The organism is Idiomarina fontislapidosi (genome assembly GCF_003226255.1).
GTDB classification, from domain to species: Bacteria; Pseudomonadota; Gammaproteobacteria; order Enterobacterales; family Alteromonadaceae; genus Idiomarina; species Idiomarina fontislapidosi.
In genome coordinates this window covers 57672-173014 of record NZ_QJST01000002.1, presented here as the reverse complement: position 1 = coordinate 173014, position 115343 = coordinate 57672, and the positions used below count along the sequence as shown (strand labels likewise).

At 47.5% G+C, this 115343-nt stretch carries 103 protein-coding genes and 1 tRNA gene (2 of these 104 cut by a window edge); 50 read left to right on the top strand and 54 right to left on the bottom strand.

Going from position 1 to position 115343, the window contains the following annotated elements; genetic code table 11:
- From nrdB to ubiG, 4 genes are all read right to left on the bottom strand, one after another.
- Positions 1-347, bottom strand: partial view of a class Ia ribonucleoside-diphosphate reductase subunit beta gene (nrdB, locus tag DFP83_RS03405; protein WP_110573179.1) — the start only. Its footprint begins 787 nt before the window's first position; the window shows 347 of its 1134 coding nt (coding positions 1-347); it begins with the start codon at positions 345-347; its stop codon lies off the left edge, out of view.
- A gap of 15 nt (positions 348-362) precedes the next feature.
- Positions 363-2696, bottom strand: coding sequence for a class 1a ribonucleoside-diphosphate reductase subunit alpha (gene nrdA, locus DFP83_RS03400; RefSeq protein ID WP_110573178.1), 2334 nt, complete (start codon positions 2694-2696; stop codon positions 363-365).
- A gap of 317 nt (positions 2697-3013) precedes the next feature.
- Positions 3014-3685: an HAD family hydrolase gene (locus DFP83_RS03395; protein WP_110573177.1), complete on the bottom strand. Its 672-nt coding sequence runs from the start codon at positions 3683-3685 to the stop codon at positions 3014-3016.
- A 17-nt stretch (positions 3686-3702) separates the two neighbouring features.
- Positions 3703-4437 carry a bifunctional 2-polyprenyl-6-hydroxyphenol methylase/3-demethylubiquinol 3-O-methyltransferase UbiG gene (gene ubiG, locus DFP83_RS03390; protein WP_110573176.1) on the bottom strand — a complete coding sequence of 245 codons (735 nt, stop codon included), beginning with the start codon at positions 4435-4437 and terminating at the stop codon, positions 3703-3705.
- Positions 4438-4587: 150 nt separating this feature from the next.
- Between ubiG and gyrA the strand changes: the two genes are divergently transcribed.
- The 11 genes from gyrA to DFP83_RS03335 all read left to right on the top strand — a co-directional run bounded on the left by gyrA (position 4588) and on the right by DFP83_RS03335 (position 16310).
- On the top strand, positions 4588-7236 hold the full coding sequence (gene gyrA, locus DFP83_RS03385) for a DNA gyrase subunit A (RefSeq protein ID WP_110573175.1): 2649 nt from the start codon (positions 4588-4590) through the stop codon (positions 7234-7236).
- Positions 7220-8305 (top strand): 3-phosphoserine/phosphohydroxythreonine transaminase, encoded by a 1086-nt coding sequence (gene serC, locus DFP83_RS03380; protein ID WP_110573174.1) that lies wholly within the window; start codon positions 7220-7222, stop codon positions 8303-8305. The genes gyrA and serC overlap by 17 nt, the downstream gene beginning before the upstream one ends.
- A gap of 39 nt (positions 8306-8344) precedes the next feature.
- Positions 8345-9445, top strand: a complete 1101-nt coding sequence (gene hisC, locus DFP83_RS03375; RefSeq protein WP_110573173.1) for a histidinol-phosphate transaminase — start codon at positions 8345-8347, stop codon at positions 9443-9445.
- A gap of 16 nt (positions 9446-9461) precedes the next feature.
- Positions 9462-10763 carry a 3-phosphoshikimate 1-carboxyvinyltransferase gene (gene aroA / locus DFP83_RS03370; RefSeq protein WP_275540951.1) on the top strand — a complete coding sequence of 434 codons (1302 nt, stop codon included), beginning with the start codon at positions 9462-9464 and terminating at the stop codon, positions 10761-10763.
- A 118-nt stretch (positions 10764-10881) separates the two neighbouring features.
- Positions 10882-11574 (top strand): (d)CMP kinase, encoded by a 693-nt coding sequence (cmk, locus tag DFP83_RS03365; protein ID WP_110573170.1) that lies wholly within the window; start codon positions 10882-10884, stop codon positions 11572-11574.
- 116 nt (positions 11575-11690) lie between these two features.
- Positions 11691-13367: a 30S ribosomal protein S1 gene (rpsA, locus tag DFP83_RS03360; protein WP_110573168.1), complete on the top strand. Its 1677-nt coding sequence runs from the start codon at positions 11691-11693 to the stop codon at positions 13365-13367.
- Between the two features lie 28 nt (positions 13368-13395).
- Positions 13396-13680, top strand: a complete 285-nt coding sequence (ihfB, locus tag DFP83_RS03355) for an integration host factor subunit beta (protein WP_110573166.1) — start codon at positions 13396-13398, stop codon at positions 13678-13680.
- A 69-nt stretch (positions 13681-13749) separates the two neighbouring features.
- Complete coding sequence (locus DFP83_RS03350) at positions 13750-14034, top strand: lipopolysaccharide assembly protein LapA domain-containing protein (protein WP_110573164.1); 285 nt, start codon at positions 13750-13752, stop codon at positions 14032-14034.
- Positions 14035-14040: 6 nt separating this feature from the next.
- Positions 14041-15195 (top strand): lipopolysaccharide assembly protein LapB, encoded by a 1155-nt coding sequence (lapB, locus tag DFP83_RS03345; RefSeq protein WP_110573162.1) that lies wholly within the window; start codon positions 14041-14043, stop codon positions 15193-15195.
- On the top strand, positions 15188-15892 hold the full coding sequence (pyrF, locus tag DFP83_RS03340; protein WP_110573160.1) for an orotidine-5'-phosphate decarboxylase: 705 nt from the start codon (positions 15188-15190) through the stop codon (positions 15890-15892). Before lapB ends, pyrF begins: the two co-directional genes overlap by 8 nt.
- A 91-nt stretch (positions 15893-15983) precedes the next feature.
- The gene (locus tag DFP83_RS03335) at positions 15984-16310 is read left to right on the top strand and encodes a ComEA family DNA-binding protein (RefSeq protein WP_110573158.1); all 327 of its coding nucleotides are present in this window, start codon (positions 15984-15986) and stop codon (positions 16308-16310) included.
- A gap of 66 nt (positions 16311-16376) precedes the next feature.
- On the opposite strand, the gene rne is transcribed toward DFP83_RS03335, so the two are convergent.
- On the bottom strand, positions 16377-19391 hold the full coding sequence (gene rne / locus DFP83_RS03330; RefSeq protein WP_241971577.1) for a ribonuclease E: 3015 nt from the start codon (positions 19389-19391) through the stop codon (positions 16377-16379).
- 516 nt (positions 19392-19907) lie between these two features.
- Between rne and rluC the strand changes: the two genes are divergently transcribed.
- The 17 genes from rluC (at position 19908) to DFP83_RS03245 (ending at position 33243) form a co-directional block, all read left to right on the top strand.
- Positions 19908-20855: a 23S rRNA pseudouridine(955/2504/2580) synthase RluC gene (rluC, locus tag DFP83_RS03325; RefSeq protein WP_110573154.1), complete on the top strand. Its 948-nt coding sequence runs from the start codon at positions 19908-19910 to the stop codon at positions 20853-20855.
- An 18-nt stretch (positions 20856-20873) separates the two neighbouring features.
- Positions 20874-21533, top strand: coding sequence for an HAD-IA family hydrolase (locus tag DFP83_RS03320; protein WP_110573152.1), 660 nt, complete (start codon positions 20874-20876; stop codon positions 21531-21533).
- 12 nt (positions 21534-21545) lie between these two features.
- Positions 21546-22151 (top strand): Maf family protein, encoded by a 606-nt coding sequence (locus DFP83_RS03315; RefSeq protein WP_110573150.1) that lies wholly within the window; start codon positions 21546-21548, stop codon positions 22149-22151.
- Between the two features lie 40 nt (positions 22152-22191).
- Positions 22192-22719: a 23S rRNA accumulation protein YceD gene (yceD, locus tag DFP83_RS03310; RefSeq protein ID WP_110573148.1), complete on the top strand. Its 528-nt coding sequence runs from the start codon at positions 22192-22194 to the stop codon at positions 22717-22719.
- A gap of 16 nt (positions 22720-22735) precedes the next feature.
- Positions 22736-22906, top strand: coding sequence for a 50S ribosomal protein L32 (gene rpmF, locus DFP83_RS03305; RefSeq protein WP_110573146.1), 171 nt, complete (start codon positions 22736-22738; stop codon positions 22904-22906).
- Between the two features lie 16 nt (positions 22907-22922).
- Positions 22923-23948 (top strand): phosphate acyltransferase PlsX, encoded by a 1026-nt coding sequence (plsX, locus tag DFP83_RS03300; RefSeq protein WP_110573144.1) that lies wholly within the window; start codon positions 22923-22925, stop codon positions 23946-23948.
- An 11-nt stretch (positions 23949-23959) separates the two neighbouring features.
- Positions 23960-24922, top strand: coding sequence for a beta-ketoacyl-ACP synthase III (locus tag DFP83_RS03295; protein WP_110573143.1), 963 nt, complete (start codon positions 23960-23962; stop codon positions 24920-24922).
- Between the two features lie 8 nt (positions 24923-24930).
- A complete protein-coding gene (fabD, locus tag DFP83_RS03290) occupies positions 24931-25851 on the top strand; it encodes an ACP S-malonyltransferase (RefSeq protein WP_110573141.1) in 921 nt (306 codons plus the stop codon).
- A gap of 15 nt (positions 25852-25866) precedes the next feature.
- Positions 25867-26604 carry a 3-oxoacyl-ACP reductase FabG gene (gene fabG, locus DFP83_RS03285; RefSeq protein ID WP_110573139.1) on the top strand — a complete coding sequence of 246 codons (738 nt, stop codon included), beginning with the start codon at positions 25867-25869 and terminating at the stop codon, positions 26602-26604.
- Between the two features lie 119 nt (positions 26605-26723).
- Positions 26724-26963 carry an acyl carrier protein gene (acpP, locus tag DFP83_RS03280; protein ID WP_071462711.1) on the top strand — a complete coding sequence of 80 codons (240 nt, stop codon included), beginning with the start codon at positions 26724-26726 and terminating at the stop codon, positions 26961-26963.
- Between the two features lie 99 nt (positions 26964-27062).
- The gene (gene pabC, locus DFP83_RS03275; RefSeq protein ID WP_110573137.1) at positions 27063-27851 is read left to right on the top strand and encodes an aminodeoxychorismate lyase; all 789 of its coding nucleotides are present in this window, start codon (positions 27063-27065) and stop codon (positions 27849-27851) included.
- Complete coding sequence (gene mltG / locus DFP83_RS03270; protein WP_110573135.1) at positions 27835-28842, top strand: endolytic transglycosylase MltG; 1008 nt, start codon at positions 27835-27837, stop codon at positions 28840-28842. The genes pabC and mltG overlap by 17 nt, the downstream gene beginning before the upstream one ends.
- A 19-nt stretch (positions 28843-28861) precedes the next feature.
- A complete protein-coding gene (gene tmk, locus DFP83_RS03265) occupies positions 28862-29479 on the top strand; it encodes a dTMP kinase (protein WP_110573133.1) in 618 nt (205 codons plus the stop codon).
- Positions 29479-30351: a hypothetical protein gene (locus DFP83_RS03260; protein WP_110573131.1), complete on the top strand. Its 873-nt coding sequence runs from the start codon at positions 29479-29481 to the stop codon at positions 30349-30351. Before tmk ends, DFP83_RS03260 begins: the two co-directional genes overlap by 1 nt.
- Positions 30329-30655, top strand: a complete 327-nt coding sequence (locus DFP83_RS03255) for a hypothetical protein (RefSeq protein WP_110573129.1) — start codon at positions 30329-30331, stop codon at positions 30653-30655. The genes DFP83_RS03260 and DFP83_RS03255 overlap by 23 nt, the downstream gene beginning before the upstream one ends.
- Before the next feature lie 15 nt (positions 30656-30670).
- Complete coding sequence (locus tag DFP83_RS03250) at positions 30671-31462, top strand: TatD family hydrolase (protein WP_110573127.1); 792 nt, start codon at positions 30671-30673, stop codon at positions 31460-31462.
- Positions 31463-31755: 293 nt separating this feature from the next.
- A complete protein-coding gene (locus tag DFP83_RS03245) occupies positions 31756-33243 on the top strand; it encodes a bifunctional 2-methylcitrate dehydratase/aconitate hydratase (RefSeq protein WP_110573126.1) in 1488 nt (495 codons plus the stop codon).
- Positions 33244-33270: 27 nt separating this feature from the next.
- Here the strand turns inward: DFP83_RS03245 and DFP83_RS03240 are convergent, their stop codons facing one another.
- Genes DFP83_RS03240 through sppA form a run of 3 tightly spaced genes read right to left on the bottom strand, consistent with a single transcriptional unit; the run spans position 33271 to position 37539 of the window.
- A complete protein-coding gene (locus DFP83_RS03240) occupies positions 33271-34614 on the bottom strand; it encodes a sodium-dependent transporter (protein WP_110573124.1) in 1344 nt (447 codons plus the stop codon).
- 25 nt (positions 34615-34639) lie between these two features.
- Positions 34640-35650 carry an asparaginase gene (gene ansA, locus DFP83_RS03235; protein WP_110573122.1) on the bottom strand — a complete coding sequence of 337 codons (1011 nt, stop codon included), beginning with the start codon at positions 35648-35650 and terminating at the stop codon, positions 34640-34642.
- Positions 35651-35688: 38 nt separating this feature from the next.
- Entirely contained in the window at positions 35689-37539 is a 1851-nt protein-coding gene (gene sppA, locus DFP83_RS03230; protein WP_181416360.1) for a signal peptide peptidase SppA, read from the bottom strand.
- 109 nt (positions 37540-37648) lie between these two features.
- Here sppA and DFP83_RS03225 point away from each other — a divergent pair, with 109 nt between their 5' ends.
- The gene (locus DFP83_RS03225; protein ID WP_110573120.1) at positions 37649-38212 is read left to right on the top strand and encodes a nitroreductase family protein; all 564 of its coding nucleotides are present in this window, start codon (positions 37649-37651) and stop codon (positions 38210-38212) included.
- 70 nt (positions 38213-38282) lie between these two features.
- On the opposite strand, the gene asnS is transcribed toward DFP83_RS03225, so the two are convergent.
- A complete protein-coding gene (gene asnS, locus DFP83_RS03220) occupies positions 38283-39683 on the bottom strand; it encodes an asparagine--tRNA ligase (RefSeq protein WP_110573118.1) in 1401 nt (466 codons plus the stop codon).
- 99 nt (positions 39684-39782) lie between these two features.
- Here asnS and DFP83_RS03215 point away from each other — a divergent pair, with 99 nt between their 5' ends.
- A complete protein-coding gene (locus tag DFP83_RS03215; protein ID WP_110573116.1) occupies positions 39783-40145 on the top strand; it encodes a hypothetical protein in 363 nt (120 codons plus the stop codon).
- On the opposite strand, the gene bioA is transcribed toward DFP83_RS03215, so the two are convergent.
- The gene (gene bioA / locus DFP83_RS03210) at positions 40138-41433 is read right to left on the bottom strand and encodes an adenosylmethionine--8-amino-7-oxononanoate transaminase (protein WP_110573115.1); all 1296 of its coding nucleotides are present in this window, start codon (positions 41431-41433) and stop codon (positions 40138-40140) included. The two genes, DFP83_RS03215 and bioA, sit on opposite strands and share 8 nt — an antisense overlap.
- 107 nt (positions 41434-41540) lie before the next feature.
- Here bioA and bioB point away from each other — a divergent pair, with 107 nt between their 5' ends.
- The 4 genes from bioB to bioD are packed head-to-tail and all read left to right on the top strand — an operon-like array spanning position 41541 to position 45156.
- Positions 41541-42593 carry a biotin synthase BioB gene (gene bioB, locus DFP83_RS03205; protein WP_110573113.1) on the top strand — a complete coding sequence of 351 codons (1053 nt, stop codon included), beginning with the start codon at positions 41541-41543 and terminating at the stop codon, positions 42591-42593.
- Positions 42541-43683, top strand: a complete 1143-nt coding sequence (locus DFP83_RS03200; protein ID WP_110573111.1) for an 8-amino-7-oxononanoate synthase — start codon at positions 42541-42543, stop codon at positions 43681-43683. Before bioB ends, DFP83_RS03200 begins: the two co-directional genes overlap by 53 nt.
- Positions 43684-43686: 3 nt before the next feature.
- Entirely contained in the window at positions 43687-44469 is a 783-nt protein-coding gene (locus tag DFP83_RS03195; protein ID WP_110573109.1) for a methyltransferase domain-containing protein, read from the top strand.
- Positions 44470-44481: 12 nt separating this feature from the next.
- Positions 44482-45156: a dethiobiotin synthase gene (gene bioD, locus DFP83_RS03190; RefSeq protein ID WP_110573107.1), complete on the top strand. Its 675-nt coding sequence runs from the start codon at positions 44482-44484 to the stop codon at positions 45154-45156.
- On the opposite strand, the gene pepE is transcribed toward bioD, so the two are convergent.
- Positions 45145-45852: a dipeptidase PepE gene (gene pepE, locus DFP83_RS03185; protein ID WP_110573105.1), complete on the bottom strand. Its 708-nt coding sequence runs from the start codon at positions 45850-45852 to the stop codon at positions 45145-45147. The genes bioD and pepE overlap by 12 nt on opposite strands.
- Before the next feature lie 130 nt (positions 45853-45982).
- Between pepE and htpX the strand changes: the two genes are divergently transcribed.
- From htpX to DFP83_RS03170, 3 genes are all read left to right on the top strand, one after another.
- The gene (htpX, locus tag DFP83_RS03180) at positions 45983-46858 is read left to right on the top strand and encodes a protease HtpX (RefSeq protein ID WP_110573103.1); all 876 of its coding nucleotides are present in this window, start codon (positions 45983-45985) and stop codon (positions 46856-46858) included.
- A gap of 95 nt (positions 46859-46953) precedes the next feature.
- Positions 46954-48312 carry a class II 3-deoxy-7-phosphoheptulonate synthase gene (locus DFP83_RS03175; RefSeq protein ID WP_110573101.1) on the top strand — a complete coding sequence of 453 codons (1359 nt, stop codon included), beginning with the start codon at positions 46954-46956 and terminating at the stop codon, positions 48310-48312.
- A gap of 49 nt (positions 48313-48361) precedes the next feature.
- The gene (locus DFP83_RS03170; protein WP_110573099.1) at positions 48362-49159 is read left to right on the top strand and encodes a DUF1338 domain-containing protein; all 798 of its coding nucleotides are present in this window, start codon (positions 48362-48364) and stop codon (positions 49157-49159) included.
- 66 nt (positions 49160-49225) lie between these two features.
- Here the strand turns inward: DFP83_RS03170 and ppsR are convergent, their stop codons facing one another.
- The gene (ppsR, locus tag DFP83_RS03165) at positions 49226-50035 is read right to left on the bottom strand and encodes a posphoenolpyruvate synthetase regulatory kinase/phosphorylase PpsR (protein ID WP_110573097.1); all 810 of its coding nucleotides are present in this window, start codon (positions 50033-50035) and stop codon (positions 49226-49228) included.
- 129 nt (positions 50036-50164) lie between these two features.
- Here ppsR and ppsA point away from each other — a divergent pair, with 129 nt between their 5' ends.
- Both ppsA and ydiJ read left to right on the top strand, forming a co-directional pair.
- A complete protein-coding gene (gene ppsA / locus DFP83_RS03160) occupies positions 50165-52531 on the top strand; it encodes a phosphoenolpyruvate synthase (RefSeq protein WP_110573095.1) in 2367 nt (788 codons plus the stop codon).
- A 17-nt stretch (positions 52532-52548) separates the two neighbouring features.
- Entirely contained in the window at positions 52549-55584 is a 3036-nt protein-coding gene (gene ydiJ / locus DFP83_RS03155; RefSeq protein ID WP_110573093.1) for a D-2-hydroxyglutarate dehydrogenase YdiJ, read from the top strand.
- Positions 55585-55600: 16 nt separating this feature from the next.
- On the opposite strand, the gene DFP83_RS03150 is transcribed toward ydiJ, so the two are convergent.
- From DFP83_RS03150 to DFP83_RS03125, 6 genes are all read right to left on the bottom strand, one after another.
- Positions 55601-56638, bottom strand: coding sequence for a Glu/Leu/Phe/Val dehydrogenase dimerization domain-containing protein (locus tag DFP83_RS03150; RefSeq protein WP_110573091.1), 1038 nt, complete (start codon positions 56636-56638; stop codon positions 55601-55603).
- A 153-nt stretch (positions 56639-56791) separates the two neighbouring features.
- A complete protein-coding gene (locus DFP83_RS03145; RefSeq protein ID WP_110573089.1) occupies positions 56792-57922 on the bottom strand; it encodes a cupin domain-containing protein in 1131 nt (376 codons plus the stop codon).
- A complete protein-coding gene (purB, locus tag DFP83_RS03140; protein WP_110573087.1) occupies positions 57922-59295 on the bottom strand; it encodes an adenylosuccinate lyase in 1374 nt (457 codons plus the stop codon). The genes DFP83_RS03145 and purB overlap by 1 nt, the downstream gene beginning before the upstream one ends.
- Before the next feature lie 32 nt (positions 59296-59327).
- Positions 59328-59951: a high frequency lysogenization protein HflD gene (hflD, locus tag DFP83_RS03135; protein ID WP_110573085.1), complete on the bottom strand. Its 624-nt coding sequence runs from the start codon at positions 59949-59951 to the stop codon at positions 59328-59330.
- Positions 59948-61078: a tRNA 2-thiouridine(34) synthase MnmA gene (gene mnmA / locus DFP83_RS03130; protein ID WP_110573083.1), complete on the bottom strand. Its 1131-nt coding sequence runs from the start codon at positions 61076-61078 to the stop codon at positions 59948-59950. Before mnmA ends, hflD begins: the two co-directional genes overlap by 4 nt.
- Before the next feature lie 43 nt (positions 61079-61121).
- Complete coding sequence (locus DFP83_RS03125; protein WP_110573081.1) at positions 61122-61721, bottom strand: pseudouridine synthase; 600 nt, start codon at positions 61719-61721, stop codon at positions 61122-61124.
- Positions 61722-61805: 84 nt separating this feature from the next.
- Here DFP83_RS03125 and DFP83_RS03120 point away from each other — a divergent pair, with 84 nt between their 5' ends.
- Positions 61806-62597: a hypothetical protein gene (locus DFP83_RS03120; protein WP_126753141.1), complete on the top strand. Its 792-nt coding sequence runs from the start codon at positions 61806-61808 to the stop codon at positions 62595-62597.
- Positions 62598-62607: 10 nt separating this feature from the next.
- Complete coding sequence (locus DFP83_RS03115) at positions 62608-63462, top strand: glucosaminidase domain-containing protein (RefSeq protein ID WP_110573078.1); 855 nt, start codon at positions 62608-62610, stop codon at positions 63460-63462.
- Here the strand turns inward: DFP83_RS03115 and ttcA are convergent.
- The 11 genes from ttcA to DFP83_RS03060 all read right to left on the bottom strand — a co-directional run bounded on the left by ttcA (position 63459) and on the right by DFP83_RS03060 (position 74231).
- Complete coding sequence (gene ttcA / locus DFP83_RS03110; protein WP_110573663.1) at positions 63459-64379, bottom strand: tRNA 2-thiocytidine(32) synthetase TtcA; 921 nt, start codon at positions 64377-64379, stop codon at positions 63459-63461. The genes DFP83_RS03115 and ttcA overlap by 4 nt on opposite strands.
- Before the next feature lie 63 nt (positions 64380-64442).
- On the bottom strand, positions 64443-65369 hold the full coding sequence (uspE, locus tag DFP83_RS03105; RefSeq protein ID WP_110573075.1) for a universal stress protein UspE: 927 nt from the start codon (positions 65367-65369) through the stop codon (positions 64443-64445).
- Between the two features lie 77 nt (positions 65370-65446).
- Entirely contained in the window at positions 65447-66109 is a 663-nt protein-coding gene (locus DFP83_RS03100) for a sulfite exporter TauE/SafE family protein (RefSeq protein WP_110573074.1), read from the bottom strand.
- The gene (gene ccoS / locus DFP83_RS03095) at positions 66093-66275 is read right to left on the bottom strand and encodes a cbb3-type cytochrome oxidase assembly protein CcoS (RefSeq protein WP_110573072.1); all 183 of its coding nucleotides are present in this window, start codon (positions 66273-66275) and stop codon (positions 66093-66095) included. Before ccoS ends, DFP83_RS03100 begins: the two co-directional genes overlap by 17 nt.
- Positions 66272-68671, bottom strand: coding sequence for a heavy metal translocating P-type ATPase (locus DFP83_RS03090; RefSeq protein WP_110573070.1), 2400 nt, complete (start codon positions 68669-68671; stop codon positions 66272-66274). The genes ccoS and DFP83_RS03090 overlap by 4 nt, the downstream gene beginning before the upstream one ends.
- Complete coding sequence (locus DFP83_RS03085; protein WP_110573068.1) at positions 68661-69158, bottom strand: FixH family protein; 498 nt, start codon at positions 69156-69158, stop codon at positions 68661-68663. Before DFP83_RS03085 ends, DFP83_RS03090 begins: the two co-directional genes overlap by 11 nt.
- Positions 69159-69216: 58 nt before the next feature.
- Positions 69217-70170 (bottom strand): cytochrome-c oxidase, cbb3-type subunit III, encoded by a 954-nt coding sequence (ccoP, locus tag DFP83_RS03080; RefSeq protein WP_110573066.1) that lies wholly within the window; start codon positions 70168-70170, stop codon positions 69217-69219.
- Positions 70163-70369: a cbb3-type cytochrome oxidase subunit 3 gene (locus DFP83_RS03075; RefSeq protein ID WP_110573064.1), complete on the bottom strand. Its 207-nt coding sequence runs from the start codon at positions 70367-70369 to the stop codon at positions 70163-70165. Before DFP83_RS03075 ends, ccoP begins: the two co-directional genes overlap by 8 nt.
- Complete coding sequence (gene ccoO / locus DFP83_RS03070) at positions 70366-70989, bottom strand: cytochrome-c oxidase, cbb3-type subunit II (protein ID WP_110573062.1); 624 nt, start codon at positions 70987-70989, stop codon at positions 70366-70368. Before ccoO ends, DFP83_RS03075 begins: the two co-directional genes overlap by 4 nt.
- Positions 70990-71000: 11 nt before the next feature.
- Complete coding sequence (gene ccoN, locus DFP83_RS03065) at positions 71001-72437, bottom strand: cytochrome-c oxidase, cbb3-type subunit I (protein ID WP_110573060.1); 1437 nt, start codon at positions 72435-72437, stop codon at positions 71001-71003.
- A gap of 153 nt (positions 72438-72590) precedes the next feature.
- Positions 72591-74231, bottom strand: coding sequence for a methyl-accepting chemotaxis protein (locus DFP83_RS03060; protein ID WP_110573058.1), 1641 nt, complete (start codon positions 74229-74231; stop codon positions 72591-72593).
- Between the two features lie 139 nt (positions 74232-74370).
- On the opposite strand from DFP83_RS03060, the gene DFP83_RS03055 reads away from it, so the two are divergent.
- Positions 74371-74880, top strand: a complete 510-nt coding sequence (locus DFP83_RS03055) for a fasciclin domain-containing protein (protein ID WP_110573056.1) — start codon at positions 74371-74373, stop codon at positions 74878-74880.
- A 96-nt stretch (positions 74881-74976) separates the two neighbouring features.
- On the top strand, positions 74977-75492 hold the full coding sequence (locus DFP83_RS03050; protein ID WP_110573054.1) for an SRPBCC family protein: 516 nt from the start codon (positions 74977-74979) through the stop codon (positions 75490-75492).
- On the opposite strand, the gene DFP83_RS03045 is transcribed toward DFP83_RS03050, so the two are convergent.
- A complete protein-coding gene (locus DFP83_RS03045; RefSeq protein WP_110573052.1) occupies positions 75463-78555 on the bottom strand; it encodes an efflux RND transporter permease subunit in 3093 nt (1030 codons plus the stop codon). The genes DFP83_RS03050 and DFP83_RS03045 overlap by 30 nt on opposite strands.
- Complete coding sequence (locus DFP83_RS03040) at positions 78548-79621, bottom strand: efflux RND transporter periplasmic adaptor subunit (protein ID WP_110573049.1); 1074 nt, start codon at positions 79619-79621, stop codon at positions 78548-78550. The genes DFP83_RS03045 and DFP83_RS03040 overlap by 8 nt, the downstream gene beginning before the upstream one ends.
- Before the next feature lie 89 nt (positions 79622-79710).
- On the opposite strand from DFP83_RS03040, the gene DFP83_RS03035 reads away from it, so the two are divergent.
- A complete protein-coding gene (locus DFP83_RS03035; RefSeq protein ID WP_006955752.1) occupies positions 79711-79902 on the top strand; it encodes a zinc ribbon domain-containing protein in 192 nt (63 codons plus the stop codon).
- A gap of 2 nt (positions 79903-79904) precedes the next feature.
- Here DFP83_RS03035 and DFP83_RS03030 read toward each other — a convergent pair whose 3' ends face one another.
- Positions 79905-80468 (bottom strand): FMN-dependent NADH-azoreductase, encoded by a 564-nt coding sequence (locus tag DFP83_RS03030; RefSeq protein WP_110573047.1) that lies wholly within the window; start codon positions 80466-80468, stop codon positions 79905-79907.
- Between the two features lie 100 nt (positions 80469-80568).
- Between DFP83_RS03030 and DFP83_RS03025 the strand changes: the two genes are divergently transcribed.
- The 3 genes from DFP83_RS03025 to fabA all read left to right on the top strand — a co-directional run bounded on the left by DFP83_RS03025 (position 80569) and on the right by fabA (position 84534).
- Positions 80569-81483 carry a LysR family transcriptional regulator gene (locus DFP83_RS03025; RefSeq protein ID WP_110573045.1) on the top strand — a complete coding sequence of 305 codons (915 nt, stop codon included), beginning with the start codon at positions 80569-80571 and terminating at the stop codon, positions 81481-81483.
- Positions 81484-82010: 527 nt separating this feature from the next.
- Complete coding sequence (locus DFP83_RS03020) at positions 82011-83924, top strand: AAA family ATPase (RefSeq protein WP_110573043.1); 1914 nt, start codon at positions 82011-82013, stop codon at positions 83922-83924.
- Between the two features lie 97 nt (positions 83925-84021).
- A complete protein-coding gene (fabA, locus tag DFP83_RS03015; protein WP_110573041.1) occupies positions 84022-84534 on the top strand; it encodes a 3-hydroxyacyl-[acyl-carrier-protein] dehydratase FabA in 513 nt (170 codons plus the stop codon).
- Between the two features lie 70 nt (positions 84535-84604).
- Here the strand turns inward: fabA and rmf are convergent, their stop codons facing one another.
- From rmf to rlmKL, 5 genes are all read right to left on the bottom strand, one after another.
- Complete coding sequence (gene rmf, locus DFP83_RS03010; protein WP_006955790.1) at positions 84605-84781, bottom strand: ribosome modulation factor; 177 nt, start codon at positions 84779-84781, stop codon at positions 84605-84607.
- A gap of 176 nt (positions 84782-84957) precedes the next feature.
- Entirely contained in the window at positions 84958-86682 is a 1725-nt protein-coding gene (locus DFP83_RS03005) for a DUF3466 family protein (RefSeq protein ID WP_241971584.1), read from the bottom strand.
- Positions 86683-86687: 5 nt separating this feature from the next.
- Positions 86688-88610 carry an ATP-binding cassette ATPase Uup gene (uup, locus tag DFP83_RS03000; protein WP_110573037.1) on the bottom strand — a complete coding sequence of 641 codons (1923 nt, stop codon included), beginning with the start codon at positions 88608-88610 and terminating at the stop codon, positions 86688-86690.
- The gene (locus DFP83_RS02995; RefSeq protein ID WP_110573035.1) at positions 88607-88837 is read right to left on the bottom strand and encodes a glutaredoxin family protein; all 231 of its coding nucleotides are present in this window, start codon (positions 88835-88837) and stop codon (positions 88607-88609) included. Before DFP83_RS02995 ends, uup begins: the two co-directional genes overlap by 4 nt.
- Positions 88838-88845: 8 nt before the next feature.
- On the bottom strand, positions 88846-90975 hold the full coding sequence (gene rlmKL, locus DFP83_RS02990) for a bifunctional 23S rRNA (guanine(2069)-N(7))-methyltransferase RlmK/23S rRNA (guanine(2445)-N(2))-methyltransferase RlmL (RefSeq protein ID WP_110573033.1): 2130 nt from the start codon (positions 90973-90975) through the stop codon (positions 88846-88848).
- A 181-nt stretch (positions 90976-91156) separates the two neighbouring features.
- Here rlmKL and DFP83_RS02985 point away from each other — a divergent pair.
- Positions 91157-91233 (top strand) — tRNA-Met (locus DFP83_RS02985).
- 141 nt (positions 91234-91374) lie between these two features.
- Here the strand turns inward: DFP83_RS02985 and DFP83_RS02980 are convergent.
- The 16 genes from DFP83_RS02980 to DFP83_RS02905 all read right to left on the bottom strand — a co-directional run bounded on the left by DFP83_RS02980 (position 91375) and on the right by DFP83_RS02905 (position 112547).
- Positions 91375-91932, bottom strand: coding sequence for a cell division protein ZapC domain-containing protein (locus tag DFP83_RS02980; RefSeq protein WP_425319876.1), 558 nt, complete (start codon positions 91930-91932; stop codon positions 91375-91377).
- Between the two features lie 60 nt (positions 91933-91992).
- Positions 91993-93000 (bottom strand): quinone-dependent dihydroorotate dehydrogenase, encoded by a 1008-nt coding sequence (gene pyrD, locus DFP83_RS02975; RefSeq protein ID WP_181416359.1) that lies wholly within the window; start codon positions 92998-93000, stop codon positions 91993-91995.
- Positions 93000-97844 (bottom strand): NAD-glutamate dehydrogenase, encoded by a 4845-nt coding sequence (locus tag DFP83_RS02970; protein WP_110573029.1) that lies wholly within the window; start codon positions 97842-97844, stop codon positions 93000-93002. Before DFP83_RS02970 ends, pyrD begins: the two co-directional genes overlap by 1 nt.
- 208 nt (positions 97845-98052) lie before the next feature.
- Positions 98053-98274: a DUF2835 family protein gene (locus DFP83_RS02965; RefSeq protein WP_110573028.1), complete on the bottom strand. Its 222-nt coding sequence runs from the start codon at positions 98272-98274 to the stop codon at positions 98053-98055.
- Between the two features lie 35 nt (positions 98275-98309).
- Complete coding sequence (gene pepN, locus DFP83_RS02960; protein ID WP_110573026.1) at positions 98310-100922, bottom strand: aminopeptidase N; 2613 nt, start codon at positions 100920-100922, stop codon at positions 98310-98312.
- Between the two features lie 9 nt (positions 100923-100931).
- Positions 100932-102392 carry a Na+/H+ antiporter NhaC gene (gene nhaC, locus DFP83_RS02955; RefSeq protein ID WP_110573024.1) on the bottom strand — a complete coding sequence of 487 codons (1461 nt, stop codon included), beginning with the start codon at positions 102390-102392 and terminating at the stop codon, positions 100932-100934.
- A gap of 12 nt (positions 102393-102404) precedes the next feature.
- Positions 102405-103787 (bottom strand): sodium-dependent transporter, encoded by a 1383-nt coding sequence (locus DFP83_RS02950; RefSeq protein WP_110573022.1) that lies wholly within the window; start codon positions 103785-103787, stop codon positions 102405-102407.
- A 124-nt stretch (positions 103788-103911) separates the two neighbouring features.
- Positions 103912-105972, bottom strand: a complete 2061-nt coding sequence (gene prc / locus DFP83_RS02945; RefSeq protein WP_110573020.1) for a carboxy terminal-processing peptidase — start codon at positions 105970-105972, stop codon at positions 103912-103914.
- A gap of 22 nt (positions 105973-105994) precedes the next feature.
- The gene (proQ, locus tag DFP83_RS02940) at positions 105995-106630 is read right to left on the bottom strand and encodes an RNA chaperone ProQ (protein ID WP_110573018.1); all 636 of its coding nucleotides are present in this window, start codon (positions 106628-106630) and stop codon (positions 105995-105997) included.
- The gene (locus DFP83_RS02935; RefSeq protein WP_110573016.1) at positions 106623-106913 is read right to left on the bottom strand and encodes a hypothetical protein; all 291 of its coding nucleotides are present in this window, start codon (positions 106911-106913) and stop codon (positions 106623-106625) included. Before DFP83_RS02935 ends, proQ begins: the two co-directional genes overlap by 8 nt.
- A gap of 4 nt (positions 106914-106917) precedes the next feature.
- The gene (locus DFP83_RS02930) at positions 106918-107388 is read right to left on the bottom strand and encodes a GAF domain-containing protein (protein ID WP_110573014.1); all 471 of its coding nucleotides are present in this window, start codon (positions 107386-107388) and stop codon (positions 106918-106920) included.
- A gap of 8 nt (positions 107389-107396) precedes the next feature.
- Positions 107397-107693: a YeaC family protein gene (locus DFP83_RS02925; RefSeq protein WP_110573012.1), complete on the bottom strand. Its 297-nt coding sequence runs from the start codon at positions 107691-107693 to the stop codon at positions 107397-107399.
- Positions 107694-107701: 8 nt separating this feature from the next.
- The gene (locus DFP83_RS02920; RefSeq protein WP_110573010.1) at positions 107702-108028 is read right to left on the bottom strand and encodes a hypothetical protein; all 327 of its coding nucleotides are present in this window, start codon (positions 108026-108028) and stop codon (positions 107702-107704) included.
- A 134-nt stretch (positions 108029-108162) separates the two neighbouring features.
- Positions 108163-109839, bottom strand: a complete 1677-nt coding sequence (locus tag DFP83_RS02915; RefSeq protein WP_110573008.1) for an alanine/glycine:cation symporter family protein — start codon at positions 109837-109839, stop codon at positions 108163-108165.
- A gap of 39 nt (positions 109840-109878) precedes the next feature.
- A complete protein-coding gene (locus DFP83_RS02910) occupies positions 109879-111012 on the bottom strand; it encodes a M14 family metallopeptidase (protein WP_181416368.1) in 1134 nt (377 codons plus the stop codon).
- Positions 111013-111101: 89 nt separating this feature from the next.
- Positions 111102-112547, bottom strand: coding sequence for a glyceraldehyde-3-phosphate dehydrogenase (locus tag DFP83_RS02905; RefSeq protein WP_110573004.1), 1446 nt, complete (start codon positions 112545-112547; stop codon positions 111102-111104).
- A gap of 124 nt (positions 112548-112671) precedes the next feature.
- Here DFP83_RS02905 and DFP83_RS02900 point away from each other — a divergent pair, with 124 nt between their 5' ends.
- Positions 112672-113505 (top strand): DUF2989 domain-containing protein, encoded by an 834-nt coding sequence (locus DFP83_RS02900; protein WP_110573002.1) that lies wholly within the window; start codon positions 112672-112674, stop codon positions 113503-113505.
- Here the strand turns inward: DFP83_RS02900 and msrB are convergent.
- Positions 113474-113881: a peptide-methionine (R)-S-oxide reductase MsrB gene (msrB, locus tag DFP83_RS02895; protein ID WP_110573000.1), complete on the bottom strand. Its 408-nt coding sequence runs from the start codon at positions 113879-113881 to the stop codon at positions 113474-113476. The two genes, DFP83_RS02900 and msrB, sit on opposite strands and share 32 nt — an antisense overlap.
- 91 nt (positions 113882-113972) lie before the next feature.
- Between msrB and pyk the strand changes: the two genes are divergently transcribed.
- Positions 113973-115343 carry the 5' portion of a pyruvate kinase gene (gene pyk, locus DFP83_RS02890; protein WP_110572998.1) on the top strand. It continues 60 nt past the right edge of the window, so only the first 1371 of its 1431 coding nucleotides appear in the window; its start codon is at positions 113973-113975; the stop codon falls past the right edge of the window.

The following is a 115343-nucleotide window of genomic DNA, read 5'->3' as shown; positions in this document are numbered from 1 at the left end:
TCAAAGAACGACCAAGTTTCAATCCATGTTTCGAGCTCAGGGAGTGAAACAATCGGAAGCAGGGCAATATTGGGGCTGCGACCTTGGATTGAATCAAGCAGTGTTTGATATTTCAAGTTAGAAATAAAGACATGCTTTTCGCTGGCGGTTAGTTTGTTGAAGTCGACACGATCTCGACTCACGTCGACTTCTTCTGGACGCCAGAAGAAGCTTATCTGTTTTTCGATAAGCTTTTCAAAAATACTGTGTTTTTGTTGGTCGTAACGTGCAACGTTGACCGAGTTCCCAAAAAACATGGGTTCGGCCAACGGGTTAGTTTGTTCTTGGTTAAACGTAGAATAAGACACGCAAATCGCTCCTTATTAAATCTTGCACGCACCGCCTGCGCAATCATCGTCTTCTTCAATCACTACCTCAGCAGGGCGATCGGTTTGCTTACGTTGACGCTTTTGTTCAGCGGAAATATCGGATTGGTTATCAGCCGCACCGTCACGCGTATTGTGATAGTAAAGGGTTTTAACACCCATCTTATACGCTGTTAAAAGATCCTGAAGCAGCTGCTTCATCGGCACCTTGGCACCATTAAACTTGCTTGGATCGTAGTTGGTATTGGCTGAGATTGTTTGATCGACGAATTTCTGCATGATGCCGACCAGTTGCAAGTAACCCTTGTTGTCAGGGATCTGCCACAATAGCTCGTAGTTGTTTTTCAAGTTTTCGTAATCAGGTACTACTTGCTTAGTCACACCGTCTTTTGACGCTTTAACACTCACAAATCCGCGCGGTGGCTCAATGCCATTTGTCGCGTTAGAAATTTGTGACGAGGTTTCAGAAGGCATCAATGCCGATAGCGTTGAGTTACGCATACCGTGCTCTTGGATGTCTTTACGTAACTGATCCCAATCAAGGTGCAGTGGTTCAGAGCAGAATGCGTCTAAATCTTTTTTATACGTATCGGTCGGTAAGATACCTTTAGAGTAGGTTGTCTCATTAAACTTAGGACATTTGCCTTTCTCTTTAGCCAACTCCATTGATGCTTTCATCAAATAGAATTGAATCGCTTCAAAGGTACGGTGTACGAGACCGTTCGCCGAACCATCGGAGTATTTAACACCATGCTTCGCCAGATAGTAGGCAAAGTTGATAACACCAATACCGAGGGTACGACGGTTCATGGTGGCGTTGTAAGCTGCTGGAACCGGATATTCTTGATAATCCAGTAGGCTATCAAGAGCGCGCACCGCTAAGTCAGCTAGCTCCTCGAAGTCGCTGAGTGATTCGATTTTACCTAAGTTGAACGCTGACAAAGTACATAGTGCGATTTCACCTTCTTCGTCATTGACGTGACGGAGTGGTTTAGTCGGTAGCGCGATCTCTAAGCACAGATTGCTCTGACGCACAGGCGCGACTTTTGAATCGAACGGACTGTGAGTATTACAGTGATCGACGTTTTGCACGTAGATTCGACCTGTGCTCGCACGTTCTTGCATAAAGAGACTAAACAATTCGATCGCTTTAATGCGCTTTTTACGAATGCTTTCATCATTTTCGTATTGAACGTATAACCGTTCGAACTCTTCTTGGTCCTCAAAGAATGCGTCATATAGACCAGGTACATCCGATGGGCTGAAAAGTGTGATGAAATCATCCTTAACCAGACGCTGATACATTAACCGGTTGAATTGCACGCCGTAGTCCAAGTGACGAACACGGTTCTCTTCAACGCCGCGGTTGTTTTTAAGCACCAACAGGTTTTCGATCTCAAGATGCCACAGCGGGTAGAACAGGGTGGCAGCACCACCACGCACGCCGCCTTGTGAACAGCTCTTCACTGCTGTTTGGAAATACTTATAAAACGGGATACAGCCAGTGTGGAAAGCTTCACCATTACGGATAGGACTACCGAGCGCACGAATACGACCGGCGTTGATACCAATACCAGCGCGCTGAGAGACATACTTAACAATGGCACTTGCGGTGGCATTAATCGAATCAAGGCTATCGCCTGTCTCGATCAGTACACAGGAGCTGAATTGACGTGTTGGTGTGCGCACACCCGACATGATGGGGGTCGGCAGCGAAATCTTAAACGTTGACGTCGCGTCATAGAAACGCTTGATATAATCCATACGTGTCGATTTAGGATAATTGGCAAAAAGACACGCAGCAACGAGTATATAAAGGAATTGTGCACTCTCATAGATATCACCAGTCACGCGGTTCTGCACGAGATACTTGTTCTCTAATTGCTTCACCGCAGCATAAGAGAAGTTCATGTCACGCCAGTGGTCGATAATTTCGTCCATCTGGTCAAATTCTTGCTCGCTAAAGTCTTCTAGTAGGTGAGCGTCATAGCGCTTTTCTGCAACCATTTTTTTGACATGGTCGTATAGGCGAGGTGGCTCAAACTTGCCATAGGCGCGTTTACGCAAATGGAATATCGCTAAACGTGCAGCCATGTATTGATAGTCAGGCGCTTCTTCTGAAATTAAGTCGGCTGCTGCCTTAATGATGGTCTCATGAATATCTTCGGTTTTTATCCCATCATAGAACTGAATATGCGACTTAATTTCGACTTGAGAAGCAGAAACATTATTTAGGTCTTCTGCTGCCCACATGATGACACGATGAATCTTATCTAAATTCAGTGGTTCGCGTTGACCACTGCGTTTGGTGACGAAAAGTTGCTCGTTCATTTTAGCGCCGACTCTTAGCTGTTTGTTATAGACTTGTGGCCACAAGATATTGTGTAATTTTCGGTCTGTACACCAAATGAACACAATATCTAGTAGTCGATGTGATACAGGCATACTAGATACAACCCGCACATCGATCAAGTATATTTAGTACTAAATATTAGCTTAGATCGGCTTGAAATTTTGCAAGCGCTTATCGCGCATAGGCTTGCGTGAAAGTGTAAAAATTATAATTTTTTAGTTGAAAAAAACATGACTTTAGAAACAACCGTTCTATGAAAAAAAGGTGTAATAAAAACTATCAAAAAATGAACGACTTAGTCTGTATATTCCGATAGCGCCAACAACTCTAACAGCGCGTCTGGACGTTCGATGGTGTAATCAGCCAACCATTGTTGAGGTTGGTCATTGCTGGATATATAACCGTATTCAGCCAACACCGTCACCATACCAGCATCACGGCCTGCAATGATGTCGCGCTCAGCATCACCCACGTAAATACAGTCTTTGGGATCAACGTCGAGTTGTTCAGCAGCATAATAAAGTGGTTTAGGAGAGGGCTTGGCAACCTCTAAGGTGTCTCCGCAGACGACCACCGAAATACTTTGTAAGGCTTCAAATTGTGCTATTAACGGATGCGTTAAAAACTCAGGCTTATTGGTAACAATACCAATTTTGATTTGATGGCGGCGTAAATTGCTTAGCAATAACTCAATACCATCAAATAAGCGGCTGTAGCGCGCTAGGTTCTCACGGTAAATCTCTAGAAAACGCGGTTTAAGCGTGAGTAGGGTGTCGTCATCGAGTTGGGTTAAACTCAATAACCCGCGTGACCCATGCGAGGCGACTGGAGTAAATACTTCCGCTGGGATTTCTGGCAGGTTATTCTCTCGGCAGACTTCATTGAGTGCGAATCCCAAATCCGGTGCCGAGTCTAATAAAGTGCCATCAAGATCAAATAATACTGCGGCTACCGGATGTGTATTCACTCTGCGTCCTTATACGGTTAACGGTTAGGCTTGTACAACGCAACGATATAGTTAACATCGACATCGTGCGGGTCGATCATAAAGCCTTGAAGCGGTTTATATACGATGCCACTCATTTTCATCGCTTGCAATCCATGTCTATCAGTCATCCGCAGCAGTTCTGACGGCTTGATAAAACGTTGATGCTGGTGAGTGCCTTTGGGGACCCAACGCAAAACATGCTCAGCGGCTACGATGCCTAGCAGCCAAGATTTCACATTACGATTTAAGGTCGAGAAAACCGCATAACCGCCCGGTTTCACTATATTACATACAGCACTGACAATCGAAGCGGGGTCTGGTACATGCTCAAGCATTTCTAAACAGGTGACAACATCAAATTGCTCTGCATGGGTTGCTGCGAAATTCTCGGCACTGACTTGCTGGTAGTCGATACGCAGTTGCGACTCGAGTGCGTGCAATCGTGCGACTTCTAGTGAGTCGTGTGCAAGGTCAATACCGGTGACTTGCGCGCCTCTGCTCGCCATACCTTCGGTCAATAAACCACCACCGCAGCCAACATCAACAACGCGCTTATTGAATAAGCCACCCACTTGCTGTTCAATAAAGGTCAATCGCAGTGGATTAATTTGATGTAATGGTTTGAATTCGCCTTCGGTGTCCCACCACCGTGAAGCAAGGGCAGAAAACTTTTCGATTTCGTTTTCGTCGACATTATTGCTAAGGGCACTTAAAGAAGGTCGTTCTGACATGTGCTAGAGGTTCCAAATTGGATGAACTTCTGTAGAGTTTACATCAGTGGGCGTTTTTGAAAAAGAGGGTGCGTGATCACCCCGTGACGGGTACAATACCTGATTAATTATAACAACGATTAAGTATAGCTTGAGTTTAGGGATACATATATGAGCGATCTGGCTAGAGAAGTCTCACCCATCAATATCGAGGATGAATTAAAAAGTTCTTATCTTGATTACGCGATGAGCGTGATTGTGGGTCGAGCGCTTCCAGATGTTCGGGATGGTTTGAAACCCGTGCATCGTCGCGTACTGTTCGCGATGAATGAATTGCGGAATGACTTCAACAAACCCTATAAAAAGTCTGCCCGTGTGGTGGGTGATGTTATCGGTAAGTATCACCCTCATGGCGACAGTGCGGTTTATGACACCATCGTACGGATGGCACAACCGTTCTCGCTACGTTACACCTTGGTTGATGGTCAAGGTAACTTTGGTTCGGTGGATGGCGACTCGGCAGCTGCCATGCGTTACACCGAAATTCGGATGGAAAAAATTGCCCATCAGTTGTTAGCCGATCTCGATAAAGAAACGGTCGATTTTGTTGATAACTATGATGGTACAGAACGTATTCCAGATGTTCTGCCTACCAAAGTACCAAACTTGATGGTAAATGGCTCATCAGGTATTGCGGTTGGTATGGCAACCAACATTCCTCCACATAACCTAACTGAAGTAATCAACGGCACCTTGGCGTTGATCGATAATCCTGAAATCAGCATTGAAGAGCTGATGGAATATATCCCAGGACCAGATTTCCCAACTGCAGCAAGTATCTCAGGCCGCTCGGGCATTATAGAAGCCTACAAGACCGGTCGCGGTCGCATCCACTTGCGTGCAAAAGCGGATGTTGAGGTCGATGAGAAATCAGGCCGTGAAAGCATTATTGTCAGCGAGATCCCGTATCAAGTGAACAAAGCCCGCTTGATCGAGAAAATTGCCGAGTTGGTGAAAGAAAAACGCCTTGAAGGCATTAGCGGATTACGCGATGAATCAGATAAGGACGGTATGCGTATCGTTATCGAGATTCGCCGTGGAGATGTCGCTGAAGTCGTTCTGAATCATTTATATGCGAACACCCAAATGCAAGTGGTGTTTGGTATCAATATGGTTGCCCTTGATAAAGGTCAACCTAAGTTGTTTAACCTCTATCAAGTATTAGACGCCTTTGTCCGTCACCGTCGTGAAGTAGTGACTCGCCGCTCAGTTTATGAACTGCGTAAAGCACGCGAACGTGCCCATATTTTGGAAGGTTTGGCGATCTCATTAGCGAACATCGACGAAGTTATTGAACTGATTCGTCGCTCGCCTACGCCAGCAGAAGCTAAGCAAGGCTTGGTTGCGCGTGGATGGGAGTTGGGTAATGTTGCGGCCATGCTGGAATCAGCAGGCGTTGATGCAGCACGTCCTGAACATTTACCAGAAGAGTTTGGTATACGTGACGGTAGTTATTACCTGACCGAAGAACAAGCTCAGGCGATCCTTGACCTTCGTTTGCATAAGCTAACAGGCTTAGAGCACGAGAAGATTTTGGACGAATACAAAGGTCTATTGAAGCAAATCGAAGAGTTGCTCCATATCTTGCGCTCAACTGCGCGCTTGATGGAAGTGATTCGCGAAGAGCTGGTGGATATCCGTGACAACTTTGGTGATGCACGTAAAACCGAAATCACCGCGGCTGCGCACGATATCAGCATGGAAGACCTAATCAATGAAGAAGACGTTGTGGTAACACTGTCTCATGAAGGCTATGTTAAGTATCAGCCATTGACTGAGTATGAAGCGCAACGCCGTGGCGGCAAAGGTAAAGCAGCCACTAAGATGAAAGACGACGACTTCGTTGAGCGTCTGTGGGTTGCCAACACGCACGATACCATCTTATGTTTCTCGACCCGCGGTCGCATTTATTGGATGAAGGTCTATCAGTTGCCGTTAGCGAGTCGCGCTTCACGCGGTAAGCCTATCGTTAACTTGTTACCACTTGAATCTGATGAACGCATCACTGCGATTCTTCCGACCCGTGATTACCCAGAAGATAAGTTCGTCATCATGGCAACTAAGCACGGTACGGTTAAGAAGACACCACTGCCTGAGTATTCTCGTCCACGTAACGGCGGTATTATTGCGCTTAATCTGAATGATGGCGATGAGCTTATTGGCGTTGATATTACCGACGGCGAGCAAGAAATTATGTTGTTCTCTGATGGCGGTAAAGTGGTTCGCTTTAAGGAAGACCAGGTACGCTCGATGGGTCGTACGGCCACAGGTGTACGTGGTATTCGTTTAGAAGAGGGACAAAAAGTCGTTAGCCTTATCGTTCCCGGCTCATACGAAGAAGAGCAGCAAGCGGCGATTTTGACCGTGACGGAAAACGGCTTTGGTAAACGTACATTGGTCGAGGAGTACCCGACTAAGAGCCGCGCAACCAAGGGTGTTGTATCGATTAAAGTCAGTGAGCGTAATGGTGCTGTTGTCGGAGCGATGGAAGTCGTAGATGGCAACGAAATTATGCTGATTAGTAACAAGGGTACCTTAGTACGCACGCGTGTTAATGAAGTATCCATGGTCGGTCGTAACACACAAGGTGTGCGTTTAATCCGCACCGGTGATGACGAACAAGTGGTTGGTCTACAACGCATCGATGAGGTTGATGACGAAGACCTTGAGGCTGCCGTTGTGGAAGGTGAGGTAGCAGAAGTGGCTGATGACAATCAGGCTTCTGATAATGCCGAGGCGAACGATGAGTCAGATCTTTAACTTTTCTGCCGGGCCGGCGATGTTGCCGGCCGAGGTGATGCTGCAAGCACAGGAAGAGTTCTTACAATGGAATGGTACGGGTGTGTCGGTGATGGAATTTTCACACCGAGACCCTGCATACGTGAAAATGGCACAAGAGGCTGAGCAAGACTTGCGCACGTTGCTCAATGTGCCAGATGATTATCATGTCTTGTTTTTGCAAGGTGGTGGTCGTGGTCAGTTTTCTGCGGTGCCACAGAACATTGCAGCAAAAACCGATACAGTTGATTATCTCGATTGCGGGACGTGGTCGGGGTATGCCATTCGCGAAGCGCAGAAGTATGTCAGCCAGGTTAATGTGGTAGGCGCTGCTCAGCAAACAGAGCAGGGCAAACGTATTCAGCCCGCGAGCGAATGGCAGTTAAGCGATAACGCACGCTACTTCCACTATTGCCCAAATGAGACAGTGGATGGTATCGCAGTGCACGACATTCCCGATGTCAACGCGCCGATCGTTGCCGACATGTCATCGAATATTTTATCCGAGCCTTTGGATGTCAGCCGTTTTGGCGTGATCTACGCCGGCGCGCAGAAAAATATTGGTCCTTCAGGATTCGCGATTGCGATCGTCAAGCAGTCACTGTTAGGTCAACCGCAGCCTGAAGTAAGCTCAATTATGGATTATCAATTACAAGCAAACGATAATTCTATGTATAACACGCCGAATACCTTCGCTTGGTATCTATCGGGCTTAGTCTTCAAATGGCTTAAGCGTCAAGGCGGTTTAGCGGGAATTGGACAACTCAATCACCGCAAGGCATCAGCGTTGTACGATTATGTTGACGCATCTGACTTCTATCGAAATGAAGTCCATCCTGACTATCGCTCGATTATGAATGTACCCTTTCAATTGGCGGATAGTGAGCTCGATAAGATTTTTCTGGAGCAAGCTAAAAACGCCGGCCTGGTCGGTCTCAAAGGTCATCGATTTGTCGGCGGTATGCGAGCCAGTTTATATAATGCAATGCCGTACGAAGGGGTCGAAGCATTGATTGATTTTATGCGGGAGTTTGAACGAACCCACGGCTAAATCGGCTGATTAAATAAAGAATAAAAAGAAGGAAAGAGCATGGCAAAGTTTGATGCAACGCAAATGGCAAACCCGGGTGTTCGCGAGTTACAACCGTATCAAGCGGGTAAACCGATGGACGAGCTGCAGCGTGAACTGGGCTTAGACAACGTGGTTAAGTTAGCGTCTAATGAAAACCCTTTGGGTATTAGCGCACGTGTTAAAGATGCACTTCAGGCCGAAGTCGACGATTTAATTCGTTATCCGGATGCCAACGGCTTTTATCTAAAAAGTAAGATTGCCGATAAGTTCTCTGTTGCAGCAAACCAAGTCACTTTGGGAAACGGCTCGAACGACGTACTTGAACTGCTTGCTCGTACATTTGTGAATGAGCAGCATGAAGTTATCTTCTCGCAGCATGCTTTTGTGGTTTACCCACTTGTGACCAAAGCGATCGGTGCAACGCCCGTGGCCGTGCCGGCAAAGGATTATGGTCATGACTTAGATGCGATGTTAGCGGCTATCACACCGAAAACACGCATGATTTTTGTGGCTAACCCAAACAACCCAACCGGCACCTTTCTCAGCACCGAGGCGCTGTATAACTTTATCAAGCAAGTGCCTGATAACGTGTTGGTTGTGCTCGACGAAGCCTATTATGAATACATTCCATCGGATGAACGCGCACCCTCAATAGAGTGGTTAGCGGAGTTTGATAATTTAGTGGTTACGCGAACGTTCTCAAAGGCCTACGGTTTAGCAGGTTTACGGGCAGGCTTCTCAGTGAGTTCTGCAGCGATTGCCGATCTAATGAACCGTATTCGTCAGCCTTTCAACGTCAATGCGCTGTCGTTAAAAGCGGCGGAAGTTGCATTGGATGATGACGAGTATTTGGCACAAGCCGTGCGCGTTAACGCAGAAGGCATGCAGCAGCTCGTTGGCTTCTGTGAGCAACACGGATACAACTACATTCCTTCTTATGGCAACTTCTTGACCATCGAAGTTGGTGCAAATGCTGCTGAGATTTATCAGAAATTGTTACATGAAGGCGTTATTGTACGTCCAGTCGCGGGCTACGAATTGCCTAATCATCTTCGCGTAAGTATTGGGCTCCCCAAAGAAAATCAAGCGTTTATCGAAGCGATGGAGCGCATTGCATAATAAAGGTACTAAGTTGTTGAATTTACCTGATCCGTTACACCTTGCCACTCGAACAGGGTGTAGCGGTACTATCACGTTACCTGGGTCAAAAAGTATCTCTAATCGCGCGTTGCTCATGGCGGCGCTGTGTAACCAACCCGTGACCCTTAAGAATGTCCTCGAAAGCGATGATACAGCACGCATGCTCGAGGCCTTACAAATACTCGGCGTCACCATTACTCGCAACGAATCAGATCCTTCTGAATACCAGCTGCACGGGTGGGGTGGTCGTTGGCAGCCTCGTCATGATGAACTGTTCTTGGGTAATGCGGGTACCGCAGTGCGACCTTTGGTTGCGGTTTTAGCGGCATCCTTGCGCGAAGACCAAGCAATGCGTCTGGATGGCAATGCGCGTATGCGAGAGCGGCCTATCGCGGCACTGATCGATAGCTTAACAGCAGCGGGTGCTGATATTGCTTGTCATGCCGAGCCGGGTTTTCTTCCGCTTACCATCAGGGGAGGCCTTAGCGGCGGTGAGGTGCGTATTGATGGCAGTGTCTCGAGTCAATATATCTCGGCGCTTTTAATGGCGTTGCCTTTGCTGCCGCAAGACAGTGAACTGATGCTGGTCAACGACGTCATTTCCGTCCCTTACATTGATTTGACCTTGGCGATGTTACGTGACTTCGGTAATCGCATTCGCAAACTCAGCGATCGTCATTACGCCATTGCCGGTGGTCAGCAGTACCGCTCACCTGAAACCTATTTTGTTGAAGGCGATGCCAGCGGGGCAAGCTATTGGTTGGGCGCGGCAGCAATCAGTGGTGGACCGATAACAATATATGGTGTCGGTAAACACTCTATCCAGGGTGATGTGCGGTTTGCCGAGCTTGTCCAGAAAATGGGCGCTACCGTGGAAATGCTTGAACATGGTATTCGGGTATACCGCGAAGGCGCGTTGAAGGCGATCGATGTCGATTGTAACGATATTCCAGATGCTGCTATGACACTTGCTCCGATGGCGTTATTTGCGCAGGGGACAACAGTCATTCGCAATGTGGCGAGTTGGCGGGTAAAAGAAACGGACCGCCTTGCAGCAATGGCGACTGAATTACGCAAGGTCGGAGCGCGTGTTGAAGAGGGCGCAGATTATCTGAGTGTAACACCTCCCGAGCAGTGGCAACACGCCACCTTAGACACGTACGATGATCACCGCATGGCGATGTGCGGCGCATTAATTGCGTTTTCGCCAGTTGGTGTAAGCATTAATGATCCGCAGTGTTGCTCTAAAACGTATCCTCGGTTTTTTGAAGAGTTTTCACGTCTTTGTCACGATTGAAATATAGCCTTACGTCAAACTTTGATGTAAACAGCGCGTGACAAAAGATGCAAAATTTTCACAAATCAGTATAATTGCGCGCTTAAATCTGCAAAGAGCAGGGCAAATAGAGGAATTTATGGCGACTCGCGTACCCGTAATTACAATCGATGGGCCTAGTGGCTCAGGCAAAGGCACTGTGAGCCGTTTGTTGGCCGAGAAGTTAGGCTGGCACCTTCTTGATAGTGGCGCAATTTATCGTGTTTTGGCGTTAGCCGCGATTCACCACGATTTTGAGCCTGAAGAAGAAGAGAAGCTTGTCACGTTAGCTTCACACCTGGATGTGAAGTTTGAAGCTGAAGAAGATAAAGGCTTGACGCATATCATCCTCGAAGGTGAGGACGTTACCCTGACTATCCGTACCGAAAGCGTCGGCAACATGGCATCGAAGATCGCAGCGTTACCGCGGGTTAGAGAGGCGTTATTGCGCCGCCAACGCGGTTTTAAAGAGTTGCCAGGACTCATTGCTGATGGTCGCGATATGGGCACCGTGGTGTTCACTGACGCCGATGCCAAAGTATTCTTAACCGCCTCAGCTGAGGAGCGCGCACAACGTCGCTTCCTACAATTGAAGGAAAAGGGTTTTGATGCTAATATTGACCAATTAATAACCGAAATAAAAGAGCGCGACGATCGCGACACACATCGTGCTGTCGCACCGCTAAAACCGGCTGATGATGCGCTGTATATCGATTCAAGCGACAAAAGCATCGATGAAGTGGTCGACACGGTTATGGAGTTTGCTCACAGCAAACTGTCACAAACTAGCTAGCTGGTCTTAAGACGAGCTATTTAGGGACCTGCTGTAAGGATACGTGCAGGTGATTTTAATAACCCCGCTGAACAGGATGTCCAGTGGATGTCATCTAAAAAGTGAAGTTAATACATATGTCAGAAAATTTTGCACAGCTGTTTGAAGAGAGCCTGAAAGAAGTCGAAACTCGTCCGGGTTCTATCGTTAAAGGTACTGTCGTTGCGATCGAAAAAGATCTTGTTTTAGTTGACGCAGGCCTGAAATCTGAAAGTGCTATCCCTGCCGAACAATTCCGCAATGCAGACGGCGAGCTTGAAATCACTGTAGGTGATGAGATCGACGTAGCATTGGACGCGGTTGAAGACGGTTTCGGTGAAACAATTCTTTCACGCGAAAAAGCTAAGCGCTATGAAGCTTGGCTGCAGCTGGAAAAAGCATACGAAGATAACGCAACTGTTACTGGTATCATTTCTGGTAAAGTTAAAGGTGGTTTCACTGTGGATCTTGGCGGCGTTCGTGCGTTCTTGCCAGGTTCATTGGTTGACGTACGTCCAGTACGTGAAACTGCACACCTTGAAAACAAAGACCTTGAATTCAAAGTTATCAAGCTTGATCAGAAACGCAACAACGTTGTTGTTTCTCGCCGCGCAGTTATCGAGAAAGAGAACAGTGCAGAGCGTGAAGAGTTGCTTGAGAACCTGCAGGAAGGTCAAGAAGTTCAAGGTATCGTTAAGAATCTTACCGATTACGGTGCGTTCGTTGACCTTGGCGGCGTAGATGGCTTATTGCACATCACCGACATGGCTTGGAAACGTGTTAAGCACCCAAGCGAAATCGTTAATGTTGGCGACGAAATCACTGTTAAAGTACTTAAGTTTGATCGCGAGCGTACTCGTGTATCACTTGGTCTTAAGCAGCTTGGCGAAGATCCATGGGCGGATATCGCAAACCGTTACCCAGAAGGCACTCGCCTTACTGGTCGCGTGACCAACTTGACTGACTACGGCTGCTTCGTTGAAATCGAAGAAGGCGTTGAAGGTCTTGTACACGTGTCAGAAATGGATTGGACTAACAAAAACGTTCATCCTTCTAAAGTGGTTAACTTGGATGACACTGTTGAAGTTATGGTTCTTGAAATCGACGAAGAACGTCGTCGTATTTCTCTTGGCCTTAAACAGTGCAAACCAAACCCATGGGAAGAGTTTGCTAAGAACCACAACAAAGGCGATAAAGTCTCTGGCAAGATCAAGTCAATCACTGACTTCGGTATCTTCATTGGCCTAGACGGCGGTATCGACGGTTTGGTTCACCTTTCAGACATCAGCTGGAACGCGACTGGCGAAGAAGCGGTTCGTGATTATAAGAAAGGCGAAGAAGTCACTGCAGTGGTTATGCAAGTCGACGCAGAGCGCGAGCGTATTTCTTTAGGCATCAAACAGCTTGAAGAAGACCCGTTCAACAACTTCTTAGCAGCGAACAAGAAAGGTTCTATCGTTAACGGTACAATCACTGAAGTAGACGCTAAAGGCGCTAAAGTTGAATTAGCGGACAGCGTTGAAGGTTATATCCGTGCAGCAGACATCTCACGTGAGCGCGTTGAAGACGCAAGCACTGAGTTGAACGTTGGCGATAGCGTTGAAGCTCGCTTCATGGGCGTGGATCGTAAGAACCGCACCTTAAGCTTGTCTATCCGCGCGAAAGACGAAGTTGAAGAGAAAGAAGCAGTTGAACAAGTGAACAAGCAGCAAGAAAGCTCTGGTATTAACAGTGCTATGGCTGACGCGTTCAAAGCTGCTAAAACCGACGATTAATTAAATCTTGAGCGAGGAGGTTGGAAAGATGACAAAATCGGAGTTGATTGAGAAATTAACACTGAAGTTCTCGGACCTTCCTCCGCGAACGGTCGAGTCTTCTGTAAAGGATATTCTCGAGCAGATGATTCAAAGTTTAGCAAAAGGTCGTCGCATCGAGATTCGGGGCTTTGGAAGTTTCTCACTTCATTATCGCGCTCCGCGTGTCGGACGTAACCCCAAAACCGGAGAACGGGTTGAGTTGGACGGTAAGTACGTTCCTCACTTTAAACCGGGTAAAGAGTTACGGGAACGCGTCGACAATTTTAATTAGTTTGCGTTCGTTCGTTGAAAACGGCATGCTATACTGGCATGCCGTTTTTATTTATATGAGGCTCGGAACGTGCTTAGACGGATATTAATATTTGTTCCCATCATCCTCTTGTTTTTGCTGGCTCTCGCGTTTGGTGCTCAAAACCCCACTGCGGTCAGTGTTAACTTCCTAATCGCAAAAGCTGATTTTTCGGTTGCGGGTTTAGCCGCCATATTTTTAGCTATGGGTTTTGCCATAGGTTTGGTCTTACTCACGCTATATGGCATCAAATGGCGCATAAGAAATGCCAAGCTAGAAAGACGTTTAAAGCGAGCTGAGCAAAAGGCCACTGAAATACGTGAAAAGCAGTCGTAACCGCTTATGTTAGAGCTGTTGTTTTTACTCCTTCCAGTTGCTGCCGCCTATGGTTGGTTCATGGGGCGTAACAGCGTGCGCTCAGAGGAACGTAAAGAGCAACAACAGTTTTCAAAAAAATATGCGACCGGATTAAATTTATTACTATCCGATGAACCCGATAAAGCCGTAGACCTCTTTGTCGAATTATTAGATGTCGATAGTGACACTCTCGAGACACACTGGACGCTAGGCACGCTGTTTCGGCGCCGCGGTGAAGTCGAACGTGCTATTAAAATCCATCAAAATCTTATCAATAGAAGCAATATCACTGAATATGACCGACTCAACGCAATGTTTGAGTTGGGTAAAGACTATTTGTCTGCGGGAATATACGATCGTGCAGAGCAAATGTTTACGCGTTTGCAAAACCATAAGTTATTTAGAAATGCCAGTCGCCACTATCTGCTTGAACTGTTTCAAGCAACCCACGACTGGGATAAGGCAATAAAAGTTGCTCTAAGACTCAATCGAGACGATCACATAGAGACGGTGGTTGGGCAGCTGTACTGTGAGCTGTCATTAACAGAACAATCGATAGCTAAACAAATAAAATTTTGCAAAAAAGCTCTTAAGTACGATAAACAATGTGTCCGAGCGAGCATTTTGCTTGGGCAGATCTATGCAGGTCGCGATCAAATGCGCGAGGCTATCCATTGTTACGAATTTGTCCTCGAGCAGGACAAGCAATTTATCCGCGATGTACTGCAACCGCTAAAAGCATGCTATATGAGTTTGCATGATGAAGCCGGTTATATCGAATTTCTCAACCGCTGCGTTGCTGCAAATGCCGGCACCAGTGCCGTTATAGAACTATCCGAATATTTATTCGAAAACCAGGGTGGGGATGCCGCCGAGCGCTTTATTCGCTCAGCGATGGAGCAGCATGCAACCATGCGGGGCTTTCATCAGTTAATGGATTTCCACATACGCGCTGCCGATGTCGGTAATGCTCGCGAGAGTTTACGTATGTTGCAGAAAATGGTTTCTGAACATATAAAACAACGCCCGAGTTACGCATGTCGCCAGTGTGGTTTTTCTGGGCAAACACTCTATTGGCAATGTCCCTCGTGTAAAACATGGGGCTCAACTAAACCCATCAAAGGATTAGACGGTGAATAATAAAAGCTTACCCTTGATATACGTCGCACTCGATTTTGAAACCGCAGAAGAAGCGCAACAATTGATTACACAGCTGGACGCAACACAAGTCGGCTTAAAAGTGGGCAAGGAATTGTTCACTGCTGCGGGTTCAGAATGGGTGCGTCGTTGGGTAGAGCAGGGGTTTTCAATATTTCTTGACCTTAAGTTTCACGATATCCCCAACACAGTGGCTAAGGCAGTGGTGCAAGCAGCACGTCTCGGTGTTGATGTTGTTAATGTGCATGCGTCGGGCGGGCGTAACATGATGGAAACGGCAAAAGCCGCGTTAGTAAAAGAACCCCATCAACCGTTATTAATCGCGGTAACAGTCTTAACCAGCATGAGCGATGACGATCTCCTCGAGATAGGTGTCCAACGCTCAGCACAGGAACAAGTTAAGGCGCTTGCTGAGTTGACCCAATCAGCGGGATTAGACGGTGTTGTGTGCTCAGCACAAGAAGCGACATTGTTAAAGTCAGCGTTGGGCGCGTCCTTTAAATTAATGACCCCCGGTATTCGTCCAGCGGGCAGCCAACAAGATGATCAAAAACGTGTAATGACACCTGAACAGGCGCAGCGCGCGGGCGTCGATTATATGGTGATTGGTCGACCTATTACTAAGGCGGCTGATCCTGCTCAAGCTGTGTCAGACATCCTTGCTTCGTTAGCGTCGTAATAACGTAATTAGGCAATCTCTCCTCCCAAATTTTCTCCAGTTCACTATGCTTGTTGCGCTGAATTGCTCAGCGTAGCAAGAGGAGAAAGCAATGTTACGTAAAACTCTATTATCGGCTGCAATTATTGCGGCCTCAGGACTTGCCGTTGGTAAAGCTGCGGTAGCGGCGCCAACAATTACCGCACCGACACCCTATGTGCAGTCTGCCGAAAGTAAGACTGATAAACTGAATATCAACACCGCAACGGCGGACCAAATTGCAAATGCAATGGTGGGGGTCGGTCAGTCGAAAGCTGAAAATATCGTTAAGTTTCGCGAGCAGCTAGGAGGCTTTAAGAGCCTTGAACAGTTACTTGAAGTGAAAGGTATCGGTCAGCGAACATTGGATAAAAACCGCGCCAAGTTGACACTTGAATAGCTTGAGCAATCACAAAAAAGGCTGCCCTTGGGCAGCCTTTTTATCATGGTGCTTAGCCAATATCTGCTAGCTTGAGCACTTAGTCATTTCAGCCTGTGCTGATTTGGTTGCCGATGCAATCGAAGCAACACGTGCCGATTTGGTAAACGGCTTACGTGATTCAGCTTGAGCGATTGGCAAGGCGCTGAACTCAGAGGCACGTGCTTGGGCAGAGGCTTTTGTCATGCCCGAGAACGCTTTTCCGCCCTTAATCTGTGAGGGCAGTACCGGTTGAACCAGAGCTTTGTCTTGTTGACTACTCTCTCTCTCTTGCTTGCGACGTTGTCCTGCAGCACGCATGTGGCGTGGCGAACGACGCGAACGATTACGCTCTTTCGGCGCGCTGTCGGATGTTGGCGCGGCCGCTGGTGCCGATGCCTGTTCGGTTGCTTGAGTCGGCAGGTGCTCTTCTGCCTGCGACGCAGGTGTTTCAGCAACCTCAGGCGAGACTGGCTCAGCAGCGGGGGCTTGCTCTTCGCTCTCGGCAGTAGGCTCATCACTCTGCTCAGGCTCTGGCTTCGCCTCATTTGCTTCAGCCGGCTTGACGTCAGCTACAGCGTCATTGCGTTGAGCGTCGTCAGCAGGTTGTTGCTCGGCCTTGGGCTCTGGCGTCGGCTCCGACTCTGAAACGACTTGAGTTTCGTTGTTCGACGCCTGGGTTGCTGCATTTTGCGTTGAAGTATCGTCCGCTTCTTGCTTAACCAGCTCCGCAGCGGCTTGCATGCGCGGATCCATGACCTTCTTCTTGATAACATCGACCGATACATCATCGGCAGGTGCTTTCTCAGCCTGCGGCTTACCATCAACCGTTGCCTCTGCTTGCTGAGTCGGTTCAGGTTTCGGAGCTTTTTGCTGCCCCGTTTCTTCTTGGGCTGTAGCTGCATTGCCTTTAACGCGCACAGAACGCTCTAACTTACGAGGCTCACGACGCTTCTTCGGCTGTGTGTCACGCTTTTCTTGTGGCTCATTCTTCGCTGTATCGACCGCTTGTTCGTCAACAGGGTTGTTGGCTGTATCCGGTTGCTTATTAGCTGCCTGATTTTGATTCTGGTTGCGGTTTCTGTTGCGACCACGACGATTACGGCGGTTCGAATTCGGACGACCCTCAGCGTTGTTGCGCTCCGTTTCTGATTTAGCCTTGTCATTTGGCTTGCTTTCAGCTTCGGTGTTTGGTTTTTCAGCGTCACGCTTGTTTGGCGAACGATTATTGTTGCGACGACCGTTATTACGGTTGTTACGACGTTGATTGTTGCGACCACGACGCTGCTGGTTGTTGTTATCGCGTTGCTGGGTTTCCTGTGGCTTTTCTTCAGCCTCATCTGTGCCCAACAATTTACTTAACCAAACACTAATACGCTTTAATAGCGAAGGTGTCTCCGCTTTCACTGAAGGTCGCGCTTGTTGCTGTGGAGCAGGTGCCGGTGCTGGTGCAGGGGGGGCACTCGGTGCCTGTAAACCTTTCAAGGCAGGTTCTTCAAGTTGCTGACGCTCTTTAGTGAGCGTAATAGCAACGCTTTCTTCGGGTTGTTCAGGCTTTTGAACTTGATTGAAGCTTGCCGTTTCTGGCACCTCATCATCACGAATACGGATAACATCAAAGTGAGGCGTATCCATATGGTGATTGGGGATAATAACGGCTTTAACGTTGTGGCGCTCTTCGATCTTAATAACCGATGCGCGTTTTTCGTTTAACAAGAATGTTGCGACGGATACAGGTACCTGTGCTTGAACTTGGACCGTGTTGTCCTTGATGGCTTCTTCTTCGATTAAGCGCAGAATTGACAACGCAAGTGATTCGCTTGAGCGAATAGTGCCTTGACCACTACAACGAGGGCATACCGCATTGGCCGACTCGCCTAATGACGGACGCAAACGCTGACGCGACATTTCAAGCAAGCCAAAGCGTGAGATACGAGCGACCTGAATACGCGCACGGTCATGCGCTAGACTGTCACGCAAGCGGTTTTCGACCTCGCGTTGATGTCGTGTCGGAGTCATGTCAATAAAGTCGATAACGACCAAACCACCCACGTCCCGCAGGCGCAACTGGCGTGCAATTTCTTCAGCAGCCTCTAAGTTGGTTTGAAAAGCCGTTTCCTCGATGTCGCCGCCTTTTGTGGCGCGTGCCGAGTTAATATCAATCGACGTTAATGCCTCGGTCGGGTCGATGACAATCGAGCCACCCGAAGGCAAACGGACTTCGCGTTGAAATGCCGATTCGATTTGGCTCTCAATTTGGTAATGACTGAACAAAGGCACATCGCCTTCATACAACTTAACGCGGCTGACAAAGTCAGGGCGAATCAGTTGAATGTGATCGCGGACTTGTTCGAACACTTTCTTGCTATCAATTAATACCTCACCGATGTCACGGCGCAAGTAGTCACGCAGCGCTCTAAAAATTACGTTGCTTTCTTGGTGAATCAGAAAAGGAGCAGAGCGTTTGCCAGCGGCTTCCGTGATAGCACTCCAGTGATGAATCAGGACATTTAAATCCCATTCCAACTCTTCTTTTGATTTGCCAACACCTGCGGTACGAACAATCAGTCCCATTTCTTTTGGCACATTAATTTCGCTTAATGCGTCTTTCAATGCCGAGCGCTCTTCGCCTTCGATACGACGAGAAATACCGCCAGCGCGGGGGTTGTTAGGCATTAGCACCAAATAGCTACCGGCAAGCGAGATAAAAGTAGTTAACGCAGCGCCTTTCTGGCCACGTTCTTCTTTATCAATTTGGACAATAACTTCTTGGCCTTCGCGCACAACATCTTTGATATTGGGGCGACCATTGAATGTGTAGCCGTCGGGGAAGTAGGTTTTAGCAATTTCTTTGAGAGGTAGAAAGCCGTGGCGCTCGGCGCCGTAGTCTACGAAAGCAGCCTCTAAACTCGGCTCGATGCGGGTGATTTTACCCTTGTAAATATTGGCTTTCTTTTGTTCATGACCTGGGCTTTCGATGTCTAGATCGTACAAGCGCTGACCATCAACCAGCGCAACACGCAACTCCTCGAGCTGCGTGGCATTGATTAACATTCTTTTCATTTTAGTGACTCAATATTATTGTGCCACTGGTAAGCGTATAGCGGTAGCAGACGTGCTTTACTTCTTTGACTGATTGTACTTGGGGTTCTTCAGGAACCTTGCATGGCCACCCGTTGCGTTCATTTCGACTGAATATAACGTGTGCCTCAAACTATTCTTTATCTGATTGACTGTCTGTCTTCAAATCCGCTCCTCGAAACAAACGGTTATCGAGGGCTACGCTACCAAGTAGCGTTAATTACAAACGTAGCTCGCTAACAAAACTATCTCCAAAGCAACCCTGTGCATTCGAAATCTCGGTTTACCGTATCTCGACGTAGGGACGGAGCATGGTTTGTAGCCAACTACACGATTAATGTCGTCTCAAACCAGCCACTGAGTGTGCGCCTCATAAGGCCGCTGATAGATACTCAGCGCGGCATAAAATTTGACACTTCATTAAATCACAAATCATGCACGCAAGACAAGCACGTTTTTTTGTGCACACGCAACCAAAGTTGATGTTAAAATAGCGCCATGAACACAGAATTCAATCAAGTGCAGTGGCACGACGTTGTCAGCGAGGAAGCTGGGCAACGTATCGACAACTTTTTAATCGCTCGACTGCGGGGTGTCCCGAAGTCGTTGGTTTACCGTATTTTACGAAAAGGCGAGGTGCGGGTTAATAAAAAGCGTACAAAACCCGATTACAAGATTAAGGCAGGTGATGCGATTCGAATCCCGCCTGTCAAAGTCGCGCCTAAACCTGACTTGCCATCGCCCAAGCTCGAAAAGGTTGCCGAACTCGAGCAGGCGATCGTCTTTGAAGATGATGCATTGATGATTGTCAACAAACCATCTGGCCTTGCGGTTCACGGTGGTTCGGGCTTGAGTTTTGGCCTAATCGAGGGTTTACGCGCATTACGCCCAAATGACACAGCATTGGAATTGGTGCATCGACTGGACCGAGACACCAGTGGTTTATTAATGATTGCGAAAAAGCGCAGTGTATTAAAAGCATTGCATGCGCAACTTCGTGATAAAGAGATGAACAAACAGTACCTTGCTTTAGTAAGGGGCCAGTGGCAAAAAAATGTGCGTAGCGTTGAAGCGCCATTAAAAAAGAACACGCTAAAGTCTGGTGAGAGGATCGTGCGCGTCGATGTGGAAGGAAAACCGTCTCATACGCGCTTTAGAATTAATCAACGTTACGCTGAGGCAACGCTCGTTGAAGCTTCACCGGTAACAGGCCGTACTCATCAAATACGCGTTCATGCCTTACACGCGGGGCACCCGATTGCGGGTGATCCTAAATATGGGGATGCACCGTTTAATGAGCGCATGCAAGCGGGCGGTCTTACGCGGCTATTCTTGCATGCTTGGCAGTTATCTTTTAAGCACCCCGTGAGCGAAACAACCGTTTCATTTGAAGCACCGCTAGATGATGCTTTGTCGGGCATCCTTGATAAGCTGACACGCATCTAACCAGTAAGCGAGGGCATTGTGGTAAAACTCGTTGTATTTGATTGGGATGGCACCTTAATGGACTCGGTGCCTCGTATCGTATCGGCGATGCAAGAAACGGCGCGCACCTTGACGCTCCCTGTGCCATCAACCAAAGATGTACAGGAGATTATCGGCATCAGCCTTGAACCCGCCATCGAACGCTTGTTCGGGCGCTTAGACCCAGATACTCATCAGGCTTTCTTAACCGTTTATCGCGATGAATATGTGGAACGAAATGCAACGCCATCTCCTCTATTTGACGGTGCGTTACCCTTGCTCACGCAGCTTAAGAACAGTTCACTGCAATTAGCCGTCGCCACAGGTAAAGCCCGTCGCGGCTTGGACCGAGTGCTGTTAGAAACACACACCCGTGGTTTCTTTAGTATCACGCGTTGCAGCGATGAAAGTGAGGGTAAGCCGTCTCCGAAAATGCTACTTGAGATAATGGCTGCCCTTGAGGTCAAAGCCAGTGAAACGGTGCTGGTAGGTGATTCCATTCATGATATGCAAATGGCGAACAATGCCGGCGTCGCGGCGATAGGCGTTAGTTTTGGAACGCACTCGGGTGACCGCTTGCGTGCTCAGGGCGCTATTGACGTCATTGATGAACTCAGCTCATTACCGAACCTGTTGCAGCAGATTAGAACTGCCATATAAAGGACGAACGACATGGCTCGAAAGCTAATTCTTGGCTCCTCATCGCCTTACAGACGCGAATTAATGGAGCGTTTACACCTTGATTTTGAAACTTTTAAACCCGAAATCGATGAACAGGCGTTGCCCGATGAAACACCTCAAGCGCTTGTAAAACGACTTGCTGAAGAAAAGGCTATTAAAGTGGCTGGCTCGATGCCAAACGCACAAGACGCGCTTATTATAGGCTCGGATCAGGTGGCCGTGTGTCATGATGAGATTCTCGGAAAACCTCATACACAAGATCGCGCAGTCGAGCAACTAATGAGTTTTGTTGGACAACGGGTGACTTTTTATACCGGGTTAAGTTTGTATGACGCGCGAGAAGGTAAGTCACAAACCGTGTGTGAGCCGTTTTATGTTACTTTTCGAAGCGATATAAGCGAGGCGGAAATTCGCCGTTATGTAGCGCTCGAACAGCCATTAAATTGTGCCGGAAGTTTTAAAAGCGAAGGGTTAGGTACAGCACTCTTTGCTGAATTGTCAGGTAAAGATCCGAACAGTTTGATCGGATTACCAACCATAACGTTGCTTGAACTCTTGCGTAATGTCGGTGTTAACCCGCTCGCGCAACAGGATTAAGCTTGTCAGAATCTGTCATAAAAGGTATTATAAGCTGCCTATGCAAAAGGTCAGAATTCCGGTCAGCGTTGACCCGGTAAAGAGCGCGAATAAAAAGCAAACGTTTGATGGCGTTGTTCCTGTTCAAACATTAAAGCGTTTGCAGGAATTGCTTGCTAAACCTTGCGAGACAGATCCAGAAGTGGTGGTCGAGTTTGGTGTGGATGAGCAGGGTATGAGCTATTTTTCCGGTACGGCGTCGGTCAGTGTTATTTTAACCTGCCAGCGTTGTAATCAGCCATTTGAGGTTGATATTACCGCGCAATTTGCGTATGCTCCTGTTTCTTCCAAGCAGGGAGCTGATGAGTTACCTGAACGCTATGAAGCGATCGAGACTAACGAATTCGGCGAAGTTAACCTTCACGGGTTAATTGAAGATGAACTCATTTTGGCAATGCCTCTTGTGGCAAGACACGCACCAGAGGACTGCTCAGTAGACCGTGACGCAATGACATGGGGTGAAATTGAAGAAGATGAAAAACCTTCTGATAACCCATTTTCTGTGTTGCAAGAATTAAAGCGTAAATAACTAGGAGATAGCGTAAATGGCTGTTCAAAAGAATCGTAAAAGTCGTTCAAAACGCGACATGCGTCGTTCACACGATGCGCTAAGCGGCCCTACACTGTCGGTTGACTCTACCTCTGGTGAGACTCATCGTCGCCACCACGTAACAGCTGACGGTTATTACAAAGGTCGCAAGATCGTCAACAAGTAATTGTTGATTCCAGGCGATGCCTGAATTAAAACTTGCGATCGATGCAATGGGGGGCGATAACGGCCCCTCTGTTGTGATCGAAGCCTTAATAAATAGCCTTAAGCAGGACACAACGACTCAGTTCGTTGTGGTCGGTGATGAGGCTATCTTATCCTCTTTATTTAGTCAGTTCGAACTTTCCGATCATCCCCAAGTGACACTTGTTCACGCTGAACAAGTCGTTGAAATGACCGATAAGCCAGGCGCGACCATGCGTCAGAAACCTCAATCTTCGATGCGTGTTGCGTTAGACATGCACGCCCATGGCGAAGTCGACGGTGTAGTGAGTGGTGGCAATACCGGCGCGCTCATGGCGCAAGCCTATTTCATTTTAAAACCCATCCCAGGTGTTTTACGTCCAGCATTAATGGCTGCGTTGCCGAATATGACGGGCGGACGATCGTATCTGCTTGACTTAGGTGCAAACCCGAGCTGCGATTCTGAAACGCTCTTCCAGTTTGGCGTGATGGGCTCTGTTGCCGCGCGCGTCCTCGAGTCAGATAAAAATGTATCTGTCGCATTGCTGAACATGGGTGAGGAAGAATTAAAGGGCAATGATGAAGTGCGCAATGCTGCGCAGTTACTGGGTCAGTCTGAGCATGTAAACTACATCGGTTTTATCGAGGGTAACCACTTGTTTAGTGGGCGGGCCGATGTGATTGTGTGCGATGGTTTTGTCGGAAATATAGCTCTTAAAAGTTGTGAGGGGCTGGCGACCTTGATTATTGACGAATTAAAAGCGTCATTGACCTCCCATTGGTTGTACAGTTGGTTCTTTAAATTTTTACAAAAACGAACCAAAAAATCGTGGCAACGGTTGAAGCCCGACCACTACAACGGTGCAAGTTTGATAGGATTGCGTGGCGTGGTTGTAAAAAGCCATGGCAGTGCAAATGCGACAGCATTTGAGAGCGCGATTTCTCACGCGATTAAGGAGGCGAGTCATCGTCTACCTGAAAAAATTCAAGATCGTGTTGAATCGGTCCTATTAGAACAACATTAAGCACCCATTTTATGACGTATTCAAAAATCGTGGGTACCGGGCATTATCTCCCGAACCTGCGACGTACGAACGACGACTTAAGTCGACAAGTCGATACCTCTGACGAATGGATTACAGAGCGCACAGGTATAAAAGAACGTCGCATCGCTGATGTCGATGAGGGCGTTGCCTCAATGGGCGCTGCGGCCGCGCGTGAAGCGCTCGCTGCAGCTAATCTTTCGGCAAGTGACATTGATATGATCGTGGTCGCGACTACGTCCGCTGATCATGCATTCCCCAGTGCCGCGTGTGAAATCCAAGCATTACTTGGTGTCACAGAAATCCCCGCGTTCGATGTCGGCGCAGCGTGTTCGGGCTTTATTTTCGCGCTCAGTGTTGCCGATCAATATATTAAAACCGGACAACATCAGCGCGTATTGGTGATTGGCAGTGACGTGTTAGCACGATTGTGCCACCCAGAGGATCGTAATACATTGGTCTTGTTTGGCGATGGTGCCGGCGCTGTAATACTTGAAAGTAGCGCTGAAGCGGGTATTCTTTCCACCCATCTAGCCAGCGCAGGTGAATTTGCTCACTTATTAGGTGCCGCTCAGCCGCGCAGAAATACAGCTGAACGCGAAAGCGGTGGCTGGATGTATATGAAGGGCAATGAAGTATTTCGTGTGGCGGTCGACAAGTTAAGTCGATTGGTTACCGATACCTTGGCCGGGAATAATTTAACGCCTGATCAGTTGGACTGGTTAATTCCTCATCAGGCGAACTTAAGAATCATAAAAGCAACCGCTAAAAAATTGAAACTTCCGATGTCACAAGTCATCATAACACTGGATAAAACAGGCAATACATCGGCCGCTTCTGTCCCCATCGCGTTGGATGTTGCGGTACGTGATGGACGCGTTAAAAGGGGTGACAATTTGCTGTTAGAGGCATTCGGCGGAGGCTTCGCGTGGGGTTCCGCGCTTGTCAAATTTTAGAGGACACTATGACCAAAATTGCTTATGTATTTCCAGGACAGGGCTCTCAGGCTCAAGGGATGCTGGCGGATCTAGCACAAGAGCATGAAGTTATTCAGGCAACTTTCGCCGAGGCTTCGGAGGAATTAGGCTATGACTTATGGCACATTGCTCAACAAGGTCCAGAAGATAAACTCAACGACACGCGCATCACGCAACCGCTGTTGTTAACCGCGAGTGTTGCGCTCTTTCGCTTAGCGCAACAACAAGGGTTAACCTCACCGAGTGTAATGGCAGGACATAGTTTGGGGGAGTACTCGGCGTTAACTTGTGCAGGTGTGCTCGAATTTCGTGACGCAGTGCGTCTCGTAGCGTTACGCGGCGAAGCAATGCAAAACGCAGTGGCGCCAGGCGAGGGCGCTATGGCAGCGGTCATTGGCTTAGACGATGAGGTCATTGCCGAGGTGTGTCAGAAAGCAGCTGAGGATGAAGTCGTAACCCCAGTCAACTATAACTCACCCGGTCAGGTGGTTATTGCAGGGCATCGTAATGCAGTTGCGCGAGCAGGTGAGTTGCTCAAAGAAGCAGGCGCTAAACGGGTATTGCCGTTGCCAGTGAGCGTACCATCGCATTGTGAGCTGATGAAGCCTGCTGCTGAACAGCTGATGTCGGCATTAAAATCTGTCACCTTCAATACAGCATCATGTGATGTGATTAATAACGTTGACGTTACGATCAATGACGACCCTGAAGCCATAAAAGATGCTTTAGTGCGCCAATTATACTTCCCGGTTCGCTGGACCGAAACTGTCGAGAAACTGGCAGAAATGGGTGTTGAAGCGGCCTATGAAGTCGGTCCCGGTAAAGTACTGACCGGGCTTTCTAAACGAATTACTAAAACCTTTGGGTGTCAAGCACTTAACACACCTGAAGCGTTCGCAGCTGAATAAAGTATGAGGTAAAACATGTTTTCATTAAACGAACAAGTTGCACTGGTTACGGGCGCTAGCCGTGGTATTGGTCGCCAGATTGCCGAACAGTTGGCTGCGCAAGGCGCGTTTGTGATCGGCACGGCAACCAGTGATAAAGGCGCTGAGTCAATTTCCGAATACTTGGGCGATAAAGGTCAAGGATTAGCACTTAACGTCAATGAAGTGGATGATCTTGCTGACAAAATTAAAGACATCGAAAAGACACACGGTAAAATTGATATCCTGGTTAATAATGCGGGCATAACACGCGATAACCTGATGATGCGAATGAAGGAAGACGATTGGAGTGCCGTCATTGATACCAATTTGACCGCCGTATTCCGAATCTGCAAACTGGTGATTCGCGGCATGATGAAGCGCCGCCACGGTCGCATTATTAACATCAGCTCGGTTGTAGGCACCACAGGCAACCCTGGTCAGGTCAACTACTGTGCAGCTAAAGCTGGCTTAGTCGGCTTCTCAAAATCGCTGGCTAAAGAAGTCGCAGCGCGCGGTATTACCGTAAATTGCGTCGCGCCAGGATTTATTGATACCGATATGACCAAAGCGTTGACGGATGATCAGAAACAAGCGATCTATGCTAATATCCCAGCAGAGCGTTTGGGTCAGCCGGAAGAAATTGCCTCTGCCGTTGTATTTTTAGCGAGCAAAGGCGCAGCTTATATCACTGGCGAAACCATTCATGTGAATGGTGGCATGGCCATGGTGTAAAGTCTTAGGGGTATGACCTCTAGGATAATTTTAAATTTTTACTTTATATTTCGCGTTGGTTTCACTAAACTAGCCGAAAATTTTGACACTCGTGAAGACTATTTAAGGATTTTATAATCATGAGCACTATCGAAGAACGCGTAAAAAAAATCATCATCGAGCAACTAGGTGTTAAAGAAGAAGAAGTTAAACCAGAAGCTTCTTTCGAAAATGACTTAGGTGCAGATTCACTGGACACAGTTGAATTGGTAATGGCGCTTGAAGAAGAGTTCGAAACTGAGATTCCTGACGAAGAAGCAGAGAAGATCAAAACTGTTCAAGCTGCAATCGATTACGTTAAGTCGCACTCTGACGACTAATTATACGCAGTCAATTGTTATACCTTAAAGGGCGGCCAATGGCCGCCTTTTTTATGCAAGTAATATCACTGTTATTAACGTTGCCGCTAAGGAGTGTTTATGTTTGAAACACTTTACAATGCTGACAAAGGACTCGATCGTGGATTGCAGTTTGGCGATGGTCACTTTACCACGCTGGTGTTCAAGCAAGGTGAGCCACAGTTGTGGGCCTACCACAAGCAGCGACTTATCGAAGCGAACAAGCGACTGGGTATCCCGTTCAGCGATCATGCGTTGAATGCTATCGAACAAGCCGTATCGAGTGCCTGTAGAGAGCATATAACCGGTGTCGCCAAAATTATTATTACGCGCGGTAACAGTCGTCAGGGATATCGCTTACCCGAACCCTGTGAGCCTAATTGGTATTTAACGACGTCGGCGCTGCCACCATCCAATGATAAACCTATCCGTGTGACTGTGGCTGAGACACGGCTTGGTGAGCAACCGCTATTGGCTGGATTAAAAACACTGAATCGCTTAGAACAGGTCCTGCTTCATCAGGAACGCTTAGCAGTCGGCACAGACGACCTAATTGTATGCTCAAGTAATGGGTATATTATCGAAGCAATACAGGGCAACCTTTTTTGGTGTGTCGACGGACACTGGTATACGCCCCAACTAACACGCTGCGGCGTGGCAGGTGTGGCACGGCAACGAATTATCGACAGTCAGCTGTTACCTGCACTGAAGATCGTCGAGGCATCGATCGAGGATATATCGTCAGTCAGTGATATGTTTATCGCCAATTCGGTGAAGGGATTGATTCCTGTTATGCAAATCCGTGATAAGGTAATTAACACTCAAATACCTGCAGAACTAAAAACTTATATTGATGAAACATGCGCTTAAAATTTTAATTCTATTGTTATTTGTTGCACTTGCTGTAATTGCCTCGGTGTATGCATTAACCCAATGGCGTCTCGCTCAACCGCTTGCCTCCGACAATTCCGGCGATGGCGTGTTTGAGGTCGTCGCAGGTGATACGGCTCGGTCAATCGTGAACCGCGTCAATCAACGGTTTGAACGTGATTTAGCCAATGTCGATTACCGCTTGAGCCAGGTATTAGTCGGTGTCGACAGGCTTCCAGCGGGTGTATATCGAGTCTCACACCAAGACACGTGGCTGTCGTTATGGGAGCGCATCAAAAGCAATGATGAAGCGCTATTTAGCATCACGTTGATCGAAGGACAAACGTTGACGCAATGGATGGCTCAGATGAAGCAGGCGAACTTCTTGCGACAGCAAGTAACCGATATCAAAGAATTACCGGCATTATTGGGGTTAGAACATGCGTCTGCAGAAGGTTGGCTGTACCCCGAAACCTATCATTATCGGGCTCACGAAACGGATCTCTCTATTTTGCGTCGTGCACATGATAAAATGCGCGCCGTAGTAGAGGATGCATGGCAACAACGTAATCCTCGGTGTGAAGTGAATTCGCCATATGAATTGCTTATACTGGCTTCAATTATCGAGAAAGAAACTGGTCTGTCAGGAGAACGCGACCTCGTTTCGAGCGTGTTTCATAATCGTTTGCGAGTGGGGATGCGCCTACAGTCAGATCCAACCACCATTTATGGTATTGAAAATTTTGATGGTGACCTGACACGTGCCCACTTGCGCGAAAAAACAGCATATAACACGTATCGAATTGATGGCTTACCGCCAACACCGATTGCTATTCCGAGTGAAGCAGCCGTGAGAGCAGCTGCGCAGCCTGTCGCATCAGATTACTTTTATTTTGTAGCCAATAAGCAAGGTGGGCATGTATTCTCTGAAACATTAGAGCAGCATCAGCGTGCGGTGCGCCGCTACCAGCTAAATCAAGACACCGAATAGCCAAAGGAACGATGTTTAAATGGAAGGTAAATTTGTTGTAATTGAGGGCTTAGAGGGCGCTGGAAAGAGCTCCGCTATTGCCAGCGTTGTCAGCCACTTACAGGCAAAAGGAATCCGTACGGAAACCGTGCGCGAACCAGGAGGAACGCCAATGGCAGAAGCCATTCGCGACCTCGTAAAACAGCGTTGGGAAGAGCAAGTAGAGCCAGCAACGGAATTGCTTCTTATGTACGCTAGCCGAGTCCAATTGGTTAAAACAGTGATTGAACCCGCACTAAAGGGCGGTACTTGGGTGATTGGTGATAGGCATGATCTTTCATCGCAGGCCTATCAAGGCGGAGGACGTGAACTGGGCGCCGATTTATTAAAAACATTGAAGAATATCGCGCTGGGTTCTTTTGTACCCGAGTTAACCTTGTACTTAGATGTGGATGAAGAAACGGGTTTAGAGCGAGCGCGTGGGCGCGGCGAGCTTGATCGGATAGAAGAAGAAGACATTGAATTCTTTCGACGCACTCGCGCTCGCTATTTAGAGTTGGCGCAGCGCGATCCGCGCATTGTCATTATTGATGCAAACCAAGAGATGTTAAAAGTGCATCAGGCTATCTTGCGCGCACTAGAGGAGCATTTGTTTTAATGGCTTTTCCATGGATGCGGCAGCCTTGGCAACAGCTACTCGCTGCGTTTCAAGCGCAGCGACTGTCACACGCTTATTACTTTAAACACGCGCCTGAGCAGGGAACAGGAGCATTTGCAGGCGAGTTTATCTCACTGTTGATGTGCCGCGATCCAGGCAAACGCGCCTGTGGAGTCTGTAAAGCGTGTTTGTTACGCAAGGCACATAACCATCCAGATATTATCGAATTTAAAGTCGATGAAAAGCAGAGCGCACTCGGTGTGGATGAGGTGCGACGTCTTACACGTTTTATTCATCAAACCGCAAATCAAGGTGGACGGCGGGTCATTTACCTTGAAGTGATGGATCGTATGACCGAGCAAGCGGCAAATGCGATTCTAAAAATACTCGAAGAGCCTCCCAAAGATGTGATTTGGTTATTAACGGTGCAACAACCAGAGCGTCTTATGGCAACCCTCAGAAGTCGTATGCAGTGGGTGCACATGTCGCTTCCTACGCAGACATCTGAAGGGGAGTACGAACGTGCCCAACAGCTGATTGAGGCAATTGATGGGAGAGCGCCGTGGCCAACCCTGGGGGCTAAACACAATGTTCAACAGTGGCTCGATACGAGTGAGCATGTTTTGACGGATATTTGGCGTGTCAAAGCCGCAGCGCCAATTTCACAGCTCAGGTTTGCTGACCTCTATGAGCGCTATCGCTCAGTCGTTATTAATGGCTTTCGGTCACTGCACCCCATTGAGCAGAAAATAAGCCAACTCAGACAGTTAAGGCGGTTATCGACGCACGCGCGGGGCGTCAACCTCGCTATAATCTTGCAGAACCAATGGTTAACTTGGACGCAAGAACATGCAGGTGATCCCGCAACTTAATTATCGTTTTGACTCTGCGCAACGACTCGCAACGCATATTTCACAGCTCGATAGTCAACTTGTTCTTTGGTGCACCCTACGACAACAGGTGACCGAACAGGTGCACGTGTGCATTACACTACCTGACGGTTTGTCGCCATTTAATGGACAACTTTCTGTTGGTGCCACGCTAGTGGGTCAAAATAAGCAACACTTCATTGGTCTTCTTATCAATGAGCAACAGGCGTTGTTCCGCCTGCGCTGTCTTGCTTTGATTCAGCCCCATCGACAATTATGTGGTACCATTTTACGTACATTATTTTAGCTTTTAGGAGCAAGCATGTTTGTCGACTCCCACTGTCATTTGGATAAAATCGATCCTGATAAAATTGGTTTAACCTTACAGCAAGTGGTTGATAATGCCCGCGCACAACAGGTCGAAAAAATTCTCTGTGTTAATGTCACTTTAGAAGATTTTCCGCAGATGCGTGACACTGTGGCTGAATTCGAAGACGTTAGCATCTCGTGTGGTTTACATCCATTGTATGTGGGGGACAACAAAACACCCCTTGATCAAATGCATGCGCATCTAACCGAATTAGCGAGCGAACCGCGCGTGGTGGCTATTGGTGAGACTGGGCTTGATTATTTTTACGATCCCGATAGCAAAGCGATTCAACAGCAGAGCTTTGCTACCCATATTGATGTTGCCGTTGAGCTAAATAAGCCATTGATTATTCATACCCGCGATGCCCGAGAGGACACGCTGGCGTTGCTTAATAACGGTCATGCTGAGCGTTGCGGCGGCGTGCTGCATTGTTTTACTGAAACGCTTGAAATGGCTGAGCGTGCCATTGATGAGCTGGGTTTTTATATTTCAATCTCTGGCATTGCCAGTTTTCGTAACGCAGAGGCACTACGCGACGTTGTAAAAGCCTTACCGCTCGAACGATTACTGATCGAGACAGATAGTCCTTGGTTAGCGCCTGTGCCGCATCGCGGTAAGCAGAATCAACCAGCGTATGTCACTGATGTCGCAAAATGTGTCGCAGATACTAAAGGTATCAGTCTCGAAGAGGTGGCAAAGGTTACGACACAGAACTTTTATAACCTGTTCAAAGGTTGTGTATAACTGCGGTATAGCGTGTTAGCAGATAAGCGAATGATTAAGATAAGTTATTGATATAGGATATTTTTAAAATATTCAAAAAATAATTAGATCTTTTAAAAATCTGTTCTAGACTGAATTATACCGACTAATTTTTAGTCAGTTGTCAATTTGATTAGCGCACGGCTCATCCCTTGAGCCATTCCCCTATACCCGGAGCGAAAGATTTGCTCCGGGTTTTTTTTGCTCCGATTTTAGCGATCGAATCAGGAGCGATAGCCGTAAGTACAGGTAATACACTAGCAAGGAGGTGCCTCGTGTCTGATCAATTTGATAGTAATGAACGCCCCGATTTTGATGCTGAAATAAAAGATATCGCGAAGTATGTTTCACAACCATTGGCTGCAAGTAAGGAAGCCACCGATACGGCGTATGCGTGTCTGCTTGACTCATTAGGCTGTGGTTTGCTCGCGCTGCGCTACCCCGAATGTGTAAAACATCTAGGGCCACGACTCGGTTTAAATGCCAGTACAGGGCAAGTGCGTGTGCCTGGCACTCACTTTCAACTGGATCCTGAGAAAGCGGCTTGGGATATTGGCTGCATCATTCGCTGGCTTGATTATAACGATACCTGGCTTGCCGCAGAGTGGGGGCACCCATCCGATAATTTAGGTGCCATCTTGGCGGTTGCCGATTTCATGAGTCAGCAAAACCGCGCTTCGGGCAAGGCGCCTATCAGCTTAGATACTGTTTTAGAAGCCATGATCAAAGCGCATGAAATACAAGGCAATCTGGCTATCAGAAACAGTTTCAATCGTGTCGGTTTAGACCACGTGTTACTCGTCAAAGTTGCCAGTACAGCGGTCGCAACTTGGTTGATGGGCGGTACTCAAGAGCAAATCGAGGTGGCACTATCGCACGCGTGGGTGGATGGTCAAGCCTTGCGTACATATCGCCACGCGCCTAACGCGGGTTCACGCAAATCGTGGGCGGCGGGTGATGCGTGTGGTCGTGCGGTGCGACTTGCGGACATTGCGTTACGAGGGGAAATGGGTATCCCTGGTGCATTATCAGCGCCGCAGTGGGGATTTTATGATGTGTTATTCAGCAAAACGAATCGTGATCAGCAGGTCAAGCCGGAGAACGAACGGCGCTTCTTCTTTGAACGTGACTATGGCTGTTATGTGATGGAAAACATTTTGTTTAAGTTAAGTTTTCCAGCTGAGTTTCACGCCCAAACGGCATGTGAAGCGGCTATTCAATTGCATAGCGAAGTGAAAGGGCGTTTGGATGATATCGAACGTATCGAGATTACCACCCACGAATCCGCCATTCGTATTATTTCTAAACGTGGGGCGCTCAATAACCCAGCCGATCGCGACCATTGCTTGCAGTATATGACGGCGGTTTGTTTAGCCTATGGCGAGCTGACAGCGGACCATTACGAAGACAGTTTCCATGAGCAGCATCCTGAGATAGATCAATTACGCGAGCTAATGGAAGTGACCGAGAACGAAGCATTTAGCGTTGACTACCTTGATCCCAATAAACGGTCTATTGCCAACGCGGTACAAGTCTTCTTTAAAGATGGTGAGAAAACCGAGCAAATCGTTGTCGAGTATCCTATCGGCCATCGCAAGCGCCGAGAAGAGGGTATGAAGGTACTCAAATCTAAATTCTTAGCTAACTTGAAAACCTGCTTCCCGACTGCTCGCGCGCATCAGATTATGGCGCAATGTGATGACCAAGCCGCAACGCGCAAGTTTGCTGCCGATGAGTTTATGGGTCTATTCACCCTTTCTTAACCGTTAGAAAAGCCAATCTGGCAAGGCTTAGCCTTGCCAGATAACCAGTCCGATGAGGATAGGGCAGATAAATTTGACGTACCACGGCCAAATTTTCCAAAACAGTGAACGCTCTATATTTTCAGCACCTTGTTGTAAGGCCTTCAGAAGCAGATGCTGACGTAAGATCCAAGTGAGCATTACACCAAATACCAACGCCATCAGCGGTTGCATGTAAACGGTACTTAATGTAATCACAGCGCCAAACAGTGATTCGAAATTAACCACAATGACGCCTGAGATCAACGTCACGACTGTGGCGATGACCCAAGTACCCGAATGTCTTTCTAGGTTTAATTCTTCGCGTAGTGCGTTTACAGGGGCCTCTAACATCGAAATCGACGAGGTGATCGCGGCGATGAGCATTAACATAAAGAATGCAAAAGAAACGAATAACCCTGCGAAACCTAAGCTATCAAACATGGCAGGAAGTACGGTAAACACCAGTGTGTCGGCCGACTTCAATGTGCCATCAGCGGCATAGATCTCCACGCCATTATTTTGCGCGACAAACATAGCGGGTAGAATCAATAAGCCCGCGAGAAACGCAACACTGGTGTCAATCAATGTAACCCAGCCCGCGGTCTTAGGAATGTTTTCTTGATTTGATAGATATGCGCCATATGTCATCATGACGCATACGCCAAGTGATAACGAGAAAAACGCTTGCCCCATGGCGCTGATGATCAGATCGGGTTTAAATATTTCGCTAAAGTCGGGGCGTAGATACATGATCAAGCCCTCGGAAGCGCCTGGCTGGCTTAAAATGTAAACCGCCATGCCAATTAGAAGCACAAACAGCATCGGCATAAGACGTCGTGACCAACGTTCAATGCCTTGGTTCACACCTCCGCGAACAACATATACCGTTAACAGCATGAACACTAACATCGCCACTAGATTACGCTCAACGCTAAACTCTGTTAGCCATGTGGCCGTTGTATCAAACCCAATTAACGTCATGAGCGGAGCGAGCATATACGACAGCAGCCAGCCCGACACAATCGCGTAAAAACTAAGGATCAGTGCTAGTACGATGAGTCCTGTAACACCGGCAAAAGCGCCAAACATCCGTAGCAGTTTACGCTCAGACATGGACCTTAACGCATCAATCGGATTACTGCGTTTAAGTCGTCCAATGGTGATTTCAGCGACTAACATCGGGTAAGCCAGCAACAGGATCATAATGAGGTAAACGAGCAAAAATGCGCCACCGCCGTTGCTTGCTGCTTGGGTCGGAAAGCCCCAAATGTTGCCAACACCGACAGCCGATCCCGCCGCAGCGAGTATGAAGCCTAAACGAGAGGCAAAAGCTGGTTTTTGAGTTGCCATATTGAGTTCTTATTATTGTTGTAAATTATTGAGTCAACTCGCCACGCAAGTCGGTTGTAATATGTTCTATGATGGCTTGGCGAGATAGATTCTGCGATAGCAGGTAATGCAGTTTAGTAAGCGCAGCTTCGATCGTCATATCGCTTCCTGAGACGATACCGAGCTGAGCCAGCGCATTGCCTGTCGCATATCCATCCATGTTGACTCGACCTTTAAAGCACTGCGTACAATTGACGATTATAATGCCTTGTTCAATGCCTCGTTTAAAGCTCTCGAGCAGCTGTTTATCCTGCGGAGCGTTGCCCACACCGTAACTTTGGATGATCAACGCTTTGACGGGTTGTTGCATCATATTATCGATGAGTTTAGGTGAAATCCCAGGGTAAAGCATGACCACACCAATCGGTTGAGGGGTCATTTCGGCAACTGACATCGGCAAATTCGGTGGCGTACTCAACTCGCCTGCATTCAACTTTATCTGAATACCCGCCTCAAGCAGTGAAGGGTAGTTGGGCGAAGCAAACGCATTAAAACCATTAGCATCCGCTTTAGTGGCGCGGTTTCCCCTAAATAAGGTGTTATTAAAGAATAAGCTCACTTCGTTAATAGGGTAATTGGCGGCAATAAATAGCGCGTTGAGTAGATTCGTTTGGCCATCAGAGCGTAAAGCAGAGAGGGGAATCTGTGATCCGGTAACGATGACTGGCTTGCCTAGATCCTGCAACATAAATGACAACGCAGACGCGGTATAGGCCATGGTGTCGGTGCCATGCAAGATAACAAAGCCATCATACTTGTCGTAATTGTGTTCAATATCTCGAGCAATGCGTACCCAATCGGTCGGCGTCATATCCGAGGAATCCATTAAGGGGGTGTACTCGTGGATATCGAAGTGCGGCATTTCTTCCCGAAAGAACTCGGGTAAGTTTTCGACACATTGGCTCAGGTGTCCCGCTGCTGGGACATAGCCCTGAGCCGATTTCTTCATACCTATGGTACCGCCTGTGTAGGCGACGTAAATATTCTTACGCTCCAATCTCTACTCCAAAGGGTGACTGTGTGTTACCACACAGTTTACCGCGGTTGGACGCAGAGTGCACAGTAGGTGTAGATATTTTTTGGATCATTAAAGTTCTGTAGTGCTTTAGATTCACTCACAACCTGTCTGACATTACGCATCAACCAATTCTGCTCATCTGAGGCAAACGGCCAAGTAAGGTTAGTTTGTCCCATCATTTCAGCAAAGAACTGCTGCTGTGGGCTTAAGTCATGCGTGATGGTGTTGACGTTGTAGTCAGAGACATCGGCACGTTTTACGGCGGCTTGGATAGCATCGTCAAAGTCTCCCAAGCTATCGACTAAGCCACGCTCGAGCGCCTGACGTCCCGTCCAAATACGACCTTGTGCTACCTCGTCAACGGCTTCAGGCGTCATGTCACGTGCTTCAGCAACCATATTGATGAAAAACTGATAAAAGTTCTCAGTTGAACGCTGTAACAAACGCGCCTGGCTATCACTAATGCCCTCGAGGGTATTCAGTGCTTCGATTTCAGTAGTACTCACGCTGTCGCTGTGTAACCCAATCGCTGCGGCACTGTCCTCGAGTGTCATCACCAAGCCAAACACCCCGATTGAGCCGGTAATCGTTGTTGGTGCAGCCCAAATCTCATCCGCCTCTGCGGCAATCCAGTACCCACCTGATGCAGCAACACTGCTCATCGAGGCGATAACAGGGATACCTTTTTCTTTCAGCTGTAAGATTTCTTGGCGAATGATTTCGGATGCGAAGCCGCTACCACCCGGCGAATCGATACGCAGTACAACTGCTTTCGTGCGCTCGTCTTCGCCTGCTTTACGGAGCAGGGCAGCTGTGCTGTCACCACCTATCATGCCAGCACGTTGTGTACCGTTAACAATTTGGCCACGCGCGATAACTACAGCGATCTGATCTTTCTCAGACTCGAGCATCGGGTTAACGTCTGGGTTAGGTTCGCTGATATACGCGGAAAAACCAACATTACGGAACGTCTTAGTCTCTTCGTCGTAACCTGATAAATTAATTAATTCGTTACGAATCTCAGTGCGCGTTTTAAGCGCATCGACGAGGTTTGTATCGAGTGCCATTTGCGCCATGTCACCATTTGCTGATTCGAACGCCGCCATGTAGTCGTCAAGTTGACCGCTGGTGATCGTATCTGCAAGCTGGCGTTGCGCCATAACATCCGATTTAAAGTTATCCCACATCGCATTATAAAGATACTCGTTGGCTTCACGTGCTTCATCAGACATTGAGTTGCGAATGAAAGGCTCAACAGCCGCTTTATAGGTACCGACCTTAAATACGTGCGGTTTGACTTTGAGCTTATCGAGTAATTCTTTAAAGTACACTTGAGAGTAATCAAACCCATCAAAAGCGACTGAACCTAACGGGTTTAAATACACTTTATCAGCGTACGATGCCAGATAATATTGATACTGCTCGTAGTAATCGCCTGCCGCAATAATCGGTTTATTACTGGTTTTAAAATCACTGAGTGCTTCACCAACCGCTTGTAGCTTGTTTACGCCACTTGGGTAAAGCGCCGATAGGTCAAGATAAAGGGCACCGATACGTTCATCAGTTTTTGCCTTTTCGATGGCGTCGATCACGTCGGTTAACAACACCTCGGGGATCTCGTCCTCCGCACCAAACGCGCGGTTAAAAAACTGCTCGACCGGATCACGGTAGGTTGTTTCCTCGACCAAAATACCTTGCGGATTTAGTACGAGCACACTGTTATCGGGCACTTCAACTGGATCTTCTTCGCTGACGATAACGGCGATGAAACCGACTAACAGAGCGAAGAAAATAACGTTCAGGATAACGATACGTAACCCATTGATGATTCGCCAAATATATTTAAATATAGAACCAATTAAACGCATAGGGTCTTCCTAACTTAAGATATAATTTCGTAGCTTATACAATCCGTATGCGCTTAACCAGAGTAAGAATGTAACGAAGCATGACAAAAGCAGACAAAATAGAGGTAATATGGACGCGCTAGAACTGCTACAGACACGCTCATCAATGCCGCGTTTGATGGAGCCGGCACCTACTCCTCAACAACTTGAAATCATTAAGAAAGCAGCGGTTCGGGTGCCTGATCACGTGAACCTTAGCCCTTATGCATTTTATCAGTTTATGGGCAGCGATCGACAGATATTAGCGGATATCTATCAGCAAGCCGCACGACTCAATGATTTCTCCGAAGAACGCATTGAACAAGCAGGTCAAATCCCGTTTCGAGCTCCTTTAATTATAACCGCCTGTTTGCGTTATCAAGCGCACGATAAGGTGCCGCGCGAGGAGCAATTTGCAACCGCTGCGTGTGCGTTAATGGCAATGCAACAAGCGGCTTTTGCTCAGGGACTAGGGGCGATATGGCGCACCGGTTGGCCGGCACAAGATGATTACGTAAGAGAACAGTTTCATTGTGGGGAACATGACGAAATTGTTGGGTTTCTTTATATCGGCACACCTGCAGTGCCGACTCCGATAAAGCCTGAGAAGGACTTTACACCTTATTTTTTAGGTGCTGATCAAGTGGGTCAATAAAGACACAAGCGCACTTTAGATATAAAAAAAGCCAGCATCGCTGGCTTTTTTTCATAACGGCTAGGCCCGCTTAGAACTGAGCTGATTTCGGTGCCCGTGGGAACGGAATTACATCACGAATATTTTGCATACCAGTGACGTAAGACACCAAACGCTCAAAACCAAGACCAAAACCTGCGTGAGGGACGGTGCCATAGCGACGCAAGTCACGATAGAACTCATACTCTTCGGCTGGTAGATCCATTTCAGCGATACGCTGGTCAAGCACATCAAGACGCTCCTCGCGAGCGCTACCGCCAATAATCTCACCGATGCCTGGTGCGAGTACATCCATCGCCGCTACGGTTTTGCCGTCTTCGTTTTGGCGCATGTAGAATGCTTTGATGTCGCGAGGGTAGTTCTTCAAGATCACTGGCGCTCCGACATGTTCCTCAGCTAAGTAGCGCTCATGTTCAGATTGCAAGTCGACACCCCATTCAACAGGATACTCAAATTGCTTACCGCAGTTTTTCAATATTTCAATCGCATCGGTATAGTCCATATGCACGAAGTCACTATCGACCATGCGCGAGAGACGCTCGATCACACCCTGATTGATGCGTTGTTCAAAGAACGCCATGTCGTCTGGACGCTCTTCAAGTACCGCTTTAAAGACATACTTAAGCATGTCTTCAGCAAGGTGCGCGACATCATCAAGGTCAGCGAAAGCCACTTCTGGCTCGACCATCCAAAATTCTGATAAGTGGCGGCTGGTGTTTGAGTTTTCAGCACGGAACGTCGGACCAAAGGTATACACTTTGCTAAGCGAACATGCATAGGATTCGACGTTAAGCTGGCCCGAGACCGTCAGAAACGCTTCTTTGCCGAAGAAATCTTGTGAGAAATCGACGTTGCCTTGCTCTGTTTTAGGGACATTCATCAAGTCCAGGGTCGATACCCGGAACATTTCGCCCGCACCTTCACAATCCGAGGTCGTGATAATCGGCGTGCTGACCCATAGGTAACCTTGCTCATGGAAAAAGCGATGGATCGCTTGTGAGAGCGTGTTGCGCACACGCATTACAGCGCCCGTTACATTCGTGCGAGGGCGTAGATGCGCGTATTCACGCAAGTATTCCATGCTGTGACGCTTAGGCGCCATCGGATAGGTGTCTGGATCTTCAACCCAACCATAGACTTTTACGCCAGTCGCCTGCAGTTCGAATGATTGCCCTTTACCTTGCGACTCAACCACTACACCGGTGATTGCCACTGAGCACCCGGTGGTCAATTTGAGCACTTCGGACTCATAATTAGGTAATTCAGCAGGCACGACAGCCTGAATGGCATCAAAACATGAGCCATCATGTATATTAATAAAAGAAATACCCGCTTTTGAATCACGCCGCGTCCGTACCCATCCACGGACCGTAACTGTTTCATCAACGGCGACTTTTCCTGCTAACACATCCACGACAGAAGCATACGACATGGGTTAGAAATCTCCGAAATGCAAATTTAACTAAATAAAGGTTGCTATGTTACCTGTCTTTGGCACAGACTCAAGTAGGATCCGACTAAAACTGACGATATGCGTAGCAATGACAGCAAACGACTCGAAAAATTAAGTGCATGGCGTCGCATCATGGGCACGCTGTCTGTTTTGGGGTGGCTGATTTTTATCGCTGCGCTGGTAATTTATGATTACGCAAAGCCCGAGACGGGCACCATGTTTAGTGAATGGATCGATGTTGACCTGCGTTCTACATGGGTTACTAATCTGGTCGGGCTTTATCTGTTTCTAATGGGATTAGGACTGGTTGTTAGCGTGATTGCATGTGTCTTGAACGTTTGGCTGCATAGTCGAGGACGCACGCACATCTGGGTCAACACACTGATACTCGGACTCGCCAGTATCAGTGGTTTGTTGTTGTTCTTCTTCGGCTTTAGTTAGCCACAGTCGTCACATAATGGCTGATCGCCGCCGTTAATTGCGTTAACTGTGCCGAACTAATGCAATAAGGCGGCATGATATACATGAGCCGCCCAAACGGACGTATCCATACGCCCAGCTCAACGAATAACGCCTGCGTACGTGCCACATCAACGGGTTGAGTCAGTTCCACTACGCCAATAGCACCTAACACACGAACCTCATTGACAGCAGGGGAGTTGGCTAAAGGTTTCAGCTGTTCGTTGAGTTGTTTCTCAATTTGCGGCACTTGGGTTTGCCATTCGCCCTGTTGTATCAGCGCTAACGAAGCGCTCGCCACCGCGCAGGCGAGCGGATTTCCCATAAAGGTCGGACCATGCATTAATGCACCACCGCCTTCGCCTTGACCAATAGCTTCTGCGACTTTGCGGTGGGTCAATGTGGCAGCAAGTGTCATATAGCCCCCAGTTAACGCCTTACCGACACACATGATATCCGGAACAATACCCGCGTGATCGCAACCAAAGAGTTTGCCGGTGCGACCAAACCCCGTGGCTATTTCATCGGCAATGAGTAATACACCAAACTCGTCACATAACTGTCTGAGCTGCGACAAGTATTCTGGGTGATAAAAGCGCATGCCTCCTGCGCCTTGCACCACCGGTTCGACAATAACCGCTGCGATGTCGGCATGATGTTGCTCGAGCGTTTGCTGTATCTCACTGAGACTATTGGGGTCCCATTGTTCACCGAATACCACGGCAGGGCGTTCGACAAAGCGCTGATTGCAAAGTGCGTGACGAAACATATGGTGCATGCCATTAACGGGATCACACACGGACATCGCCGCAAACGTATCGCCGTGGTAGCCACCGCGGATGGTCAGCAACTGGTTTTTTTGGGGCTTCCCGATCGAGAACCAATACTGCAATGCCATTTTAATGGCGACTTCAACACTGACAGACCCCGAGTCAGCAATGAACACCCGATCTAACGGTTCGGGGGCGAGGTCAATTAAGCGTTCAACCATCTCAATAGCGGGTTGGTGAGTGAGTCCACCAAACATGACATGACTCATTTTATCGGCCTGCGCATGCAACGCTTCATTCAGTTGTGGATGGTTATAACCATGAATCGCAGCCCACCAAGAGGACATACCGTCGACCAAGTGCTCCCCTGTAGACAGCTTAATCTCACACCCATGCGCTGATTCAACGTGATAACAGGGTAAAGGGTCTGTCATTGAGGTGTAAGGGTGCCAGATATGCTGCTGGTCAAACTGGATAGCTTGGTGTAACGATTTGCTCACTTTATAACCTCTTGTAAAGTTTTGCTTTCGTAAAAAATTGACAGTTTATCGATTAGCAGTAATCTAGTCGAGTATGAGAAGCCAATAAATAAAAAGAGAAGAGCGATATGAGCGCGCAAACAACGACTTCTATTCGTAATGATTGGACGATTGACGAGGTCAGTCGCTTACTTACGATGCCATTCAATGATTTAGTCTTTCAGGCACAAACCGTGCATCGTCAGCACTTCGACCCGAACCAGGTACAGGTCAGTACGTTATTGTCGATCAAAACGGGTGCGTGTCCCGAAGATTGCAAATACTGCCCGCAAAGCGCGCATTATCATACGGGTCTCGACCGTGAACGCTTAATGGCCGTTGAAAAAGTTCTACAAGAAGCGCAGTTAGCGAAAGATAAGGGAGCGAGCCGATTCTGCATGGGCGCGGCTTGGCGTAATCCGAAAGATCGCGACATGCCTTATGTGATTGAAATGGTTAAAGGCGTTAAAGCACTGGGGTTAGAAACGTGCATGACATTGGGGATGTTATCGCCTGAACAAGCGGCCGCACTCCAACAAGCGGGTCTTGATTATTACAACCATAACTTGGATACCTCACCTGAGTTTTATGGCGATATCATTACTACCCGGACTTACCAAGATCGTCTCAACACCTTGCGTAATGTCCGCGATGCAGGCATGAAGGTCTGTGCGGGCGGTATCGTTGGTATGGGTGAATCGGTCGAGGATCGTGCTTCATTGTTGGTGCAGTTGGCCAACTTGCCTAAGCACCCTGAGAGTGTGCCCATTAACATGTTGGTAAAAGTTAAGGGAACACCGTTTGAGAATCTAGATGATCTGGATCCGATTGACTTTGTGCGCACCATTGCGGTGGCAAGAATTCTCATGCCTGCCTCACATGTGCGCTTATCGGCAGGGCGTGAATACATGAGTGATGAAATGCAAGCAATGTGTTTCCTTGCCGGCGCTAACTCAATTTTCTACGGCGAGAAGTTGTTAACAACCAACAACCCTGAGGCAGATGCCGATCTTAGACTGTTCGAGCGTTTGGGGATCACGCCAGAAACCCGTGACGGGTATGACGATGAAGTCCACCAAACGGTGATCAATGAGGCAATCAGTGAGCAACAACAGCCGCCCCTATATTACGACGCGTCTTAAGCAACGTCGTGAGTCCGATCTGTATCGAACACTGCAGGTGCGAGGGGCCGAGGCGCCGCTCGCACAGCTGTCCTCAAACGATTACCTAGGTTTAGCACAACATCCCAAAGTCAAAGCGGCCGCTCAACAAGCGATCAATGACTGGGGCGTTGGTAGCACAGGATCGCCCTTACTCAGTGGTTACACGCAATTACACCAGCGTTTAGAGCAAACCCTTTGTGAGTGGCTGGGTTACGAGGACGCTATTCTGTTTAATACTGGATTTGCTGCAAACCATGGCGCTATTACCTGCTTGATAAAAGCGCACTGTCAGGAGCAGGACGGGCGGGTGTTTGCTGATCGATTGATACATGCATCAATGATAGAGGGTATCGTCAATAGCGGAATTCGCTTTAAGCGCGTACCGCACTTAACCTGGCCAAAGCAGGTGCATAACAGTGATTGGTTTTTGACGGAGAGCATCTACAGTATGGATGGCGACAGCATCGATGTTGATCGTTGTAAAACGCTTGCCGCACAGTCCAGTGCACAGTGGATGCTGGATGATGCACATGGCATCGGCGTAGTAGGCGAATACGGTGAGGGCTATCTGGGTCAGTTAAATAAACACATTAAACTGGGCACGGTGACCTTCGGAAAGGCGTTGGGTGCCAGTGGTGCCGCTTTGGTAGGTAGTCGTAACGATATCGATGAGATCCGCCAGTTTTGCCGTGATTATATCTACTCAACGGCATTGCCGCCGGCGCAAGTAGCGGCGGTACTGGCAGCCATTGATATCGTCAGAAGTGATGAGGGACAGCACCGACGGGATGCCTTATATGAGCGCATTGTTCGAGTTAAGCAACACATCGCGGAGCATCAGTACGAGACCGTGACTTCGGACAGCGCGATTCAGACCATTATTTTGGGCAGCGAGGCGGAAAGCCTTGCGCTAGGTAACCAGTTAAAACACGCGGACATTCAGGTCAGTGTTGTGCGGCCTCCAACCGTGCCCAAAGGGACGTCACGTTTGCGAATTAGCCTCAGTAGTATGGTCGATATGAAAATGATTGATGTGATGTTCGATCACCTTAATGCAGCAAGGACATAATCAGTGACGACGCAACCTGCACAATGGCTTGAACAAGTTGCCAAACGCTTTGATAAGGCAGCAACCACCTACACGCAGTTTAATAAAACGCAGCATTTGTTTGCTCAGCGTTTAGCCCAGCGTGCCCACAGCCAGTCACTTGGCGTGTGCTTAGACCTCGGTTGCGGTCCAGGTTCTGAAACACCATTATTGCTTCAACAGTCTTCTCGGTACGTGGGTGTTGATCCTGCGCTCGGCATGCTGACCCAAGCGGCGAAGCTGTACTCTCAGGTGGAATTTAAGCAGGGCAGTGCCGAGTCGATTCCCGTGCGAGACGCAGAATTTGATACCGTGTTTGCTAATTTTTCGCTGCAATGGTGCCCAGATCTGTGCAAGGTCGCGCACGAGCTTTTTCGTGTCACTAAAGCGAGCGGTCATGTGTTGATGAATACCTTGCTCGAAGGCACTTTTGCTGAATTGATTGAGGTGTACGCGCGGGTGGATCGACATCAACACACCATAGCGTATGCGTCACCAGCGACAGTTCAAGCGCAACTGCAACAAGCTGGCTTCATGGTTGAGACAGATGAGGTGGTCTACACCGAGTACTTCGATACGTTCGAGACTTTGTTGCGTCATATCAAAGGGGTTGGGGCGAGCCAAACTCCTCAACAAGGACGTGGACTCATGACCCCCACACGATGGCGTCAACTGAACGACGCCTACGAAGAGAAACGCACTGAAAAGGGTCTTCCTCTGACCTGGAAAGTGCTCGAAATTACGTTAACTAAAAGCAAGTTGTATTAACTAAAGGTTAAGATGAAAGTTTATTTTATTACAGGTACAGATACAGACGCAGGAAAAACCGTAGTCACACAGGCAGTGCTTCAGCATTTGGCAGATAAGGGACTAAAAACACTTGCTATGAAGCCCGTAGCGAGCGGCTGTGAGTGGGATGGTGAGCGCTGGATTAATTCAGATGCGGTCAATGCACGGCGACATATGACCCTTGAGTGTGATTATAGTCTCACCAATCCTTATGCGTTTGAGCCTGCCATTGCACCGCATATTGCAGCCGAAGAAGCGGGCGTATCACTGTCACTTGAGGGCTTGTTAAAGCACTTTAAACAGCTAGCTGACCTTAACCCTGATGCCATCGTGGTCGAGGGCGCTGGCGGTTGGCTATTGCCTCTGTCTGAGCAGTTAATGATGCCGGAATTTGTTAAAGCAATTAATGCTGAAGTGATTTTAACGGTCGGCATGAAACTGGGTTGTTTAAATCACGCTATGTTGACGGAACAAGCGATTTTTTCGTCGTCCGTGCCTGTACTGGGTTGGATCACCAATCAACCAACGGTTGAACCCATGGCACGTTTAGAACAAAATGTCACTACGCTCAAGCATCGTATGGCGACCGCCCACCTGGGATCAATCGCCTTTGATGCGGATTGGAAACAACTTGCGCTCGGCAGTCGAATTCAGCTACCCGATTAAGGCAGCAAGACGCTGCAAGTCGTGTTGAGTGTGTTTACCCGTATTATCAATGAGCACTGGGCGATCTGAACCATGCCAAAGCAGTTCACCGGCACGGAGCTCAAGACCGGTACCCTCGGGTAAGCCCAACACGGTTTCAGTTGGGTTGAGAGCGATAAATTCATTCAGTCGATCATCGCGCGTTTCACCATTGAAACCGGGTGGATGATAGTCTGTGTAGTGTGGATTCATTTGCAGGTTGACAAGGTTTAACGCGTCGAAACTGGGGGGCTCCACGATCGGCATATCATTCGTGGTTTTGATAGTTTTACCTGCAATGTTGGAACCCGCACTCCAGCCTACGTAAGGTGTACCTTTGAGTACGGCCGCACGAAGAGGGGCAATCAAGTCATTTTCGTAGATCAACTTCAATAGCTGAAAGGTATTACCGCCGCCTACAGCAATCGCTTTAGCATCACTTACAGCCGCTGCGGCGGCGTCATATTCTTCGATGCCTTTGACCTCAATGCTCACACTCGCCAACGCATCGCGTACCTTGCTTGTGTATTCCGCATGTGTCATCCCAACACCTGCGTAAGGAATAAATAAAAGCGGAGCATCGCCTACTGTACGCTTAATCCATTCTCGATTGTGTGCCAAGTAAGCGGTGTCGCCAACACGAGAACTGCTCAATAGCAGGAGTTTTTTTTGATTCATGAGTTGTTGCGTATCGTTTTGTATGAATGATGGAAATATTTTACGTTTCCAGCACTGGAAATGTAAGCCAAACGCCCATATTTAATTTATCATAACGATTCTTGTATTGGTTATCGCTGAGGACCTAAGTATGCAACGCATCTTGTTGTTTTTAATGACGAATATCGCCATTTTGGTGGTCGTTAGTTTTGTTTTTAATATCATAAGCGCAAACACTGGGCTGACTGTTCAGAATCCATTGGGATTGCTCATTCTGTGTGGTCTATTTGGATTTGGTGGTGCGTTTGTATCATTGTTTATTTCTCGCTGGATGGCTGTGCGGGCAACTGGCGCTCAAGTGATCGAGCAACCACGCACCCCGACAGAGCGCTGGCTGGTTGAAACAGTCAAACAACAAACGCAGCGTGCAGGTATCCCGATGCCACAAGTCGCGATATTTCCGTCGCATGCGCCTAATGCCTTTGCTACAGGTCGAAGTAAATCGAGTTCTTTGGTTGCGGTCTCGACGGGATTGCTGGAGCAAATGAGTCAAGACGAGGTCGAAGCGGTGCTGGCCCATGAGGTGAGCCACATTGCCAACGGTGATATGGTGACGTTGACGTTAATCCAAGGTGTGGTGAACACCTTCGTGATGTTCTTCGCTCGAATTATTGCCAGTGCGATTGATAACGCCACGCGCGGTAACAACCAACAAGGCGGCGGACTCGGTACGTTTGCGTATTTTGGTATCGTAATGGTGCTCGAAATCATCTTTGGTATATTGGCTAGCATTATCGTGATGTGGTTTTCACGTAAGCGTGAATTCCGTGCCGATGCGGGTTCAGCGCAATTGGTTGGCAAGCAAAAAATGATTGCAGCGCTCGAGCGTTTGCAGCGCGGACAAGAACCCGAGCTGAAAGGCTCTATGTTGGCTTTTGGTATTAATGGCAAACGCAGTGGTTTGAGTCGATTATTCATGTCGCACCCGCCATTAAGTGAACGAATTGAGGCATTACGTAGAATTTAATTAAAAACTTAGCATTCACGCGGGGTTGGGCATTGCTTTTCATGCTCGACCTCGCTAGATTGGTGGTTTCGATAACCACAACTGGATAGGATGTTATGAGCCAGTGGAGTGCACGTAGTTGGCGTGATAAACCCATCAAGCAACAACCGCAATACCCAAACAAAGAACACTTACAGCAAGTTGAGTCACAGCTGAGTCAATTTCCACCACTTGTGTTTGCCGAGGAAATTCGTGCATTACGCAGTCAGCTGACTGACGTGTGTCACGGCGAAGGCTTTTTGCTTCAAGGTGGCGATTGCGCTGAGTCGTTTGCGGACTTCAACGCGCCGAAAATACGCGATACGTTCAAAGTCATCCTGCAGATGGCGATTGTCATGACATTCGCGGGCTCGTGTCCGGTGACAAAAGTTGCACGCATGGCAGGGCAATATGCAAAACCGCGTTCAAGCGACCTCGAAACCATCGATGGTGTGAGTCTGCCAAGTTATCGTGGTGACATTATTAACGATATGGCATTCACTGAAGCGGGCCGTACCCCTGATCCAGAGCGCATGCTGAAAGCTTATCACCACTCTGCGGCGACGCTTAACCTGTTGCGTGCATTTGCACAAGGTGGTCTTGCTAACTTACATAAAGTACATAAGTGGAACTTGGGCTTTTTGGCTGCGAACCCGCTAAAAGAGCGTTATCAAGAGATCGCAGAGCAAATTCAATCAGCACTGAGATTTATGGAAGTGCTTGGTATTAACGCAGAAAACAATGCGACATTGCACGAAACGCAATTGTTTACCTCGCATGAAGCATTATTGTTGCCTTATGAGCAAGCGTTAACACGTACCGACACGCTGACAGGTCTTCCATACGACTGTTCTGCGCATATGATTTGGATTGGCGAGCGTACTCGTCAGTTGGATCATGCTCACGTCGAGTTCATGCGTGGGATTCACAACCCGATTGGCGTAAAAGTTGGTCCAACGATGGACCCCGACGAACTGATTCGCTTGATTGACGCGGTTAACCCAGATAACGAAGCGGGTCGACTTACCCTGATTTCACGTATGGGTGCCGATAATCTAGCAGATAACCTGCCGCGCTTAGTGCGCCGTGTTCAGCAAGAAGGCCGTAACGTGGTGTGGTCAAGTGATCCTATGCATGGCAACACAACAAAAGCCGATAGCGGGTTGAAAACACGTAATTTTGACGCCATACATAAAGAGTTACGTCAATTCTTTGCGGTACATCAAGCAGAAGGAAGCTATGCAGGCGGTATTCACCTAGAGATGACCGGTGAAGATGTGACAGAATGTACTGGTGGTGCTTACCAAATTAGCGAAGCTGACTTGTCGAGCCGCTACCGTACCCAGTGCGACCCACGCTTGAATGCTGACCAAGTGCTTGAGTTAGCGTTTTTAGTGGCTGAATCACTTGGGGCGGCACGTAACGGGCACGGCTAGTTTGCTACTAATTTTTTGAATAACTTTTACGTTAAAAGGATTAAATTTCATGTCTCAACATGTCGAGCAATTATTTGAACGTCTTTGGCAGGATTATATTTCTCGTACGCCTTCGGCTCCAAAAGTACACGAAGTGCTAGGAAAAGGGCATCCGATTGTTAACGATCACGTTGCTTTCCGAACGTTTGATATTGCCCCTGTACGTTTAGAAGCGCTCGCGCAACACTTTTTGGACTTAGGCTACAAAGAGGGCGGTGATTACCACTTTGAAGCTAAGAAGCTACGCGCTAAGCATTTTGAGCACGACGATCCGACGTTGCCGAAAGTATTTATCAGCGAATTGATGACCGAAGAGTTTAGTGACAGCTTGCAAGCAAAAGTCAAAGAGATGGTCAGCCATATCAATCCAGAAGATGTTAAGAAAGACGATTTCTTATACTCTGGTACCCATTGGCAAGTGAGTCACGATGATTACCAAGCCTTGTTAGAAGAGAGTGAGTATGCAGCTTGGATGGCTGCTTTTGGGTTCTGTGCGAACCACTTCACAGTGAGTGTTAACCAGCTTCCAGGTTACACCGATTTAGAAGAAGTTAATCAGACGCTAAAAGACAATGGCTTCAAGCTCAATACGTCAGGTGGTGAAATCAAAGGTTCACCTGATGTATATCTTGAACAATCGTCAACCATGGCAAACCACCATCCGGTTGAGTTCAGTGACAAAACGGTCGAAATCCCTTCGTGTTTTTACGAATTTGCGAAGCGTTATGAAATCGAGCCCGGTAAACTCTATTCTGGCTTTGTCGCGGCATCTGCGGATAAGATTTTTGAAAGCACCAACGCGAGCTAAACCACTTTGGCTTAGATAAAGCGGCGACCTCTAGGTCGCCGTTTTTGTTTCTAACCTCTGCAAATATTAGTAACGTCGACGCTCAAGATTTGTTTGAGCGAGAATTTTGGCGGCGATTTCCTCAACCGAGAAACGCGTTGAGTTAATAAACGGAATAGCCTCTTTGCGGTATAATTTTTCTACCTCAGACAGTTCAAATCGACATTGTTGCATCGATGCGTATTGACTCCCTTCGCGTCGCTGGCTGCGGATTTCATGTAAACGTTGCGAGTCTAAGGTGAGGCCAAATAGTTTATGGCGTTGCATTTTCAGCTCATAGGGTAGGCTGAGTCGCTCAAAGTTGTCATCCTCGGTTATTGGGTAGTTGGCGACTTTAATGCCATATTGCATCGCTAAATAGAGGCTCGTCGGGGTTTTTCCGGTCCGTGATACGCCAACTAGGATCAAATCCGCTTGCTCCAGCTGATTCAGTTTTTTGCCGTCGTCATTGTCCAATGCATAGTTAATGGCTTCGACCCGAAAGTTGTAATCCTTATGAACGCCGTGTGTTCGGTGCGTCTTAGGCTTCGCTTTTATACCCAGTTCGTGCTCGACTTGACCAACAAAGTTATCCAAGAAGTCATAACTAATGCCACCGCATTGTGTGATGCGTTGTTTGAGTTTTACATTAACAAAGGTATGAAAAATAAGTGGCGGCTCTCCATCAACCTCAGCGGCGCGTTGGATTTGCTTGCAAGCCGCTTCAGCTTTGGCTTGTGTGTCAATAAAAGGTAACGTTTTGTGTCGAAACTCGGTGGGGAACATCGAAAGCAAAGCATGTCCAAACGCCTCTGCCGTAAGCGCGGTTCCATCAGAGACGTAAAATGCGGTTCTCATGACCGTTTATTCCTTATTCCATAGATAAAAATCGAAAGCTTTGTAAATCCGATATTAACTTGTTGGCTAACTATGTGTAAAATGTTGCCCACATCATACCTCCCATCGGATTAAATCGAGGAATAAGACGTGCAAGATAACGTACTGTGGTATCAGCAATTAGGAATGCAAGATGTCAACAGAGTGGGGGGTAAAAACGCCTCACTGGGTGAAATGATCAGTAACCTCGCCGGCGCTGGGGTTGAAGTCCCTGGTGGCTTTGCGACGACAGCCGATGCATATAACCAGTTTCTTGAACAAAGCGGCCTGAATGACAAAATATACGAATTGCTCGACGGCCTCGACGTTGACGATGTCAATAAGTTAACTGAAGCGGGGCGGACCATCCGCCAGTGGATCATCGACACGCCTTTTCAACCTGCCTTCGAAGCCGATATTAAACAAGCCTTTAGCCAACTCAGTGAAGATAACGACGAATTTAGCTTCGCCGTGCGCAGTTCGGCTACTGCAGAAGACATGCCCGATGCGTCTTTTGCGGGTCAGCAAGAAACCTTTTTGAACGTACGCGGCCTCGATGCCGTGATGGAAGCGATTAAACACGTATTCGCATCCTTGTTTAATGACCGAGCGATTTCTTATCGCGTGCACCAAGGCTACGATCATCGCGGTGTGGCACTGTCAGCTGGTGTTCAGCGTATGGTACGCAGTGACATCGCCTCATCGGGCGTGATGTTCACCATCGATACTGAATCAGGCTTTGATCAAGTGGTATTCGTCACTTCATCCTACGGTTTGGGCGAAATGGTTGTACAGGGTGCTGTTAACCCAGACGAATTTTATGTCCACAAGCCTACGCTTAACGCCGGTCGCCCAGCGGTCTTGCGCCGTAATTTGGGCAGCAAGAAAATCCAAATGGTGTTTTCTGAAGATCGTGCACATGGCAAGCAGACACTGATTGAAGATATTGAATCGGCGAAAAGCCAAACCTTCTCGATTTCTGATTCAGAAGCAGAAGAACTCGCGCGCCAAGCATTAATCATCGAAAAACACTACGGTCGTCCAATGGACATCGAATGGGCTAAAGACGGTATCGACGGAAAGCTATATATCGTTCAAGCGCGTCCAGAGACAGTGCAATCAAACCAGAAAGGTCAAGCAATTGAACGCTTTGCACTGCAGGATACCAGTAGTGTTGTGTGTGAGGGGCGTGCTATCGGCCAACGCATCGGCAAAGGCGTTGCGCGCGTGCTCGACAGTATTGATGAAATGGATAAAGTTCAGCCAGGCGACGTGCTAGTCACCGATATGACGGACCCGGACTGGGAACCTATCATGAAACGCGCGGCAGCTATCGTTACTAACCGTGGCGGTCGTACATGTCACGCAGCGATCATCGCACGTGAACTGGGTATTCCAGCGGTTGTGGGTTGTGGTAACGCTACACAGCTGATCAGTAATGGTCAAGCGGTTACTGTTTCGTGTGCTGAAGGTGACACAGGTTACATCTACGAAGGCGAGCTTGACTTTGAAGTGACTGAGTCGCGCGTAGATGCGATGCCGGACTTGCCGTTAAAAATTATGATGAACGTGGGTAACCCAGATCGTGCATTTGATTTTGCAGGCTTACCACACGCAGGTGTGGGTCTGGCACGACTTGAGTTCATTATTAACCGCATGATCGGCGTACACCCAAAAGCTTTGCTTAATTTTGATGACCAGCCAGACGCATTAAAGGCAACCATCAATACCATGATCGCGGGTTATGAATCACCGCGTGAGTATTATGTTGCCCGTCTTGCTGAGGGTATCTCAACGCTTGCGGCTGCATTTGCTCCAGAACGCGTCATCGTCCGTATGTCAGACTTTAAATCCAACGAGTATGCAAACTTGGTGGGTGGTCGTCAGTACGAACCAGATGAAGAGAACCCGATGCTGGGTTTCCGTGGCGCATCACGTTATATCTCAGAAGAGTTCCGTGACTGCTTTGCGCTCGAATGCGAAGCGATCAAACGTGTACGTAATGAAATGGGTCTGACTAACATCGAAATCATGATTCCTTTCGTACGTACATTAGAGGAAGGTCGCCAAGTTATCGACTTACTCGAAGAGCAAGGACTCAAGCAGGGTGAAAACGGTTTGCGCGTGATCATGATGTGCGAATTGCCATCTAATGCGCTACTTGCCGACCAGTTCCTTGATATGTTTGACGGCTTCTCCATAGGCTCCAACGATTTGACTCAGCTGACACTGGGTCTTGACCGTGACTCGGGCCTGATTGCGCACTTATTTGATGAGCGCAATGACGCTGTTAAAGCACTGCTTGAAATGGCGATTAAGGCGGCTAAAGCACGTGGTAAGTACGTCGGTATATGTGGTCAAGGACCTTCTGATCACCCTGATTTTGCTCAGTGGTTAGTTGAGCAAGGTATCGATTCAGTATCACTTAATCCTGATACCGTTATCGAAACCTGGATGTACTTATCAGAACAACTATAAGAGGACTATAAAACGTTATGACACAACTCCCTAAGTTAGACGCCAAGCGCGCACTGCCTTCGCTTTATCAGGCATTTATTCGTGAGCTTGAGGAGTCGGATTTCAGCGGGGAGATTGATGTTACGTTTTCAGGACGGCTGATTGCAGCAACCGATAACAGCGTTTATCAACAGTTGCCGCAAGCCGTCCTTTACCCTGTCAACGAAGCCGATATTCAAACGGTATTAAAGCTTGCTGCTCAGCGTGATTACCAATCCGTCACTTTCGCACCAAGAGGTGGGGGTACGGGTACTAATGGACAATCGTTAACACCCGGTATCGTGGTCGACTTAAGTCGGCACATGAACCGTGTACTTGAGGTTAACGCAGAAGAGGGCTGGGTTCGCGTTCAATCGGGCGTTGTTAAAGACCAACTGAATGATGCGTTGCGTCCACATGGCTACTTTTTTGCACCTGATTTATCAACCAGCAACCGTGCCACACTCGGCGGTATGATTAATACTGACGCGTCGGGACAAGGCTCGCTAGTCTACGGTAAAACCAGTGACCATATTCTCTCGTTGCGTACCGTGTTGCAAGGTGGCGAGTTATTAGCGAGTGAACCGGTTGACCTGCACCAAGCACAAACCTTGAGTGAGGACGATTCGAGGATCGGTCAGCTCTACAAGCAAGCGTTGAATACCTGTGTAGGTATGCGCGAAGCGATCGAAAGTAAGTTCCCACCACTGAATCGATTTTTGACGGGTTACGACTTAAAACACACCTTTGATGCCGAACATAACACGGTTGATTTGTCGCGTTTAATTGCGGGTTCAGAGGGCACACTTGGTTTTGTTACTGAAGCTAAGCTCAATATCACACCGATTCCAAAGTACCGCACATTGATTAATGTGAAGTATTCAGACTTTCAAGCGGCGTTAAATAACGCACCTTTTTTAGTCGAAGCTGAAGCCACCTCGGTTGAGACGATTGACTCAAATGTATTGAACCTTGCCCGCGAAGATATCATTTGGCACAGCGTTTCACCTCTGTTAGAGGAGGTTGAAGGGCAGGTCATGAATGGTATCAATATGGTGGAGTTTGCGTCGACAGAGCAAACCGAGAATCAGCGCAAAATTGATGAGCTTTGTAAGCGTTTAGATAAACTGATAAAAGCCAAAGACAATAAAGGGGTGATCGGGTATCAAATATGCGATGACCTTGAGAGTATTCAAACCATTTACGCCATGCGTAAAAAGGCGGTTGGTTTGCTTGGCGCAACTAAGGGGGCGCGCAAACCAGTGGCTTTTGCTGAAGACACAGCCGTGCCGCCTGAGCAATTGGCGGCCTTCATCATGGAATTTCGCGATATCCTCGATGAGGCGGATCTTCATTATGGTATGTTTGGCCACGCCGATGCAGGTGTTTTGCATGTTCGCCCCGCGTTGGATTTAACGAACCCTGATGATGAAGTCCTATTGCGTGAAATCAGCGATAAGGTCGCTGCTTTGACGGCTAAGTACGGCGGTTTAATGTGGGGTGAACACGGTAAAGGTTACCGTTCTGAGTATGCTCCTAAGTTCTTTGGCGAGGAGCTGTATCAAGAGCTTCAGAAAGTCAAAGCGGCGGCGGATCCGTATAATCAGTTTAACCCTGGAAAAATTGCGACGCCTTACAAAAGCGATGCAGCGTTAGTATCTGTTGATGCGCAAAAGCGTGGTTATTTTGATCGCCAAATTCCGATAGAAACACGCGATTATTTTGCTAATGCGATGAGCTGCAACGGTAACGGCTTGTGTTTCAACTATGATACTAAAGCAGCGATGTGCCCGTCTTACAAAGTCACGCGCGATCGCCGCATGTCGCCGAAAGGGCGTGCGTCGCTCATGCGAGAATGGCTACGGTTAACCGCTGAGCAAAATTATAACGCGGCTAAACAGCCGGACAGTGAGGTATCATGGTTTGAAAAGTGGCGTAATCAGGCCGACTCAAATGGTGATTACAGTCACGAAGTAAAAGCCTCAATGGATAAATGCTTAGCCTGCAAGGCATGTACTAATCAATGTCCTGTCAGTGTCGATGTCCCGACCTTTAAGGCGGAGTTTTTACAGCATTATTATTCACGTTACCCACGTCCGATTAAGGACCATTTGGTACGTAGCGTTGAAGTAACCGCGAAGATCGGTGCAAAGTTTCCCAAATTCAGTAATGCCATTATTAAGAACCCCCTGAGTAATTTCTTCCTAAAACAAGTGGTGGGCTATGTTGATACGCCGGCTTTTTCGGTGCCCAACTTAGTTAAACGTTGGCAGTCGTCTGAGTTTCGAGTGGCTGAACCGGAGGAGCTGGCTCAGTTACCCGTAGAGCAACAGCGCCAGATTGTGGCGATTATTCAAGACCCGTTTACCAGTTTCTACGAAGCCGAAATTGTACACCATTTTGCTCAACTGGCATCGAGACTGGGTTACCAACCCGTGTTGATTCCATTTGTTGGGCAAGGCAAAGCGCAACATGTGAAGGGTTTCCTTTCAGAGTTTAAGCAGACCGCTGAAAAGGTCTACGCGTATTTGTCACCGCTGTTTGATACCGAGATTGAACGTGTTGGCGTTGATTCATCGACAGCGCTAGTATTCCGTGACGAATATCACCATGTATTGGGAGAGAAAGCTGAAGCTCTGAACGTACAAACTGTGATCGAGTGGTTGCAGGGTAAAGCAGAGCATCTCAATCTCGACAGCAGTCATCGTCGCTACGGTTTAATGCTGCATTGTACAGAGCAGAGTTTTATTCCCGAATCCGCTAAACATTGGCAGGCGTTGTTTAATAGTGTTGGCTTACAGCTAGACATTGTTAAGGCGGGTTGTTGTGGTATGGCAGGTACATTTGGGCATGAACGTAGCAACTTAAAAGAGAGTATTGCGTTATACCAAATGGATTGGGCTGCTGCCGTTAAACAGTATGGAACCAGTGGCATTACAGCGACAGGGTTTTCGTGTCGTTCGCAGGTGAAACGCCTAGAAGGCAAGCGGGTAAGACACCCGCTTGAGGTCATCTTGAGCTACCTGAGTCAATAAGGTAGCTCAATTCGTTTTATTTTTTTGCGTTTGCGATAATCTCGCGCGCCATTTCATCAGCAAGTTCGCCGGTTGCACGATTCTCTTCAGTCGCACGTGCGAATAGCTTGTCTAATGTGTTGTAGATATCACGTACACGCTTATCCGTTTCTTCAAGCGAGAAGTTTGCAGCTTCTGAACATACGTGGATAACACCACCCGCGTTAATGACATAGTCAGGTGCATATAAAATGCCCATGTCTTTAACTTTTTGATCGTGAGCTGGTGTTGCAAGCTGGTTGTTTGCACTACCTGCGATGATTTTAACCTTTAATTGCTTAAGGGTTTCATCGTTGATCGTTGCGCCGAGTGCGCAAGGCGCATAAACGTCAGCTTCTACGCCATAGATTTCGTCAAGGCCGACTACTTGTGCACCTAACTCTTCTTTAGCGCGTTGCATTGCTTCTTCGTTGATATCGGTAACGATCAACTTGGCGCCTTCTTTTGCACAGTACTCTGCAAAATCATAGCCGACAGCACCTAAGCCCTGTATCGCAATGGTAACGCCGTCGAGGTCATCAGAACCTAAACGATGTTTTGCTGCCGCTTTAAGACCTAAATAAGTGCCTAATGCGGTATGAGGAGAGGGATCGCCTGCTTTATCAGCTGTACCCGCCACATGGCTGGTTTCTTTCGCAACAATATCGATATCCGCTGTACGAATGTTAACGTCTTCAGCCGTAATATACTTACCGCCTAGCGTTTCGATGAAACGACCGTAAGCGCGGAACAGCGCCTCACTTTTAATGGTTTTTGCATCACCGATGATAACGGCTTTACCGCCACCCAGTGGCAAACCGGCCATTGCACTTTTATAAGTCATGCCGCGCGAGAGACGCAATACGTCTGTTAAGGCTTCTGCAGACGATGCGTAGTTCCATAAACGCGTACCGCCCAAGCTTGGACCGAGTGTCGTATCATGGACTGCAATAATAGCTTTAAGCCCAGACTCTTCATCGTGGCAGAACGTCACTTGTTCGTGATTATCGAATTCAATATGCTCAAATAGAGACATGAATTTCCATCCTCATTGGTTTTCAAAATTGCGCGCACATTACCACTTGCAATGTTAACGCGCTACTAAAAAACAAAACTAAAATAGCCATTCAAACAGGTGTTTAGCAACTAGTGTTTACAGTTGACGTAAACGGCAACTTGTTAATAAAAATTAGTCGATTAATAGTTCGATAACACCTTGGTTAACCAACCAAGCGAGCAGTTCTTGGCTACACATATCTTGGCAATAGGGGGCTAACTCACTCATCGGTACTTCATCCGTCAGTTCGGCTATTTTTTGTGCCAGCATTTCAGCGCCTTCTGTTACGGTAAAGCGTTCACCATTGGCAAAATAATGGGCAGTATCCGCCTGCTTAAGCAAACGTGCACCTGGGGTACGCACCAGCATGGCATTATTCATGGTGAGTAACGCTGGGATTTGCTCAGCCATCATGGGTAACTCGGGCTCTGGAAGAGGGCGTTTACTCATTGACTGCGCACGCAAGATGAGTTCATTAAATTCGTCTGCATCCAGCGCTGATTTGAGTAGCTGTTTTACTTGCTCAAGTTGCCCATTGGTCACCACATGACTGGGTGTGCTGCTCGACAATTTAGGGTCGGTGTAACGCTGTTTAAGTCGCTCAGTTTGTAATGCCATATCAGCGAGCTGAGCAAGCCACTCGGCTTGATTAGGTGCGCGAAACCCAACCGAATAATTAAGACAGGGTTCAAGCGCAATACCATCGTGAGGGCAACCCGCAGGAATATAGAGAATATCGCCAGGTTCTAGCACTTCATCGATCACGGCGTTAAAGGGGTCACTAATCTGTTTCAGGTCTTCACACGGATAGGTCGGTGTTGTGGCTTGACGCTCACCGACACGCCAATGGCGACGACCAGCGCCTTGCACAATAAATACATCGTACTCATCAACATGTGGACCGACGCCACCACCCTCAACAGAGAAGCTGACCATGACATCGTCAATACGCCATTCAGGCAGAAACCGAAATGCCTCTAACAGCGCGTGAACATCAGGCATCCATTCATTCACAGCCTGAACAAGTAAAGTCCAGTCTTGTTCGCCAAGCGACTCGTATTCTTCAAAGGGACCATGGGACACTGACCAACGTTGATTCCGGTGTTCGATCACGCGTGCGTCGACACCTTCTTCCATTGCGAGTCCAGCCAGAATTTCGGGCTCGATAAGGTCAACGTTATTGAGCCCGCGCTTTATTAAGCGCGGGCGTTGTTGCCAGTCAGACTCAAGAAAAGCCTGTTTATCAATATTATCGAGTTGCATTACTTAAGCTCATCAACGAAAGCTTCAGCACGACCGATGTAGTTCATCGGTGACATCGCCTTCATCTCGTCTTTAGCAGCCTCAGGGACATCTAAAGCATCAATAAACGCGATTAAATCTGCTGGCTTAATACGTTTGCCGCGCGTCAATTCTTTTAATTTCTCATACGGCTTTTCTACACCGTAACGACGCATCACTGTTTGCACTGGCTCAGCCATCAACTCCCAGTTCGCATCTAACTCGGCTGTTAATACCGATTCATTGACTTCAAGCTTGCTTAAACCTTTCAGCGATGCATGATAAGCGATCACAGCGTGGGCAATACCGACACCTAGGTTACGCAATACGGTGGAGTCCGTTAAATCACGCTGCCAACGGGAAATAGGCAACTTCTGCGCAAGGTGACTCATGACCGAATTAGCGATGCCTAAGTTACCTTCTGAGTTTTCAAAATCAATCGGATTCACTTTATGTGGCATGGTCGATGAGCCGACTTCGCCCGCGATGGTTTTTTGTTTGAAGTGATTGAGCGCAATGTAACCCCATAAATCACGATCAAAATCGATCAAGACCGTATTGAATCGAGCTACGGCATCAAACAATTCGGCAATATAGTCATGCGGCTCAATTTGTGTAGTGTAAGCATTCCAAGTAAGCCCAAGTGACGTGACAAACTGCTCTGAGGCTTGATGCCAATCAACGTTAGGGTAGGCGGCTAAGTGTGCGTTGTAGTTACCTACTGCACCGTTTATTTTGCCCATTAACGCCACTGCACGCACTTGCTCAAGCTGACGCTGCAAGCGTACTGCTACGTTAGCAAACTCTTTGCCCATGGTGGTAGGCGTCGCTGGCTGACCGTGGGTTCGTGCCATCATCGCTACTGAGCGATATTCACGCGCCTTAGCTTTAACCGTATCAACGATTTCTTGCATCACCGGTACCAACACATCATCACGCGCTGCGGTGAGCATTAAACCATGTGATAAGTTGTTGATGTCTTCTGATGTGCACGCGAAGTGGATAAATTCACTGACTTTAGCGAGCTCAGGTAAATCAGCGACCTTTTCTTTAAGTAGGTATTCAACGGCTTTTACATCATGATTCGTCGTGCGTTCGATCTCTTTCACACGCTCAGCATCTTCTACGCTGAATTCATCAACAATTGCGTTAAGACACTGATTCGCTTCATCGCTAAGTGGAGCAACTTCGTTAATGCCCTCATGCTGAGCCAACATTTGTAACCAACGGACTTCGACAGTCACGCGGTATTTGATAAGGCCATATTCACTAAAAATGGCGCGTAATGGCTCAACTTTACTGGCATAACGCCCGTCAACAGGCGAAATAGCCGTAAGGGTTGAAAAAGGTAACATATCCAAAGTTCTCCAAGTTAAAACAGTTTAAGTTATGCACTCACGCTGAGTAGTTCGTTTACGGCCGCTAGCATACGCTTGCGTCCCAATAAAAACTGACGTCGCTTACCACCGACTTGTTGCCAAAGTACCGCACTGCGAACACCCGATAAAAGTAGGGCGCGGATCAAGTGTTGATTGGTTTCTTGCTGCAATACCTGGGGGCTACCGTTGACTTTGATAGGCTGACCTAAAGGACTGATGACTTCACGATAAATCGAAGCTAAGCTTGCTGTCACTTGGTGCTTATCAAAACCAAACTCATAATATTGCCGACCTACTTGGTGCAATCGCTCGGCAAGTAAATTTAGTGATTTAGGTTGGCTGAGTAAGCGTCTTGATAAGTGCACCATACCCACCATATAACGTGTAATCTCGAGGTCTCGCTGCGCGTTATTGCGAAACTGTTGAGCGAGTAAGATGAGACCAGGACGAACACCATCGACGCCGCCATACACGGCTTCAGTCGATTCAGGCTCTAGATTCAGCACGCTGTTGAGTAATGTCTCGACCACTGCCTCATGGTGCACGCGCCCAGTGCGCGCGGCCTGTTGCACGGCGATAGCCGCTTGCGCCATACCTGCTAGAGCAACAACCCGTTGTTGCCAATCATTCATAGACGCACCTCAAAATCGGTGATGCGTTGCTCAATAATACCTCCGCCCAAACAGACCTCATCGAGGTAAAATACGGCGGATTGACCGGGTGTTACCGCAGCGACCGGTTCATCAAACATCACCTCAATGCGACCCTCGTCGGCAGGCACTAATTGACATGGAATGTCGGCTTGACGATAACGGGTTTTGACCACGCATCGTAGCGGCTCTGTAATTTCTTCGCGGTTTACCCAATGTAATTGACTGGCGACCAGTCCTTTGGCAAACAGGCGAGGGTGGTTCTTGCCCTGAGCTACGACCAATACATTACGTTCAACATCTTTGTCGACGACGTACCATGGGTCATCGGCAGCATCGGCTAAACCACCGATGTGCAATCCCTTACGTTGACCGATGGTATGATACATCAGGCCTTCGTGCTCACCGAGTGCTTCACCGTCAACACTTTCTATGGTACCTGGTTGTGCCGGGAGGTATTGTTGTAGGAAATCCTTAAATTTGCGTTCACCGATAAAACAGATACCCGTCGAATCTTTTTTGTCGGCAGTGACTAAACCTTGTTCCTCAGCAATACGGCGTACTTCGGGCTTTTCAAGCTCGCCTACCGGAAACAGGGTTTGCGCTACATGCTCATGACTCAAGGTGTAGAGAAAATAGCTTTGATCTTTATTGTTGTCTAAGCCGCGTAATAATTGCCACTTACCGTCATCAAAGGCACGTCGGACGTAATGTCCTGTGGCGATATAGTCTGCATCAAGTGCCTCGGCTGCAAACTCAAGGAACGCTTTAAATTTAATTTCCTTGTTACACATAATATCAGGGTTAGGGGTGCGACCCGCTTTGTATTCGTCCAGGAAGTGCTCAAATACATTGTCCCAATACTCTGCGGCAAAATTTACGGTGTGTAGTTCAATGCCAAGTTTCTCGCACACCGCCTCAGCATCGGCAAGATCATCTGCTGCTGCGCAGTACTCGTCGTCGTCATCTTCCTCCCAGTTTTTCATAAACAAACCTTCAACTTGATAACCTTGTTGAAGTAGGAGGTAGGCCGATACCGAAGAGTCGACACCGCCAGACATACCGACGATGACTTTGGTTTCGCTGGGGTTTTTCTTGGACTCAGTCATGATTCATTGTCTCTATTACTACACGGAACGCTGGTGGCGTAGTTTACCATACCGGAGGCTCTTCGCGCCATTCTCCCGGTTGTAAGCCGGCTAACTTAAAAGGACCAATTTGCGCCCGCACTAAACGCAGGGTAGGTAGCCCTACATGCGCCGTCATACGGCGGACTTGGCGGTTCTTACCCTCACTGATGGATAGGCTTATCCATGAGTCGGGTACTGTCTTGCGTTCACGTACGGGTGGATTGCGAGGCCAAAGACCCGCGGGCGCGTCTATCGCAAATACTTGCGCTGGTTTGGTCATTCCATCATTGAGTTCACAGCCGTTACGTAACGCTGCGAGTTGCGCTTCATCGGGAATGCCCTCAACCTGCACCCAATAGGTTTTAGCGACCTTATACTTGGGATTTGCCAGTCGCGCCTGATAAACACCGTCATTGGTGAGTAACATTAAACCTTCACTATCTTTGTCGAGGCGGCCAGCAGGGTACACATTGGTGTGTGGCACATAATCTTTTAGTGTCACATCGTCCGGTTCGCCTGAAAATTGGCTCAGCACCCCATAGGGTTTATTGAGGAGCACCAGTTTGGGATTTACGGGACGTGGACGCCGCGGACTGCGCTTGCGTCGGTGTTGAGTTGGCATAAATTTCCTCAGCTACAAAATCGATGGTAAAATCGATGAATGGAATCAATTATATCAAATGTTTAGAACTTAATGGGGTCGAAATTGCAGCAAAATGAACCAAAAGAGCAAATGATTGTAGGCGGCGATCTCGCCGAGGCTTTAAAGGGAAATTACCGAGTTCACGTGGTTCAGTGGGTAAAAGACGCGTTTGCGATCACTGGCCGCCACTTTTGGCCGTTAGTCACTGCAATGATCAGCTTTCTAGCGCTCATTTTAATCATAGTCACGGTGATTCAGGTGCTGATGCCGATGTCAGTTCTTTCATCGCCAGAGGCGATTAATCAAATGACTCCGTTGCAAAGTCTCGGCTTGGCGCTATTTAGTACTGCTATCGCAGCACCTTTATTTGGCGGCATCATATTGATGGGGATACGCCACAGTATCGATATACCCACCAAAGGTATTCATATATTCAAAGGCTTTGAGTCGGTCACCGCGCTCGTAGCTACTGGTGTCATGACGACACTTATTTCACAGTTATTTGTTTGGTTGGCCGCAAGTATTTCACCGCTTGTGGGCTATGTTGTGACTTTATATACATCGGCCATTTTCTGCTTAGCCATTCCGTTAGTGGTTGAGCGTCGTCTATCGCCGTTAAACGCAATCTATTACTCAATTCGTATTACCCATTATCAGCTACCATTTTTTATTGGTCTGACGTTTGTTTTTTACATGTGTTTCATTATAGGTCTTGTTACCTATGGCCTATTACTTTTTGTCCTGATTCCTTATTTAGTGAATCTACTCGGTTTGGTTTATCGTCAAGTCATCGGTGTGAGTGTGCATTTGCAACCACCGTCGCAATCTACACGTTCTGATGACTGGACGGCATAAAGGAGCTCGAATGCGAAAAAAACTATTCATCATTTTCTTTATTTTGGTGTGCATCGCCGCGTTGTTGTTACCGTTTTTCAGTAAGTATGAGAAACCGGCAAGCGAGAAGGATATTGCGAGCCATGGTTTACCGCCAATACCGACATTGGCGCCTCGAACTGAAATACCTAATTTTGATAAATTTAACGACGTCCGAGAGAAAAAGAAGGAGTTTTTTCGCTACTTATTGCCGGTGATTGAGGCAGAAAACCTACGTATTCTGCACGAGAGACAGCAACTATTGGCTATCGAGAGTGCATTCAGTCGTGGCTTTGAGAACGAGCAAGACAAAAAACAACTTGCTCGCCTGGTCGACTACTACGAAGTCGACCCAACGCTTGATAGCGCTGAGCAGTTTGAGCTGCTCAAACGTCGAGTGGATATCATTCCAACGATGATGGTTCTTGTACAGGCGGCGAATGAGTCGGCATGGGGTATGTCCCGGTTTGCGCAAGAAGGACTCAACCTATTTGGTCAGTGGTGTTATCGCGAAGGCTGTGGATTAGTGCCTGAACAGCGACCTGAAGGAATGAACCATGAGGTCGCTAAGTTTGACCATGTGGCGCAGTCAGTCCGCAGTTACATGCGTAATATTAATACTCATGACCCGTACTTGGAATTACGCCAAATTCGCCAGGTGATGCGACAACGCGATGAGCAAGTGCGTGCGATACCATTGCTGAGTGGCTTACACAGTTACTCAGAGCGCGGGCAAGATTATATTGATGAGTTAAAGGCAATGATTCGAGTTAATCGACCCATTGTTGATGCCATTATTGAACAAGAAGATGCGGCGACTTCGGAAGCCGCCGCTGCATCAAATTAGGCTATTTGTGTAATCTGGATAGCTGAGGTGCTTTGTTCTTCAGTGTCTTCAGGCACAAACGACTGATTAAAAGAGGGCGCATCGAACGCGGTGTCGCCTTCTTCTGTTTCCACTCCGGTTGCCTTGACCGCATCAAAGTTAAACAATTCATTATCAACCAAATGTGATGGCGTGACACTTTGCATCGCAGTAAATATGCTCTCAATTCGACCCGGGAATTGTCGATCCCATTGATTCAGCATTGTTTTAATGTTTTTACGCTGGAGATTTTCCTGCGAGCCACATAAGTTACAGGGAATGATAGGAAATGCCATCGCCTCAGAATAACGCGCTATATCTTTTTCTCGGCAGAACGCTAACGGGCGAATGACGACATGCTCACCATTATCACTGACTAACTTCGGCGGCATCGATTTTAGCTTACCGCCATAAAACATATTTAAGAACATTGTCTCGATCATGTCATCACGGTGATGGCCCAATGCAATCTTAGTAGCACCAAGACGTTTAGCTGTCTTGTACAAAATTCCACGGCGCAAACGAGAGCAAAGCGAGCAGGTTGTTTTCCCCTCTGGGATCTTATCTTTTACGATACTGTACGTGTCTTCCTCGACAATTTCGTAATCCACGCCTAATTGCTCAAGATACTGAGGTAGCACGTGCTCCGGAAATCCCGGTTGTTTTTGATCGAGGTTGACCGCAATAATATCAAAGTGAATGGGTGCGACACGTTTTAGATACATGAGTGTATCGAGGAGGGTATAGCTGTCTTTTCCGCCCGACAGGCAGACCATGATCTTATCATTGTGCTCAATCATCGAGAACTGCTGAATAGCCTTTCCGGTCTCTCTGCGGATGCGCTTTTGCAGTTTGTTAAAGCCGTACTGTTTCTTCGCCTCAGTGCGCTCCGTTTGCATACCCATGTGTGCCTATATTAGTGTCGCCAAAAATAGGGCGCGATTATAGCGAACACCCTTGTATTATGCCACTGGCGATTTAAAGTCTAGCGGCTTGATAGCCAATATATCGCAGTTGAGCCTTTCTAATACGTGCTCGGCAGTATTGCCTAATAATGCAGCAGAAAAGCCGGTACGACCTTTTGTGCCCAAAACCACCAGTTCGGCATCCAGCCGTTTAGCCAGATCGGGGATTACTTGTTCTGGTAACCCTTGCTCAACGTGTTGTTGCGTAGTGGGAATGTGGTGTTTACGGGCAAAGTTGGCCATCGCATTCTTGTGATGACGCGCCAGTTCATCGCTATACTGAGTAACATCAAACTCTGGAATTTCTACCGCGACATTAATCGGTGCTGTCGGATAGGCGTTTACCAAGTGGAGACTGGCATTTAATACCTCGGTTATTGCTTGAGCTGTATCAACAACACGATCATTCAGATCTTTATGTTCCTGCTCTTCGGAGCCACTATGGACCGCTGCGAGCACTTGACCATGTTGTGGCCACGCGTGTTCTTTAACCAGAAGCACGGGACATGGTGCTTTGCGCAATAGGTGCCAGTCGGTAGGGGTGAACAACAGGTTTTGAAAGCTTGGCTGAACCTGAGTCGCTTTCACGAGCAAATCTGCTTCCAGTTTTTGAATTTGTTCAATAATGGCTTCAAATGGACGGTTGTGCCATACCACAGTAATGTCAATTTCAACGCCATCGGTGTCGAAGCCCTCGAGCAGGTCAGCGACCCACGCACGACGGTCACCAATTAAATTAGTCCGCATCGTATCGCGCTCTTCGCGCGATAACATCGTCGTCATCTCGTAGGAGAAATCGTAGATTGAGAGAAATAAACTGAGCTTTGCTTGTGTTAAGCGTGCAATATGCAACGATCGGTTGATCGCTTTATGTGCTTCATCCGCAGGATCGACAACAACGAGAATCCGTTTAAACCGTTCCATGTTTTTTCCCATCCGCAAAACCAATGACTGATAACACCAATTTAGCGCAATAACGAATGCTGTACCAGTGTTCGCGGTTATCCTTGGATAAGCGGTTTGATAACGATCAATAGTGACCACAACCCATAGAGCAGCATCATGATGCCTAACGCAACACGAACGCCTTGGGCGCGAAACAATTGAGCCACATGCTGGCTCAGCAACCCAAGTCCTACCATCGCTGGAAACGTGCCGAGTGCAAATAATGCCATGTAGCCTGCGCCTGTTGCAGCACTCCCCGAAACAGCAGCGTAACTTAACGCGCTGTATACCAAGCCGCAGGGCAACCATCCCCAAAACATACCGGCCAAATACGCGGGTAAAAGGCCTTGCTGTCCACGCAATCGCACCGCAAGCGGTTGTAGTCTCCGCCACAACGGACGACCTAAGGTTTCGAGTTTGACCAGTATTGGCCACCAGCCCGTAAGGTAGAGACCGAGCAGGATCATCATCGCTGCCGCAAAAATTCGCAGTGCTGGTGTTGTATAAGGTGTATCGGGTGCCAGTAATGCGATGGCACCGCCCATGATAGCGCCGAGTAGGGCGTATGAGGTGAGTCGACCAAGGTTATAAACCAGCACGGTGAGTCGGTTCTGGTTAACCCCCATAGCGGCGGCAAGACCACCACACATGGCGAGACAATGCCCCGCGCCGGCAAGGCCCATAATGATAGGCGTTAGCCAATTAATTTGATCGGTCATCAGTTTTTTTCGGTGCTTCTTTTTCGTCGTCGTCATCCATCAGGATATTCATCCCTTGGCGTTCAATATCCTCAAACTGATTAGAACGCACCGCCCAAAAGAAAATAACGACCGCTAAAATAACGAATAGGATGGCGACCGGGATTAATGCGTATATAACACTCATAAGCGATACAACCTTAATGAATTAGCTACGACGACTAACGAACTTAACGACATCCCCAATGCAGCGGCCCACGGGGCGACCAGACCTAAGGCTGCAACAGGCAGAATAGTCAGGTTATAGCCGGCAGCCCAAATAAAGTTCTGGCGCATAATAATCCGCGTTTTACGCGCCGTCGAAATAACGTCCAACACACGTGTTAACTGGTCGTTCAGCAATACCACATCGGCGGCCGTTTGCGCCATATCCGATGCATGAGCAAACGTCATCGACAAGTCGGCTTGCGCGAGTACAGGACTGTCATTGATACCATCGCCGATCATCCAGACAGTGCGCTGCTGGCGTTGCAATGCATTAATCGTATCGACTTTATCAGCCGGAGATTGTTCGCTCAGAACTTCGTCAATCGCAAGTGATTGAGCGAGTTTTTCGGCACGCGCATGACTATCACCCGTAAGCATGATCGTACGAATACCTTGTTGTTTTAACGCAGAAACAACCGCGTGGCTATCCTCACGCACTTGATCATCAACCTGAAACTCTGCCAACACAGCTTGACGCGAGGCTAGAATTACATTGCTCTGTGGCTTAGCGTTAAATTCTGGATGCCACGCTTGAATGAATTCCTCACGCCCGAGTCGATATGCTTGACCGTTAATGACAGCGTCAATGCCTTGCCCTGTGTGGTTTGTTAACTCATCAGGTTGCACTGGACGATCACTTAGATGCGCAAGTGCAGCGGCAATAGGGTGCTCAGAGCGCTGCTCTATTGCACTCACAAGCGCGTTGATTGTCTCAACATCACTGTAATCTTCACGCGAGATCAGTTTGAATTGACCATAGGTAAGTGTGCCTGTCTTATCAAATACAACAGTATCAAGGTGTTTTACACTCTCGAGTAATTGGGCACCTTTAACCAGCACATTCATACGGTTGAGTCGGTGCACCGCACCTGTAATCGAGGTCGGTGCAGCAAGCGATAGTGCACATGGGCAGGTAGCCACCAAAACAGCAAGCGTCACCCATAAGGCATGGTCAGGGTCGATCCAAGACCACACAAAGAAAGTCACTGCAGCAATCACCAGTAACGTCATCACAAAATACTGCGCGATGTGATCGATGGCTTTTTGTACCTTCGGCTTATCGGCGAGTGCTGCATCCTGCATCGCCACGATACTAGCTAACACGGTTTGTTGAGCCGTCGCGGTAATCTTAATACGTAAAGTAACATTTTGGTTGACCGAGCCTGCGACAATGCCGTCGCCGGTTGCTTTAGTGACCGGGCGGCTTTCACCGGTTAATAGACTTTCGTCCACTGCGGCTTTATCGCTCAGTAGGACGCCATCTGCTGGAATCGTCTCACCCGGCTTCACAACGATAATATCGTTGACCTTAAGCTGCTTAGCCGAGATATCTTCTAAACCGCCTTGATACTCGCGGTGCGCTAAATTCGGAATGTAGGTTAGACGGTTAGTCGAAAACTTAAGGGCTTTTTCTTTTGCTAATAGTTCTAAAAAGCGTCCTGTTAGTAGGAAAAAGGTAAACATTGAGATTGATTCGAAATACACTTCGCCTCGACCTATTATAACCGCGTAAAGGCTCGCTAAATAGGCGCCAATCAAGGCGATGGTAACCGGTACATCCATATTAACACGACCGGCTTGTATGCTTTTTAACGCACTCTTATAAAAAGGCTGCGCGCTATAGAGTATGACAGGCGTTGCAAAGACAAAACTGACAACCCAAAGGTATTGTTGTGTCGTCGGATCAAGATCCGATACCACACCAAAGTACAGTGCAAATGCAATCATCATCACTTGCATGGTCGCTAACCCAGCGACGCCGAGCCGTTGGATAAACCCTTTACGGCGCGCGTTTATGTTTGCTTCAATTTGGTTCTGCTGGAAAGGAAGTGCCTGATAGCCAATACGCGCCAGTCGTGTGATGATTTCACTGAGTTTGATTTGTGCGCTGTCCCATTCAATGTGGAGGCGTTGGTTACTCACATTGACGACAGATTTGATCACACCGGGGGTCTTTGCTAGTTCACGCTCAATCAGCCAGGCACAGGCGCCACAGGTAATATTATTGACTGTCAGCGTGGTCTGTTTAGCCTGATTATCTAAGCTTCGCACAAAATCGGACTGGACGTCGGGATTGTCATAGACATCCAGTTCTTTAAGCTGTTCGGGAAGTAGGGGTGTTTGTTGCGGTTTATCAAGATCGCGGTGCTTATAATAAGCGGTTAATCCATGTTCAATAATGGTTTCGGCGACCGCCTGACAACCAGCGCAACAAACGGCTTGCGATTCATCTTGATAAACAACCGACAACTCAATCCCATGAGGTATCGGCTGCAAACAATGAAAACAAACGCCGTCTTCAACTTCAGACGCCATAGAGGTTGGGCTCCAACAACGTGGCTTTCGTTAATGGGAAGTAAAACTGTTCACTGACTTTCCAGTCGGCATTGTGTGGTGTCACCGTCACAGTATATTTGCCGTTCATATCGGCAGGGATGTTGGTGCGATAGACACCATCAGCGCCTACGGTTACTTGGCGTTGAAAGTCTTTATCCGCTTGCGTGGCGTGAACAAATTTCACAGTTAATGCAGTCAGTTCTTTAGGTTGACCCGATGCGTATTGAAGGGTGAATTTTCCCTCTTGTGCTGTCAGGTTAAACGAAATACCTAACTGCTTCGCCTTTTCGACGTGCTCGATAACCGCGTTAATGGTTTTGCCGCGTTTATAATAATCGTCGACAACCATTGAGAAGCCACCTTGCGATGCTGACAGGTAAATAATCGTCGCGCACACGCACATCACCGTGACGGGTAGGGCGATTAGAAACCAAGGCCAAAACTGCTTATACCAGGGTTTCTCCATAGTATTGATCCTCTTTTACAAAAAACCCCGCCGTAGCGGGGCTTTACATCAGATTTACTTACTCGTCGTTAGATAAGCTGTAAATGTACGCTGAGACTACGTGTATTTTATCCTCTCCGAGGATATCTTTCCATGCTGGCATGACACCATTACGACCGTAGTGCAGGGTCTCTTCAATCGCAGCAATCGAACCACCATATAACCATACATTGTCGGTTAAGTTAGGTGCACCCAGTTGCTGGTTGCCTTTGCCATTTGGACCATGGCAGGCTGAACACACTGCGAAGTTTTTCTTACCGGCCGCGACAAGCTCAGGGTCACGCTCACGTCCACTCAGGCTCGCCACATAGTTAGCCAACTCGGTGATTTCTTGGTCACTGAACTGGTCACTCCATGCTGGCATGTTGCCTTGGCGACCGTTTAACAACGTGGTCTTGATGTCGTGTGGTGTTCCACCATACAGCCAATCATTGTCGGTTAGGTTAGGGAAGCCAGGACCACCCATCGCGTTTGAGCCATGACACTGTGAACAGTTTTGTAGGAACAAACGTTGACCGACCTCCAATGCATCCTCGTTTTTAATTAACTCAGGGATTGGCGTTTGTGCATACGCTTCAAAAATAGGGCCAAACTCTTCTTCTGCATCACGCACCTCACGGTCGTATTGCACAATCGAGCCTTCGCTATTTGAGGCGTCCATCGCTGCACGAGACTCTGCCAATGACTGAACGTCTTGGTTTGAGCTTTTCCAGCCGAGTAAGCCGTCGAATTTACCCAAACCTGGATATAATGCTAGGTAGACAAAACCCCAAGCAAAACACGCCCAGAATAGGTAAGTCCACCACTTAGGTAGTGGGTTATTGACCTCAACGATGCCATCGAATTCATGGTCCATCTCCTGGCCTTCATCGACGTCCGTATAGTTTTTCATGTTCCAACGTAGTAACCATATCAGGGCGAACAGTAACCCCAACGTCAGAACTATGATCCATGCACTCCAGAAGTTACTCATCTTTCTTGGACTCCGGTTTCTCGCTTTTCTCGTTAGATGAGTTGTCTAATTCACCTTCGTCAAAAATTGAATTAGCGGCCTCATCAAATTGTTTATTGGCGCGGCGGCTCAAATACACCCAAAGTACGATGGCAATAAAAATTACCAAAATCACAATGGAGAATAGTCCCCGCCAAGTGCCGTAATCTCCGTAACTCATTCTTGATCCGCGCGTTGAAGAGCGGTTCCGAGCGACTGAAGATAAGCAATAAGCGCTTGCATTTCGGTCTTACCTTGCACGGCTTCTTTAGCGCCGGCGATATCTTCATCCGTATAAGGAACGCCCAATGTACGAAGCGCTTCCATTTTCTTGGCTGTGTAAGCACCGTCGAGGGTGTTTTCAGCGAGCCAAGGGAATGCAGGCATGTTTGACTCAGGTACTACGTTACGAGGGTTCATTAAGTGAACATAGTGCCAGTCATCACTATAACGACCACCTACACGCGCTAAATCAGGTCCAGTACGTTTTGAGCCCCACAGGAACGGGTGATCCCAAACGCTTTCGCCCGCCAAAGAATAGTGACCGTAACGCTCTGTTTCAGCTCGGAACGGACGGATCATTTGGCTATGGCAGTTTGAACAACCTTCGCGCATGTAAATGTCACGACCTTCTAACTGAAGCGCAGTGTAAGGCTTTAACCCTTTAACTGGCTCCTGAACTTGGCTTTGGAACAACAGTGGGGTGATCTCAACGAGACCACCGATCGACACTGCGATAATCATTAAAACAGACAACCAGCCAAGGTTTTTTTCTACAAATTCATGTTTTACACGACTCATTGTTATCTCCCTTAGGCTGTTTGTACGATGTTACCTGCGGCTGTCTCACGACGACCCGCACGGATAGTTTGATAACAGTTGTAAGCCATCAACAACATACCTGTAATAATGAACACACCACCGATAAAGCGGCCTGTCCAGAACGGGTATGAAGCTTGAACACTTTCAACAAAGCTATAAGTGAGCGTGCCATCCGCGTTGGTCGCGCGCCACATCAAACCTTGCATCACACCTGAGATCCACATTGAGACGATGTAGAACACAACACCGATGGTGTGCAACCAGAAGTGCACGTTAACCAATTTGATGCTGTGAATTTGTTTTTGGTTAAACAAACGCGGTACTAAGAAGTACATAGAGCCGATAGTAATCATCGCAACCCAACCTAATGCACCCGAGTGAACGTGACCGATTGTCCAGTCAGTGTAGTGCGATAGGGCATTTACAGATTTGATTGCCATCATAGGACCTTCGAAGGTCGACATGCCGTAGAACGACAGAGACACAATCAAGAAACGCAAGATAGGGTCGGTACGTAACTTATGCCATGCGCCTGATAAGGTCATGATACCGTTAATCATGCCGCCCCAAGAAGGTACGAACAAGATAACAGACATCACCATACCAACAGACTGAGTCCAGTCCGGTAGCGCAGTGTAATGAAGGTGGTGAGGACCCGCCCAGATATACAGCGAAATAAGTGCCCAGAAGTGGACGACTGATAAACGGTATGAGTAGACAGGGCGCTCAGCTTGTTTTGGTACGAAGTAATACATCATACCTAAGAAGCCCGCGGTCAATAGGAAGCCTACCGCGTTGTGGCCGTACCACCACTGAATCATCGCATCAACTGCACCTGAGTAGATAGAGTACGACTTGATGAAGTTGACAGGGATAGCCATGCTGTTAACGATGTGCAACATCGCGATAACAACGATAAAGCCGCCGTAGAACCAGTTCGCAACGTAAATATGCGAGGTTTTACGAATCGCCAAGGTGCCGAAGAATACGATTGCGTAAGCAATCCAAACGACAGCAATCAAGATATCGATAGGCCACTCGAGCTCAGCATATTCCTTTGTAGTGCTCAAGCCCATAGGCAAGGTGATCACAGCCGCGACAATAACGGCTTGCCAGCCCCAGAACGTAAACGCTGCTAAGCGGTCCGAGAACAGCGATGTTTTACATGTTTTTTGAACAACGTAGTACGAGGTGGCAAATAATGCGCTGGTACCAAAAGCAAAGATAACGGCATTGGTGTGAAGTGGACGGAGACGCGAGTAGGTGAGCCAAGGCGTATTAAAGTTTAGCTCAGGCCACACAAGTTGTGCAGCGATAAGCACGCCCAAGCCCATTCCGACGATACCCCAAATAATGGTCATGACAGTAAACTGCCGAACGACCTTCATATTATATTCGATCGGTTGGTTTTGAAGTGTTTCACTCATCTTGATATTCCGCGGTGATTGAGTTCAGGAAAAAGACGACTTTTACCCGCTTCCTTATAAAAGTCAGCTCCCTTGTAAAAGTGCCCATAGTTTACACCGTACGGCTCTAAACGTACAGAGGGCATCTTAACAATATCCCCATAAACTAAAAGGCTATTTCACCCGAAAACGTCTTATCATTTGACTCAAATCAACGCTGTTCTTAATGAGTGAATCGGACACTTGTTTTACCTGCTCAGATGCATCTTTGGTATCGTAAGTGAGCGAGCTAATTGAGGTGATGTTTTCACTAATGTCTTGCGTCACACGACTTTGTTCGTCCGTTGCTGAGGCAATTTGTACATTCATCCCTGAAATATGTGCAACAGCTTCTTGGATTTGGCTAATCGCTTGTTCAGCTTCAATCGTCTCACTCCGTGTTTGCTCAGAGCCGGACTCAGCTTCTCGTATAATATTCGTTACATCGGTAATCGAACGTTGAATGTTGTCAACAATGTTGCCGATTTCATCGGTCGACTTCTGCGTTTTGGTCGCCAGTTGTCTCACTTCATCGGCGACTACCGCAAAACCACGCCCCGCCTCACCAGCGCGAGCCGCTTCAATCGCTGCGTTCAACGCAAGCAAATTAGTTTGCTCAGCAATAGTAATAATAACGTTTAAAATCGCACCGATTTGTTTTGAGCCCTCAGTAAGCGTCTTGGCGTGTTGGTTGGCTTGATTCAATCGCTGTGTAAGCGCATCAATGTTTTGCACAGCGCTGCGCACGGTGGCCGCTGAACGACCTGATTGCTCGTCAGCCACGTTAGCGGATTCTGCCGCTTCGCGCGCGTGTTGCGCCACTTCTCCGGCAGAGGAGGTCAACTCGTTAACCGCTGTCGCGACCGCTTCAGTTTGTTGGTTCAAACGTGCGGTTTGTGACGAGCTACTCTCGCACAACGTCGCTAACTGTTCTGCTGCTTGTTGCTCTGAGTCCGCAGATTCTTGCACGTTAACAACCAACTGCTGGATTTTATGAACAAATGTATTAAATGACTCGGCTACCTGAGTGAGCTCATCGTTCCCCTCGGTTTTAAGCCGTTTAGTGAGATCGCCATCACCTTCAGAGATGTTTTCCATCGCTTGATTGATGGTCTTGAGTGGTCGAACGATGCTTCGAATAATCAACAAAAAGAGAATAAGTAATGGCACAGATAGAAATACAGCTAAAAGTACCAACTTGAAGAACTGCGACCATAACAGGTCAGCTATATTATCAACGTACTGACCGGTGCCTAAAATCAGCCCCCATGGCTCGAACACGTATACACGACTGATTTTGTCGACTAAGTTATTTTGATCAGCGCCTTTTTGCCAAATATACTCAACGGTGGCGCGATCCTTCGTTTTTACACCATTGACCATTGCCTGAAACAAACGCTTACCCTTGGGGTCTTCGTAGCTCAGCACATTAGTACCAACCAGTTGCTTGGCGAACGGGTGCTGAACCATATTTCCGTTTCGGTCGATAGTGAATATGTATTCTTGACCCTCGTACCGAACCTCATCCAAACGAGCAAATGCTTGCTGCTTTGCCTCTGCCTCTGAGAGTGCTCCTTGCTTCTGTAAATCGTGATAGTAACTCATGACACTGGCTGCAGAATCCAACACTGCATCTAGTTTATTTTTTTCTTCATCGATGAATACGCCCCGCATAATGAACATCATGAAAGCAACCATCAGTGCCGTGCCTATTGCCGCAATACCAAGTAGGGCAATAAGCCGCTTTGCGATCGAGTATCGATTGAGTATAGCCATTTAGTACTCCAAAACTTCCTGTTTTATCGTTGTTAACTCTTTATCGGCAGCATTACAAAATATTTACATAACCATAGTTAATCGAAATCAAAATAATAGTCGTATTACACGATGCCCTAATTATTCGAGGAGGCATAGTATGTTTCGTAAATTTTTATTTGCAGTTGTAGGTGGTGTACTCGCGTTTTCATCAACCCAAGCCTTAGCCGATCATCATGGTGGTAAGAAAGAGATGAAAGGTGAGTGGGATATAGTGCAAATCGCGTCTAAAGATCCACAGTTTTCAACCTTAGTGACAGCCATTAAAGAGGCTGGCTTGGTTGGTACATTGAAAGGTGACGGTCCATTTACCGTTTTCGCGCCAACCAATGATGCATTTGAAGAACTTCCTGAAGGCGCGTTAGAAGAGTTGCTAAAAGATAAAGAGAAGTTACGTGCTGTACTCACTTATCACGTAGTACCTGGCAATATCATGAGCGCAGACATCAAAGGCAAAACCACTGATGTTGAAACTGTTGAAGGTTCAACCATTGCTGTCGACGCAACCAGTGGTGTCATGATTAATGATGCCATGGTGATCAAAGCGGATATCAAAGCCAAAAATGGCGTGATCCACGTAATTGACGCCGTGTTGATGCCTGGTCAATAAGTCATAGTGTAACCCCCAAAAAGCGGCAATGGTATTGCCGCTTTTTTTATGTCCGCTATGCTATGCTCGTTTAATTAAAATAATAACGAGATAACTATGCGAAAAACCACACACTTATGCCTCTTAATGAGCGCGTTATGCTTATCACCTTTTGCTTCGGCAGAGGTCGTATCAAGCGACAGTACGGGCTTTCATATCAAACAAACGCATCGCTACGACGACAGCGCGACAAATGCATATCGAGTATTTGTCGATGACATTGATAGTTGGTGGCCTGTTGATCACACTTGGTTTGGTGCCGACGGCACGTTAACAATTGACCCAGTCGCCGGTGGCTGTTTTTGCGAGATAGCGGGGGATAGACAAGCACAACATATGACCGTTTCCTATGTCGATCCCGGCCATGTACTTCGTCTCACTGGAGGCTTAGGTCCGCTGCAAGGATTGGGGTTAAACGGTACGATGACGTTGACCTTCAGCGATAGTGAGTTAACGCTGGAGTATATCGTTAGTGGATACCCCAGCGTTGATCTTACCCAACTTGCGCCGGTTGTAGACAAGGTCTTGTCGCTACAAATGACCTCATTTACTCAGTCTACTACGCAAGAATAAAGCGGTTAGCGCAGGTAACGTGAGTACGGTCACAATCGCGGCACCCATTAAGCCAAACATCACGATGGTACCGACGCCACGATAAAGCTCGGTGCCTTCACCCGGAATAAAGACCAAGGGCGCAATGCCGCACAATGTTGTGACCGTCGTAATCGCGATAGGGCGAATACGGCTTTTTAATGCACCGCTCAGCGCGTCTTGAACCGAGCAGTTTTGCTGCTTCTTCAAGAACAGCGTGCGCTCGACAACGAGTATCGGGTTATTGATCACGGTACCCATCAAAATCAGAAAGCCCAACATTGTAATCATGTCGAAGGGTTGCTGAAATAAGCCAATTCCATTAAGCAGGGCTAATCCCGCGATACCTGCACTTATCCCCATGGGGATGGTTGTCATGATGAGCAACGGGTGACCCCAGTGTGCAAAAATCGCAACCATCAGCAAATAAACAATCGCCACGGCCAGCAGATAGTTTTCCATTAACGCAGACTGGGTTTCGGCGAGCTGATCGGCCGCTCCAGACAGCTGCGTGGTAATATCGTTGGGTATCTCGCCTTGTGAGCGCAAATAACCAATCACATCCTCGCGGACTTGCTGCACACCTTGCTCTAACGCAACCGATTCAGGTGGAATAATATTTAAAGTAACAGTTCGACGGCTATCGACTCGTCGCACTGTACTGGTATCCACCGTCTCTACGATATCGGCAACTGAAGATAAAAATACCGGGCGGCCATCACGTTGGATGACAGGCAAGCTATCCAGATCCGATGGCTTCACTGCAGTGGCTTGGTCACTGAACAAATACATATCAATTTTGTCATCGCCTCTGAAGAATTCTCCCACAAAGGCGCCGTCCGAGAGGGAAGCCACAGCACTGCCAAGCACCTCAGCACTAATATCCAACTCGCTTAACCTATCCCAGTCAGGCTGCACTTCAATCAGTGGCTGCGCCAACGTTAGAGCGTTCGGGTTGGTCTGAATACGTGGCTGTTCAAACACTTCTTGGCTGCGTTGATAAATAGCGCGCGCTGCAGCGTAAAGAGGCGCTAGTTCGTTGCCTGAGACATCCACGTTAATACTGCGTGTACCGCCATCATTACTGCTGATAATCGAACCTTTCGCAGCAAATGCGCGCATACCTGGATAACGCTCATAGACTTCAGTGATACGCGCCATGAGCTCATCGATACGATCGGGATCACGAGTTTCTGCAATAATACGCATATTAGTAGGCTGCACGCTGTAGGAGATCGCCTTAAGCGCTGGAATAGTGAGCCCGCTTTCCGTTACCTCGGCATTCTCCGTCACCAGTGCGGGATCAAAAATCGCGCGTATTTCGGCGGCAATCGCCGACATGGTAGATAAGTTATAGCCTGGCGGTGCGGACATAGTGGCAAAGGTTTTAGCTTCTTCGCCCTCCGGCAAGTATTCAGCAGGCGGCATGAGCCACCACCAGATACCCACAACAGCAGCAGCCGTGACACCCACCGTGGCAATACTTCTGCCGCGCCGTTTGTAGAGCTTTTCGGCACGTGAAGTAATGGCATCAGCCCAATCCATATTTTGCTTTTTAAGCGGTGGGGGGAACTGAGCTGCTAAAAGAGGAACCAGTGTCACAGAGAGGATCATCGACGCGACAATTGCCGATGAAATCGCAATTGCGACATCAGAATATAGTTGTCCGGCTTCTTGTTGAATAAATAGAATAGGTAAAAACACCAAAACCGTTGTCAGCGTTGAGGTCAATACGGCTGTCCACACTTGCTTGACACCATCTATCGCGGCTTGCATGGGCTTTTTATTTTGCCGCCGCTCATGCTCAATGCTCTCAAGTACCACGATCGCATTATCAAGCGTCATACCTAGCGCAAATGCGATGCCCGCAAGTGAGATAACGTTAATCGTACGATCGAGTAGTAGCAGACCAATAAAGCCAGCGAGTGTACAAATCGGAATACCGATCACCGCCATCATAGTGCCACGGAAGGTTCGCATGAACGCGTACATGACTAGTGTGGCGAACACCGCACCGATAAAAAGGTTCACTAATACATTCGAAATGGACTGTTCGACATAACGCACATCATCGGAATTTAAAATAATCTCCATGCCCGCAGGGCGCAATAACTCTTCGTTAATACGCTCCACTTCATCAAGCATGGCATACTTAATATCGATAACATTACTGCCACTTTCGCGCTGCACCTGGAGACTCAGCACCTGATTATCTTTAAACCAAGACTCGCTGCGCAGTTCAAAATGGGAGAGGGTAATAGACGCAACATCGCTCAAGCGCACGAGTTGCTGACCGTCACGCCGTATAATCGTGTCACCAATATCTTCAAGTGCATCAAAGCGACCCGTGGTGCGCAGTAAGTAAAGTCGCTTACCTTGCTCAAGATCGCCGGCAGAGGTGTCTTGATTCCGTGCGCGCAATACGCGCTGAACATCAGCGACCGAGACGTTGTGTTGAACCAGCGCGGCATCATCAAGCTGGATTCTTACTTGTCGCTCAGCACCTCCGCTCACCTCAACTTGAGAGACTCCAGCAACCGATGACATGCGCGGTCTGACGTTATCCTCAATGTAATCTCGCATCATTATCATGTCGAGTTGTTGAGGATTTCCCTCAATAGGCGCCACTCGAAAGTACATAAATGCATTACTTGAAAAAGACGCAGCAAAGATTTTAGGTTCATCCACATTTTCTGGATAATTAGGCACTTGAGTTAACGCATTGTTAACTAGTATTAATGTTTCCGCAACGTCAACCGAGTACGGAAAGTCCAGTTCGATGGTCGCTTGTCCCGTATTTGCAGTGCTTTCCATGCGTTGTAAGTTCGGAATCGTTCTTAAAAATTCTTCCTGCTCAATGAGTATCTCTTTTTCAATATCCTGCGGTGTAGCGCCTGGCCACTGCGTCTGAACGCTGATGGTTCTGACTTCTAGATCGGGGATCATCTGAATAGGAATGCGAAACGCAGCGGTGATACCAAGTAGGCAAAGGATCAGAACTGCGACTATGGTGGTGTGTTTATGTCGAATCAGCCACTCAATCATACTGTTCTCCTGACACCACAGTCACCTCATCACCATCACGTAGCGTCTCGTTACCTCGAACGATCACTTGCGCAGTTTCAGGAAAGGTTTCTTTAATGGCGATAAAGTCGCCAAAGCGGTGCGTCACATTAACAAACCGCTGCTTAGCCAGAGATTTATCACCTTCAGTCTCAACCAACCAAATCGAAGTTCGACCATCGCTATAGCGTATGAGCGCATCCTTATTTACTACGGTACTTGGCTCTGAAAGCTGGACTTCGAATTGAACATCAACAGGCATACCTACATAAAGTGTGTCGCTGGGCAATTCGTTGATACGAACCCGAAATGCGCGCTCGCTATTGGTCGTTGTCGGTACAATGTCTGAAATTGTCGCATCATATTGCTGTATATCACCGGAAAGATCTTTGCGGATGACCGATACCTCAGTCGTTTTATCAACATAGGGCAGGTAACGGAAGGGTAAAAAGGCATCGATGTACAGCTTATCCAAGCGGGTCAACTCAAAAGCAGCGGTGCCAGGCGTTACCCATTCACCTAAATCAACGTAGCGTGCCGACACGACACCATCAAACGGTGCCTTGAGTGAGTGGAATGCCAATTCAACCTCTGCACGCTGCAAAGCCGCTTTACGGCTTTCTAGTTCTGCGCGTGCCGTGTTAAGCGCCGCACGCGCGCGTCTGAGCTCACTTTTTGCCACAGATTGACTCTCAGTAAGTGCGTTCAGTTCATCAAACTGTTGTTGTTGATCATCCAATGTCGCTTGGCTTGCGCGCACTTGTGCGCTCAACTCAGTCAACTGTGCTTCGCTTTGTTGCTTGTCGAGTTCAGCGATGGTTTCACCCTGAGCCACTTTAGCGCCCACATCAACGTTGTGCGCTTTAAATAGACCTTCGACGGCAAAGCTCAGTTGGCTTTGCTCGAGTGTATTGACCACCGAAGGTACACGAACTTCTTTTATCGGTGCACGAAAGTGAGCCTTATCAACGGTAACTTGCGTATCTTGTGCTACAGTCAATGAAGGCGTCACCAGAAGTGATGCCAGTAATAAAGTGTAGGATTTCATGACAGCCTGCGTTGGTTACTTAGTTGACTTGTATACGAGAAAAATAACGCAGTTGGATTCAATTATCGGCGAGAAATAGAGGCGTAGCGATGAGCTTAGCGGATGCACGGACATTTGAGTGCCCATATTGTATGGCGATTAATGAGCTAGAGCTGGATTGGCTAAATGACTTGGGTACGCGACAAATTGTCGACTGCCAGATTTGCTGTCAGCCGATAGAATTAGAGATCTTACAAATAGGAGACGACGCGCAACTGATTGCGCGCCGCGATGACGAATGAGCTTATAACTGTTCGATTTGCTCTGCCGCGTTTTTAAAGCCTTGCTCGCGTGCTTCATCACCCATGTTCATGCCTTCGGCACGAACGACCTCGACTTCCGTGATGCCAATAAAGGCGAGGGCATGTTTTAGGTAACTCTCTTGGTGATCAAGTGCTGTGAGATCACCCGTTGAATACACACCGCCGCGACCTGAGGCAATAATCGCTTTTTTACCTGTTAGCAAACCTTCAGGGCCTTGCTCTGTGTAACGGAAAGTCACACCGGCTTGTAAAACACGGTCAATCCATGCTTTCAACTGAGATGGAATGGTAAAGTTGTACATCGGTGCACCAATCACGAGTACATCAGCGTTTTGTAACTGGCTTACGTACTTGTCGAAATGCGGTTTTTCTTCTGCCAACAACTCTTCTGCTGTTAAATGATCAACAGGATTTTGAATAAGATCGACATGCGTGACTTGTGCGCTCTCATTATTGGCTTTTAGCTGTGCTACAACATCCGCACTCAGCTTACGGCTGACTGACTGATCAACGAAAATACCTGAATCTACGTGCAAAATATTCATAAACCACCTCCAATTATTTGATACTGCTATTGTAGGGTGTTCCATAAAATTAAAAAGATGTCTAAAATGAGAACTGACGTTCCATAATTGGTACACCGTAATGGCACTTCCGGATATTACTAACTATTATTTATTTGCCAAAGTGGTTGAGGCTGGCAGTATTTCGTCTGCGGCTCGGGCGTTAAGCTTGCCAAAAGCCACCGTGAGCAGACGATTACAACAGCTCGAAACAGAGCAGGGCATGCGTTTGTTTAATCGGTCTCAATCGGGTATTCGGCTTACCGATGTGGGAGAAGCATTTTTATTGCATTGCCAACAATTGGTGGAAGCCGCAGAAAGTGCACAGCAAGTTACACAGCGTTTATTAGAAAAGCCACGCGGGCGTGTCAATTTCAGCGCACCTTATGCATTAAGCCAAAGTTTACTTGTGGATGTATTGCCAGAATTTATGACACTGTATCCAGAAATAAACATTAATTTAGTCGTGACTAATCGCCCGATTAATTTAATTGATGAAGGCATCGATGTTGCGTTGCGCGTGCGTCCAAATATTGAGGATTCTAGTTTAATTGCACGACCGTTAAGCGAGTCGCCATTGACACTATTCGCAGCGCCAGAATTAATAAAGCGCCACCCAATACAATCGCCCAATGATTTATTAACCCTAAACCATTTGTCATTACATTATACCAGTGGCCAATACCGTTACTTATTAACGCATGACAGTGGCGAGCAACAAACAATTAAGTTTGAGCCACGCTTAATTACTGACGATATGATTGTACTGCGTGAGTCAGCCATCCAGGCACAAGGTGTGACAGCACTCCCAAATTACTTATGTAAGGATGCAGTACAGAACCACCAGTTAGTGCAAGTGTTACCAGACTGGAAGCTACCGGTCGGTATTATGCATCTCACGTATCCGCACCGACGGGGTTTGCTACCAGCCGTACGCGTGTTGATAGATTATCTCACCGAAAACTTACCCAAACGCGCCGAGTTATTTAACGACTGACAGACAAACAGGGGGAAGCGCTTACGTAAAAATGTGAGCACTTCACCTTGTCCTTGTCTTGATATACTAATGATTTAACATAATATACATTATACGCAATCAATAATATGGTAGTTTAGGGTGGTCGATACGCGGATTTACGCGCTTGGCCCTTGCCGTGCTCGGTTTAAGGAATGAGATTCTAAAATGCGCCTGTTCATACAGGCGCTTCTACGTGAAATTTTGTCCAGCTTTGGGTGTTATGTATCGCAGATTTTGCATACGAGCTTGGACAGTAAGCTTGGGTTTTTGAATGCTATATAAGGGTATCTTGGAAACCCTACCGATTCTTCTAGTGGGCCCTCTGAGCTTTTATTTCGCATGGAGTTACAAACCAAAGTAACCCACAGCTCCTTTGAATTACAGCGATAGCAAAGCGCGATTAGCTAACAGCTAAAGCCAACCTGTGCTAACATCGGTCGATTAATTTCATCTAAGATTGATGTGGTCACAACTAAGCTGACCATAGGATAAGGAACTCGATTTATATGCAGCTGAGCGCTTCGCAACTAACACCCCAAACCCAAGCATGGTTATCGCTAAGACCTAAAGAGTGCGATTCACAGTTACTCGTGGGTCAACAACGTGCACTCAATGGTTTAGCCGCCTCACTGCGCCAAACAGGCGCTTATGGCCACTGTTTTGCGATCGTCCCACGCGGCTTTAATCATAAAGAAGTGTTTGATGAGTGTTTTGCGACAATGACTTGGCAACATAGTCGTTGGTTCGATTGGCTCTATTTGGCCGACCCAGATGATGGGCTACGTCCATTATGCGTTAATGTGCCATCGGGTAACGCGTTCGCGGTGATTGGCGCGTTGCAACACATCCTGCAACAGCCGCTCGACCAGCGCGATGAACTGGTTGAAGAGCTCGTCAGTACGTTTGATACGCGTGCTTTGCGCGACTATGTTCAGCGCGTAAAACAGAAGACCTTTGATGACTTCGCATCCGACCAGTTCGCCACTGTCATCGTTGGGCACGAGCACCCTGCTCCTTTTTATTATTGTGATCGGGTATCAGAAGCGCAGTTATTTGGACAAATGGGCGCGCAATCCATTGGTGGCACCGTGCGTTCCGATTTACATCTACTCGAGCCGGGTTGGTTACTCAAGGCGAATGGTGGTGTATTGGCGATTGATATTGATGCGTTGCTTGAGCAACCAACAATGTATAAGCGTTTAAAGGAAGTCCTAAAAAGCGGTTATTTTGAGTGGCCACAACCGACGATGGAAGCTGGAGCGGCTTATTTTTACCGTCCAGAGCCGGTACCTATCGATATAAAAATCATCTTGGTCGGAAGCCGGAGCAGCTATGCAACGCTGACCGATTATGATGACGATTTCAGTGACCTATTTCCATTTGTCGCCGACTTTCAGTCGCGTTACGACACTAATCAGCACCCTATCACTGACTATTTTAAGTTTCTACATTACGTCTGGGACAACGCGGATGTTTTACCGCTGACTGAAGATGCTTACGCTGCGGTATTAACCGAAGTATCCCGCTGGGCCGAGCATCAGCATGAGCTCAGTTTAGATGCGATCGCCCTCCTTCAACTACTTAAACAAGCGAATGCTGTTGCTTCTCACGACGAAAAAACTCAGATTGACGGCGATAGTGTGCGCAATGCAATCAAACAACAGCGTGAACGCGGTGGCTATATTGAAGAAGTCAGTCGACGCAGTATTCTTAATAACGAAGTACGCATCGATACTGCCGGCGAAGTTGTCGGTCAGGTGAATGGCTTGACGGTCGTGAGTGTCGCCGGCGTTGAGTTCGGTGAACCCTCGCGGATTACCGCGACCATCCATTATGGTGACGGCGATATCATCGATATCGAGCGTAAGTCAGAGCTTTCGGGCAACATTCACACAAAGGGTGTGATGATCTTAAGCGCTTATCTGGCACACCACTTCGCGCGTCATGAGCCCATGTCAGTTTCGGCAACCGTTGTCTTTGAGCAGTCTTACCACGAGGTCGACGGCGATAGCGCCTCGCTGGGCGAGCTGTGTTGTCTTATCAGTGCCCTCGCTGATGTTCCGTTCAAGCAGTCGGTCGCACTGACTGGGGCGATTGACCAGTTTGGTCAAGTGCAAGCCATAGGCGGAGTAAACGAGAAGATCGAAGGCTTTTTTGATTTATGTGCACTACGAGGCCTCGATGGCAGTCATCAAGTATTAATTCCTGAGTCTAACCAAAAGCAGTTAGTGCTGCGTCCTGATATCGTCGAAGCGGTTGAACGAGGCTTGTTTCATATCCATACCGTTGATCATGTCGACGAAGCGTTGTCATATTTATGTGATATGCCTGTGAAAGACTTATACAAACAGGTAAAACTCAACGCGCATAATGAACAAGAATCGGACAATCGAACCTGGTGGCAACGCTGGTTCGGTTGATTCAAAGCGCGGACTTCCACTAATCGGAGTTGTTTAGCGTACAGCTGTACGCTAAACTGCAACTTGATTTCAGTGGTATACAACAAAAAAGGTCGTTATGAATCAATCGAGTTTTTCTCGCGAAGATCTGATTGCATGCAGTGAAGGCGAATTATTTGGTCCAGGTAACAGTCGCTTACCCGCTCCCGACATGTTGATGATGGATCGCATCGTTAACATTACCGAAAAAGGTGGCGCGCATGACAAAGGGTTTATTCATGCAGAATTAGATATTAATCCTGATTTGTGGTTTTTTGACTGCCACTTTAAGGGTGACCCTGTGATGCCAGGTTGCTTAGGCTTAGATGCAATGTGGCAATTAGTTGGGTTTTATCTAGGTTGGTCTGGCGGCCCAGGACGAGGACGTGCATTAGGTGTCGGCGAAGTTAAGTTTACCGGTCAGATCCTTCCGCACCACAGCAAAGTGACTTATAAAATCGACATGAAGCGTGTCATTAAACGCAAACTCTTTATGGGTGTAGGTGATGGTGTGGTCGAAGTTGATGGTCGCCCTATCTATACCGCTAAAGATTTAAAGGTCGGTTTATTTACGGATACCAGTACGTTCTAAAACAACGTATAAACTGCATAAAAAAACGCCGGCTGCTTGCCGGCGTTTGTATATCAATCTGATGAGACATTTAGCGGAATAAGCCGGTCCCCCTCGCCTCCATGGCATCTCGCCAACCGCCTAACCATTGAGACCTAAAGTCGTCTTGGGTTTGATACGGACACTGATCCTTCGAGCGTCCTGATAATCCGGCTTTAAAGCCTTGAGTGTGGGCTCTTTCAAAGCGATCGCGCTTCTGTCTTTTCATAAAACTACCCCTTTTTCACTTTTTTATTCGGTTGTGATTATCAATAGAGAACATAACGACTGCTCTCCCTACTATTGATAACGCGAAACCAGGATAGTTCAATACGAAAAAGTAACACAGCCCACTTGCAAATCCCTAACAAGTTGAAACTATGTTACTTTTTTATGATATTTTCTTTATGATTTTTTGATATTTTTATGCTGGCGACGGCGCGAAAGTGTAATAAAGAAGCCGAGTAATGATAAGCTAGCCAGCGGTAAGCCGCCGAAACTCGCGCCACTACGCTCTACTTTATTCTCTTCTTGGCGACAATTATTGAGTTCACCCTCAATCGGGTCCATTTTAATGGTCACCGCCACTTCGCGAGATTGCGTTTCGCCATCACCATCAATGTACTCTTCAGTTTTTAGCGCTGAAGCAACGATTTCACCTGAATCAGTAATCGCACGTGCGTCCACGATAAAATATTGGCTATCGCAAGCAATCGCATCATTCAAGTTAATGAACTGAGCATCATCCGCGGTTGTGTCATACAAGAAGCCGACACGACGGCGTGAAGACGACAACGTGGGTTCGATTTCGCCGGTACCCACGACCAAGCCATTATTGTTAATATCGCTAGGCACCGTTGAAGAACCTTCAAAGAAACCTGGTAGGGTTTCCATTGTGGCGCTATCGACATCATAATAGAAACCAATGTTACGCAGGTTAGCGGCACGTGTAGTCGTTAGATAACCTACTGCGCGGTTATTGTCATTGATATCGTTCGCTGATCCCCAGAAGTATTCATCGTTCTCAGTCACAGCAATCGCTTCACCATCCACGAAGATTGCAGGCATACGGATAGCGCCGCGGTCTGGGTGGTAGGTGAAGCTCTGACCCGCTGCAATGCCGTTGTTATTGACAGCATAGGCATAGCTTGAGAAATCAGACTCATCATCTTCACGACGTTCTTCAAGTGTGCCTAGCTCAACAGAAGAAATCACTTCACCGCTGGCATCTAACTGCCACAAGAAGCCACGGACGTCATAGATTGAACGGCGTGACGCGTAATTTGAGCGCGTGTAATACAAGATCGGCGCGATGTTGTTGGCCGACGCATTATGAAGATCAAGCCATAGTTCAGAGGCACACACTTCGAGAGGACGAGTTTGCACAGCGTCACTATCTTCCGGCGGCGTACAGTTCTCGATCGTGCTCTCTGCACCTGGACTTAACGCCACACTCGCATAGCCAGCTGCTAAGCCGCTTTCGTTAACGTCCATGATGGCGCTTTCACCACCCAGGATTGCTTGTTCAGGAGGCGTAACAGTCGCTGTTTGACCATCTTGATACCAAACACCGCGTGAAATGAAATCACGCACGTAGAATGTATTCGTGACTTCTTCGTCTTCACTATTGATATAACTAAACTCAACCGGCTTATAGGAACCGTAGCCCATACCTACAGCGGTATTCGAGCCGTTGATACTGTTAAGGTAGGTAATCGTAGAAACATCTTCTGGATCGTTAAAAAACGAGACGGGTAATGTCATACCGTCGTACAAAAATGCCTGATAGGAAGCGATCGGCTTTTGTAAGAAGTTGCTGTTTTCATTGGTCGCTAATGAGTTGATAATAAACTCGTACTGCGCCGGCGTAAGCTCATCAACTTCATCAATATCAGTAATGCCAAGACTCGCCAATTGCGATGCAGTCAACTGGCTTAAATCAATATCAACATCCGTCGGAAAGCTTGAGATTCCTACAATGAACCCTTGCTCGTTCATGTCACGCGGAAAACTATTGCGGAAGTTATCTGCCGTTGCAATTTCTTCAATTGAGAAAGTATCAGCGGCTGCGGTGGTACTGCAGGCTGCCAATACGCTCGCTACCAATAAATGCTTAGAAAATGGTTTCATCACGGTTAACTACTCTGTTTTGATAAATTTTCGAGTTCTTCCCAACGCTCTAAATAGCTCATCAGTTGCTCTTCAAGAGCCCCTGCCTGCTCCATCACGGGCTGCGTGACATCGATGGGTTGAGAGAAAAACTCCGGTTCATTCATTTGTTGCTGCAGTGTTTCAATTTCAGCTTCTAATTTTTCTATTTGTGCAGGCAACTCTTCGAGTTCTCGTTGTAACTTGTAGGATAACTTTTTCTGCTTAGTTACTGAACCCTTGTTGTTACTTTGTTGCGTAGACGGCTTCTCTGACTCTTTTGATGCCGATTTTGTTCCATACTCGGGCGAACTTTTACGCGCGAGATAATGCTCAATCTCGGAAAACCCGCCAAATATTTCGGTAATATGCCCTTCGCCTTCAAACAGCAGCACTGAGGTTGCCGTATTATCCACGAATTCACGGTCGTGGCTGACCAGCAAAACCGTTCCTTCGTAGTCCGCAATAATTTGCTCAAGTAACTCAAGAGTTTCAATATCCAAATCGTTGGTTGGCTCATCGAGTACCAAAATATTGCTAGGTTTGAGCAGTATTTTGGCCAACAGAGCACGGTTACGTTCACCACCCGACAATGCGCGCACAGGTGTACGTGACTGCTTTGGACTAAATAAGAAGTCTTGTAAATAGCTGAGAATGTGACGTGGGCGTCCCTGGAACACGATATCTTGTTTACCATCACCAACGTTATCCATCACCGATTTTTCCGGGTCAAGTTGCGAACGATGTTGATCAAAGTAAGCCACTTCTAGATTGGTACCGAGCTTGATGTTACCCGCATCAACGGATTGTTCACCCAAAATCACCTTAATCAAGGTACTCTTACCGCAACCATTAGGCCCCACCAAAGCGATTTTATCGCCGCGCTGGAGTAGCAAGTCGAGATCCCGAATAATGGGTTTATCAAAGCTCAACGAAACATGCTCGCCCTCAAACACCCGTTTGCCTGAGCGTTGCGCTTGGTTGACTTGCATCTTCGCATTGCCTTGAAGTTCGCGACGTTGTGCGCGTTCTTTACGTAATTGCTGCAATGCCCGTACGCGGCCTTCATTGCGCGTACGGCGGGCTTTTATGCCCTGACGAATCCAGGTTTCTTCAGCCGCAAGCTTCTTATCAAACTCCGCATTTTGCGACTGCTCAATCTCCAATAGCTCCTGCTTCTTCGCGATATAGCTGTCATAGTTACCAGGAAACGACGTTAAATGACCACGATCTAAATCGACAATACGAGTTGCTAGTTTGCGGATAAAGGCACGGTCGTGGCTGATAAACAAAATGGCGCCGTTAAACTGCAACAATTGTTCTTCTAGCCACTGAACCATATCAACATCTAAGTGGTTGGTCGGCTCATCAAGCAACAACACATCGGGGTCGACAACCAGCGCACGGGCAAGCGCTACGCGACGCAACCAACCGCCTGACAATTGCGACATGGATACATCAGCAGGCAGACTTAGCCGGGTTAAGACTTGCTCAATACGTGTAGCAAACTGCCACCCGTTATTTGCATCAATTTGCGTTTGTAAATTATCCAATGCCCGCATCATTTCATCACTGGGATCATCTGCGATCAAACTCGACAAGCGATTAAACTCGTTGAGCTTTTCACCCACATCGGCGAGTGCTTGAGCAACATAATCGTAAACTGACATTTCTAACTGAGCGGGCGGATCCTGCGGTAAACGTGTAACGACGGTGTCGCCAACGTACTGAACCTGACCGTCATCAAGATTAATTTCTTGGTCAATCACTTTTAATAAGGTGGACTTACCCGCCCCATTACGCCCGACCAAACACACTCGCTCGCCAGCTTCTAATATAAACTCAGCATGATCGAGGATAGCATCAGCACCAAAAGCAAGCTGTGCATCCTGAACGCGTATCAAACTCATGATTCGATAAACTCCTTTGCCTTTTGCGCATCAAAAGGCCACCGCAGCTCGTTGTCATCGGCATCAATTAATACCGGCACGAGCCAACCATATTCTTTTTGAAGTGCTTCATCTGTACTGATATCAACGACGCCCAACTCGATAGGTTCATCGAGATCCAATTGATTCAATAGCAATAATGCTTCTTTACACAACGGGCAATGTGGCTTGGTTAATAGATAATGCACGCTTCCACCTAATAATCTTTGCTAATAATAAAGTAATGGTGAATGCCCTTGTGACGCTTAAAGTCTTCGGGGATCGAAGCATCCGTTTGATTGTTCACCGAGTAACCCGCCTTTTCGAGCCCCTCTTCGTCTATCTTAAACTTCTTACGGTTGTTCGAGAATAGAATCACGCCACCTTCATTCAGCAAACGACCCGCCGTTTTAAGTAAGCCGACATGATCACGTTGGATATCCAAGGTGCCTGTCATGCGCTTTGAGTTACTAAATGTAGGCGGATCGATAAAAATCACGTCATAGCGTCTGTCATCACGCTGGTCACGCATCCAAGTAAAGCAGTCTGCTTGAATAAACTCGTACTGGTCGCCACGTAGTCCATTAAGATGGAAATTACGCTCGCCCCACGCGAGATAGGTCTTTGACATATCAACCGATGTCACCGAATGAGCACCACCTAAGGCTGCCTGTACAGAGGCAGTACAGGTATAGCTAAACAGGTTCAGCACATCGAGGTCTTCGCATTTATCAAACAGCTCTTTTCTCACCAAGCGGTGGTCGAGGAACAAGCCAGTATCCAAGTAATCCGTTAAGTTAACCTCAAACTGAGCACCGTACTCTTGTACATTAAAAATCACACTGTCTTGCTTCTGACGATTGCGACGCTCGTATTGCTCTTGTCCTTTCTGGCGTTTGCGTACTTTGAGTACGATATTGCTTGAATCAAATGGCAATGTCTCAGCGACCATTTCCACGAGGTGCCATAGACGGTCAGTCGCAACACCATCAGGAATCGTTTTCGGTGGTGCATACTCTTGTATCACCAGGTGATCGCCATAAATATCAATCGCTGCATTGTATTCCGGCAAGTCAGCATCGTAGACCCGCCATGCGTCGAGTCCTTCTTTACGTGCCCACTTCGAAAGTTTGGCATAATTCTTTTTGAGCCTATTTGACAAGTCCTCGGATTGACTTTCTGTAAACTCAACTTGCTCTTTTGTGAGGTCGAAAAGCGCCAAAGTGGTCGCAATCGGACCATTCATAAACGCGTATTTTTTATGGCTACGCAGTTTTAATCGCTTCAGCAGGCTTTCATCACCTGCAAGCAACGCAACCTGCCAACCTAAAAATGATTGTTTCAACTGACGACCAAAACGGCGATATAAAAGCAGTGTCTCAACCTCTTCACCTAGGCGTTCACCATAAGGCGGGTTGGCAATGAGTAAGCCTTGTTCTGCAGGTGCTTGGATATCCAACGCATCAGCCGTATCAAACTGAATAAACTGACCCAATTGGCAGCGTGCGGCGTTTTCTTTCGCAATACCAATGAGCTTCGGATTCATATCACTGGCATAAAAGCGTGCCGTCATTTCATTACGACCTGTTTTAAAGCGCTGTTCGGCATCCTCAAGTACGCTGTGCCATACGCTACGGTCATGCCCGACCCAGCGTAAAAAGCCCCAGTCACGACGATTTAACCCCGGTGCCTGGTCGGCAGCTATCATGGCCGCTTCTATCACAAGTGTGCCCGAGCCACAGAACGGATCAAGAATGACGGGATCATCCTGCTCTAACTGTTGATGAATCCCAGCACGCATCAGTACCGCTGCGGCGAGTGTTTCGCGTAAAGGCGCCTCCCCCTGTTGTTTACGGTATCCACGTTGATGCAATCCGCCCCCTGAAAAGTCTAACGACCAAATCAGCTCGTTTTTGTGATACCGCGCATTAACACGAATATCGGGCACCTGCTTATCAACATTAGGACGCTGTGCGTTACGTCCTCTAAAGAAATCAATAATGCCATCTTTTACAACTTGTGCGCCAAACTGCGTATTGCGGATTTCATCATTGGTGCCATGAAAGTCCACCACAAAGCTGTGCGTGTCACGCATCACCTGTGTCCAGTCGTACACGCTAATCGCTTGCTGAATTTGCTCTGCGTTTAATGTTTCTGCACGACCTAACTCAACTAATACACGACTGGCTAACCGAGACCACAGCGCGATGGTGTAAGCGAGCTTAAGTTCCGCATCCACATAGCATCCAGCTTGAGTCACCGTAATTGACTGAGCACCCAGTGTTTTCAGCTCAGTTTCTAGTAATTGTTCCATGCCTTTCGCGCAGGACACAAATAAACGCAACATAGTTTATTCCATTCAGTAATTTGCTCGCGATTATAGCGTTTCTGGGCCAATGTGTCTTTAAAACCCTGTGAAGTGAACAAAGGTTGTTCGGTATGTGTGTTTTTTATGCATTTGAACTGTATATTTAAAAAAAGCCCTTGCGCTACTGGCAGGACGTGTATATTATGCATCCCACATCGGACGCGGGGTGGAGCAGTCTGGTAGCTCGTCGGGCTCATAACCCGAAGGTCGTAGGTTCAAATCCTGCCCCCGCAACCAATTCCGATGCCTATCTAAGATACCTTTCTTGTATATCTCTCGTAAAACAAACAAAGTAAGCAATAAAGAAACAAATTCAGTAAGTCCCAAAACACACATTTCAATCCCCTACCATTGATCGGTAGAAAGCGTCGTTGCTGTTTAGGCTAAGCGTTGGCTGGAAAGCATCGTTTGACGCATTTCGAGTGTCGAAGGCAATAAGCGGTTATGCAGTACTTTTATAACGTGATACTGCTTGAGTGTTTTAATCGGTGAAAGTTGCATATCCTTTGACAGCAATAGACACGAAGCAAACTCTTCATCACGCTCGATAATTAAGAACAGACCGTCATCAAAGCCACTATTGAGCTCACAAATATGACGCTCTGGTGCCCACTCATCGATGTTAGATTTTTGGAAGTGCCAGCTTTGTGGCATCTGCGGACAGCCAAAACGCACAAATGCGGTCGCGCACAAGGCGGCCTGCTCCGTCGATGAACCGAGCTCTTCGGTTGAATACCCCTCGAGTACATCAACGAAATTTTGCAGTAATGTCAGATCTTCGATATTGAAAGGTGCTGAGGTAAAATCAACATTCACTAACTGCTTATGTTTATAAGGCAATCGGAAAGGTGCGCCATCCCCTGTCTGAATAGACAATGGCTGAGCGTTATCGTCGTATAGCCAACACATGTGTTGATTAAGTTCCAACTTGCACACCTTTATTATTATGAATGTTGTTATAAATTTGGCAGATAGAGTACCCAAAGTCACCCAGCTTTACAAGTTATTCACAATATCCTTTATCAACTTAGGGCCTTTGTAGATAAATCCTGTGTAAACCTGTACCAACGCGGCGCCTGCTTCGAGCTTTTGCTGCGCTGCCTCAGCGGAATCAATGCCGCCTACGCCAATAATCGAAATTGATTGATTCAATGAACTGCGTAACAAACGAATCACATTGGTGCTGCGATCACGAACAGGTTTACCACTTAAACCACCCGCCTCGCTTGCTAACTGCTGATCCGTTAGACCTTCACGCGCAAGTGTGGTGTTGGTTGCAATCACACCATCAATACCTTGATTATTAAATGCGTCAGCCATGGTACGGACTTCTTCCGGGCTCAGATCAGGTGCAATCTTGACCACTAGCGGCACGTATTTATTGTGTGTTTCAGCCAACTTTTTCTGTTCGGCCTTTAAGCCTGCCAACAAACTATTAAGCGCATCGCCGTGCTGAAAGTTACGCAAGCCAGGAGTATTAGGAGACGAAATATTAATGGTCACGTAATCGGCATAGGGATACACCTTGGTCAAGCACACAAGATAGTCCTGCAGAGCGTCTTGCTCCTCGGTCACCTTATTTTTACCAATGTTTATACCCAACACGCCTTGATACTTGCGTTGCTTAACCTGCTCTACAAGTGCATCGACCCCGTCATTATTAAAGCCCATGCGATTAATAATCGCTTCGTCTTCAACTAGACGGAATAACCTCGGTTTAGCATTCCCCGCTTGTGGTTTCGGAGTAACCGTGCCGACTTCAATAAAACCAAAGCCCATTTGGCCAAACGCCGTCATACAACGCGCGTTCTTATCGAGCCCGGCTGCAAGTCCGACCGCATTTGGGAACTCAATGCCCATGACCGTCACTGGCTTAGTCGGTAATTGTTGCTTCCACGCCAAGGATAATGGCGTGGAAGCAAAACGCCGGAGTATACCGAGCGTCAAGTCATGCGAACGCTCGGCATCTTGGTTAAACAACCACTTTCTAACCAAGTTATACACTATGCAGATACCTTAGGCGCACAGTTGTGGCTCAACAACATCAACTCGCGAAGCGCCACTGAGAATTTCGCAAACTCGTGACTTTTCGTCGTGCGGAAGTCCGACAACATAGACTGCCAGCGCTGTAGCAGCGCTTCATTCTGTGCCATCCAATCATCAAGCATCTTCAGTGGCTCAGCGATTTCGGCGGCTGACTTCAAGACAACGAGTGTAAGTGCACGTTGCTGCCAATCCAGCTCCTCACGGAACGCTGCACGAGCCAAGGCCTGCCAATGGTTGGCAACTGGCTGATTGTTAATCTGGTTAAGGAACCAGTGCAAGTTCAAGCGTGCACCCAAGTAGAAGTACATATTACCCACGATCTGATACGACTGTTTCGTGTCATCCGCGATTTCAGCGATATCCATTGCCGAGAATACCGTGCTCAAACTCGCTACTTCTTGTGCCAAGGCTTTAGGTAGCCCCTGCTCTACATAGCGATCAATCGATTTTTGGATAACCGCTGCTTCGTCTTCGTTCATGTAAGTCAGACAGTTCTTACGCAAGTCATCGAATGCCGGCATATAAAAATCGATATGCTCCTGAATACCGTTCAACTTGGCATTGCGGTGACGCAAGAACCAACGCGTCGCGCGGCGCACCATACGACGTACTTGGAACAGAATGTCATTCTGCGTTTCCGCTGGTACCTTGTTATTTAACGCTTCAATAGCATCCCACAACTCTTCAACGCGGAAGCACTCACGTGCCACAACAAATGCTGAGGCCACTTCGGTAATTGTTGCACCGGTTGCCTCTTGTTTGCGGAATACAAAATTAGGACCCATATCGTTGACGATGGTATTCGCCAGCTTGGTCGCAATAATTTGCCCCTTCAATGGGTGTGATGCCATTGAGTCCGCAAATTGCTCCTGTAATGGTTTCGGGAACGAACGGAACAGTGCTTTACTATGAAACGGATCTTCAGTGATTTCGTCAGTGATCAGCTGTTCTTTTAATACCATCTTGCCGTAAGCAGTCAGTACCGACAGCTCTGGACGGGTTAAGCCTTTATTTTGTGCCTGACGTTCAGCCAACTCATCATCTGATGGCAAGAACTCAAGCGTACGGTTCAATGCGCCGTCTCGTTCAAGCTGATGGATGAAGCGTTGTAATTCCTTGATTTGGTCAGCACCGCGTAGCGCTGTAATCGACAGTGATTGAGTCTGGCGATTACAATCATCAACAACGATTTCAGCCACTTCATCAGTCATATCGTACAGAAGCTTATCGCGCTGTTTCTTAGTCAAATCACCGTTATTCACTAAGCCATTCAGCAAGATCTTGATATTGACTTCGTTGTCCGAGCAGTCAACACCACCTACGTTATCCACGAAGTCAGTGTTAATACGACCGCCGCGCTGGGCAAACTCAATACGGCCTAATTGAGTCAGACCCAAGTTACCGCCCTCACCAATCACTTTGGCTTTTAGCTCGGCACCGTTAACGCGCAGTGCATCGTTGGCGCGGTCACCCACGTCAGAATCGGTTTCTTCCTTACCTTTAATATAAGTACCGATACCACCGTTCCAGATCAGATCAACATCCATGGTTAAGCATGCACGGATCAGCTCGTTTGGCGTCATTGTCTTCTTCTGCGAGCCCAGCATCTTCTTCATTTCTGGCGTAAGCTCTATCGCTTTAGCGCTACGGTTAAAGACGCCACCACCCTTCGAAATCAATTCTTTATTGTAATCTTCCCAGCTTGAACGCGGTAATTTAAACAAGCGATCGCGTTCTTTCCACGAACTCGCTGCATCCGGCTCGGGGTCAATGAAGATGTGCATGTGGTTAAATGCCGCTTGTAAACGGGTATGTTTAGATAACAGCATGCCGTTACCAAACACGTCGCCAGCCATGTCACCAATCGCGACACAAGTAAAATCCGTTGTTTGGCAATCAATGCCCATTTCACGGAAGTGGCGCTTAACCGACTCCCAAGCACCGCGGGCGGTAATACCCATTTTCTTGTGGTCATAACCCACTGAACCACCCGACGCAAACGCATCACCCAACCAGAAGTTGTACTCGGCTGAAATACCATTCGCAATATCCGAGAAGGTCGCAGTCCCTTTATCCGCAGCAACAACCAAATACGGGTCGTCTTCATCCTGGCGAACCACGTCGACAGGCGGTACGATCTCACCTTCAACGATGTTATCCGTAATATCTAACAGCGCGCGGATGAAGGTTTTGTAACAGGCTTGACCTTCGGCAATCATGCCTTCGCGATCTTCAGGCAGGTGTTTACAATAGAAACCACCTTTGGCGCCGACCGGCACGATGACTGTGTTCTTAACTTGCTGCGCTTTAACAAGACCTAAAATCTCGGTACGGAAATCTTCGCGACGATCAGACCAGCGCAAACCACCCCGTGCTACTTTGCCGCCACGAAGGTGAACACCTTCAACCCGTGGTGAGTAAACAAAAATCTCAAACTTAGGCAAAGGTAAAGGCATCTCTGGCACAAGCTCTGGTAAGAACTTAACCGAGATATACGGTTTATCATTGCCCTTCTCGTCTTTTTGGAAGAAGTTTGTGCGCAGTGCCGCATCAATCAATTCAACGTAACGACGAATAATACGGTCGTCATCGAGGTTTGCCACGCTATCGAGCTCGGTATTAATCCGCGTATGTAGCGCATCAAGCTTCTTCTCGACACCTTTGGTACCTGGCTCAAAGCGGGTAAAGAACATTTTGATAACCAATTTGGCAAGTAATGGATACTTGCTAAAGGTGCTCTCAATATAGCTTTGGCTAAAGGTCGTACCAATCTGACGCATGTATTTAGCAAACATACGCAAAATAGTGACCTGACGACCCGTCATGCCTGCACCAAGTACCAAACGGTTGAAACCGTCATCCTCAAGTTCGCCCTTCCAAACCTTGGCAAACGCATCTTGGAACAGCTCGCGACTGGTTTCGAGATCGAGCGCACCGCCGGTATGGATCATGTGGAAGTCGAGGATCCAGAAAACGTTACCATCGGAGGTTTTAACCGGGTACGGACTCTCACCAATGACACGTAAACCGAAGTTTTCCAACATCGGCAACACGTCAGACAAATGAATCGGCTCGTCTTTATGGAACAGCTTCAGACGCAGATATTTACTGTCATCTTTTTCTTCTTGTGCACGGTACAACACCATGCCCAGCTTGTGATCATCATCAAGCGATTCAAGTTGGTTGATGTCAGAAATGGCAACAGACGGTAAAACATCTTCTTTGTACGCGCGTGGAAATGCTTGGCTGTAACGTTTATTCAAACGTGTTGAGCGCGCTTCCCCAAAGGTTGAGTTTAAAATGCGCTCAAAGTTGTCTTCCCACGTACGAGCGGCTTCAATTAGGTTCTGTTCCAATTCCTTCACATTCACGTCCTGCTGGTCGTCTTCTAGACGCACGGTGTAATGCGTGCGTGCGAGATTTGATTCCGAAAAATAAGTCGTAAAGTCCACATCGTGCTGAGTGCGCAATGTTTGTTTTAAAATACGCTGCGTGCGTTGACGTAATAACGTGTTGTAGCGCTCTTTAGGTACGTAAACCATACAGGTCATGAAGCGTCCAAAGATGTCACGACGCAAGAAAACGCGGGTCATGTCACGTTCCTGCATTTGTAGAACACCTAAGCCAACCTGCAACAGGTCGTCATCTTCTGCTTGAACCACTTCATCACGCGGGTAGGTTTCTAGTATATTCACCAAGGCTTTCGCTGCATGCGACTGCGGTGCAAAACCCGATGCATCAATCACACGTTTAATTTTCTCAGATACCAATGGGATATCACGCGCGCTGTTGTTGTAGAAGTTCGACGCATACAAACCAATAAAGCGATGTTCACCAATGACTTCGCCTTCGGCATTAAATCGTTTTACGCCGATATAGTCGCAATGCGCTGGGCGGTGAACTCGTGACTTAGAGTTGGTTTTGGTGAGTAATAAAATGCGATCGTCTTGGGTAATTTCACGCGCGTCCTCAGGTAAGCTTGAAATCAAGCGGCCTTTGTCGCTCACCGAGTTACGCATCAGACCTAAACTGCTGTCTTTCGTTTGGCTCAGTTCATAATCACCTTTAACAGGTTTTAAATCATAAGAGCGATAACCTGTTATTGTGAAATTATCGTTCGCCAACCAACGTAAGAACGCCTGAATGTTTGCCTTTTCTTCTTTTGTGCCTGGATAATATTCGGCAGTCACCTCTTCCGCGACTTCAGACAGTTTATCAACCATGGGTTGCCAGTCAGAAACGGCCAAGCTGATCTCTTCCATTACCGAGCTGAGCTCTTTTTTGAGCGTTTTAAGCTCTTCTTTGCTGCTTTGGCGATCAACTTCAATCAAAAACGCAGTATCGATATAGTTGTCGTCGCGTGTACCTGGACGTAATAAATCGGTCACTTGGTTGTCTTTATCGCGCTTGTGGCTAATTGGCATGTGAAGTAATAAATGACTGGTAATGCCTAAACGGGATAATGCCATGCGAACAGAGTCAACCATGAACGGCATGTCGCTTTGAATGATTTCGATAATGGTATGCGGCGATTCCCAACCATCGTTAGGAACGTCCGGGTTATACACTTTGATCAGTGCTTTATCGCCCGGTTTATATTCGTTAAAGCTGTGCCATAAACCGAGCACAGCCCCGTACATATCGCTGTCATTTCGGTGACTCAAATCATCTGACGAAATATTACGGTAAAGACGTTTCGCAAAGTCTTGCACAAGCGGAGCTTGGCTTGATGCAACTTTCTTCTGAATAAGTTCAACTACTTTTTCTAAAAGTACTGGGGATTGACCATCAACCAACGACATAATTGCTGAGTCCTTGAGATTATTTTTTTGATGAAACGTCGTAGGCAAGCCACAAAGCGGCCCACGGCCTGATAATCTACCTATGATTGATGTTATTGTCGGACATTTAACGCAGGCTTTCAACGCATATTCGTGCAATATATGAGTGTTTAGACCAGCGTGAATTAAAGCTTATGAAAAATTACTTAATAACTATCCAATTTGGTCGCTAAATGCGTTTGAGGGAAACGAATTTATTGTTGTCATCGAGCTGGATAATAAAGCGCCCAGACACACCCGTGGAGTCAACGAATGGAACCATACGACCGGCAGGGATGGCAATTCGGACGTTGGTATCTGAGCGTACAACTAGATGTTGGGCGCCACCGCCGTAATAAATATCGATAAATTCCTGATACGACATAGAAATTGAAAACCGATATTCAATCACAGGATGACCCCCTCCTAACTCACTATGAGAAATAGTTATGCAGTTAAACTATTTTCTATTTTTTCTTGCAAATCACTGGCAAGGTTTGGCAACGCTTGAATTTTCTCCAACTGCTGCTTCATTAACGCCTGCCGTTCAGCATCATATCGCTTCCACGACATAAACCCAGAGATCAAGCGCGAAGCCACTTGTGGATTCTTGTCATTCAATTGGCAAATAACGTCACCAATCAGCTCATAACCTGAACCATCGAACTGATGGAAACGCGCACTATTCTGCGTAAAAGCAGCCAGTAATGAATAGATTCGATTCGGGTTGTCGAGACTGAAATCAGGGTGATTCATCAACGCTTTGACATTGGCGATAGTGCCATCTGTATCAGCTAATGCTTGTGTTTGGAACCACTTATCCATTACCAACTTATCACCGCGCCACTGTTTATCAAACGCTTCGATTAAAGTCGTCGCGTTGGTCGCATTCCCCCACACTGACGCTTGCAACGCGGCGAGTCGATCGGTCATATTCGAAGCGTTATCGAACTGAGTCTGACTCAAGTTGACATAATTCTCACCGGCAACGGTCAAATAGCTCAGCAACACATTCTGCAATTGACGTAACGCGATATCCTCGCCCGATAAACGGTAATCATGTTGTTGTAATTGCTGGTAAATCTCGGCGTAGCGCGCGCCCATGGTACCATGCAACTGATCCGCTAGGTGTCGCTTCAACTGACGTAGGTTCTGTACGATTGCGTCAATTTGGATCGTTTCGAAATACTCCCCAACAGTCGCCGCACTCGGTAAAGTTAAGGTGAGTGCAATCAATGCCGGATCAGTATCAGACGTTATCAATCGTTCGCACGCAGTGACAAGCGCTTCATCCACCTCGACCGTGGTTTGTGTTTTAACCGCATCAACTACTCGACGGGTAAATAATTGTTGTGCCGCATCCCAACGACTCACGGGATCGTTGGCATGAGCCATCAAGGTCAACAATGCCGACTCTGGCAGGTCACGCTCAACTTTAACCGGCGCTGAGAAATCATCGAACACCGATATGATAGGCGCTTCATTTTCGTTAAGCTGCTGCGCAAACGCACCACTGACATGGAACGTTTGGCGCTCTTCTGTCAACTCAAGCAAATTATCACTTAACGCAATCTGTTCACCCCTGGGAGAATAGGCAGAAATACGCATCGGGATATGCATTGGCAATTTTTCAGGTTGACCTGGTGTTGCAGGGATCGTTTGACGCGTATTAACAACAAGTTGCTGCTTCTCGGCATCAAATGACGTCTCAACCTGAACATTGGGTGTACCTGCCTGCTCATACCAGCGACGGAAGACGGAGAGATCACGGTCATTAGCATCTTCCATCGCTCTGACAAAGTCTTCACAGGTAACCGCTGCACCGTCATGGCGTTCGACATAGCGCTTCATACCATTTTGAAAGCCTGCCTCGCCAAGCAAGGTATGCATCATACGAATAACTTCGGAGCCTTTGTTATACACGGTCACCGTATAGAAGTTATTCATTTCGACCACTTTGTCAGGGCGAATAGGATGTGCCATCGGTCCTGCATCTTCAGTAAACTGATGACTACGGATCACTTTTACGTTTTGAATACGATTAACTGCGCGCGAGCCTAAGTCAGAACTAAACTCCTGATCACGGAACACGGTTAACCCTTCCTTCAGCGACAGTTGAAACCAATCACGACAGGTAATGCGGTTGCCAGTCCAATTATGAAAATATTCATGACCGATCACCGATTCAATATTGAGGAAGTCTTGGTCAGTGCCCGTTTTAGGGTTGGCGAGCACATATTTGGAGTTAAAGACATTGAGCCCTTTGTTCTCCATAGCGCCCATATTGAAAAAGTCGACGGCGACGATCATGTAGATATCGAGGTCATAAACCAAACCAAAGCGTTCTTCATCCCAACGCATGGCGTTCTTTAATGAGACCATTGCATGTTCGCTGCGATCGAGATTGCCCTTATCCACGAACAACTGCAGTGCCACTTCGCGACCTTCGCGTGTGACAAAGGTATCCTCTAGCAAATCAAAATCACCACAGACCAACGCAAACAGATAACTTGGCTTTGGATACGGGTCGTGCCAAGTTACAAAAGGTTTGCCGCCTTCCTCACCACGCTCAACACTATTACCGTTGGCTAGAATGTGAGGATAATCTGCATTGGGAGCAATGACTTTAGTTGTAAATGTCGCCAACACATCGGGGCGATCTAAGTAATAGGTAATGCGGCGGAAGCCTTCTGCTTCACATTGTGTACAAAAGGTGCCTTCGGCGAGGTACAGCCCTTCAAGCGCTTTGTTCGTTGAAGGGTTTAATGTATTCACAACGGTCAGCGTGAACTCATTATCATCCACGTGAACAGTTAGCGTTGCATCATCGATCTCATACTTATGCGCGTCAACGGCTTTGCCATTTAAAGCGAGCTGTTCTAATTGAATATGCTCACCATCTAGAACCAATGCATCCTTATGGTCGCCTTGGCGCTTAATGGTCATCGTGTTCGTCACACGTGTGTGTGTTTTATCGAGTTCTACGACTAAGTTCACCGTATCAATAGTAAACTTAGGCGCTTGATAATCCTTACGATACTTCGCGGTTTTTTGTGACATAAACCCTCTTTACGACGTTTGAGTATTTTCAGTCATCTCTGGCTCGCGATATAAAATCGTCCATCCAGTGTAAGCCAGTACAATCGCAATTAATGGTGTTAGGTAATTGAAGAATGCATAGATGCCATAATCCAACGGACTCACTGCTAATACGCTAAACATATAAGCACCACAAGTATTCCATGGAATCAGCGCTGAGGTTAGCGTACCACTGTCTTCGAGTGTCCGAGAAAGCACACGTGGGTCCAGCCCACGACGTTGATATTCTTCTTTAAACATACGACCTGGCAGAACAATTGCCATGTACTGGTCGGCGGTTAATACGTTAGCGCCGAAACAGGTAAATAATGTACCGGTGATTAAACTGCCCACAGATTTCGCAGACTTCAACATACCTTGAATGAAGCGCTGTAATAGGCCGAGTTTTTCCATCACCGCACCAAAGGTCATCGCGCTTAAAATCAACCAGAGGGTATTAAGCATGCTCGACATACCCCCGCCACTTAAAAGCGAATCAAGGTTGGTGCTGCCTGTGCTTACGGTAGTACCGTCAGACATTGCCAACCAGATCACTTTTAAGTGCGCGAGAAAACCTTCGCCATCGGCCATCTGTTGAACCATATCAGGCTGGAAAATAAGAGCCCAAACACCGCCCAATAGCGCTCCAAAAAACACCGTGGGGAGCGCAGGCTTGCGTGTAGCGGCTAAAAATAGCAGAACAAACAATGGCACAAGCATTGCCCATCCGACATTAAAGGTATTGTCCAACAGGTTTTGCATCTGGTTGAGCTTCTCGAGCGAGACTGCAGAATCTGCATTTAAGCCCAAGAATAAAAACAGGGTCACTGAGATAATGAACGCGGGACCGGCGGTGTAACCCATATATCGGATGTGTGCGAACAGTTCTGTACCACTGACTGCAGGAGCCAAGTTAGTGGTATCTGAAAGCGGCGACATCTTATCACCAAAGTATGAACCTGAGACGATAGCACCCGCGGCAATGGCAGGGTCGAGTCCCATACCCGAGGCAACGCCCATTAATGCCACACCAATGGTCGCTGCGGTGGTCCAAGAACTGCCAATCGATAGCGCGATAATGCCACAGATGATACAGCTAGCGGCATAAAATAAGCCTGGATTTAATAGCTCCAAGCCATAATAGATAAGGGTTGGTACGGTACCAGAAAGAAGCCAAGTACCAATCAACGAGCCGACAGCGAGAATAATCAGCATAGCGCCTAGGGCAACCGAGATACCTTCCTGAATGCCCTTCTCTATCTGCTCCCAGCTAAAGCCATTTTTGAAGCCGATAATACAAGCGATACCCGCAGCTATCCAAAGTGCGATCTGGTTAGGGCCATAGGATGAATCCTCCCCAAAGAAGTACACCGATGAGGCCAACATAATGACCAGCGCAACCAGCGGAATGAGTGCCTGAAAAAGCGTAGGCTGTTTTATTTGTTGTGTCATGAACGCGTTATCCTAGATCTCGATAATGCCAATAAGTTGAAGAAAAATAATAATGATAGCAATCGGCGCAACGTACTTAAGGCACAGATGCCACACATCAAACATGTGCTTGCCAGTATCTAGCTCATCTTTGGCATTGTCGCGGGTCATTACCCAACCCGCTAATATCGCCAACAGCAAGCCACCGAGCGGTAGCAAGATGCTCGATGTCAGTAAATCAATCACATCAAAAATTGAATTCAGCGGTTTACCCAACCACTCGGTACTCAACTGGGCCCACGAACTGCCCGAGAACGAATGAATGGTCAGCTGACCGAGCAGCCATAATACACTCGCAGAGATAATCGTTGACGGCCAACGCGATAAGTTGAACTTTTCTGAGACAAACGCGACGGATGCTTCGATCATCGCTATCGCCGATGTGAATGCAGCAATTACGAGCATGGTGAAAAATAGCGTACCGACCCACTGTCCACCTGGCATTTGACCAAATGCTAACGGCAAGGTGGTAAATATTAAACCGGGGCCCTCGCTCGGCGTTAGATTGAAACCAAACACCAACGGAAAGATTGCTAACCCTGCAATTAACGCGACCAGTGTATCAATTACGGCAATCCAAACACTGGTTTGCACGATTGAGGTTTCTTTTGGCAAGTACGCGCCATACATGATGACCACACCAGATGCCAATCCCAGCGTAAAGAACGAATGGCCCAGCGCTATCATCACACCGTTGATCGACAATTTCGAGAAGTCGGGTTCGAACATAAACGCGACCGCCTCGCCAAACGCGCCGATATTACCCGCATAAATAGCTAATGCCACCAATAATACGAACATCGCTGGTAACAAGAAGCGAACAGAGCGCTCAAGCCCTTTATTGACACCCTTGCCCACGACAATGACGACACCCACGAGTACCAAGGTATGCCAAAGCATCAACTCATTCTCTGAGGCGAGCATCCCTTCAAATAAACCACCGACTTGCTCTGCCGAGGCACCGTTAAACACGCCGCTACCCGCTTTAAACACGTAATCGAGCGCCCATCCAGCAATAACGGCATAAAAGCTTAATACTAAAAAGCCAGTTACCATGCCAAGCCAGCCGGCTACCTGCCAATGCTTGCTCCGTTCTGACTCGACTGCGACCTGTTCCGCTGCATAACCGGGTGAGTGGCGACCACGACGACCAATAACCACCTCGGCCATCATGATAGGAATACCGATAAAGGCGATACATAGGAGATACACCAGGACGAATGCGCCGCCTCCATTTTCACCCATAACGTAGGGGAATTTCCAAATATTTCCGAGGCCGACGGCTGCTGCCGACGATGCCAGAATAAATGACAACCGACTTGACCAACGGCTTGAGATTGATGCTGTATTTTTCATTTTTGTTTTAGATCATTTCTTTTGTATAACGCGGTAGTTGACCACAAACTGCGTAGGTTGCCAAGCATACGTAAAAAAACCGCCACAAAGTGGCGGCTTTTTGAGCATCTTTATGATCATTGACCTAGTCGTTCTGAGCTAACTTCACATCGTCAATAAATTCAAATGCGACTGAGATAGTCTCATTCAGGTATGGATCGACTTCGAGCACTTCGTCATCAACATCGTCTATCGACTCTACTGGCTCCATGCCCAATCGCTTAAGGCGGTCATTAACACGCTGCAAACGTTCTTCTTTATCGGCCGCTTGCTCACTTTCGCGCTCTTCAAGATTCAGGCTGACCCACGTTTTTTCCATGTTGTTACGCAACTCTTCAATATCTTTGAAGATATAAGCGAACTCTGGATCTTTTTCGAGACGTTGATGTGCATTGCTGTTCAATGATTGAATCTCTGCGCTATCAAGATAGCTAAAGGTATCATATTGAGCGGGTTTAATCTGATCCCACCGCAATGCGTTATCTTCGCGACTTTCGCCCCACTCTGATGATTCAACATACGAAGGTAAGGTGACATCAGGCGCGACGCCTTTTAACTGGGTGCTACCACCATCAATACGATAAAATTTAGCGATCGTGTATTGCACACTGCCTAAGGGCTCACTAAAGAAGTCAAAGCGGCGATTTAAACCACGGTGCTGTTGCACTGTACCTTTGCCAAAGGTGTTCTCACCCACGATGAGAGCACGCTTATAATCTTGCATCGCAGCCGCGAAAATTTCTGAAGCCGACGCACTGTAACGATCCACCAATACAACTAAAGGTCCATCATAATAGGTCACACCATCACGATCCTTGCTCACTTCAACGTGACCACGACCATCACTCACCTGTACAACAGGACCTTCGTCAATGAACAAGCCCGTTAGACTAATGGCTTCGTTAAGAGCACCACCGCCGTTGCTACGCAAATCAACCACGATACCCTCAACCTCATCCGCTTTAAGGTCGTCAATTAATTTCTTAACATCGGCAGTGAGGTTGTTATAAAAACCTGGGATCTCGATGACACCCATTTTCCGACCTTTATTGGGGCCATCTTCTGGGACCTCGACATGCGCCTTAGCGGCACGGTCTTCTAATTTAACTTTATCGCGAACAATCTCGACCACTTTCGGTGTACCACCAACGCCTTGTGACGCCTCTAACACCTGTAAACGAACCGAAGACCCTTTCGGTCCTTTAATCATATCGACCACGTCATCAAGACGCATACCAATGATGTCGACGAACTCTTCGGCATCGTCACCAACACCTTGGCCAACAGCGATGATTTTATCTTCAGGCGATAACTCTCCGGTTTTATCGGCGGGTCCGCCCGGCACAAGACTGCGGATCACGGTGTAATCGTACTCCGACTGCAGTACTGCACCGATGCCTTCTAACTCGAGGTTCATGTTCTGTTGAAAACGCTCAGAGTTAGCAGGCGACAGGTAGCTTGTATGTGGTTCAATCGAGCGCGCAAAAGCATTCATAATGACCTGGAATGCGTCTTCGCTTTTCGAGTTAGTTAGACGGTTCAGTGCGCTGTTATAGCGCTTGCCTAAGGTCTCGACAATATCAGGCCACTCTTTGCCTGCGAGCTTTAAATTGAGCGCATCGTATTTAACACGTTGCTGCCACAACGCGTTCAGCGCCTCTTCGTCTTTTGCCCAGTCGGCCTCTTCGCGATCGTAATAATACTTCTCACCCTCTTCATCAAAGCTCATCGGCTTTTCTTCATCAAGCAGTGAGAGCGCATAAACATAACGTTGAAAACGGCGTTCTAAACTGGTTTGGTACAAATCATAAGCCACTTCCAGTTCGCCGCTTTCGAGCATGTCGTCAAACAAACGCGCGTACTCTTCCGATGCAGCGACATCTGACTTTAATAAGAACATTTTATTAAAGTCGAGCATTTCTAAGTAACGCTCGTGGATCTGCTCAGATAATTGATCGTTTAATTCAGGCTGCGAAAAGTGATAACGCGTAAAGTAAGACAAAACACGCTCACTGACCGTGTCGTGCTGACTTTCTTGTTCAAGTTGAGGTAACTCAGAAATTTCATGCGTAGGTGGAATCGCCAACGCGCTCGGGGCTAAGACCAGTAAAGCTAACGCGTTTAATTTAAACATTCCTGACTTCATATTGACGACTCCTGACTGACGCTTATTGTTTTACAAATACGTTTTCCGCTTTCACTTTCATGCTAAGACCGTTAGCCAACTGCACTTGCACATCGGTTTTGTCGATTTCGACAACAGTGCCTGGCATTGGACGGTTTCCTGCTTTCACCTGAACCTGTTGACCCACAGAAAGGCTATTAAGTTCAACATCTTTCAGCTTAGGTGCGGGCTTGCGTGCAGGTTTAGGCTTTTTATTCGCCTTTGTCGCAGGCGCAGGCTTCTTCTTAGGCTTATTACGTGCGTCTTCTGATTTTGTATCTGCGGCTTTACGCTGTTTTGCGCGTTCAGCAGCACGTTCCTTTGATTCTTTTAATGCTTCGGCGGCATGTTGTTGGTGCTCATCAAGCACTTTTTCAACGGCCTCGCCATCTAAATCAACGCGCTCACTGCCAACCTTCACACTGCGAAGATAACGCCAGCTGTTCGTATAGTGACGTAACGCCGTGCGTAAACGGGTTTTGCTCACCTTCTCATCGTCTTCTAGACGTTTCGCCAGATCTTCAAAAATCCCGATCTTTAAAGGCTTTGCATCACCTTGTAGGCTGAAACAGTTAGGAAACTGTTCGGCCAAATACGCAATGACGTCTTTACTCTTCGTCAGTTTTTCAGACTCACTCATTCCAATCTTCTTCCTGTTCACGGACGTTTTCTAAAACAGTACGAACAAACATGTCCATATCATCGAATTCGAGCTCGAGCAGCCGAGGCTCCTCAATCCACTCATATAACGTGAGACGCACGGCTTCTTCGAGCTGCTCTACGGTATCGGTTTCTAAACGCTGATCATTAATAAGATGCAGCATTTCATTAATCTGGTCGGCGGCTTCTTCTTCATGGTTTTCGAAGAAAACAGTATCCTCGTAATTTACCAGATACAGTTGGATGTCAAAATCAGCAAACATAGGGCTAGATTTGATCCCAATTAAAGGTAGCACAGATTGCCGCGATTCTCGCGAACATCTCTGCGTCATCGGCACTGAATCTGCCGACGCTTGGACTATCAATGTCTAACACACCAACGGTTTTGCCGTCGACAATAATGGGGGCGACAACCTCGCTATTCGAGGCTGCGTCACATGCAATGTGACCACTGAAATCATGTACATCGTGTACATGCTGTAAAGTTTGGGAATCAGCTGCTACGCCGCATACGCCCTGTCCAAACGGAATGCGCACGCAAGCGACTTTACCTTGGAATGGACCTAATACGAGTTCGCGTTCACCGCGGGTCAGATAAAATCCTGCCCAATTGATATTTTCGAACTGGTCAAAAATGAGAGCTGAAATGTTGGCTAGATTGGCGATTAAATCGGGTTCACCGGTTGTGATGGCTTCGCATTGGGTCACGATGTCATCACGCACTGATACTGCTTGCATAAGGCCTCTTATTCCGCGTCATCTTTAAGGTCAAAGCGTGCAATTGTGTCTGCACCGCCCTGCTCTGAAAATTGGCGCTTTAGTTCACTTTTTGATTTCGTGACTATGCGCCCGTCTTTCCCCACCGTGTAGTGTTGATCGCTATCGAGAAATTTAGCTTGATAGGCCATAACTAGCTGAAGGGAGTTTTCCAATTGTTCTTCTGAAAGTTTCGCACCGTCGGGCCAACGACCGGTTTCGACAGCGCTCACCAAGCGTTCGTAAGTATCTTGGCTCATACTATTAATGAGGTCTTCAAATTGCATGCTGTACTCTATCGCTTTCTTTTCAGCATAATCAACCGAACGCGGTTAATTACAAACCACACCAGTCCAATACCAATGACCAATAATGCAGTGCTTCGCTGCCAACTATTAGCAAGTGGTTGTTGGAAGAAGAGATAGACAAATGCTGCAATCGAGAGCAGTAGCGCTAACATCGACTGAGAAACCAGTTTATCTGACTTTTCTTGACGTAGTCGAGCCGCTTCACGCTCGATGTCTTCTTTTGAGCTACCCGCAAATACAAACTGACAATGAGGGCAATCTTTTGCTTTTGAAGACACGCGCTTGCCACACGACGGGCAATTGACTAATGCCATATCAAACACCTTTACTGATATATACCAAGCAATATAAGGCTTTTGTCACCAAATTCAAGGGACAGCCCCAATAAATGAGGTTTAAATAAAAAAAGCGAGGCGTTTGCCTCGCTTTTTTAGCATAAACGTTATGTTTATTTACGCTTTTGCTCTTTGTTGAAGTCCTGCCAATATGATTTAACAGTGCTCTTCATTTCTTTATGTAGCAATAACATACCAATTAAGTTAGGTAACGTCATCAATACGATTGCAACGGCAGAGGCTGTCCAAATCAATGTGGTGTCTGCAAAAGATGCCCAGAAGAAACCCGCCACATAAAGAATGCGGTATGGCATCACACCTTTTTGACCAAACAGATATACCACCGCACGGTCACCATAGTACGACCATGCAATCGCGGTCGAGAACGCGAATAGCAAGAGCGTTACTGGAATAATATACTGACCGAAATCACCAAGGTAACCATTTGCAAAGGCTAATGAAGTCAGCGCCGCCGAGTGAACCAACGACTTACCAACGACCTCAATATCGTCTTTGATCAAATTACCATTTTCAACTTTAACGCTACCCGTGTAAGCATCCTCGCCAGCTACGATGAAACGAACATCTTCAGCGACTGAGCGCGCGTGCAAGATAGTGAATTGGTTGTTTGTCTGTGCAACGCCATTTTCTACCTGTACCACACCATTGAATCGCTCAATCTGATTATCATCGGTCTGGTTAAGGTACGCATACAGTTGCTTACGATCGGCTTCCACCGTGTCATCGTAGTGACCTGCCACAAACTCAAGGTCGCTGCGAGCAAAGTTATTTTCGAACTTCTCGGTCCACACACCTGACGAGAGAATAACGAGACCCGTTAGTGTACAAATCAGGATGGTGTCTAGGAACGGCTCAAGAATAGAGACAAGACCTTCAGATACCGGATCTTTAGCACGCGCTGATGCGTGAGCAATTGGAGCCGAACCCTGACCTGCTTCGTTCGAGAACAAACCACGGTTAACACCTCGGTTAAACGCATACGCAAAGCTTGCACCTAAGAAGCCACCCGCCGCTGCAGAGCCGGTGAAGGCATCGCGGAAAATAGAGACAAACGATTCGCCAATATTATCGATGTTAAACGCGATAACACTCAAAGAGCCCAACACGTATAGGATACCCATGATAGGCACGATTTTAGACGTAACCGCTGCAATACGCTTGATACCGCCGATGATAACCATCGCTAGAAGAATAGAAAGCACCGCACCTGTGATAACCGGATCGATTTCGAAGGTTTGCTCCATCGACTGAGCGATGTTGTTAATCTGCGGCATATTACCGGTTCCGAACGAACTGATAATTGTAGCGATAGCAAAAATCACTGCTAACCACTTCATGTTCAAACGGCGATCCATATAGTACATGGGCCCGCCTGCCATGGTGCCGTCTTCCGTCTTAACGCGGTATTTGTGCGATAAAGTAACCTCAACGAACTTAGTGGTCATACCCATGAATGCGGTCATCCACATCCAGAAGATAGCCGCCGGACCACCTAAGAAGATAGCCAGTGCGACACCACCAATGTTACCCGTACCAACGGTACCCGACAGTGCAGTCGAGAGCGCTTGGAAGTGGCTGGTATCGCCTTGTGAGTCTTTTTTATCGAACTTACCGCTCAACACTCGCCAAGCATGACGAAAGTACCGAACTTGCGGAAAACCCAAGTAAAGTGTGAAGAACAAACCCACACCCAACAACAGGAATGGGAAATAGGCTGCTGAGCCCAAAAACCCATCAATCCATAACAGAATATTATTCAGCGTTTCCAAGGTGTATCCCCTTTATTTATTGTTATTTTTACCGCGTTTTTAAACCTTACGCAGGATCGGCGATACTGCCAATATAGCAGTCAGCACATCCTCGCCTAAACGTTGAGAGCGCGTTGAAGACCAACCAAAATCTTCATCAGGCAAGTCAGCATTATCTTTGAATGGCATTTCTAATGTATACGATAAACATTTAAAACGCTCACCAACAGCCGAGCATGCAACCGTCATGTTGGCTTTACCGGGTTCGTCCTTCTCGTAACCGAACGCGTCTTGGAACTCAGGTGTTGCCGCTAACAGCGCATTCTTAAATGTTTCTTCTAAGTGCTTGTGGCGTTCATCATACGATGGAATACCTTCGCAGCCCGCGACGAAGTTGTAAGGTAATGCTTCATCACCATGCACGTCTAAGAACATATCAACGCCGGTTTCTTGCATGCGTTTAAGCACGTAAAATACTTCAGGGCTTTTTTCTAAGCTCGGCTCTGCCCACTCACGGTTCAGGTTAGTACCTACCGCGTTAGTACGCAAATGACCACGTACACTGCCGTCTGGGTTCATGTTAGGAACCACGTAGAAGACATTCTCATCTAGCAACTTACGCGCCACACCGTCTTCGTCGTCTAACAAGCGACCAATCAAGCCTTCCATCAGCCACTCCGCCATTGACTCACCCGGGTGTTGACGTGCAGTAATCCAAATGGTGTTTTTCCCGTCGCTCGGTTCGCCAATAATCAGCAAGTTGAGCTCGCGACCGTCTAGCGTTTCACCAAGTAACTCATGGTAACAGTCAACTGACTGTTGCGCCTGCTGAATGAGGTCTAAGTGACGCTCATATGAATAAGGCACAAAATAAGCATAGTAAACAGATTCTTGTTCCGGTGTATGACGAATAGTAAGTTTTTCACCGTCGTACTCGGTTGGAACCCGGAACCAGGTGTCGCGATCATAGGAAGCCAACGCCTGGTAGTCTTTCCAGCCATCGGGATAAGCAGACTTGCCGGCGTTTTCAATGATCATCACATGTTCCTCGCCGACTTCGGCAAACAACTTGTAATGAAACCACTGATAAAAATCTGATTGATGATCCTTACGGATAGTAAGACGAATGTTGTCACTTGAGCTTGCTTCGATAACGTCGATATTGCCGCTATCAAACGCCGTATTGATACGTATCATGCGTTTCCTTTTTAATTTTTAAAAGCGAATGCTTAGCAGTATACGAAAAAAGCGCCACCGCGGGCGCTTTTTTCTGTTTTTCTGTGTTAACGAGGCAAATTAGGCACTTTAAGACCTGCCATTTGCTCTGCTACACGTACAACCTGACAGCTGTAGCCGAATTCGTTGTCATACCACACGTACAATACTGCGCGGTCATCTTCAACGATCGTCGCTTGCGAATCCACGATACCCGCATAGCGGCTGCCGACTAAATCGCTTGATACGATTTCAGTTGAGGCCGTGTAATCAATTTGGCTCTCTAACGAAGAGTGTAAAGCGGTTTTACGCAGATACTCGTTCAAGCCTTCGCGGTCGGTGCTCTTGGCAAGATTTAAGTTCATGATAGCCATTGAAACATTCGGCGTAGGCACACGGATCGCATTACCCGTGAGCTTGCCTTTAAGCTCTGGCAACGCTTTTGCCACCGCTTTAGCAGCACCCGTTGAAGTAATAACCATGTTCAACGGTGCCGAGCGACCACGGCGTTCAGCTTTGTGGTAGTTGTCGATCAAGTTCTGGTCGTTGGTGTACGAGTGAACTGTTTCAACGTGACCATTTTGAATACCGTACTCATCATTTACCGCTTTAAGTACTGGAGTAATCGCGTTGGTAGTACAGCTCGCTGCCGACAGGATGCGGTCATCATCTAAAATATCGTCGTGATTCACACCAAACACGATGTTCTTGATGTCGCCCTTAGCCGGCGCCGTCAACAATACTTTGGCAACACCTTTTGATTTAAGGTGTAAACCTAAACCGGCTTCATCTTTCCAAATACCGGTGTTGTCGATAACGATCGCATTGTCGATGCCATATTGCGTGTAGTCGACTTGATCAGGACCGTCTGAATAAATCACTTTGATCGAAGTACCGTTAGCTTTAATGCTGTTGGTTTCTTTATCGATAGTGATAGAGCCATTGAACTGACCATGAATCGAGTCACGGCGCAGCAAACTTGCACGTTTCTCGAGGTCGCCCTCTCGTCCGCCGCGCACAACAATCGCACGTAGACGCATTTTATTGTTGGCGCCGTTCTTCTCGATCAATAACCGAGCAAGTAGACGGCCGATACGACCAAAGCCATACAATACGATATCACGTGGTTCAATACTGTCGTCGACATCAGCTACCTCGGTTAACTCACGACGGAGATAGTCTTCGATAGACAAACCGTCCGCTTTACCACCGTGGTGATAACCATAAGCAAGTTTACCTAGATCAACACGCGCGGGTGCCATTTGCATTTTTGCCATAGCTTCCAAAAACGGGAAGCTCTCGCGCAAACGCACTTTTTGGCCTTCATAGCGGCGGATCAGGCGGTGGGCTTTAATGATATTAATTGTCGAGACATTTAATAGTGAACGACCATAAACAAGAATCTCAACACCAAAATTGCGGTATAATTTACCGATTAATGGTTGCATGAGTTCTGCGTACTCTTGGCGCTCCTGCCAACTTGAGAGTGTCGGGTCCTGCTGGTTAGCATTCATTAGCTAAGTCCTCATGGTATGATATGCTCAAAATCTCGAAGCGTATTGTACTTAAAAGCACACTCATAAGCCAACCTATGCTGGCGAACTTGTTAGTTTATCGTTGAATTAATGGAAGATATCAATGACATATGTACGTAGTATCGGATTAAACGCCGTTATCGCAACCGTTTTTTTCACCCTGTCTGGCTGTGAACAACGTCCGATTACGGTGCGCGAGGCTTGTGAAGCCTTACCCGATATTTGTTCTGATTTAAACCAAGATAACTGGTGTAACGCAGAACGTCGACAACTCATCTTAACCCGGTATGCAAATGAAACGGATGAAAGTCCTGCTCATCAATATTATTTATTGAAGGATCTGCAATCATATTCTCAGTGTATCGAACTAGCCTCGTCAATCGAGCATCGGAAGCTCAAGGCTAAACAATCACATCGTATTGAGGCGTATATCAATAGCCTTAACAATATTGAAAAGCTGGCTAAACAAACACGCGACAGCGAGCATCCCCTACTTCTCTATTGGCACTGGGCAAATAGAAGCGATATGGATGCGCTTGACCGTTTACTCGAACTCGAGGGCAAAGCCATCATGCAAACATCGGAACTGCAGTTTGCGCTTGCCACTTATTACGCAAAGGAAGATAACGCTAAGATGCTCGACTATCTTTATCGTTCACTCCGTCTATATACTCCTGAGCAACGCTTCAATGTCGAGATCCCGGAGTCACTGGTCACGCACTACTTGAACAGTCAGCTGGTTGATGAGGCTTATATTTGGGCGCTTGTTGCGATTCATTTTGAGTCGGAAGTACTTAAGATGGATAATTTGCATCATATTTTTATGCAAAAAGACGAGCGAAAACAATCGCTCGCCCAACTCGCAGAAATCATCATCGAGCAAATCGAGGAAGGTCAGTTTAATCTTAAGTCTGATTGGTCAGTGCCAACGAATTAACACAATAGCGTTGACCTGTTGCTGTGGGTCCATCTTCAAATACATGACCGAGATGACCTTTACATTGGCTACAAACAATTTCCACGCGATGCATGCCATGACTGGTATCTTCTAGATACTCAACGGCACCTTCGACTGCTTCATCAAAGCTCGGCCAACCGCAGTGTCCCTCGAACTGTTGTTGGCCAGTGAAAAGAAGCTGACCGCAGCCCGCACAGTGGTACTCGCCGTGCTCATTTACTTGAATAAACTCGCCACTAAAGGGGGCTTCAGTGCCTCGCTTTCGTAAAATCTGGTATTGCTCAGGCGTTAGGCGCTCGCGCCATTGCTCATCGCTTAGGGTTTCCCAATTGATATCTTTTTGCTGATTGCTCATTATTCACCTATGCCGTTGTTCTGACTTACTTTGTTAACAAACACTGTGATAGACTAAAAACTAATTCATTTGTTAATGCTCGGAGTTTTACATGTTGCGCCGTACTAAAATCGTTACCACCCTAGGTCCCGCTACTGATGACCCTAGTGTTCTGAAATCACTTATACAAGCGGGTGCTAATGTAGTACGTTTAAACTTTTCACACGGTTCGGCGGATGATCACATTAAACGCGCTGAACATGTTCGTAAAATATCAGCTGAGTTAAAAGCCCATGTTGCCATCTTAGGTGATCTGCAAGGCCCTAAGATACGAGTCGCGCGTTTCAAGAACGATAAAGTAACACTTTCTCAAGGTGAAAAATTCACCTTAGATGCAGAATACGACAGCAAATCGGGCAATGAACAAATCGTCGGGCTTGATTATAAAGAACTCCCTCGCGATGTAGCCCCTGGCGATATTCTTTTACTCGATGATGGACGCATCCGACTCGAAGTCACAAAAATTGACGGAACCGCAGTACACACTGAAGTACTTGTTGGCGGTCAGCTGTCGAATAATAAAGGGATCAATCGCCTTGGTGGGGGGCTTTCAGCCAAAGCTCTGACCGAGAAGGATTTAGAAGATATTAAAACCGCCGCGAAAATTGGCGTGGATTATCTTGCGGTGTCGTTCCCACGTAGTGGTGATGATATTAACGAAGCGCGTCAATTACTACGTGCTGCAGGCGGCAACGGGGTACTGTGTGCGAAAATTGAACGCGCAGAAGCCGTTGCGACCGAACATGCGCTTGATGATATTGTGCGCGCATCGGATGCCGTGATGGTCGCTCGTGGCGACTTGGGCGTTGAAATTGGTGATGCGCAGTTGGTCGGTAAGCAAAAGCTGATTATTAGCCGCGCACGTCAGTTGAATAAAGTTGTAATCACAGCGACTCAAATGATGGAGTCGATGATTGAAAACCCCATGCCAACACGTGCCGAGGTAATGGACGTTGCCAATGCCGTGCTCGATGGCACTGATGCCGTGATGCTGTCGGCGGAGACCGCCGCAGGTAAGCACCCTGTTGCGACCGTAAAAGCAATGGCTGAGATTTGTTTGGGTGCAGAAACGCACCCGAGTGCACAATTAAAACATCACGACTTAGAAGAGCATTTTTCAAGTATCTCGGAAGCCGCAGCCATGTCGGCGATGTATGCCGCAACGCACTTAACCGGTGTTAAAGCGATTATCGCGCTAACCGAGTCGGGCTTCACCGCTAAGCTGATGTCGCGCATTACATCACATCTACCCATCTTCTCGATGTCACGTCATTCGGATAGCCGTCATAAATGCGCACTCTATCGCGGTGTGTATCCTATTCAGTTTGACTCGACAAAAGCCGAAAACCCAATTCTGGCTGCCATTGATGTGATTAAAGGGTTAGGTCATGTAGCAAAAGGTGATTTGGTGGTGCTGACACAC

What these genes read in the sequence shown, in the direction of transcription:
- nrdA (WP_110573178.1), bottom strand. Translation starts at nt 2,696, where the DNA reads ATGAACGAGCAACTTTTCGTCACCAAACGCAGTGGTCAACGCGAACCA.
- ubiG (WP_110573176.1), bottom strand. Translation starts at nt 4,437, where the DNA reads ATGTCAGAACGACCTTCTTTAAGTGCCCTTAGCAATAATGTCGACGAA.
- gyrA (WP_110573175.1), top strand. Translation starts at nt 4,588, where the DNA reads ATGAGCGATCTGGCTAGAGAAGTCTCACCCATCAATATCGAGGATGAA.
- serC (WP_110573174.1), top strand. Translation starts at nt 7,220, where the DNA reads ATGAGTCAGATCTTTAACTTTTCTGCCGGGCCGGCGATGTTGCCGGCC.
- hisC (WP_110573173.1), top strand. Translation starts at nt 8,345, where the DNA reads ATGGCAAAGTTTGATGCAACGCAAATGGCAAACCCGGGTGTTCGCGAG.
- cmk (WP_110573170.1), top strand. Translation starts at nt 10,882, where the DNA reads ATGGCGACTCGCGTACCCGTAATTACAATCGATGGGCCTAGTGGCTCA.
- rpsA (WP_110573168.1), top strand. Translation starts at nt 11,691, where the DNA reads ATGTCAGAAAATTTTGCACAGCTGTTTGAAGAGAGCCTGAAAGAAGTC.
- ihfB (WP_110573166.1), top strand. Translation starts at nt 13,396, where the DNA reads ATGACAAAATCGGAGTTGATTGAGAAATTAACACTGAAGTTCTCGGAC.
- lapB (WP_110573162.1), top strand. Translation starts at nt 14,041, where the DNA reads ATGTTAGAGCTGTTGTTTTTACTCCTTCCAGTTGCTGCCGCCTATGGT.
- DFP83_RS03335 (WP_110573158.1), top strand. Translation starts at nt 15,984, where the DNA reads ATGTTACGTAAAACTCTATTATCGGCTGCAATTATTGCGGCCTCAGGA.
- rne (WP_241971577.1), bottom strand. Translation starts at nt 19,391, where the DNA reads ATGAAAAGAATGTTAATCAATGCCACGCAGCTCGAGGAGTTGCGTGTT.
- rluC (WP_110573154.1), top strand. Translation starts at nt 19,908, where the DNA reads ATGAACACAGAATTCAATCAAGTGCAGTGGCACGACGTTGTCAGCGAG.
- DFP83_RS03315 (WP_110573150.1), top strand. Translation starts at nt 21,546, where the DNA reads ATGGCTCGAAAGCTAATTCTTGGCTCCTCATCGCCTTACAGACGCGAA.
- yceD (WP_110573148.1), top strand. Translation starts at nt 22,192, where the DNA reads ATGCAAAAGGTCAGAATTCCGGTCAGCGTTGACCCGGTAAAGAGCGCG.
- rpmF (WP_110573146.1), top strand. Translation starts at nt 22,736, where the DNA reads ATGGCTGTTCAAAAGAATCGTAAAAGTCGTTCAAAACGCGACATGCGT.
- plsX (WP_110573144.1), top strand. Translation starts at nt 22,923, where the DNA reads ATGCCTGAATTAAAACTTGCGATCGATGCAATGGGGGGCGATAACGGC.
- DFP83_RS03295 (WP_110573143.1), top strand. Translation starts at nt 23,960, where the DNA reads ATGACGTATTCAAAAATCGTGGGTACCGGGCATTATCTCCCGAACCTG.
- fabD (WP_110573141.1), top strand. Translation starts at nt 24,931, where the DNA reads ATGACCAAAATTGCTTATGTATTTCCAGGACAGGGCTCTCAGGCTCAA.
- fabG (WP_110573139.1), top strand. Translation starts at nt 25,867, where the DNA reads ATGTTTTCATTAAACGAACAAGTTGCACTGGTTACGGGCGCTAGCCGT.
- acpP (WP_071462711.1), top strand. Translation starts at nt 26,724, where the DNA reads ATGAGCACTATCGAAGAACGCGTAAAAAAAATCATCATCGAGCAACTA.
- pabC (WP_110573137.1), top strand. Translation starts at nt 27,063, where the DNA reads ATGTTTGAAACACTTTACAATGCTGACAAAGGACTCGATCGTGGATTG.
- mltG (WP_110573135.1), top strand. Translation starts at nt 27,835, where the DNA reads ATGAAACATGCGCTTAAAATTTTAATTCTATTGTTATTTGTTGCACTT.
- tmk (WP_110573133.1), top strand. Translation starts at nt 28,862, where the DNA reads ATGGAAGGTAAATTTGTTGTAATTGAGGGCTTAGAGGGCGCTGGAAAG.
- DFP83_RS03260 (WP_110573131.1), top strand. Translation starts at nt 29,479, where the DNA reads ATGGCTTTTCCATGGATGCGGCAGCCTTGGCAACAGCTACTCGCTGCG.
- DFP83_RS03255 (WP_110573129.1), top strand. Translation starts at nt 30,329, where the DNA reads ATGCAGGTGATCCCGCAACTTAATTATCGTTTTGACTCTGCGCAACGA.
- DFP83_RS03250 (WP_110573127.1), top strand. Translation starts at nt 30,671, where the DNA reads ATGTTTGTCGACTCCCACTGTCATTTGGATAAAATCGATCCTGATAAA.
- DFP83_RS03240 (WP_110573124.1), bottom strand. Translation starts at nt 34,614, where the DNA reads ATGGCAACTCAAAAACCAGCTTTTGCCTCTCGTTTAGGCTTCATACTC.
- sppA (WP_181416360.1), bottom strand. Translation starts at nt 37,539, where the DNA reads ATGCGTTTAATTGGTTCTATATTTAAATATATTTGGCGAATCATCAAT.
- DFP83_RS03225 (WP_110573120.1), top strand. Translation starts at nt 37,649, where the DNA reads ATGGACGCGCTAGAACTGCTACAGACACGCTCATCAATGCCGCGTTTG.
- asnS (WP_110573118.1), bottom strand. Translation starts at nt 39,683, where the DNA reads ATGTCGTATGCTTCTGTCGTGGATGTGTTAGCAGGAAAAGTCGCCGTT.
- DFP83_RS03215 (WP_110573116.1), top strand. Translation starts at nt 39,783, where the DNA reads ATGCGTAGCAATGACAGCAAACGACTCGAAAAATTAAGTGCATGGCGT.
- bioB (WP_110573113.1), top strand. Translation starts at nt 41,541, where the DNA reads ATGAGCGCGCAAACAACGACTTCTATTCGTAATGATTGGACGATTGAC.
- DFP83_RS03200 (WP_110573111.1), top strand. Translation starts at nt 42,541, where the DNA reads ATGAGGCAATCAGTGAGCAACAACAGCCGCCCCTATATTACGACGCGT.
- bioD (WP_110573107.1), top strand. Translation starts at nt 44,482, where the DNA reads ATGAAAGTTTATTTTATTACAGGTACAGATACAGACGCAGGAAAAACC.
- pepE (WP_110573105.1), bottom strand. Translation starts at nt 45,852, where the DNA reads ATGAATCAAAAAAAACTCCTGCTATTGAGCAGTTCTCGTGTTGGCGAC.
- htpX (WP_110573103.1), top strand. Translation starts at nt 45,983, where the DNA reads ATGCAACGCATCTTGTTGTTTTTAATGACGAATATCGCCATTTTGGTG.
- DFP83_RS03175 (WP_110573101.1), top strand. Translation starts at nt 46,954, where the DNA reads ATGAGCCAGTGGAGTGCACGTAGTTGGCGTGATAAACCCATCAAGCAA.
- DFP83_RS03170 (WP_110573099.1), top strand. Translation starts at nt 48,362, where the DNA reads ATGTCTCAACATGTCGAGCAATTATTTGAACGTCTTTGGCAGGATTAT.
- ppsR (WP_110573097.1), bottom strand. Translation starts at nt 50,035, where the DNA reads ATGAGAACCGCATTTTACGTCTCTGATGGAACCGCGCTTACGGCAGAG.
- ydiJ (WP_110573093.1), top strand. Translation starts at nt 52,549, where the DNA reads ATGACACAACTCCCTAAGTTAGACGCCAAGCGCGCACTGCCTTCGCTT.
- DFP83_RS03150 (WP_110573091.1), bottom strand. Translation starts at nt 56,638, where the DNA reads ATGTCTCTATTTGAGCATATTGAATTCGATAATCACGAACAAGTGACG.
- DFP83_RS03145 (WP_110573089.1), bottom strand. Translation starts at nt 57,922, where the DNA reads ATGCAACTCGATAATATTGATAAACAGGCTTTTCTTGAGTCTGACTGG.
- purB (WP_110573087.1), bottom strand. Translation starts at nt 59,295, where the DNA reads ATGTTACCTTTTTCAACCCTTACGGCTATTTCGCCTGTTGACGGGCGT.
- hflD (WP_110573085.1), bottom strand. Translation starts at nt 59,951, where the DNA reads ATGAATGATTGGCAACAACGGGTTGTTGCTCTAGCAGGTATGGCGCAA.
- mnmA (WP_110573083.1), bottom strand. Translation starts at nt 61,078, where the DNA reads ATGACTGAGTCCAAGAAAAACCCCAGCGAAACCAAAGTCATCGTCGGT.
- DFP83_RS03125 (WP_110573081.1), bottom strand. Translation starts at nt 61,721, where the DNA reads ATGCCAACTCAACACCGACGCAAGCGCAGTCCGCGGCGTCCACGTCCC.
- DFP83_RS03115 (WP_110573078.1), top strand. Translation starts at nt 62,608, where the DNA reads ATGCGAAAAAAACTATTCATCATTTTCTTTATTTTGGTGTGCATCGCC.
- ttcA (WP_110573663.1), bottom strand. Translation starts at nt 64,379, where the DNA reads ATGCAAACGGAGCGCACTGAGGCGAAGAAACAGTACGGCTTTAACAAA.
- uspE (WP_110573075.1), bottom strand. Translation starts at nt 65,369, where the DNA reads ATGGAACGGTTTAAACGGATTCTCGTTGTTGTCGATCCTGCGGATGAA.
- DFP83_RS03100 (WP_110573074.1), bottom strand. Translation starts at nt 66,109, where the DNA reads ATGACCGATCAAATTAATTGGCTAACGCCTATCATTATGGGCCTTGCC.
- ccoS (WP_110573072.1), bottom strand. Translation starts at nt 66,275, where the DNA reads ATGAGTGTTATATACGCATTAATCCCGGTCGCCATCCTATTCGTTATT.
- DFP83_RS03090 (WP_110573070.1), bottom strand. Translation starts at nt 68,671, where the DNA reads ATGGCGTCTGAAGTTGAAGACGGCGTTTGTTTTCATTGTTTGCAGCCG.
- DFP83_RS03085 (WP_110573068.1), bottom strand. Translation starts at nt 69,158, where the DNA reads ATGGAGAAACCCTGGTATAAGCAGTTTTGGCCTTGGTTTCTAATCGCC.
- ccoP (WP_110573066.1), bottom strand. Translation starts at nt 70,170, where the DNA reads ATGAGTAACTTCTGGAGTGCATGGATCATAGTTCTGACGTTGGGGTTA.
- DFP83_RS03075 (WP_110573064.1), bottom strand. Translation starts at nt 70,369, where the DNA reads ATGAGTTACGGAGATTACGGCACTTGGCGGGGACTATTCTCCATTGTG.
- ccoO (WP_110573062.1), bottom strand. Translation starts at nt 70,989, where the DNA reads ATGAGTCGTGTAAAACATGAATTTGTAGAAAAAAACCTTGGCTGGTTG.
- ccoN (WP_110573060.1), bottom strand. Translation starts at nt 72,437, where the DNA reads ATGAGTGAAACACTTCAAAACCAACCGATCGAATATAATATGAAGGTC.
- DFP83_RS03060 (WP_110573058.1), bottom strand. Translation starts at nt 74,231, where the DNA reads ATGGCTATACTCAATCGATACTCGATCGCAAAGCGGCTTATTGCCCTA.
- DFP83_RS03055 (WP_110573056.1), top strand. Translation starts at nt 74,371, where the DNA reads ATGTTTCGTAAATTTTTATTTGCAGTTGTAGGTGGTGTACTCGCGTTT.
- DFP83_RS03050 (WP_110573054.1), top strand. Translation starts at nt 74,977, where the DNA reads ATGCGAAAAACCACACACTTATGCCTCTTAATGAGCGCGTTATGCTTA.
- DFP83_RS03045 (WP_110573052.1), bottom strand. Translation starts at nt 78,555, where the DNA reads ATGATTGAGTGGCTGATTCGACATAAACACACCACCATAGTCGCAGTT.
- DFP83_RS03040 (WP_110573049.1), bottom strand. Translation starts at nt 79,621, where the DNA reads ATGAAATCCTACACTTTATTACTGGCATCACTTCTGGTGACGCCTTCA.
- DFP83_RS03035 (WP_006955752.1), top strand. Translation starts at nt 79,711, where the DNA reads ATGAGCTTAGCGGATGCACGGACATTTGAGTGCCCATATTGTATGGCG.
- DFP83_RS03030 (WP_110573047.1), bottom strand. Translation starts at nt 80,468, where the DNA reads ATGAATATTTTGCACGTAGATTCAGGTATTTTCGTTGATCAGTCAGTC.
- DFP83_RS03025 (WP_110573045.1), top strand. Translation starts at nt 80,569, where the DNA reads ATGGCACTTCCGGATATTACTAACTATTATTTATTTGCCAAAGTGGTT.
- DFP83_RS03020 (WP_110573043.1), top strand. Translation starts at nt 82,011, where the DNA reads ATGCAGCTGAGCGCTTCGCAACTAACACCCCAAACCCAAGCATGGTTA.
- fabA (WP_110573041.1), top strand. Translation starts at nt 84,022, where the DNA reads ATGAATCAATCGAGTTTTTCTCGCGAAGATCTGATTGCATGCAGTGAA.
- rmf (WP_006955790.1), bottom strand. Translation starts at nt 84,781, where the DNA reads ATGAAAAGACAGAAGCGCGATCGCTTTGAAAGAGCCCACACTCAAGGC.
- DFP83_RS03005 (WP_241971584.1), bottom strand. Translation starts at nt 86,682, where the DNA reads ATGAAACCATTTTCTAAGCATTTATTGGTAGCGAGCGTATTGGCAGCC.
- uup (WP_110573037.1), bottom strand. Translation starts at nt 88,610, where the DNA reads ATGAGTTTGATACGCGTTCAGGATGCACAGCTTGCTTTTGGTGCTGAT.
- rlmKL (WP_110573033.1), bottom strand. Translation starts at nt 90,975, where the DNA reads ATGTTGCGTTTATTTGTGTCCTGCGCGAAAGGCATGGAACAATTACTA.
- DFP83_RS02970 (WP_110573029.1), bottom strand. Translation starts at nt 97,844, where the DNA reads ATGTCGTTGGTTGATGGTCAATCCCCAGTACTTTTAGAAAAAGTAGTT.
- pepN (WP_110573026.1), bottom strand. Translation starts at nt 100,922, where the DNA reads ATGTCACAAAAAACCGCGAAGTATCGTAAGGATTATCAAGCGCCTAAG.
- nhaC (WP_110573024.1), bottom strand. Translation starts at nt 102,392, where the DNA reads ATGACACAACAAATAAAACAGCCTACGCTTTTTCAGGCACTCATTCCG.
- DFP83_RS02950 (WP_110573022.1), bottom strand. Translation starts at nt 103,787, where the DNA reads ATGAAAAATACAGCATCAATCTCAAGCCGTTGGTCAAGTCGGTTGTCA.
- prc (WP_110573020.1), bottom strand. Translation starts at nt 105,972, where the DNA reads ATGAAGTCAGGAATGTTTAAATTAAACGCGTTAGCTTTACTGGTCTTA.
- proQ (WP_110573018.1), bottom strand. Translation starts at nt 106,630, where the DNA reads ATGAGTGAGTCTGAAAAACTGACGAAGAGTAAAGACGTCATTGCGTAT.
- DFP83_RS02935 (WP_110573016.1), bottom strand. Translation starts at nt 106,913, where the DNA reads ATGTTTGCTGATTTTGACATCCAACTGTATCTGGTAAATTACGAGGAT.
- DFP83_RS02930 (WP_110573014.1), bottom strand. Translation starts at nt 107,388, where the DNA reads ATGCAAGCAGTATCAGTGCGTGATGACATCGTGACCCAATGCGAAGCC.
- DFP83_RS02925 (WP_110573012.1), bottom strand. Translation starts at nt 107,693, where the DNA reads ATGCAATTTGAAGACCTCATTAATAGTATGAGCCAAGATACTTACGAA.
- DFP83_RS02920 (WP_110573010.1), bottom strand. Translation starts at nt 108,028, where the DNA reads ATGGCATTAGTCAATTGCCCGTCGTGTGGCAAGCGCGTGTCTTCAAAA.
- DFP83_RS02905 (WP_110573004.1), bottom strand. Translation starts at nt 112,547, where the DNA reads ATGAATGCTAACCAGCAGGACCCGACACTCTCAAGTTGGCAGGAGCGC.
- DFP83_RS02900 (WP_110573002.1), top strand. Translation starts at nt 112,672, where the DNA reads ATGACATATGTACGTAGTATCGGATTAAACGCCGTTATCGCAACCGTT.
- msrB (WP_110573000.1), bottom strand. Translation starts at nt 113,881, where the DNA reads ATGAGCAATCAGCAAAAAGATATCAATTGGGAAACCCTAAGCGATGAG.